This window comes from Vibrio sp. Vf1514, from assembly GCF_052076135.1.
Lineage (GTDB): Bacteria > Pseudomonadota > Gammaproteobacteria > Enterobacterales > Vibrionaceae > Vibrio > Vibrio furnissii.
Map to the genome: position 1 here is coordinate 57,672 of NZ_CP197268.1, position 114,843 is coordinate 172,514.

At 51.7% G+C, this 114,843-nt stretch carries 102 protein-coding genes and 1 pseudogene (2 of these 103 running past the window's edge); 50 read left to right on the forward strand and 53 right to left on the reverse strand.

Features of this window, described 5'->3' with window-relative positions:
• Window positions 1-2,330: pseudogene (fdhF, locus tag ACS18Q_RS15075) on the reverse strand (formate dehydrogenase subunit alpha) (it extends 1,800 nt beyond the left edge of the window).
• A gap of 308 nt (window positions 2,331-2,638) precedes the next feature.
• Between fdhF and ACS18Q_RS15080 the strand changes: the two are divergent.
• Both ACS18Q_RS15080 and ACS18Q_RS15085 read left to right on the forward strand, forming a co-directional pair.
• Window positions 2,639-4,516 (forward strand): PhoX family protein, encoded by a 1,878-nt coding sequence (locus ACS18Q_RS15080; protein WP_441257915.1) that lies wholly within the window; start codon window positions 2,639-2,641, stop codon window positions 4,514-4,516.
• Between the two features lie 173 nt (window positions 4,517-4,689).
• Window positions 4,690-5,442 (forward strand): phosphatase PAP2 family protein, encoded by a 753-nt coding sequence (locus ACS18Q_RS15085; protein ID WP_055465177.1) that lies wholly within the window; start codon window positions 4,690-4,692, stop codon window positions 5,440-5,442.
• Between the two features lie 65 nt (window positions 5,443-5,507).
• Here the strand turns inward: ACS18Q_RS15085 and ACS18Q_RS15090 are convergent, their stop codons facing one another.
• From ACS18Q_RS15090 to glgX, 3 genes are all read right to left on the reverse strand, one after another.
• Window positions 5,508-6,212 carry a hypothetical protein gene (locus ACS18Q_RS15090; protein ID WP_014257899.1) on the reverse strand — a complete coding sequence of 235 codons (705 nt, stop codon included), beginning with the start codon at window positions 6,210-6,212 and terminating at the stop codon, window positions 5,508-5,510.
• Between the two features lie 97 nt (window positions 6,213-6,309).
• Complete coding sequence (locus ACS18Q_RS15095) at window positions 6,310-8,157, reverse strand: ABC transporter ATP-binding protein (protein ID WP_441257916.1); 1,848 nt, start codon at window positions 8,155-8,157, stop codon at window positions 6,310-6,312.
• Between the two features lie 338 nt (window positions 8,158-8,495).
• Entirely contained in the window at window positions 8,496-10,490 is a 1,995-nt protein-coding gene (glgX, locus tag ACS18Q_RS15100; protein ID WP_038151754.1) for a glycogen debranching protein GlgX, read from the reverse strand.
• Between the two features lie 440 nt (window positions 10,491-10,930).
• On the opposite strand from glgX, the gene ACS18Q_RS15105 reads away from it, so the two are divergent.
• The 3 genes from ACS18Q_RS15105 to ACS18Q_RS15115 all read left to right on the forward strand — a co-directional run bounded on the left by ACS18Q_RS15105 (window position 10,931) and on the right by ACS18Q_RS15115 (window position 14,495).
• Window positions 10,931-12,238, forward strand: coding sequence for a carbohydrate porin (locus ACS18Q_RS15105; protein ID WP_154179422.1), 1,308 nt, complete (start codon window positions 10,931-10,933; stop codon window positions 12,236-12,238).
• Window positions 12,239-12,314: 76 nt separating this feature from the next.
• Window positions 12,315-13,145 (forward strand): MalM family protein, encoded by an 831-nt coding sequence (locus ACS18Q_RS15110; protein ID WP_441257917.1) that lies wholly within the window; start codon window positions 12,315-12,317, stop codon window positions 13,143-13,145.
• 186 nt (window positions 13,146-13,331) lie between these two features.
• Window positions 13,332-14,495, forward strand: a complete 1,164-nt coding sequence (locus ACS18Q_RS15115) for a tetratricopeptide repeat protein (protein WP_286213720.1) — start codon at window positions 13,332-13,334, stop codon at window positions 14,493-14,495.
• Window positions 14,496-14,566: 71 nt separating this feature from the next.
• On the opposite strand, the gene sstT is transcribed toward ACS18Q_RS15115, so the two are convergent.
• The 6 genes from sstT to ACS18Q_RS15145 form a co-directional block, all read right to left on the reverse strand.
• A complete protein-coding gene (gene sstT / locus ACS18Q_RS15120) occupies window positions 14,567-15,784 on the reverse strand; it encodes a serine/threonine transporter SstT (protein ID WP_004727334.1) in 1,218 nt (405 codons plus the stop codon).
• A 237-nt stretch (window positions 15,785-16,021) separates the two neighbouring features.
• Window positions 16,022-17,062: a ribosome small subunit-dependent GTPase A gene (gene rsgA, locus ACS18Q_RS15125; protein ID WP_441257918.1), complete on the reverse strand. Its 1,041-nt coding sequence runs from the start codon at window positions 17,060-17,062 to the stop codon at window positions 16,022-16,024.
• A gap of 300 nt (window positions 17,063-17,362) precedes the next feature.
• The gene (locus ACS18Q_RS15130; protein WP_441257919.1) at window positions 17,363-17,806 is read right to left on the reverse strand and encodes a copper chaperone PCu(A)C; all 444 of its coding nucleotides are present in this window, start codon (window positions 17,804-17,806) and stop codon (window positions 17,363-17,365) included.
• 4 nt (window positions 17,807-17,810) lie between these two features.
• Entirely contained in the window at window positions 17,811-18,407 is a 597-nt protein-coding gene (locus ACS18Q_RS15135) for an SCO family protein (RefSeq protein WP_143679787.1), read from the reverse strand.
• Entirely contained in the window at window positions 18,404-18,832 is a 429-nt protein-coding gene (locus ACS18Q_RS15140) for a hypothetical protein (RefSeq protein WP_441257920.1), read from the reverse strand. The genes ACS18Q_RS15135 and ACS18Q_RS15140 overlap by 4 nt, the downstream gene beginning before the upstream one ends.
• Window positions 18,833-19,023: 191 nt before the next feature.
• Window positions 19,024-19,944: a DUF368 domain-containing protein gene (locus ACS18Q_RS15145; RefSeq protein WP_004727329.1), complete on the reverse strand. Its 921-nt coding sequence runs from the start codon at window positions 19,942-19,944 to the stop codon at window positions 19,024-19,026.
• A gap of 580 nt (window positions 19,945-20,524) precedes the next feature.
• On the opposite strand from ACS18Q_RS15145, the gene gltS reads away from it, so the two are divergent.
• Window positions 20,525-21,751, forward strand: a complete 1,227-nt coding sequence (gltS, locus tag ACS18Q_RS15150) for a sodium/glutamate symporter (RefSeq protein ID WP_004727328.1) — start codon at window positions 20,525-20,527, stop codon at window positions 21,749-21,751.
• An 80-nt stretch (window positions 21,752-21,831) separates the two neighbouring features.
• On the opposite strand, the gene ACS18Q_RS15155 is transcribed toward gltS, so the two are convergent.
• Window positions 21,832-22,581, reverse strand: a complete 750-nt coding sequence (locus tag ACS18Q_RS15155) for a flagellar brake protein (protein ID WP_143679789.1) — start codon at window positions 22,579-22,581, stop codon at window positions 21,832-21,834.
• Between the two features lie 134 nt (window positions 22,582-22,715).
• Here ACS18Q_RS15155 and ACS18Q_RS15160 point away from each other — a divergent pair, with 134 nt between their 5' ends.
• Entirely contained in the window at window positions 22,716-23,000 is a 285-nt protein-coding gene (locus ACS18Q_RS15160; protein ID WP_441257921.1) for a GNAT family N-acetyltransferase, read from the forward strand.
• Here the strand turns inward: ACS18Q_RS15160 and ACS18Q_RS15165 are convergent.
• The 3 genes from ACS18Q_RS15165 to ACS18Q_RS15175 all read right to left on the reverse strand — a co-directional run bounded on the left by ACS18Q_RS15165 (window position 22,991) and on the right by ACS18Q_RS15175 (window position 24,823).
• The gene (locus ACS18Q_RS15165) at window positions 22,991-23,176 is read right to left on the reverse strand and encodes a hypothetical protein (RefSeq protein ID WP_014257910.1); all 186 of its coding nucleotides are present in this window, start codon (window positions 23,174-23,176) and stop codon (window positions 22,991-22,993) included. The two genes, ACS18Q_RS15160 and ACS18Q_RS15165, sit on opposite strands and share 10 nt — an antisense overlap.
• Before the next feature lie 71 nt (window positions 23,177-23,247).
• Window positions 23,248-23,739 carry a GNAT family N-acetyltransferase gene (locus ACS18Q_RS15170; protein ID WP_014257911.1) on the reverse strand — a complete coding sequence of 164 codons (492 nt, stop codon included), beginning with the start codon at window positions 23,737-23,739 and terminating at the stop codon, window positions 23,248-23,250.
• Between the two features lie 115 nt (window positions 23,740-23,854).
• Entirely contained in the window at window positions 23,855-24,823 is a 969-nt protein-coding gene (locus ACS18Q_RS15175) for an endonuclease/exonuclease/phosphatase family protein (protein ID WP_441257922.1), read from the reverse strand.
• A 141-nt stretch (window positions 24,824-24,964) separates the two neighbouring features.
• Here ACS18Q_RS15175 and ACS18Q_RS15180 point away from each other — a divergent pair, with 141 nt between their 5' ends.
• A complete protein-coding gene (locus tag ACS18Q_RS15180) occupies window positions 24,965-26,140 on the forward strand; it encodes an MFS transporter (RefSeq protein ID WP_004727322.1) in 1,176 nt (391 codons plus the stop codon).
• Window positions 26,141-26,191: 51 nt separating this feature from the next.
• On the opposite strand, the gene ACS18Q_RS15185 is transcribed toward ACS18Q_RS15180, so the two are convergent.
• The 6 genes from ACS18Q_RS15185 to deoD all read right to left on the reverse strand — a co-directional run bounded on the left by ACS18Q_RS15185 (window position 26,192) and on the right by deoD (window position 33,366).
• The gene (locus ACS18Q_RS15185; protein ID WP_055464912.1) at window positions 26,192-27,322 is read right to left on the reverse strand and encodes an HlyD family secretion protein; all 1,131 of its coding nucleotides are present in this window, start codon (window positions 27,320-27,322) and stop codon (window positions 26,192-26,194) included.
• On the reverse strand, window positions 27,322-27,699 hold the full coding sequence (locus ACS18Q_RS15190; RefSeq protein ID WP_014257914.1) for a DUF3302 domain-containing protein: 378 nt from the start codon (window positions 27,697-27,699) through the stop codon (window positions 27,322-27,324). Before ACS18Q_RS15190 ends, ACS18Q_RS15185 begins: the two co-directional genes overlap by 1 nt.
• 209 nt (window positions 27,700-27,908) lie before the next feature.
• Window positions 27,909-29,489: a GGDEF domain-containing protein gene (locus ACS18Q_RS15195; protein ID WP_004727318.1), complete on the reverse strand. Its 1,581-nt coding sequence runs from the start codon at window positions 29,487-29,489 to the stop codon at window positions 27,909-27,911.
• Window positions 29,470-30,957: a hypothetical protein gene (locus tag ACS18Q_RS15200; RefSeq protein ID WP_004727317.1), complete on the reverse strand. Its 1,488-nt coding sequence runs from the start codon at window positions 30,955-30,957 to the stop codon at window positions 29,470-29,472. Before ACS18Q_RS15200 ends, ACS18Q_RS15195 begins: the two co-directional genes overlap by 20 nt.
• A gap of 161 nt (window positions 30,958-31,118) precedes the next feature.
• Window positions 31,119-32,588, reverse strand: a complete 1,470-nt coding sequence (locus ACS18Q_RS15205; RefSeq protein ID WP_143679796.1) for an IS1 family transposase — start codon at window positions 32,586-32,588, stop codon at window positions 31,119-31,121.
• A 67-nt stretch (window positions 32,589-32,655) separates the two neighbouring features.
• A complete protein-coding gene (deoD, locus tag ACS18Q_RS15210; RefSeq protein WP_441257923.1) occupies window positions 32,656-33,366 on the reverse strand; it encodes a purine-nucleoside phosphorylase in 711 nt (236 codons plus the stop codon).
• 303 nt (window positions 33,367-33,669) lie between these two features.
• Here deoD and ACS18Q_RS15215 point away from each other — a divergent pair, with 303 nt between their 5' ends.
• The 4 genes from ACS18Q_RS15215 to ACS18Q_RS15230 are packed head-to-tail and all read left to right on the forward strand — an operon-like array spanning window position 33,670 to window position 37,766.
• A complete protein-coding gene (locus tag ACS18Q_RS15215) occupies window positions 33,670-34,623 on the forward strand; it encodes a YbgA family protein (RefSeq protein ID WP_004727314.1) in 954 nt (317 codons plus the stop codon).
• Window positions 34,613-35,413: a MerR family transcriptional regulator gene (locus ACS18Q_RS15220; protein WP_441257924.1), complete on the forward strand. Its 801-nt coding sequence runs from the start codon at window positions 34,613-34,615 to the stop codon at window positions 35,411-35,413. The genes ACS18Q_RS15215 and ACS18Q_RS15220 overlap by 11 nt, the downstream gene beginning before the upstream one ends.
• A gap of 9 nt (window positions 35,414-35,422) precedes the next feature.
• Complete coding sequence (gene phrB, locus ACS18Q_RS15225; protein WP_441257925.1) at window positions 35,423-36,850, forward strand: deoxyribodipyrimidine photo-lyase; 1,428 nt, start codon at window positions 35,423-35,425, stop codon at window positions 36,848-36,850.
• Entirely contained in the window at window positions 36,840-37,766 is a 927-nt protein-coding gene (locus ACS18Q_RS15230) for a L,D-transpeptidase family protein (protein WP_004727311.1), read from the forward strand. The genes phrB and ACS18Q_RS15230 overlap by 11 nt, the downstream gene beginning before the upstream one ends.
• Before the next feature lie 98 nt (window positions 37,767-37,864).
• On the opposite strand, the gene ACS18Q_RS15235 is transcribed toward ACS18Q_RS15230, so the two are convergent.
• Window positions 37,865-38,134 carry an Lpp/OprI family alanine-zipper lipoprotein gene (locus ACS18Q_RS15235; RefSeq protein ID WP_004727303.1) on the reverse strand — a complete coding sequence of 90 codons (270 nt, stop codon included), beginning with the start codon at window positions 38,132-38,134 and terminating at the stop codon, window positions 37,865-37,867.
• A 314-nt stretch (window positions 38,135-38,448) separates the two neighbouring features.
• On the opposite strand from ACS18Q_RS15235, the gene ACS18Q_RS15240 reads away from it, so the two are divergent.
• On the forward strand, window positions 38,449-39,789 hold the full coding sequence (locus ACS18Q_RS15240) for a DEAD/DEAH box helicase (RefSeq protein ID WP_185962430.1): 1,341 nt from the start codon (window positions 38,449-38,451) through the stop codon (window positions 39,787-39,789).
• A 117-nt stretch (window positions 39,790-39,906) separates the two neighbouring features.
• Here ACS18Q_RS15240 and ACS18Q_RS15245 read toward each other — a convergent pair whose 3' ends face one another.
• Window positions 39,907-41,547 (reverse strand): methyl-accepting chemotaxis protein, encoded by a 1,641-nt coding sequence (locus tag ACS18Q_RS15245; RefSeq protein WP_441257926.1) that lies wholly within the window; start codon window positions 41,545-41,547, stop codon window positions 39,907-39,909.
• Between the two features lie 378 nt (window positions 41,548-41,925).
• On the opposite strand from ACS18Q_RS15245, the gene ACS18Q_RS15250 reads away from it, so the two are divergent.
• The 4 genes from ACS18Q_RS15250 to pstB all read left to right on the forward strand — a co-directional run bounded on the left by ACS18Q_RS15250 (window position 41,926) and on the right by pstB (window position 45,423).
• Complete coding sequence (locus tag ACS18Q_RS15250; RefSeq protein WP_041943291.1) at window positions 41,926-42,747, forward strand: phosphate ABC transporter substrate-binding protein; 822 nt, start codon at window positions 41,926-41,928, stop codon at window positions 42,745-42,747.
• An 88-nt stretch (window positions 42,748-42,835) separates the two neighbouring features.
• A complete protein-coding gene (gene pstC / locus ACS18Q_RS15255; RefSeq protein WP_038151743.1) occupies window positions 42,836-43,768 on the forward strand; it encodes a phosphate ABC transporter permease subunit PstC in 933 nt (310 codons plus the stop codon).
• A gap of 5 nt (window positions 43,769-43,773) precedes the next feature.
• Window positions 43,774-44,637 carry a phosphate ABC transporter permease PstA gene (gene pstA / locus ACS18Q_RS15260; protein WP_004727298.1) on the forward strand — a complete coding sequence of 288 codons (864 nt, stop codon included), beginning with the start codon at window positions 43,774-43,776 and terminating at the stop codon, window positions 44,635-44,637.
• Window positions 44,638-44,673: 36 nt separating this feature from the next.
• Window positions 44,674-45,423: a phosphate ABC transporter ATP-binding protein PstB gene (pstB, locus tag ACS18Q_RS15265; protein ID WP_004727297.1), complete on the forward strand. Its 750-nt coding sequence runs from the start codon at window positions 44,674-44,676 to the stop codon at window positions 45,421-45,423.
• A gap of 48 nt (window positions 45,424-45,471) precedes the next feature.
• Here pstB and ACS18Q_RS15270 read toward each other — a convergent pair whose 3' ends face one another.
• The 4 genes from ACS18Q_RS15270 to ACS18Q_RS15285 all read right to left on the reverse strand — a co-directional run bounded on the left by ACS18Q_RS15270 (window position 45,472) and on the right by ACS18Q_RS15285 (window position 50,657).
• Window positions 45,472-46,569, reverse strand: coding sequence for a GGDEF domain-containing protein (locus ACS18Q_RS15270; RefSeq protein WP_014257921.1), 1,098 nt, complete (start codon window positions 46,567-46,569; stop codon window positions 45,472-45,474).
• Window positions 46,562-47,032 carry a molybdopterin-dependent oxidoreductase gene (locus ACS18Q_RS15275; protein ID WP_158108309.1) on the reverse strand — a complete coding sequence of 157 codons (471 nt, stop codon included), beginning with the start codon at window positions 47,030-47,032 and terminating at the stop codon, window positions 46,562-46,564. The genes ACS18Q_RS15270 and ACS18Q_RS15275 overlap by 8 nt, the downstream gene beginning before the upstream one ends.
• A gap of 192 nt (window positions 47,033-47,224) precedes the next feature.
• On the reverse strand, window positions 47,225-48,604 hold the full coding sequence (locus ACS18Q_RS15280) for a YjiH family protein (protein ID WP_014257923.1): 1,380 nt from the start codon (window positions 48,602-48,604) through the stop codon (window positions 47,225-47,227).
• Window positions 48,605-48,980: 376 nt separating this feature from the next.
• Complete coding sequence (locus ACS18Q_RS15285; protein WP_441257927.1) at window positions 48,981-50,657, reverse strand: SulP family inorganic anion transporter; 1,677 nt, start codon at window positions 50,655-50,657, stop codon at window positions 48,981-48,983.
• Window positions 50,658-50,976: 319 nt separating this feature from the next.
• Here ACS18Q_RS15285 and ACS18Q_RS15290 point away from each other — a divergent pair, with 319 nt between their 5' ends.
• The 3 genes from ACS18Q_RS15290 (at window position 50,977) to ACS18Q_RS15300 (ending at window position 53,549) form a co-directional block, all read left to right on the forward strand.
• Window positions 50,977-51,603 carry a hypothetical protein gene (locus ACS18Q_RS15290; RefSeq protein WP_055464921.1) on the forward strand — a complete coding sequence of 209 codons (627 nt, stop codon included), beginning with the start codon at window positions 50,977-50,979 and terminating at the stop codon, window positions 51,601-51,603.
• Between the two features lie 156 nt (window positions 51,604-51,759).
• Complete coding sequence (locus ACS18Q_RS15295; RefSeq protein WP_004727290.1) at window positions 51,760-52,059, forward strand: isoamylase early set domain-containing protein; 300 nt, start codon at window positions 51,760-51,762, stop codon at window positions 52,057-52,059.
• A 176-nt stretch (window positions 52,060-52,235) separates the two neighbouring features.
• Complete coding sequence (locus ACS18Q_RS15300; protein WP_086027305.1) at window positions 52,236-53,549, forward strand: peptidoglycan DD-metalloendopeptidase family protein; 1,314 nt, start codon at window positions 52,236-52,238, stop codon at window positions 53,547-53,549.
• 28 nt (window positions 53,550-53,577) lie between these two features.
• On the opposite strand, the gene ACS18Q_RS15305 is transcribed toward ACS18Q_RS15300, so the two are convergent.
• Window positions 53,578-55,410: a putative bifunctional diguanylate cyclase/phosphodiesterase gene (locus ACS18Q_RS15305; RefSeq protein WP_041943293.1), complete on the reverse strand. Its 1,833-nt coding sequence runs from the start codon at window positions 55,408-55,410 to the stop codon at window positions 53,578-53,580.
• Between the two features lie 213 nt (window positions 55,411-55,623).
• On the reverse strand, window positions 55,624-56,520 hold the full coding sequence (locus ACS18Q_RS15310) for a LysR family transcriptional regulator (RefSeq protein WP_004727287.1): 897 nt from the start codon (window positions 56,518-56,520) through the stop codon (window positions 55,624-55,626).
• An 87-nt stretch (window positions 56,521-56,607) separates the two neighbouring features.
• Here ACS18Q_RS15310 and ACS18Q_RS15315 point away from each other — a divergent pair, with 87 nt between their 5' ends.
• From ACS18Q_RS15315 to ACS18Q_RS15325, 3 genes are all read left to right on the forward strand, one after another.
• A complete protein-coding gene (locus ACS18Q_RS15315; RefSeq protein WP_038151738.1) occupies window positions 56,608-57,813 on the forward strand; it encodes a multidrug effflux MFS transporter in 1,206 nt (401 codons plus the stop codon).
• Between the two features lie 89 nt (window positions 57,814-57,902).
• Complete coding sequence (locus ACS18Q_RS15320; RefSeq protein WP_004727285.1) at window positions 57,903-58,253, forward strand: hypothetical protein; 351 nt, start codon at window positions 57,903-57,905, stop codon at window positions 58,251-58,253.
• 109 nt (window positions 58,254-58,362) lie between these two features.
• Entirely contained in the window at window positions 58,363-58,497 is a 135-nt protein-coding gene (locus ACS18Q_RS15325; protein WP_004727284.1) for a hypothetical protein, read from the forward strand.
• A gap of 67 nt (window positions 58,498-58,564) precedes the next feature.
• Here the strand turns inward: ACS18Q_RS15325 and ACS18Q_RS15330 are convergent, their stop codons facing one another.
• The 3 genes from ACS18Q_RS15330 to ACS18Q_RS15340 form a co-directional block, all read right to left on the reverse strand.
• Complete coding sequence (locus tag ACS18Q_RS15330; RefSeq protein WP_441257928.1) at window positions 58,565-59,179, reverse strand: glutaredoxin; 615 nt, start codon at window positions 59,177-59,179, stop codon at window positions 58,565-58,567.
• A 588-nt stretch (window positions 59,180-59,767) separates the two neighbouring features.
• Complete coding sequence (locus tag ACS18Q_RS15335) at window positions 59,768-60,742, reverse strand: porin (RefSeq protein WP_441257929.1); 975 nt, start codon at window positions 60,740-60,742, stop codon at window positions 59,768-59,770.
• A gap of 175 nt (window positions 60,743-60,917) precedes the next feature.
• Complete coding sequence (locus ACS18Q_RS15340) at window positions 60,918-61,343, reverse strand: organic hydroperoxide resistance protein (RefSeq protein ID WP_441257930.1); 426 nt, start codon at window positions 61,341-61,343, stop codon at window positions 60,918-60,920.
• Window positions 61,344-61,466: 123 nt separating this feature from the next.
• Here ACS18Q_RS15340 and ACS18Q_RS15345 point away from each other — a divergent pair, with 123 nt between their 5' ends.
• Window positions 61,467-61,943, forward strand: a complete 477-nt coding sequence (locus ACS18Q_RS15345; protein WP_004727279.1) for a MarR family winged helix-turn-helix transcriptional regulator — start codon at window positions 61,467-61,469, stop codon at window positions 61,941-61,943.
• 104 nt (window positions 61,944-62,047) lie between these two features.
• Window positions 62,048-62,662: a fumarylacetoacetate hydrolase family protein gene (locus tag ACS18Q_RS15350; protein WP_441257931.1), complete on the forward strand. Its 615-nt coding sequence runs from the start codon at window positions 62,048-62,050 to the stop codon at window positions 62,660-62,662.
• A gap of 31 nt (window positions 62,663-62,693) precedes the next feature.
• Here ACS18Q_RS15350 and ACS18Q_RS15355 read toward each other — a convergent pair whose 3' ends face one another.
• The 3 genes from ACS18Q_RS15355 to ACS18Q_RS15365 form a co-directional block, all read right to left on the reverse strand.
• Window positions 62,694-63,014, reverse strand: coding sequence for an AzlD domain-containing protein (locus ACS18Q_RS15355; protein ID WP_004727277.1), 321 nt, complete (start codon window positions 63,012-63,014; stop codon window positions 62,694-62,696).
• Window positions 63,011-63,733 carry an AzlC family ABC transporter permease gene (locus ACS18Q_RS15360; RefSeq protein ID WP_038151734.1) on the reverse strand — a complete coding sequence of 241 codons (723 nt, stop codon included), beginning with the start codon at window positions 63,731-63,733 and terminating at the stop codon, window positions 63,011-63,013. Before ACS18Q_RS15360 ends, ACS18Q_RS15355 begins: the two co-directional genes overlap by 4 nt.
• A gap of 156 nt (window positions 63,734-63,889) precedes the next feature.
• Window positions 63,890-64,726 (reverse strand): AraC family transcriptional regulator, encoded by an 837-nt coding sequence (locus ACS18Q_RS15365; protein ID WP_038152265.1) that lies wholly within the window; start codon window positions 64,724-64,726, stop codon window positions 63,890-63,892.
• A gap of 188 nt (window positions 64,727-64,914) precedes the next feature.
• Here ACS18Q_RS15365 and ACS18Q_RS15370 point away from each other — a divergent pair, with 188 nt between their 5' ends.
• The gene (locus tag ACS18Q_RS15370) at window positions 64,915-65,547 is read left to right on the forward strand and encodes a LysE family translocator (protein ID WP_004727273.1); all 633 of its coding nucleotides are present in this window, start codon (window positions 64,915-64,917) and stop codon (window positions 65,545-65,547) included.
• A 71-nt stretch (window positions 65,548-65,618) separates the two neighbouring features.
• On the opposite strand, the gene ACS18Q_RS15375 is transcribed toward ACS18Q_RS15370, so the two are convergent.
• Complete coding sequence (locus ACS18Q_RS15375) at window positions 65,619-66,197, reverse strand: TetR/AcrR family transcriptional regulator (RefSeq protein ID WP_038151732.1); 579 nt, start codon at window positions 66,195-66,197, stop codon at window positions 65,619-65,621.
• A 151-nt stretch (window positions 66,198-66,348) separates the two neighbouring features.
• Between ACS18Q_RS15375 and ACS18Q_RS15380 the strand changes: the two genes are divergently transcribed.
• Complete coding sequence (locus ACS18Q_RS15380; RefSeq protein WP_014257935.1) at window positions 66,349-67,392, forward strand: alkene reductase; 1,044 nt, start codon at window positions 66,349-66,351, stop codon at window positions 67,390-67,392.
• A gap of 72 nt (window positions 67,393-67,464) precedes the next feature.
• On the opposite strand, the gene ACS18Q_RS15385 is transcribed toward ACS18Q_RS15380, so the two are convergent.
• A complete protein-coding gene (locus ACS18Q_RS15385; RefSeq protein ID WP_441257932.1) occupies window positions 67,465-69,171 on the reverse strand; it encodes a phospho-sugar mutase in 1,707 nt (568 codons plus the stop codon).
• A 341-nt stretch (window positions 69,172-69,512) separates the two neighbouring features.
• Between ACS18Q_RS15385 and coxB the strand changes: the two genes are divergently transcribed.
• From coxB to ACS18Q_RS15405, 4 genes are read left to right on the forward strand one after another with little or no spacing between them, the layout of a single operon-like run.
• A complete protein-coding gene (gene coxB, locus ACS18Q_RS15390) occupies window positions 69,513-70,655 on the forward strand; it encodes a cytochrome c oxidase subunit II (RefSeq protein ID WP_441258203.1) in 1,143 nt (380 codons plus the stop codon).
• A complete protein-coding gene (gene ctaD, locus ACS18Q_RS15395; protein ID WP_014257938.1) occupies window positions 70,652-72,295 on the forward strand; it encodes a cytochrome c oxidase subunit I in 1,644 nt (547 codons plus the stop codon). The genes coxB and ctaD overlap by 4 nt, the downstream gene beginning before the upstream one ends.
• 10 nt (window positions 72,296-72,305) lie before the next feature.
• Complete coding sequence (locus tag ACS18Q_RS15400) at window positions 72,306-72,905, forward strand: cytochrome c oxidase assembly protein (RefSeq protein ID WP_154179388.1); 600 nt, start codon at window positions 72,306-72,308, stop codon at window positions 72,903-72,905.
• Window positions 72,902-73,786: a cytochrome c oxidase subunit 3 gene (locus tag ACS18Q_RS15405; protein ID WP_441257933.1), complete on the forward strand. Its 885-nt coding sequence runs from the start codon at window positions 72,902-72,904 to the stop codon at window positions 73,784-73,786. The genes ACS18Q_RS15400 and ACS18Q_RS15405 overlap by 4 nt, the downstream gene beginning before the upstream one ends.
• An 11-nt stretch (window positions 73,787-73,797) precedes the next feature.
• Here ACS18Q_RS15405 and ACS18Q_RS15410 read toward each other — a convergent pair whose 3' ends face one another.
• A complete protein-coding gene (locus ACS18Q_RS15410; protein WP_014257941.1) occupies window positions 73,798-74,025 on the reverse strand; it encodes a DUF2909 family protein in 228 nt (75 codons plus the stop codon).
• Here ACS18Q_RS15410 and ACS18Q_RS15415 point away from each other — a divergent pair.
• Genes ACS18Q_RS15415 through cyoE form a run of 4 tightly spaced genes read left to right on the forward strand, consistent with a single transcriptional unit; the run spans window position 74,024 to window position 77,258 of the window.
• Entirely contained in the window at window positions 74,024-74,761 is a 738-nt protein-coding gene (locus ACS18Q_RS15415) for an SURF1 family protein (RefSeq protein WP_441257934.1), read from the forward strand. The genes ACS18Q_RS15410 and ACS18Q_RS15415 overlap by 2 nt on opposite strands.
• Window positions 74,758-75,300, forward strand: coding sequence for a hypothetical protein (locus ACS18Q_RS15420; RefSeq protein ID WP_441257935.1), 543 nt, complete (start codon window positions 74,758-74,760; stop codon window positions 75,298-75,300). Before ACS18Q_RS15415 ends, ACS18Q_RS15420 begins: the two co-directional genes overlap by 4 nt.
• 19 nt (window positions 75,301-75,319) lie before the next feature.
• A complete protein-coding gene (locus tag ACS18Q_RS15425; RefSeq protein WP_441257936.1) occupies window positions 75,320-76,369 on the forward strand; it encodes a COX15/CtaA family protein in 1,050 nt (349 codons plus the stop codon).
• The gene (gene cyoE, locus ACS18Q_RS15430; RefSeq protein WP_441257937.1) at window positions 76,362-77,258 is read left to right on the forward strand and encodes a heme o synthase; all 897 of its coding nucleotides are present in this window, start codon (window positions 76,362-76,364) and stop codon (window positions 77,256-77,258) included. The genes ACS18Q_RS15425 and cyoE overlap by 8 nt, the downstream gene beginning before the upstream one ends.
• Window positions 77,259-77,304: 46 nt before the next feature.
• Here cyoE and ACS18Q_RS15435 read toward each other — a convergent pair whose 3' ends face one another.
• Complete coding sequence (locus ACS18Q_RS15435; protein WP_158164793.1) at window positions 77,305-78,369, reverse strand: MBL fold metallo-hydrolase; 1,065 nt, start codon at window positions 78,367-78,369, stop codon at window positions 77,305-77,307.
• A gap of 189 nt (window positions 78,370-78,558) precedes the next feature.
• On the opposite strand from ACS18Q_RS15435, the gene ACS18Q_RS15440 reads away from it, so the two are divergent.
• Both ACS18Q_RS15440 and aroG read left to right on the forward strand, forming a co-directional pair.
• On the forward strand, window positions 78,559-79,167 hold the full coding sequence (locus ACS18Q_RS15440) for a TetR/AcrR family transcriptional regulator (protein WP_441257938.1): 609 nt from the start codon (window positions 78,559-78,561) through the stop codon (window positions 79,165-79,167).
• A gap of 174 nt (window positions 79,168-79,341) precedes the next feature.
• A complete protein-coding gene (gene aroG, locus ACS18Q_RS15445) occupies window positions 79,342-80,394 on the forward strand; it encodes a 3-deoxy-7-phosphoheptulonate synthase AroG (RefSeq protein WP_441257939.1) in 1,053 nt (350 codons plus the stop codon).
• An 84-nt stretch (window positions 80,395-80,478) separates the two neighbouring features.
• Here aroG and ACS18Q_RS15450 read toward each other — a convergent pair whose 3' ends face one another.
• On the reverse strand, window positions 80,479-81,828 hold the full coding sequence (locus ACS18Q_RS15450; RefSeq protein ID WP_441257940.1) for an MATE family efflux transporter: 1,350 nt from the start codon (window positions 81,826-81,828) through the stop codon (window positions 80,479-80,481).
• Window positions 81,829-81,987: 159 nt separating this feature from the next.
• Here ACS18Q_RS15450 and ACS18Q_RS15455 point away from each other — a divergent pair, with 159 nt between their 5' ends.
• The 3 genes from ACS18Q_RS15455 to ACS18Q_RS15465 all read left to right on the forward strand — a co-directional run bounded on the left by ACS18Q_RS15455 (window position 81,988) and on the right by ACS18Q_RS15465 (window position 87,067).
• On the forward strand, window positions 81,988-82,962 hold the full coding sequence (locus ACS18Q_RS15455) for a GGDEF domain-containing protein (protein WP_004727256.1): 975 nt from the start codon (window positions 81,988-81,990) through the stop codon (window positions 82,960-82,962).
• Window positions 82,963-83,080: 118 nt separating this feature from the next.
• Window positions 83,081-84,160, forward strand: a complete 1,080-nt coding sequence (locus ACS18Q_RS15460; RefSeq protein ID WP_004727255.1) for a threonine aldolase family protein — start codon at window positions 83,081-83,083, stop codon at window positions 84,158-84,160.
• Window positions 84,161-84,181: 21 nt separating this feature from the next.
• Window positions 84,182-87,067 (forward strand): alkaline phosphatase family protein, encoded by a 2,886-nt coding sequence (locus tag ACS18Q_RS15465; protein ID WP_441257941.1) that lies wholly within the window; start codon window positions 84,182-84,184, stop codon window positions 87,065-87,067.
• Window positions 87,068-87,085: 18 nt separating this feature from the next.
• On the opposite strand, the gene ACS18Q_RS15470 is transcribed toward ACS18Q_RS15465, so the two are convergent.
• The 5 genes from ACS18Q_RS15470 to ACS18Q_RS15490 all read right to left on the reverse strand — a co-directional run bounded on the left by ACS18Q_RS15470 (window position 87,086) and on the right by ACS18Q_RS15490 (window position 92,050).
• The gene (locus tag ACS18Q_RS15470) at window positions 87,086-88,012 is read right to left on the reverse strand and encodes a DMT family transporter (protein WP_441257942.1); all 927 of its coding nucleotides are present in this window, start codon (window positions 88,010-88,012) and stop codon (window positions 87,086-87,088) included.
• A 194-nt stretch (window positions 88,013-88,206) separates the two neighbouring features.
• Window positions 88,207-88,926 (reverse strand): helix-turn-helix domain-containing protein, encoded by a 720-nt coding sequence (locus ACS18Q_RS15475; RefSeq protein ID WP_441257943.1) that lies wholly within the window; start codon window positions 88,924-88,926, stop codon window positions 88,207-88,209.
• Window positions 88,927-89,063: 137 nt separating this feature from the next.
• Window positions 89,064-89,858, reverse strand: coding sequence for a PhzF family phenazine biosynthesis protein (locus ACS18Q_RS15480; RefSeq protein WP_441257944.1), 795 nt, complete (start codon window positions 89,856-89,858; stop codon window positions 89,064-89,066).
• Window positions 89,859-89,971: 113 nt separating this feature from the next.
• Window positions 89,972-90,511 carry a hypothetical protein gene (locus ACS18Q_RS15485; protein ID WP_441257945.1) on the reverse strand — a complete coding sequence of 180 codons (540 nt, stop codon included), beginning with the start codon at window positions 90,509-90,511 and terminating at the stop codon, window positions 89,972-89,974.
• A gap of 162 nt (window positions 90,512-90,673) precedes the next feature.
• Window positions 90,674-92,050 (reverse strand): PLP-dependent aminotransferase family protein, encoded by a 1,377-nt coding sequence (locus ACS18Q_RS15490; RefSeq protein ID WP_441257946.1) that lies wholly within the window; start codon window positions 92,048-92,050, stop codon window positions 90,674-90,676.
• Between the two features lie 104 nt (window positions 92,051-92,154).
• Between ACS18Q_RS15490 and ACS18Q_RS15495 the strand changes: the two genes are divergently transcribed.
• Both ACS18Q_RS15495 and ACS18Q_RS15500 read left to right on the forward strand, forming a co-directional pair.
• Complete coding sequence (locus tag ACS18Q_RS15495; protein ID WP_004727247.1) at window positions 92,155-93,057, forward strand: EamA family transporter; 903 nt, start codon at window positions 92,155-92,157, stop codon at window positions 93,055-93,057.
• A gap of 334 nt (window positions 93,058-93,391) precedes the next feature.
• Window positions 93,392-94,009, forward strand: a complete 618-nt coding sequence (locus ACS18Q_RS15500) for a YagU family protein (protein WP_004727245.1) — start codon at window positions 93,392-93,394, stop codon at window positions 94,007-94,009.
• A gap of 152 nt (window positions 94,010-94,161) precedes the next feature.
• Here ACS18Q_RS15500 and ACS18Q_RS15505 read toward each other — a convergent pair whose 3' ends face one another.
• The gene (locus ACS18Q_RS15505; RefSeq protein ID WP_441257947.1) at window positions 94,162-95,418 is read right to left on the reverse strand and encodes an SGNH/GDSL hydrolase family protein; all 1,257 of its coding nucleotides are present in this window, start codon (window positions 95,416-95,418) and stop codon (window positions 94,162-94,164) included.
• A 731-nt stretch (window positions 95,419-96,149) separates the two neighbouring features.
• On the opposite strand from ACS18Q_RS15505, the gene ACS18Q_RS15510 reads away from it, so the two are divergent.
• Window positions 96,150-98,372 (forward strand): leukocidin family pore-forming toxin, encoded by a 2,223-nt coding sequence (locus tag ACS18Q_RS15510; RefSeq protein ID WP_441257948.1) that lies wholly within the window; start codon window positions 96,150-96,152, stop codon window positions 98,370-98,372.
• A 91-nt stretch (window positions 98,373-98,463) separates the two neighbouring features.
• On the opposite strand, the gene ACS18Q_RS15515 is transcribed toward ACS18Q_RS15510, so the two are convergent.
• Together ACS18Q_RS15515 and ACS18Q_RS15520 are read right to left on the reverse strand one after the other, a co-directional pair.
• The gene (locus ACS18Q_RS15515; RefSeq protein WP_441257949.1) at window positions 98,464-99,753 is read right to left on the reverse strand and encodes a hypothetical protein; all 1,290 of its coding nucleotides are present in this window, start codon (window positions 99,751-99,753) and stop codon (window positions 98,464-98,466) included.
• Between the two features lie 161 nt (window positions 99,754-99,914).
• The gene (locus ACS18Q_RS15520; RefSeq protein WP_004727239.1) at window positions 99,915-100,631 is read right to left on the reverse strand and encodes an NUDIX hydrolase; all 717 of its coding nucleotides are present in this window, start codon (window positions 100,629-100,631) and stop codon (window positions 99,915-99,917) included.
• A 388-nt stretch (window positions 100,632-101,019) separates the two neighbouring features.
• Here ACS18Q_RS15520 and pncB point away from each other — a divergent pair, with 388 nt between their 5' ends.
• The 5 genes from pncB to ACS18Q_RS15545 all read left to right on the forward strand — a co-directional run bounded on the left by pncB (window position 101,020) and on the right by ACS18Q_RS15545 (window position 107,004).
• A complete protein-coding gene (pncB, locus tag ACS18Q_RS15525; protein ID WP_441257950.1) occupies window positions 101,020-102,327 on the forward strand; it encodes a nicotinate phosphoribosyltransferase in 1,308 nt (435 codons plus the stop codon).
• 313 nt (window positions 102,328-102,640) lie between these two features.
• A complete protein-coding gene (locus ACS18Q_RS15530) occupies window positions 102,641-104,548 on the forward strand; it encodes a BCCT family transporter (RefSeq protein WP_004727237.1) in 1,908 nt (635 codons plus the stop codon).
• Window positions 104,549-104,727: 179 nt separating this feature from the next.
• Complete coding sequence (locus ACS18Q_RS15535) at window positions 104,728-105,495, forward strand: DeoR/GlpR family DNA-binding transcription regulator (RefSeq protein ID WP_441257951.1); 768 nt, start codon at window positions 104,728-104,730, stop codon at window positions 105,493-105,495.
• A gap of 1 nt (window position 105,496) precedes the next feature.
• Window positions 105,497-106,537, forward strand: a complete 1,041-nt coding sequence (locus ACS18Q_RS15540; protein WP_441257952.1) for an oxidoreductase — start codon at window positions 105,497-105,499, stop codon at window positions 106,535-106,537.
• Entirely contained in the window at window positions 106,534-107,004 is a 471-nt protein-coding gene (locus ACS18Q_RS15545) for a heme-degrading domain-containing protein (protein ID WP_004727234.1), read from the forward strand. The genes ACS18Q_RS15540 and ACS18Q_RS15545 overlap by 4 nt, the downstream gene beginning before the upstream one ends.
• Before the next feature lie 25 nt (window positions 107,005-107,029).
• Here ACS18Q_RS15545 and ACS18Q_RS15550 read toward each other — a convergent pair whose 3' ends face one another.
• The 3 genes from ACS18Q_RS15550 to ACS18Q_RS15560 all read right to left on the reverse strand — a co-directional run bounded on the left by ACS18Q_RS15550 (window position 107,030) and on the right by ACS18Q_RS15560 (window position 110,681).
• Window positions 107,030-108,124, reverse strand: a complete 1,095-nt coding sequence (locus ACS18Q_RS15550) for a methyl-accepting chemotaxis protein (RefSeq protein WP_004727233.1) — start codon at window positions 108,122-108,124, stop codon at window positions 107,030-107,032.
• Window positions 108,125-108,465: 341 nt separating this feature from the next.
• A complete protein-coding gene (tyrS, locus tag ACS18Q_RS15555) occupies window positions 108,466-109,728 on the reverse strand; it encodes a tyrosine--tRNA ligase (protein WP_154179350.1) in 1,263 nt (420 codons plus the stop codon).
• A gap of 86 nt (window positions 109,729-109,814) precedes the next feature.
• On the reverse strand, window positions 109,815-110,681 hold the full coding sequence (locus ACS18Q_RS15560) for a response regulator transcription factor (protein WP_441258204.1): 867 nt from the start codon (window positions 110,679-110,681) through the stop codon (window positions 109,815-109,817).
• A gap of 149 nt (window positions 110,682-110,830) precedes the next feature.
• Here ACS18Q_RS15560 and ACS18Q_RS15565 point away from each other — a divergent pair, with 149 nt between their 5' ends.
• Window positions 110,831-111,961 (forward strand): amidohydrolase, encoded by a 1,131-nt coding sequence (locus tag ACS18Q_RS15565; protein WP_441257953.1) that lies wholly within the window; start codon window positions 110,831-110,833, stop codon window positions 111,959-111,961.
• A 63-nt stretch (window positions 111,962-112,024) separates the two neighbouring features.
• Here ACS18Q_RS15565 and ACS18Q_RS15570 read toward each other — a convergent pair whose 3' ends face one another.
• The gene (locus ACS18Q_RS15570) at window positions 112,025-112,750 is read right to left on the reverse strand and encodes an EAL domain-containing protein (RefSeq protein WP_441257954.1); all 726 of its coding nucleotides are present in this window, start codon (window positions 112,748-112,750) and stop codon (window positions 112,025-112,027) included.
• 75 nt (window positions 112,751-112,825) lie between these two features.
• Between ACS18Q_RS15570 and ACS18Q_RS15575 the strand changes: the two genes are divergently transcribed.
• On the forward strand, window positions 112,826-113,977 hold the full coding sequence (locus ACS18Q_RS15575; protein WP_441257955.1) for a winged helix-turn-helix domain-containing protein: 1,152 nt from the start codon (window positions 112,826-112,828) through the stop codon (window positions 113,975-113,977).
• Here the strand turns inward: ACS18Q_RS15575 and ACS18Q_RS15580 are convergent.
• Window positions 113,974-114,834 (reverse strand): hypothetical protein, encoded by an 861-nt coding sequence (locus tag ACS18Q_RS15580; protein ID WP_172562757.1) that lies wholly within the window; start codon window positions 114,832-114,834, stop codon window positions 113,974-113,976. The genes ACS18Q_RS15575 and ACS18Q_RS15580 overlap by 4 nt on opposite strands.
• Before the next feature lie 6 nt (window positions 114,835-114,840).
• Window positions 114,841-114,843 carry the 3' end of a fimbrial protein gene (locus ACS18Q_RS15585; protein WP_441257956.1) on the reverse strand. Its footprint extends 540 nt past the window's final position, so only the last 3 of its 543 coding nucleotides appear in the window; the start codon falls outside the window, past its right edge — the gene reads right to left on this strand; it ends in the stop codon at window positions 114,841-114,843.

Here is a 114,843-nt window from a genome sequence, read left to right on the forward strand (position 1 = left end):
AATATGACGAAAGCGCTTGGCGACCAGAGCAATGGCTTCGTCCCAACTGGCGGGTTGCAATTCACCGTGCCGCCGGATTAACGGCTGAGTGAGGCGCTGCGGACTGTGAATGAAGTCAAACCCAAAGCGGCCTTTCACGCACAACATACCTTGGTTGACGGGAGAGCGCGTGTCGCCTTTCACGTAACGCACGCGGTTCGCTTGCTCGTCGACATACATCACCACATTGCAGCCCACGCCGCAGTAGGTGCAGACCGTGGTCACCGGTTTGAGCACTTCAACTCGCGCGTGGGATTTGTCGCGTTTATCGACCAGCGCGCCCGTCGGACACACCTGCACACATGCTCCGCATTGCACGCAGTTGGAATCGCCCATCAAGGTGCCATCGTGAAACATCGGCCGGTTTTGTGAGTGCGAAAAATGCAGCGCGCCGTGCACGGTCTCTTCCTGACATGTCTGGACGCATGCGCCACAACTGATGCAGCGATTGGCATCAAACACGATGAACTCGCTGCTCTTATCCACGGCAAAGCGTTGTTTTTCGCCGCAATCGATGTGGGCAGCATCGACCTGATACGCAGAGGCGTAGGTCCGTAAATCGCACTGGGTGTTGGCTTGGCAGCCACACTCTAAGCAGCGCGCCGCTTCCATGCGCACGGCTAAATCGCCGGGGTCAAGCTCCACTTCCGAGAAGTTTTTGCGTCGATGCAAAGGGGGCAGATGAGGAAAATCAATGCGGCGCCGTTTGGCTTCTAAGCGGTATTCACTGCGTTTAACCCGGCTGAGGCTTTCGGCTTTACGGCTGGTGAAGGGGGCTGAAGCATGGGCAGGCGTGCCCAAAATCAGCCGCTCCGTGATGGCTTCGGCCGCACGTTTGCCGTCTGCGATGGCTTCAATGGCGGTGGCAGGGCCGCGGCGAAAATCACCGATCGCGTAGACGTTGTCAAAGTGGTGCAGTGTGTCGCCGTCAACGTCGGCGGTGTGTTTGCGCGTCAGCGGCACGTGGTCCCATTTCGCCCCAAACAGGCTCAAATCCGGCGTTTGCGATAGCGCAGAAATCACCGTATCAAATGCTTGTTGGTGATATTCCCCCGTTGGCACGGGCTGGCGACGGCCGGAGGCGTCCGGTTCACCCTGCGCCATGGTTTCGAGTTTAATGGCACGCACTCGGCCGTGTGCGTCGGCTAAGTTTTCGACCGGACGAGTTAGAAAGCAGAACTGCACGCCTTCGTGCGCCGCGGCTTCAATTTCGTATTCTTCTGCTGGCATTTCATCGACGGTGCGGCGATAAATCAGCGTGACTTGCGCGCCCAAACGCAGCGCCGTGCGCGCGCAGTCAATGGCGGTATTGCCGCCGCCGATCACCGCGACCTGTTTCCCCGTGATGAGTGTGCGCTCGGTTGCGGCATCTTTGAGGTAATCGACGCCTAGATAGCAACCGGTAAGTTCACTGCCCAGATAGTGAGCGCTAACTGCTAAACTCGCACCGATGGCGACACACACCGCGTCATTTGTTTGCTGAAGCTGCTCAAGAGTGAAATCGCGGCCGACTTTCTGATGACATCGAATCTGAATGCCCGTCTGACAAAGTAGGTCGATTTCCTGATCCAAAATCTGTTTGGGCAGGCGGTATTCCGGAATGCCATATTGCAGCCAACCGCCGGGTTTGGGCATGGCTTCATAAATCGTGACGGCAAAACCGGCAAGGCGCAGATAGTAACCACACGCTAACCCGCCCGGCCCGCCCCGACGATCGCAACCTGTTTGCCATTGCCGAGCGGCACGCTGGGTTGAAAAGGCTGACTTTGGCTGTCCATATCTGCCGCATGGCGTTTGAGCTGACGAATGGCGATAGGCTCGTCGACTAAGGTGCGGCGACATTCAGTTTCACAAAACGCCGGGCACACACGGCCAATCGAGGCGGGCAGCGGCAGGTGGCGTTTGATCACGTCGACCGCTATGTGATAATCGCCCTCGGCGATGTGATGCAGGTAAGATTGAATGTCCACGTGCGCCGGACAGGCGATTTGGCACGGCGCTTCGCAATCGGCGTTGTGGTCGGAGAGCAGCCGTTTCAGCGCCGTTTGGCGCCGCTGATAGAGCGTGTCGTTGTGGGTCTCGATCACCTGATTCGGCTGTACTGGGTGCTCACAGGCGCGCACGACACCGAGCTGCTCAACGTCAACCACGCACAAATCGCAGTGCTGTTTTTCGGCTTGATGGCTGGTGGCACACAAATGAGGAATGTCGATGTCGATCGACTGCAGGAATTGAAACAGAGTTTGCCCACGGTGATAGGGGTAGGCGATGCCATTCACGACCACTTGCATAGATACCTCTCTGGCACCGACTCGGTGCAACTCGACTGGCCTTTGTCATGCGAATGGCAAGGTTGAAGCATACCGCTGCGTGTGTTTACCTTCGCAATATCTGCATAAAAATTGTGGTTATTATCGAAGTATAGTGAATGGGGTGGGGCCTGCCCACGACTCAGCTCCCAAATCCGAGACGCAATTGTCATCGTTCAGCAACACAATCTTCACCGATCAGTCATTTAACAACGCTAAGCTCCTGAACCATCATCAATTTGCATTGATGCAACACACAATAATTATGACGAAAGTAAAGGAGCAAGCTCATGTGGAACCGTGATGAGAAAGATTCACAGTTTAGCGAAATGATTGAAGCGCGTTTATCACGCCGCCGTTTCCTCGCGGGCAGCGCGGCGGTGAGTGCGGGCGCATTTCTGACTTTAAACCCTGTTGCGAAAGCCGTTGCTGCAAAACCGCAATCCTCTTTGCTGAACTTTGAACCGGTTCCTGCGTCCACGGCAGACATGGTGGTGGTCCCTAAAGGCTATAAAGCCACTCCTTTGATGTCATGGGGTGACCCGATTTTCGCTGATGCACCTGCATTTGACCAAAGCGGTAAACAAGATTCACGTGCACAAGCGCGTCAGTTTGGTGACAACACCGACGGCATGAGCTTCTTCCCTATCAGTGACGATCGCGCAGTACTGGCGATCAACAACGAATACACCAACTACGAATATCTGTTCGACCACAAAGGCGCGGCGATGACTGCGGACGACGTACGCAAAGCGCAGGCGGCGGTCGGTGTGACGGTGGTAGAAATTGTACGCAAGAACGGCAAGTGGATGATTGACCGTGAAGGTCAGCGTAACCGCCGTATTACTGCCAATACGCCGATGGCAATCACGGGTCCTGCGGCAGGCAGCGAATGGCTGAAAACGAAGGCCGATCCAAAAGGCACACTGGCGCTGGGCACATTCAACAACTGTTCAAACGGTCAGACGCCTTGGGGCACGTATCTGACGTGTGAAGAGAACTTCGATGACTTCTTTGGTGCCAATGAAGAGGGCGCGGTGAACGCTGACCAGAAACGCTATGGCATCGCCGCCAAACCGAGTGATTACCATTGGCATCAACACGATGAGCGTTTTGATGTCACCAAGAACCCGAATGAGCCGAACCGCTTTGGTTGGATCGTTGAAATCGACCCGCACAACCCGGATTCAACGCCGATGAAACGCACCGCGTTAGGCCGTTTCAAACATGAAAACGCAGCCTTCACGCTCAACAGCGACGGCTTTGCGGTTGTGTATTTGGGGGATGACGAGCGCGGTGAGCACCTGTACCGTTTTGTGTCGAAAAACCGTTACCAGAAAGGCAACGATGCGGCAAACCGCAAGCTACTTGATGAGGGCACGCTGTCGGTTGCGAAATTCGACATGCAGGACAAAGAGCTGAAAGGCCAAGGGCGCTGGATTGAACTGACGTTTGGCAAGAATGGCCTGACGCCGGAAAATGGGTTCAAAAACCAAGCGGAAGTGCTGATTTTTGCCCGCCGTGCAGCCACGCAAGTGGGCGCGACCACCATGGACCGTCCGGAATGGGTTGCAGTACACCCTGACAACCAACACGTATTCTGCACCTTAACCAACAACAAATACCGTGGCGTGAAAGATGGCCAGCCGGTGGGTGGTCCTAACCCGCGTGCCAAGAACAACTACGGCCAAATTCTGCGTTGGATGCCAGTACATGGCGACCACACCGCGGAGATGTTTGCGTGGGATTTGTACCTGATTGCCGGTAACCCTACAGTGCATCATGGCGACCTGTACGCGGGCAGCGACAACATCAATGCCAACAACATGTTCAACAGCCCGGATGGTTTAGGGTTTGATGACGCAGGGCGTTTATGGATTCTGACCGATGGCAATTACTCCAACAAAGGCGATTTCGCCGGCCAGGGCAACAACCAGATGCTGTGTGGCGACCCGATCACCGGTGAAGTGCAGCGCTTTTTGACGGGTCCTGTGGCGTGTGAAATCACTGGCCTAGCATTCTCGCCGGATCACAAGACCATGTTTGTGGGCGTGCAGCACCCGGGCGAAGAGGGCGCACCGTCGCACTTCCCTGACGGCGGCAGCACCAAACCGCGCTCCACGGTGATGATGATCACGCGCGATGATGGCGGCGTGATCGGCGCTTAATCGCAAACGACACCGTCTGCATTGATTCATCCCGGAAAGTTCAAGCCACTTTCTGGGATGTTTTTTATTTGGCACATGTCGTAACCGGAATTTGCATTGAATTTGACAGATGGTTGATACATGCCCTTGCCCCCTGCATTACACTTGCCGGCTCTGTGGCGAGGTGAATGGACATGTTTTTGAAACAACGATTAGACGATCGGAAATCCGGTTTAACACTGTTATTGCTGTTTGTATTGATTCTGGCGCCGATTTCGGCCGCGTGTATGAATCTGGATTTTCTGCAACCCACCAATGAAACGCTCGTGCGCGCAGTGGTGATGTTGACGCATTCGGCAGGCCCGGAAGGGTTTTTGCTCACGCTGATCCTCTTGATGCTCTGGACGGGTTGGCGCGTGCGCGCCACGAAAGCCGAGTGGCTCAATAAGGCAATACAACTGGGCATTCTGCTGGTGCTGGCGGTGGGAATGAAAAGTGGCCTGAAGAAAATGACGGAGAGTCCGCGACCGTATACGGAAGCGATGACGCAGGCATTGATTTTGCCGTCACCGGAACATTTCTACAAGCTGGACAGGTCGCAACAGCTCGCGGTGATGGATGAGATGGCCGATCAGGTGTCTCCAGCCCGCATCGAGAGCTGGAAGAAGGAAACGGACTATTCGTTCCCATCGGGTCATACCGTGTTTGCCACGCTCTGCTTGGCGTTTTTTGGCGGTATTTTGTTAGAACAGCAGCGTCGCGCGAGTGCGGTGGTGTTGCTGATGTGGAGCGCCAGTATCGGTTTCTCACGATTGTGGCTGGGGATGCATCGTCCGGCTGATTTGCTGGGGGCGGCGATTCTGGTGGGCGTGCTCTATTTTGTGGTGCCAAGGCGCTATCCGTTGGCGGAAAAACTGCTCGGGCGAGTGTTGCCACAAGCCAGATGAAAAAATGGGCCGTTGAGGCCCATTTTTTATGCGGAAAAAGCGAGAACAGACTCCGTCAGGACGGATTAAGCAATGAACGCCGACGCGATGCCAATCAGGCCGCCGAAGACGCCGCCCCACACCACCAGCCAGCCCAGATGCTCTTTGATCATCTTCTGCACCATCTCTTTGACCAATTTGGGCGTCAGTTCACTCAGGCGTTGATCGATGATGTTTTCGATATTGGCCTGAATCTCACCCATCATCGCGGGTGATTCTAACTGCGCTTTCAGCGCGGATTTGACGCTATCGCTCTGGCTCATCTCAACCATGGCTTCTTGCATCTTCTCGACAAAGGGTTGCTTGAGCGGTTGCAGGGCTTCGCTGCCACCAAACATGGCCAGCATGCCGCCAAACGATGAGTTGCTGATCACCTCAACCAAAGAATCAAATGTGGGGTTGAAATCCACTTTGGCAATCACTGGCTCCAAGTTGAGTGTTTTGTCGCCCACCATCTCTTGGTTTAGGAAACGATCGATATTCGATTCAGTGAAAAACTGCTCCATCATCAGGGTTTTGATGGCGGCTTTGAACGCTTCAAAACGCGCAGGGATAACGCCCGAGCCATACAGCCCCGGGACTTTCTCAAACAGCATGTGGATCGCGAGCCAGTTGGTGATCGCGCCCGAGAAGGCAAACAGACCCGCGTAAAACGCAAAGGTGTTGTCTAGTGAATAACCGGCGCCGAGCAGAGCCAAGGCAACCACATTGGTGATAAGACTTTTGTTCATAGCAAAAACGTTGAGGTTGATTAAAAGAGAAGTGAGCGGAATTTTAAGAGAAATTGCGCGCAGGGAAAAGAGCCGGAGCGAGGCTCCGGCATTTTGCTTAAGCGACGTTGATGTCGTCGTCGCAGCCGATAAACCCACCGGTCTGATGCGCCCACAAATGGGCGTAGATGCCATTTTGGTCGATCAGCTGTTGGTGCGTGCCTTGCTCGACGATTTGGCCTTTGTCGAGCACGATCAAACGATCCATGGCGGCGATGGTCGACAAACGGTGCGCAATTGCAATCACGGTTTTGCCCTGCATCAGCTCATTCAGGCTCTCTTGAATTGCCGCTTCGACTTCAGAGTCGAGCGCTGAGGTTGCTTCATCCAGCACCAGCAGCGGCGCATCTTTGAGCAGCACGCGCGAAATCGCGATGCGTTGGCGTTGGCCGCCAGACAGTTTCACGCCGCGTTCGCCCACTTGCGCATCGTACCCGACGTTGCCGTAAGGGTCGGTCAGCGTTTCGATAAACTCGTGCGCGTGTGCTTGCTTGGTCGCGCGCAACACGTCGTCTTCCGACGCATTGGGGTTGCTGTACAAAATGTTGTCGCGAATTGAGCGGTGCAGCAGCGAAGTATCTTGTGTCACCATGCCGATTTCACTGCGCAGTGAATCTTGAGTCACCTGTGAGATGTCTTGGCCATCAATGCGGATGGTGCCGCTTTCCACGTCATGAAAACGCAGCAGCAGATTGACCAGCGTCGATTTACCCGCACCGGAACGGCCAACCAGCCCCACTTTTTCGCCGGGGTGGATGGTCAAATTCAGGTGGTTGATGACCCCTTTGTTTTCACCGTAGTGGAAACTGACGTCCTCAAATTCAATCGCGCCAGTGGTCACTTGCAGCGCTTTGGCGTTGGGTTGGTCTTGAATGGTGATCGGCTTGGAGAGCATGTTCATGCCATCGACCACGGTGCCCATGTTTTCAAACAGGCCGCCGACTTCCCACATGATCCATTTCGACATGCCGTTGATGCGTAGCGCTAAACTGATGGCAATCGCAATCGCACCAATGGTGATCGCGCTGGTCATCCACAAATAAATCGACATCGCCGCAATGGTGAATACCAAGAGGTAGTTCGCCACTTCGACCCAGATGTTAAACCCGGTCACCAAGCGCATTTGGCGGTACACGGTCTCGAGAAAGCTCTCCATGCCTTCTTCGGCGTAGTCGGTTTCTCGGCGACTGTGCGAGAACAGTTTCACGGTCGCAATATTGGTGTAACTGTCGACAATGCGGCCCGTCATTAACGAGCGCGCATCGGCTTGTTCTGCCGACACTTGTTTGAGCTTCGGCACAAAGCGTACTTGAATCGCAATATAGGCCGCGAGCCACAGCAGCATGGGCATCATTAGACGCCAATCCGCTTGCGCCAGCATCACCACCATGGCGGTGAAATAGACCGCGACATAAACGAAGACATCCAGGGTTTTCATCACCGTTTCGCGTACAGACAGCGCAGTTTGCATCACTTTGGTGGCGATGCGTCCGGCAAATTCATCCTGATAGAACGACAAACTTTGTCGCAGCAGGTAGCGGTGTGCCAACCAGCGAATCGACATCGGATAGTTGCCAAGCATGGTTTGGTGGATCAGTAACGAGTAGATCGACACCAGCACCGGCATCCCCACCAACAGTAGCAATGACAGCCCAATCAACGTGTTCCGGTTCTCTTCGAGAAACGTGTCCGGGTTGCTGGTGGAGAGCCAGTCGACCAGTTGGCCCATAAAACCAAACAACGACACTTCGATGATGGCAATGGTGGTGCTGAGCAGCGCCATGATCAACAGCGGCTTCTCGTACCCTTTGGTGTAGTGACGGCAGAATGCCCACAGCGTGTTGGGTGGGCGCTGGGGTTCATCTTGGGGGAAAGCCTTGGTAAAGCTTTCAAACTTCTTATACATGCAGCATCCTTTATGGTGTCCCGTTCTTTGTACGTGTGATGGTGTTGATTCGTGCCATGGCTTTGCTGCGCCAAGGCGGTTGTCTTGACCGAAAGCCACCGCAGGGGGCGATGAGCCCGGGCACGAACGCGCGTTGTTGGGGTTGATGTGAGGTGAACGGGTAAATGGCGAAAGCAATGCGGCTACTTAAATATGCAACTGATTGTTTCGCGAACTGTGGCTAGTATAACCTGAACTGATGAAAATATGCGCATTGGAATTGAGATTCGATGACAACGCGGTAAACCGTGCGGCCACGACGGCATAAAAAAACACCGCGGATGCGGTGTTTTGTCTGATTACGCGGTTCCTTTGGCCGGGCGGGCGCGGCATTTTTTCTTCGGCTGATAATGCAAAATGGTCATCGAGACCGGCAATTGCAGCACTTCGCCTTCGGCATGATCTGGTTGCATGTTGCGCATGTTGGTATCACAGATCACGTGCCAATCCTGCGCTCGATCATTGGGCAAGGTAAAACGCGCGGGCGCGTTGGTTTGGTTGATGAGATACAACAGCTCTTGGCCATCTTCACCAATCCCAATGTGCAGCGCCACGGAACACAAGCGGTTCCAATCGTCATGCTCCATCAAACTGCCGTCGACACGGCGCCAGAAAATGCGGTTGAAGTTCCGCTCTTCGCCACTGAAGGCGCGAATAAACGGCACCATGTACGTTTGACGCGCCGCGACCATCTCTGCCAGCCAGGTTTTGAAGTCGGATTTACGCTCTGATGTGCTCCAATCCAGCCAACTGATGTCGTTGTCCTGACAGTAGGCGTTGTTATTGCCTTGCTGCGTGTGTGAGAGCACATCGGCGGTGAGAATGTGCGGAATACCGAACGCAAACAACAAACTGGCCATGAAGTTGCGCTTTTGGCGTTCGCGAATGGTGCGCACCACCATGTTGTCGGTTTCCCCTTCCACACCGTAGTTGTCGGAGCGGTTGTCACCGTGACCGTCACGATTTTGCTCACCATTGGCTTCGTTGTGTTTGTGCTTGTACGACACCAAATCTTGCAGCGTGAAACCGTCGTGGTAGGTGATGTAGTTGACCGTCAGTTTGTACGGCCAGTTCGCTGCGCTGTAGAGATCGCGTGAGCCCATTAAGCGTGTGGCAAACTCTTTTAAATAGCCTTGATCACCGCGCCAGAAGCTGCGTGTGATGTCGCGCAATTTGTCGTTGGTTTCGTTCCAACCAAACGGGAAGTTGCCCACTTGATACCCGTTCGGGCCAATGTCCCAAGGTTCGGCAATCAGCTTCACCTGACGCAGCACCGGGTCTTGTGCCACGGCTTTAAAGAACGCCGCGTCTTGGCTGAAATCGTCACCGATTCGGCCCAATGTTGCCGCCAAATCAAAACGGAAACCATCGATGTGATATTCACTCACCCAGTAACGCAAGGTGTCCATCACCAAGTTTAACGACGCTTGGTAAGACAAATCGAGCGTGTTCCCACAGCCGGTAAAATTGGCGAAATGGGACCCATGTTGCAGGTAATAGTGTGGATCGAGCGCTTTCAGGTTGAAAATTGGCCCATCTTCCCCGCCTTCGGCGGTGTGGTTGTAGACCACATCCAGAATCACTTCGATGCCCTGTTTGTGCAGCTCACGAATGGTGGTTTTGAGTTCCGTGACCGCATCGTGTTGCGCATAACGTGGATCGGGGGCCATGAACACATACGGGTTGTAACCCCAATAGTTCACCTTGCCCATTTCCAGCAGATGCGGTTCGTGCATACAGGCCGCGATTGGCAGCAATTGCAGCGTGTTGATGTGCTGCTCACGATAAAACGCCAACATCGATTCGCTCACTAAGCCAAGGTAAGTGCCTTGCAGTGCGTCGTCGACATCCGGGTTTTTCTTCGTGACACCTTTTACGTGGGTTTCAAACAGCACCATCTCTTCCCGTGGACGCAGGGGTTTTGGCGTGTCTTGCCAATCAAATTCAGGGTCGATCACCACGCATTTGGCGAGGTCAAAACTGCTGGCCGCATCAAACGGAACGTCATAAGTCAGGCTTTGATCCAATGCTTTCGCATACGGATCGGACAGGTACAGCAGTTCATCTTGGTGATGAATGATAAATCCGTATTTTTGCCCAGCTTTCACGCCTTCAATGTAGGTGTGCTGAATACCGGCATATTCCCCGTCGAGCGGGTGAGTTTCATAACTGCCATCGGCATGAAACAGCGCCAAAAGCAGGTCCTTATTTGCTGGTGCATACACAGCAAAATTGCATCCATTTGGATCAAGTGTTGCACCTAAAGGGTACGGGCGAGAGCAGGTTGTTTTCATCGTAAGCAGTCGTTTTTGTTATTGAGTCAGCAGTAACCACCGTTTTAAGTAAAAGGCTTTGCCCGACTTAGGTCAAGAGCCCTGTCACAAAATTTTTCATGTAATTTTCTTTCATTTTTATGACGTTATTGCGTTGAAATAGTGATCAATTATGCATTTTGTATTCCATATGCTCGGAAGTGAACAAGCGCCTCCCCCTCGAATCCGTGATCGAGGCTTTAAAAACACCATACGGTAAAATATCTACGCCTTTCTCATCCCCCCCCAATATTTTAGGGGTGGAGGAAGTCAGCATTGCCCAATTTCAGTAGTCTTAACAGTGTTGAAACAACTGGGGATTCGTCCCATCTTACCTCTCTTTTTGACAGTATCTTATTTCTGCCTTTTAGGATGAAACAGAGAGAGAGGGCGAGATTAATACACCCTAAATGGAGTTTATAATGAGAAAAGTAAGTGTAATTGCTGCCGCAGTGGTTGCGTCTTTGGCTGCTGGCTCCAGCTTTGCTGAAGACAAAGTAAATCAAGGTTGGCAAATTAATGGATACGGCCATTTACTGTATAACGCAGGTCAATCTTTAGCCCTAAATGAATCGTATGAACATCGTCGCGATTACCGTGCGGCTGGTGCTTCATTTTCTGGTAACCCAAACCAAGTTGAATTTACGGTCACTCGTGGTGATAACTACGACAATGGCGCTTGGTCTAAATACGTTCTGAAGACTGAATACGGCAACAACGAAGGTAGCGGCCGTGGTTTCTATACTTCATCTTCAGGTAGTGAAGGTTTTGGTGAATCAGGTCAACTTGAGTTTAAAGAAGCTTACGTTGAACTGGGCGATCTTTCTTACTTCCCAGAAGGCTTGAGCATTTGGGCTGGTAAACGTTACCTAAACCGTCAAGCTGGTATCATTACTAAAGAATTCTGGAAACAATCTTCTGGTGTTGGTGGCGGTATTCAGTACAAAGATATGGGTATTGCTGTTGTCTCTGCAGATGCTGGTGATAGCTACAACTCAAAACTGGGCAATGTTGATGCCAATGGCAGCAGTACTACATTGACCTCGGTTGACCTGTACTACTACGGTGTGGAAGCGCTGAGCGGCCGCTTTGACTTTGACGCGAAAATCATGTCGCGTAAAAACGTAGACGAAGATAACACGGCGAAAGATGGCTACGGTCTGGCTGTAACTTATTCTCGTGACTACTACGGTCTGGATGGTTGGACAACCACAGCACTGACTTACGGTTCAGGTATTGCGTCAACTAAAGGTGTCAACTTTGGTCAATGGAACGGCGGTTGGGATAAAGACGATGAGTCTATTTTCTTGACCTCTTACGGTGTTCTGAACGTGACCGATAACCTACAAATTGGTACCGAGTTGGTGTACTGGAAACTGTACAACGACACGAAAGACCAAGTTTGGGGTTCTGAGGATGGCGTAGATCGTTTCTTCTTTGGTGCGACACCATCGTACAAATTCAACGAGAACTTCCGTCTAGAAACCACGCTGACTTACGCAGTAGAAAGCTTGGGTAACGGTTCGGATTGGGGTCGTGAAAAAGCAGACACCAGTTTCTACACCGCGACGATTGCACCAGTATTCACTGTGAACGCGGATTACTTTGGTCGTCCACAAATCAAACCTTACGTTACTTACATGAAATCAAGTGAAGATAACTACGGTTGGAGCAACGATGCAAAAGGCGACGAAACTCGCTTTGGTGTTGAAGCCGAGATTTGGTTCTAAGTTGTTAGCCTAATTTACTGTTACTATTTGAAGGCAGTCACCAGACTGCCTTTTGTTTTGATATAGGATTCGATCAATGAAGAAAATGTGGGTACTCGCTCTGAGTGTTGCTGGTTTGATGGGCTGTACATCATCGAACGAACCTAATAGTTACGTAGATGTAAATCAGACGGATGTTTGTTGTGAGTCCCTGAGTGGCGCGCCTTGGGCGGCATTAGAACTCAACGAAGATTTGAACTTTGGTTTAGATGCCAGTTCACCAGTATGGCAGTTTGATACGGGCAAAAGCTACTTTGCTGCGTTTCAGTTTGCTGATCGCTCCGGCAATGTTGACGTTCGTATTCGTAGTGTGATGCAAGAGGGACGCGTACTGAAACCTGCCGTTCAGTTGCTAGATACCAGCTTTAACGTTGTGCGCACGATCTCCTCGGATCAATTTAAAACCCTTTTTTCTGATGCGCTTTCCCGCAACCGATTTGAAATCGAGCTCAGCGTGAATGCAAAACAAACGCCTTATCTCGTGATTTATAGCGAGACCAATGCATTGGGTGAAAAAGTCACCGTTCCTCATCCAGCGAAGCTACGCGCCGAGCAATCGGGTGATCCACTGCCTATCGTCACTGACCCGACTTATGCAACCTCATCCAGTGGTCAACTTGAGCTCAAGGTAGAGACTAAAACCATGGTTGGTGGCTTTGCGTCAGCGCATCTAAAGAGCAACGTGCCGGTGCAACCTGTGACGATCCAACCAGACACCAAAGCCTATTACTTCTCAACCATCGAAAAAGCGGTGGCCGCCAACGATATTCCGAAAGCACTGAGCTTGTTGGATGAAGCCAAAGCGCTGGGGATTGAAGGGGCACAAGAAGTCTTTGTCAAAGCGGTGAACCGTAAATCGGCGCAATAAGCCTGTCTGATTGAAACGCGCCGTGTAGCACAATTCTTGTTGCGAACGATTTTGTAAGTACCGCACTTCGTCAGGAGTGCGGTACTATTGTTTTTATCTGGAGACAAACTGTAACGTCTGGTGAGAATTAAGTTTTTGCTATTTCAGCCGATACAGTCACAAAGACTGAGTTAAGAACCTTATTTGATGAATACTATTGGGATTGCGATCGGGGCAACAGGGTTGTCACTGATTCTGATATTTGTGTGGATGATTTCGCTGTCTGTTCGCAAGAAGAGACTCGAAGCGGAAAAGAAAGCCCGCGAAGAAGCCTATCGCAAAGCACTGGAACGCCAGCGCGATCAAGAACGTAAAGAGCGTCTGTACAAGGCGGAGTCCGGTCATGTGCCGACGATGCTTTACCTGGCCAAAGAGGCCGAGCGGACCAACCTTCGAGAAGCGCTATTCTGGTACGAAAAAGCAGCACATAACGACAACATTACCGGCATGTACGGGATTGTGCGCATTTGCCAACGGATTCGTGATGATGTGATCCTCAAGGAAAAAGCCAAATTCTGGCAGAACTGCATTCAGGGTCAGGAAGGGGATCTGGCGGCGAAGTATGAAACGGGTCGTGCGTTGGTGTATGGCCGGGGGATTGAAGTGGATGTGTCGAAAGGCATTGCCATGATTCAAGATGCGGCAGAAGACAAATACATCGATGCCATGATGTTTATGGGCGACTGGTGTGTCTCCAAAGACAACATCGCGCCAGCGCCGGGCGATTCGACCTATTGGTATTCCAAAGCTGCAAAACTCAACAGCTTGGAAGGCATGATGAAACTGGGCATCAACTACATCAAAGGTGTGGGCGTCGCTGCAGATTTCCTCAAAGGGGTGTACTGGCTCGAACGCGCCAGTGAGAAAGGGTATGCAGAAGCGATGTACTGCGCCGGTGAAGCGTGGATTGATCGCGGGGCCAATGGCAATGCGATTGCCTACATCTGGCTATTTCTTTCGGCTTACTTTGGTTACGAGCCCGCGAAAGTGCTGCGTGACCAAGTGGGCGGGCGCATCGGCGTGGATTCAGTGGTCGGGCTGCAATCGCTGGCGAAACCTCTGCAACAAAAAATTCGTTCGGGGACGGTCAGTAAACACGCGATTATTCGCGCGCTGAACAAGCTCTACAAACGGGGCGTGCCGGTGCCGAAAAAAGGGGAATCGATGCAAGATGATGAGATTGCTGATAGCGCCAGTGATGGCATTTTCGATGAGTTGGATGGCGGCATGATGGCAGATCCAGCCGCTCAGCCAACGGAAGAGAAACCCGCGCCGTTAAACTTCTCGCAGACCTCGATGGATAAACACTGATGGCCTGATACGAACCACCAGAGACAAAAAAAGCCCCGACATGTCGGGGCTTTTTTGATCGCCTAAGAGGCTTAAGCGGAAGGTTTGTGTTGTGATTGGCAAACGGCTGCCGTAAACACTACGTCGGTTGAGCTGTTCAGCGCGGTTTCTGCTGAGTCCTGAATCACACCGATAATAAAGCCAACTGCCACGACTTGCATCGCCACGTCGTTTGAAATACCAAACAGGCCACACGCCAGTGGAATCAGCAGGAGGGAGCCACCCGCAACGCCCGATGCGCCACACGCAGAGACTGCCGCGACCACGCTCAGGAGCAGTGCAGTCAGCAGGTCGATTTGAATGCCCATGGTGTGAACCGCCGCCAGCGTCAGTACGGTGATGGTGATTGCTGCGCCCGCCATGTTGATGGTTGCACCCAGAGGGATGGATACGGAATACGTGTCTTCATCCAGCTTCAGTTTTTCACACAGCGCCATGTTCACAGGAATGTTCGCCGCACTTGAACGGGTGAAGAATGCCGTGACGCCACTTTCACGTAGGCATTGGAAAACCAGTGGGTATGGGTTGGTGCGTGTTTTGACATAAACAATGATTGGGTTCACGACCAGTGCAATGATCGCCATCGCGCCCAGTAGGACCGCAAGCAGTTGTGCGTAGCCAGCCAGTGCATCAAAACCGGTGGTTGCAAAGGTTGATGCAACCAAGCCGAAGATACCAAATGGCGCCAAACGAATGATGAAACGCACGATTTGTGAAACGCCGTGGCTCAGATCTTCGAACACGGCTTTGGTGGTCGCAGATGCATGGTGCAGTGCCAAACCTAGGCCGACCGCCCACGCCAGAATACCGATGTAGTTGGCAGACATCAGCGCGTTCACTGGGTTATCAACCAGTTTGAACAGCAGGGTTTGCAGAACTTCTGCGATGCCTTGAGGCGGCGTTGCGCCTTCAGCACCAGCAACTAACGTCAGGGTCGTCGGGAACAGGAAGCTCAGTACCACGGCAGTCAGCGCAGCGGTAAAGGTGCCAAAAAGGTAGAGTACGACGATAGGACGCATGTAAGTGTGTTGGTTTTTCTTTTGGTTGGCGATAGACGCCGCCACCAGAATAAAGACCAGAATCGGTGCGACTGCTTTCAGTGCACCCACGAAAAGGCTTCCGAGTAGCCCAGCACTTTGCGCAGTATCCGGCGCGGCAACCGCCAGCACAGCACCAAGAATGATACCGGCTAGGATCTGCAGCACGAGGTTACCACGAGCAAAACGGGCAAAAATATTGTTGCTTTGCATAGTTATCCCTGTAATGAATATATGATTCGATTTGTAGTTATTTCAGTGGATATCACTGAATAAGGCCAATATTAACGTGACGGGATAATGTGTCTAGGATTAATTGATAGTTAGAACAAAAAATTACCAGATATGTTGAAATGCAACGCATTTTAGAGTTGATGTTAAAAATATGTAGCGAATGGGTTTGAAAATAGAGGGCGAATATTCACCCTCTATTGGGTTAATAAGCAGTTTTTATGACTGCTTGATTATCTGTGCATGACGAACCATTTTGCTGAAGCGGCGATGTCTTGCGTGCCGCTCGGCAATGGTCTCGCTGTTATAGAGCTGTTCTGCGAGTAATTTCTGATAATTTCTCAATCGTCTCGCATCCAATTCTCCGGTTTCGAGCGCGCGCTGAACGGCGCATCCCGGTTCAGACTGGTGTTGGCAATCACCGAAGCGGCATTGCTGCGCAAGTGATGCGACATCGGCAAAGGTTTCTGCAACACCGTGTTCACAATCAGCAATTTGCAGCTCACGCATGCCCGGTGTATCGAGCAACAGTGCGCCCCCTGGCATCGGTAACAAGAAGCGTGCAGTGGTGGTGTGACGTCCTTTGCTGTCTTGTTCGCGTATGCCACCGGTGCTCTGGATGGTTTCGCCCATCAAGGTGTTGACCAACGTCGACTTCCCGACGCCGGATGAGCCCATGACGGCGACCGTACTGCCGGTTTTGCACCATGCATGCAGCACCTGGCAACTGTCGTGGTCGAGTGCGTTGATGGTTTCGACATTGAGCAGCGGGCTGAGCGCTTGTACGTCGCGGCGCTTCGCTTCGCCATCGGTGCATAAATCTGCTTTCGTCAGCACGATGACTGGCTCAACTTGAGCTTCTCGTGCCAACGCCAGATAACGCTCGATGCGGCTGAGATTAAAGTCCTGATTGAGCGAGGAGACGATAAACAACGTATCGACGTTGGCCGCTATCAACTGCTCATAGGCGCGGCTGCCGGCCGCTTTGCGCCGAAACAGCGATTGGCGGTCTAACAAGCGCACAAACTGCTGGTTGCTATCGATCAAAATCCAATCGCCGACCGTCATCGCGGGAAGTTTCGCGTGAATGTCGAGACGAAATTCTCCGTGCTCGCTCCAGCAAACATAACCGCTGCGATGGTGCGCGGCGATGCGGGCGAAAACAGTATGCTCGATCTCTTCCAAGCTCAGTTGTTGTTGGAATACAGGTCGCCACCCTAACTGTGGCAGTGAGAGAGTATGTGTATTGATTAAACTCATTTGGTTACCCCAGACAGACGCAAAAACGCTGCCTTGAACGCATGAAATATCGCTAGGGTCGAAATGGTATTGTGTGACCCCGGTTAAGAACACCGGGCAATTCTAGGGAAGGAAAGGTGAGCTATTGGGTTACGCTTTCTTCACTGAACTTGCGCGGTGGTGAGTGATTACAATCATTAAAATCCTCCAAATATTGAGTGGGCTGAATGCGCAGACATCATAGCAAAAGAGATGGGGAATCCCATCTCTTTTTGATCAGGCTGCGACTTTCGCCACAGGTTGATAAGGTTGTGCCAAACATCAGTGATGTTGCATACCGTTCATGACTTTTTTCACTGGCGCAGTAAACGACTGTTGCTCCCCGTTTTTAAATGTCAGTTGAACCTCAATGGCTTCGCCTTCGTGGAACGGTTGTTTCAGGTCGAACAGCATGATGTGAAAACTGCCCGGTTGTAGCGTCAGTGAACCGTGCGCAGGCAGGGTGAAGGCTTCCACTTGACGCATTTTCATGACGTCTCCGTCTTTGAGCACATCGTGCAATTCCACTTTTCCGGCTGCTGACGTTGAGGCTGCCACAATGTAGCGCGCGTGGTCGCCAGTGTTGGAGAGTTCAGCAAAGACTGCGCTGGTGGGCGCATTGGGCGGTGTGGCGCGTGCATACGGGTGATGCACCATGACGTCGGATTGGGCGTAACTCAGCGGGCTGAGAAACAGACTGGCCAACACAACAGCTTTCAATTTCATGTCACTATCCTTTTGATGTATTTATTGTTTTTTTAATTGCATCCACGATCGGAGCTGGGTTTTGGGTATGTGGTACTTTGGTGATGAGCGTGCCGTCTGGTTGAAGGAAGTAAAAATAGGAGCTGTGGTCCAAGGTGTATTTCAACTCAGAGTTCGGTAATTCGGTTTTGCGGAAAATCACGCCGTAGCGGTGAGCCAGTGCGGTGGTCACGTCTAAGGGCGCTGACAAACCTTCAATCATGGGGTGGAAATAGTGCGCGTAGGTCGCTGACGCTTGTGCGTTGTCCCGTTCCGGATCGAGTGACACAAACATCGGGCGCACTTGGCTTTGCGTGTCGGCGTCCAGTTCATTGAGCGCGCCAGCCAGCATGGCCAGAGACGTTGGGCACACATCCGGGCAACGGGTAAAGCCAAAATAGACAATGCGAATGCGTGGGTCGTTGGCGTCAAAGATATTCACGGCTTGGTTGTCTTGGCCGAACAGGGTGACCGTGGGTGAATCGGCGAGGTTCGTCGGCTCAGGTTGCGCGTCAAGGTAGCTTTTGAAGCCAAAGCCAAGTACGAACGCGACTACCAGAATCAGGGACCAGTTTTTACTCATCGTTGCATCCTTATCGCGGGATAAACTGTGGTGTGTCCATCGGTCAGCGTGCCAACCCAAGTCATGTGGGCGGTGGTGCAAACCGGCAACATCAACTCAGCGCCGAAACGTCCATCATCACGGCGTTTCAAGACAAACTTGGTTTGGCCCATGTCCATTTCAAGCCCTTCTAGGGTTAACAGCAAGGTGTCTTGCGCGGCGTTGGGCCAATCGACTTCAAGCGGTGTTGCGACCAATGGATGAGCGGTATCGTGAGCGAGTGTCATGCCCACGCCGTTTTGATCGCAGCGCTGCGTTGAGAGCGCACAATAGCGGCTTAGGTCTTTGGGAGGCGGGTCAGCCTGAAAATAACCAATCAGATCGTTGGCGAAAAAGCCGGCCAGTAGTGCGGCAATCACCACCATCAAACGAAATGCTCTGCGCATAGATCTTCCTCATCACGCCGCAGCATTGGGCTGCGTGCAAAGGGTTTCGAGCGATCATCGGCTCGGAATCAAGAAAGCGGCATGGTAGCACAAGGGATGATCAGCGGTTGTGAGCGAACGAGAAAACTGTGCTGGCAGTCATGTAAACAAAAAAGGTGGCCGAAGCCACCTGAGATTGAGTGATATACGTATTAGACGTCGTGCGTTTTGGCAAATCGTTCCAGCCCCAGCACCAGCAGGATGGCGCACAGCATCAACACAATGGCGATGCCGAGGTGAGCCGGTTGTGACGTCACGGCCTCAAAATTAAATGGGCTCAGGTTATGTTCAACCAACGGTACTTGTTCGCCGTGTGAGTTCACGCGCCAGCTAATGGTCTCTTTCCACGGCCAGATCTTCGGCAGCGTGCCCAGCATGAGGCCCGTTAGGAATGCCAGCGTCACGTCGCGGTAGTGCTTGAGTAGCCAAGACAGCACATGAGAAAAACTCAGCAAACCGATCACACAGCCCAGCAGAAACAGGCTCAGCACATCGATTTGTAAAGATTTCACCGCGCCAAGGACCGGCGTGTACATGCCAATCAGCAGGAGAATGAAGCTGCCTGAAATGCCGGGCAGGATCATCGCGCAGATGGCAATGCCGCCCGCAATAAGAATGTTCAGGCTGGTAAATTCCATGTTCAGCGGTTTTAACACCGTGATTGCGTAGGCAAAAGCCACTCCGAGTATGAGAAAGGCCCAGCGAGATAATGTCCTGTGCTCAATCTGTTTGAGGATGTGGTACACCGACACCAGAATCAAACCAAAGAAAAACGACCAGATGGGAATCGGGTGCGTCACCAGTAGCCACGAGATCAGCTTAGCGAGGGTGAGAATGCTGGTGAATATGCCGCCAAACAGCGCAATCAGAAAACCACCATTGATGTGACGAAACGCGGCGGCGAATCCTTCCTGTTTCCACAAGCGAAGCAGGCTTGGGTTGATACGACGAATGCTTTCTAGCAGCGTGTCATACACACCCGTGATGAAAGCAATCGTACCGCCAGACACGCCCGGAACGACGTCTGCGGCGCCCATCGCGATGCCTTTCAAAAACGTACTCAAGTAATTCATTGAAAACCTTAATTGGGACCAACTGAAGCGGAGATTATACCGAAAAATGGCTGCTGAATCCGATCGAACAATGAGGATTGGCAAAAATTTAATACAAGGTTGCTCAGCATGCGGTTGAGTATCAGAATGCGCCGAATTGCAAATTGCAATTCGTAAAATGCAAAAATATTGTCGGTGTTTTATCAGAATTTGTGCTATTCCGCCCAAAATAGCGCTTTGCAAGATGGCACGGTTAATGCATAATTCATCTCGACCCTTCTTAAAGCCGAGGGTCACCTAGCCAACTGACGTTGTTAGTGAATAGATACTTGTTCACATCATACATAAGCCAATCGCCGTTTTGCGATTGGCTCTTTTTTTTCTGGTTAGGTATTATGTCTCCCTTCACCTCCTCACACTGACTCATTTAGCTCAGTGAACAAGTTCTCATTTCAACATTGACACAGAGACGTGACGTAAAGTCACACCTAAGAGGTTTCTTTCGACGACACGGGTATGGTCGTTTATCAGAGCATGGCGCAGGTTGCCATCGCTTGTAGCTCATTAAGGAAGATGAGTGTGGATATACATTTGAGGTTATATGAATCACATTATCTCCGTCGGCACGCTGGAATCATTCCTGATCGCCATTAGCGTGTTATTTTTGGGGCATTTTATTAATGCCAAACTGCCGGTTTTAACCAAATTCAACATTCCTGAGCCCATCGTTGGCGGTTTGATTGTCGCCATTTTGATTACCGTGCTGCATTTCAATGGCATTGAGTTAGAGTTCTCTTTACCGCTGCAGAACACGTTTATGCTGATGTTTTTCAGCACGGTGGGATTGGCCGCGAACTACACACAACTGGTGAAAGGTGGCGCGAAAGTGCTGGTGTTCCTGGCTGTTGCATCGTTCTTTATCATCATTCAAAACGGCGTGGGTGTGACGCTCGCGACCGCATTAGGGCTTGATCCGCTGATGGGCCTGATCGCCGGTTCCATTACGTTATCGGGTGGTCACGGCACGGGCGCGGCTTGGTCGCAAACGTTCAGTGAAAACTACGGGTTGGACCATTCACTGGAAATTGCCATGGCATCGGCCACCTTCGGCTTGATTGTGGGCGGTTTGATTGGCAGCCCGGTGGCGAAAAAGCTGATCGACAAGCACAACTTTGAATCGGAATATGGTCGCGGCACGCAGGCGCACAGTCGCTTCCCTGAATTGGTGACATACAACGAGTACGAAGAAGACAAAGTGACCTCGAAGAAGGTGATTGAAGTGCTGTTTGTGCTGCTGATTTGTGTCACCGGCGCGCAGTATCTGGAAGGATGGGTCGAGTCATTTCATATCAGTTGGTTAATGATTCCAGACTTCGTCTACGCGCTGTTTATTGGCGTGTTCATCACCAACCTGCTGCAAGTGACCAAGGTGCACAAGCTGGACACAGACACGGTCGATATTCTCGGCACCGTGTCGTTGTCACTCTTTTTGGCAATGGCATTGATGAGCCTGAAGCTGTGGAACATTTTTGATTTGGCCATCCCTTTCCTGGTGATCTTGGCCGTTCAGTCGGTCGTGCTGGGTATTTTTGCTTACTTCGTGACTTTTAAAGTGATGGGGTCGAACTACGATGCGGCGGTGATTTCTGGCGGCCACTGCGGTTTTGGCTTGGGGGCCACACCGACCGCGGTGATGAACATGGGATCGCTGGTGAACCGTTATGGCCCGTCGCCACAGGCCTTCATGGTGGTGCCTATTGTGGGCGCGTTCTTCATCGACATCGTGAATCTGATTATTTTGCAAGGTTACATCTCGTTTATCGGCTAACCCAACCCGAACAAAAAGGCTCTGCAATGCAGAGCCTTTTTTATGATTCACAGTTGCCCAACGCGGCGAAAGGCTGGGTGTTATTCCACGTTCAGCGTCAGTTTGGTGCCGTTGAACTTCAATTGACCGAGCAGGTTCTTGGCGTTGGTTTTGCCTTGGTCGGTAAACTCCAACCCGTAGCGCGCGTAGTGAATGGAGCGCTGTAAGTTACAGATGCGCCCAACCAAGGGCTCGAAAATTTTGCTGCCACGTTTGTCGGCGAAGATTTCAATCGAAACCTGATCACCCACTTGGTACGAACGGCCGAGCGGCGCCGTAATAAATCGACAACCACTTTTCGACAGATCGCGCACTTCACATTCCGATTTACGCTCGCCTTGATTCACTTTACCCGACAAGTTCACTTCATAACGCGGCTCTTTGCGTAGTTGCGTGACTTGCATGGTGTTTGGAATGGAAAGCATTGCCAAGGTGATCGGTTCGTGCATGATATGTAAAAGCTGACTGCGGAAATGAATCATTGCCCCTTCACCGCGAGGTGAAATCGCACGGACGTTAATCCAAAAGCCCTCTTGAAAGAAGTAGGTGAGGTCTTCGCTCGAGACCTGTGGCATTTCAATCAGCAGGTAGGTGTCAGAGTGGGTGCCAATAAATGGCGTTTTGCAGATAAATTTGGTGCCGACGGGAGTGGTAATGCTCAGTGTCAGTTCACTGCCGTGTTCGACCATCGCCAAAGCGTCGGTGCTATTGAGGGTCGAAATAGTTTTGTGGCGCGAGCTCACCTTGGAACCGCTGGGGTCGTGCTGAGTAGCCACTGACTGTGAACGCATGTCTCTCTCCGTATAACGTACTGCTTTATTTTTTGTTTTTCCTGCAGATTCAGCGATTTTATGACTACATACGGCGAGTTTCAATTCAGTTTTGCCATAATTTATTTGAGTTAATTATCAAATTTGGAGTAAGAATGAAAGGACAAGTGATACAAGATGCACAGCAGCAATGCTTCAAAGTGCATTTGGAAGGGGACGAGTATGCGCTGGTACACTATGAATTGGCGCCTGGAGTCATGACGATTACGTCCACGCGCGTGCCAGAGCGTTTACAAGGCAAAGGGTATGGCAAAGTGATGATGGAAGCGGTGTTGCCCCTGATTGAGCAGCAAGGTTTGACCATCGTGCCGCAGTGCAGCTACGTGGATCACTATTTGACGCGCCACCCGCAGTGGCAGCATCTACGTCATCAATCTTGAGCGCGGTCTGAATGATCGCCTGCGTCCGTTAAGGGACAGTCTAAATCGGGCGGTGATTGGTGCAAGCGCTCGGGATGAGCGTGTAGTGCGTCAATCAATTCGCGCTCGCGCTGAGCAAAATAAATGTTCTCTGCGGCTTGGCCGCGTAAACGCATCATGTCGACAAAATCCATCATTGCCACTCCTTACGTCCATCTAGGTAAGTATAGTGGCAAATGATGGGGTGAGCGCGCGATGGCGCGTGGGATTAGGCGTTTATGCGAGCCATGTAGTAGGTGCTGATGAATTCGCCCTCGCGAAACACCGAATACTTGGCTTCCCCTTCAATTTCAAAGCCAAATTTCTTGTAACAGGCGATCGCTTTGGCGTTGTCACTGTTGACTTCGATTTGCACGCGTTTGATGTTGAGCCAGTTGTCGGCGAGGTTCAGCACGGTCTCAATCAGCTTGCTGCCAATGCCGTGGCCGTGAAATTCATCGTGTACGCCAATACCAAAACTGGCGCAGTGTGCGGTTCTTTCCCGTTGCGAGACTTGCATGCCGATATTGCCGACCACACGGCCATCGACTTCCGCGACAAAACTAAAGACACCTTCTGGCATGGTTTCCAGTCGTTTTTGCCACATCGCGACGGTTGGGTGCGGCAGTTGCAGGGTTTCGCGCTGTGCTTTGGGTTGGGCGTAAATATCGCATAAAGCGCGTGCGTCACTGACTTCTGTGGGTCTGATTAAAATCTCCATGCTTTCCTTCTTTTTATCCGTTATTTTTTAATCAATCTAACTATTTCATGAACAAATGAAAAGCAGGGAATGAGCTTCAGGCGTGATATTCAGGATCGCGATTCAGGGTCATTACTCAGGAGAGATGGTCGAGTGATTTGGCACATTCGACTGTGACCGAGACCAACGCGTGATCGCTGGCAAAACGGTCGGTGTCGAAATGGGGGTTGATCAGGTGTTGGTCTTCAACATGGTAATCGCTCACGAGGGCGATGGGATAATCAGCGTCGCGACTAAACTCGCTCGACAGCAAAATGTAGTCCAACACTTGGCCGGCAGCGCCAGTGTAGTGGGTCGGTTGGCGCTGTTCGTCGCCGCTGTGGCTAAACAGCGTCCAGCTGTCCAACAGATGATAAGGAATCAGAGGACGACAGGTTTCCGGTTGACGAAAACGGTGCGTGGCACGCAGCGCGGCAAACTCCATGCTGCTCAAAACCTGATTGAAATCGCCCATCAAGACGACTGGATGTTGACGTTGCTGTTTGCGCTGGACGATGGCCTGATGCAGCAAATGCGCTTCCTGACCTCGTTGCATTGCCGATTGCCAGCGCCCCTGCAATTCCTGCTGCCACGCATCGACCAAGGTGTCGCCGATCGGTTCATGAAGCATCGGACGCTGCGACTTAAAGTGCACCACATACACATCCACCTGCCCCAGTGCAGGATGATTGAGCGTTGCACGCAGTGGTTTGCGATGAAAATGAAACCCGTCCAGCGATGTCTCGACGGCGGCCACCTCGCTGAGTGGAAAGCGCGACGCAATGCCCACCACCGGCGAGGAATAGATGTAGTCGTCACTGACGTGTGGCGTGTCGATGACCTCGAAATAGGGGTAGCCCACCGCCGCCACTTGATCGCGCAAGGCGTGCGGACTGAACACTTCTTGAAAGCCGATGACATCGGCGTTTAATGTGGTCAGTTTTTGGCTCAGCCAGCGCTGTTTTTGTTGCCATTGCGTCTGCTCATAGATGTTGTTGAACTCATAAAACGCGTTCGGCGGTGCAAGGTAGTTGAATAAATTGGCGGTGGCAAAACGAACTTGCATAAAAACCTCGGGGTTGACTCATCCTGCCTATGCTGCCGTGCAGACGATAGGTTGGAAAAGCGGGATGTGTTACAAAAGGTTACACCGGACCTAAGTTTGGGTAAACTGGCGTTCTGATGAACAAGGATGATAATAATTCTCATGGAAGCAAAGAACTGGCGTACGCCGCAAAACTTTCTGCTGATCATTTCCATTATTGTGCCGATCGCATTTTCAAGCTGGATGGCACTGCTCAACAATTTCGTGATCGAGAAAGCGCATTTTGACGGTGCGGATATTGGGTTGCTGCAAAGCGTGCGGGAAATCCCGGGCTTTTTGTCGTTTACCGCGGTGTTTGTGCTGTTGTTTATTCGTGAGCAACGCTTCTTGGTGCTTGCGCTGGGTATGCTCACGATTGGCACGGCGATCACCGGCTTTTTCCCCTCATTGGTTGGCTTGCTGCTCACCACGCTGTTGATGTCGACGGGGTTTCACTACTTTGAAACGCTCAAGCAATCTTTGTCATTGCAATGGCTGAAAAAAGAGGAAGCGCCGGAGATGCTGGGCAAGCTGATCTCCGTGGGGGCTTTGGCATCGTTGCTGACGTATGGCGCGCTGTGGGTCATGCTGGAGCAATTGCATCTCAGTTTTCAATGGGTTTACGGCATCTCAGGGGGCGTGGCGTTCGCGCTGGTGGTCTTGCTGGCGTTTGCGTTTCCAGAGTTCAAATCAGAAACACCGCAAAATAAGAAACTGGTGCTGAGAAAGCGTTACTGGCTTTACTATGCGTTGACCTTCATGAGTGGGGCTCGCCGCCAGATTTTCACGGTTTTTGCTGGGTTTCTGATGGTAGAAAAGTTTGGCTATTCAGCGGCCGACATCACCTTACTGTTTCTGATTAACTACGTATTCAACTTCCTGTTTGCCAAACGCATTGGCCGTTTCATTGGCGTGGTGGGCGAGCGCAAAGCATTGATGTTTGAGTATGTGGGGCTGATTTTTGTGTTTGTTGGTTACGGTTTGGTGACTGATGCCCATTGGGCTGCCGGACTGTATGTGGTCGATCATCTATTTTTTGCCTTGGCGTTGGCGATCAAAACCTACTTCCAAAAGATTGCCGATCCGGCTGATATGGCCTCGACCGCGGGCGTGGCGTTTACCATCAACCACATTGCGGCGGTGGTGATCCCCGTGAGTTTTGGTCTGCTTTGGTTGGTATCACCTGCTGCGGTGTTTTATATCGGGGCGGGTATGGCGGGCGTGTCGCTGCTGCTGTCGCTCAACATTCCAAGGCAACCTGAAGAGGGCAATGAAGTGCGCGTGTTGCGCTGGAGTTGAAGCCTCGCTCAATCAAAAACCGCCGAAGTTCGGCGGTTTTTTTTGTCAGGACTAATGATCCAGATACAGGTAGTTTTGCCAGCTTTTCATGCGAATTAACACTTTGCGCATGACGGAGATGTGCTCAAAGGTATCCGAGTAAACGGCAATTTCTGCGTTGGTGCCGAGTGGGAGATGGTATTCACTCATGTCATCGGTGATGCGCAGTTTCACCAAGACGCGCCCCTGCGTATTGAGTGCTTGTGTCCCTAGGAGTGAACCGCGGGCCTGAATCTGGCCTTCTGCGATGGCCGGAATCACTTCGACCACTTCCCCTTTGAACACTTTGCCCGGTAGTGCGCGGAACAAAAACTCTGCGTCAAACCCCGGGTACAAGCGTTGCAGCGAGTTTTGGCGGAAAGCGCCGACGTAGAACTTTTCTTCGGTATGAATGAAGGTCATCACCGGTGCCAATGGCAGCGGTACTGCCATCATGCCCGGGCGCAGCGCCAGTTGGGTCACATAGCCATCGGTTGGGGCACGAACCACGGTTTCGCTCAGATTAAACTCCGCTTGAACTAACTCTGCTCGAATGCGCGCGACGGTGGTGTTTTCCCCATCAATTTGCGATTCAAATGCCAGCTTGGCTTCGTTTTCAAATGCTTGAGCCGCCTCATAACCGGCTTGCGCCCCTTTGTACGCTTGGCGGGTGGTGTCGACTTGTTGCGCGGTAAATGCGCCGCGTTTAAAGCCCTTTTCGTAACGTGCGAACTCGCGCTGCGCTTTATCGCGTTCAGCCTGCGCTTTGACCGTGGCTGCGGTGGCTTGTTTGTATTCCGCTTCCAATCTCAACACATCTTGTTCTGCGGCGGCGAGTGCTGATTGTTTCTGAATGACCGCGGCTTCAAACGGAATGGGATCGATTTTGAACAAAATGTCGCCTTTGCGCAGTGGTGTATTGGGTTCCACGTCAACCTCAATCACTTTGCCGCGCACACTCGAAACAATCGGCGTGGTGTTGTACACCTGACCGCCAATGGCGGTGAAAGGGTGGTTGTAGTTCATCAGTAAAATCAGGGTGCCGATCAACACCACACCACCGAGTACCGCTGTGGGGACAGTCCATTTGTTGAGGGGAATCTTAAAAATTTTAAAGATCGCCACACACAGGGCGGTGTAGGTCAAAATGAGTAACAGATCCATCAGCGTTGCTCCTCATTGGGTTCGGCTTTGGCGGCTGTTGGCGCGGATTGTTTGAGCGCTGCCACTTCGGCTTTGAGCGTGTTGATTTCATCAATCAGTTCATCAACGCGGTGATGAATGTCGTGCTGCTCTTCTTGTAATTGGGCAAACCCCCAGCCGCGGTCTTTGCGCCATAACGTGGCCCAAATCCATAAGAACGGCCATAACACGTGCAGCGTGAACAGGCTTACCCAGCCGGACACATGAATGGCGTCTTGGTGGGGATGGCCTCGTTCTTTGGCGATCTCATACGGAATGTCATGAATGACAATGATGCTGTAGAAGATAACCAAGGCAACAAAGATCAATAACCCGAGGGCAAAATAATCTAAAAACATGGTGAAGTCCTTGTAACCAAGTGAAGTGATTTGGCGTTAGTTTTTACATAACGCTTTATTTATATTAAACAAGTTTCCATTACTCATCGGAATATAATGCACTTGAGGAGAGGAGATTGGCCGTGATTTTGGCCGTGGATCACGTTTTGTGGCGCGGCACATTAAAGCAGCACATTAAGGCTGTGCTGCTCTTGATAAGGGACGAAGGGTTATTCGGTACAGACCTGATTGCGGCCGTTGGCTTTGGCTCGGTAGAGCGCTTTATCGGCGCGGTAGAAGGTGCGCTGCGTATTTTCGCCATCGCGATGCAGTGTGACGCCCACACTCACGGTGAGGCCGCGTTCGCCGAGAATGTCTTGCCAATCGAATTGGTAGATACGCTCACGGAAGGCGTCGGCGTGCGTTGCGGCTTGCTCGAGCGTGGCATGTTCTAAAATCACCAAGAACTCTTCACCGCCAAAGCGAACGCAGGACGTGCCGCGAAAACGGAAGTAGCGGGCAATCTCGTTGGACACATTGACGATCGCTTTGTCCCCCACCAGATGGCTTAGTTCATCGTTGATGGATTTAAAGTGGTCGATGTCCACCACCAGAAACGCGAATGATGTTTCATTTAGCAGCAAATCTTTGAGTTTGACATCCAACCAGCGGCGGTTGTGCAGCTTGGTGAGTGGGTCAGTGAACACATCTTGCTGCAACTGAGCCACGGTGTTCTTTTGATTTTCGGTGGTTTCTTTGAGCTCGCGATTTTCCAGCTCCGACAAGATCAGTTTCAATTGCAGCTCAAAGCGTGCCAGCCGGCGTAGCTGAGTTGCACCCAGCTCGCTGATCGGAATTCGTTTCATCAGATCCGATTCAATGCGAAAGCCTTTCTTTTCGTAGTTCAGCGCGGTGCGATACAAGCCTTGGCGTTCACACACATCGCTGAACGCTTCGTACAGATGCTTTTCCAACATCGGCGCGACCAACTTTGGCAAACGCTTTTCGGTCGACTCCAGAATGAAGTTGGAAAAATGCGGCTTGTTGAGCGCGATTAAGCAGTAGGCTTTTTCGATGCGAATCATGTTCGACAGCCAGCTTGAGTGCACATTCCCCAGTGTAAATTGCACGTTGCCTAACATCGACAGCGCTTGTTCTAGCTTGCCTTGTTCACGGTAGAGCTTGGCTTGATAAAGCAGAATTTGCCCGGTCAAGGTTTTGTCGCTGACCAAAATACTCAGCTCTTCGCACTCTTTGATCAAATCGTTGGCCGCGGTAAAGCGGCGCAGGTGCAGATAGCAGGCGAGCATGTAAAGTTTGTAGCGCAGGCGCAGTGAACGACTGGAGATGGCGTGATCGATGCTGTCGATTTTTTGGTAGTAGCGCAGGGCGCGATTGTGATCGCCATACGCGTCACACAAGTTACCCATGCCAAGCACGGCCAGCACGTAATCATCGATGTAGCCTTGTTCGACGGCAATGTTCGACGCTGAAATGTATTCAGTGAGCGCTGCGTTGTAGTCGCCTTGCTCCATCAAGCGTTCGCTGAGGCTGTTTTTCAACGACAGAATCAGTTCATAAGATGTACTGCCCAGCAGCAGTTGCAGCGCCGCGCGCAGCTCTTCGATACTGGTTGACAGTTGGTTCAGTTCGGCGCGGTATTCAGCACTGAACGTGAGGCTGAGCGCTTTTTCTTCCGCGGTTGAAGCCACGTGCTGGCGGACATGATCCCAGAAAATAATCGCTTCTTCACCGGACACGGACGTGGCATCAAGCCCGGCATCTTGAATCTTATTGAGTAGAGCTTCCATACGACTCTTCCTGTGGTGACATCTCTTCGAGTTGTTCGAGGGTAAACGGGAAACTCAGAATACTGTGCAGCGTCACGATGGGCTGTTCGCCGCTCAGCCCTTTGCGTTGCCACGGATAAATCGCGAGCATGTTGAGTAGCGTTTGATAAACCTGCTGGGCTGCGTCGTCTTTTTCGGCCAGCAGCAGTCCCAAACGTTGGCTGCTGAGGCGAGAGAGTAAATCTTGGGAGGCGCACAGCGAATGCACCAGTTCGGTACAGACATCGAGAAAGTGGGCGTCATGGTGCTGAATGACAATCACGGAATGGGTGGCGTGTTGCAGCTCGGCTTTAAACTGCACCATTTGTTCCCACCAATAGGTTTCAGACACCACATTCGACAGGTGCTTTTCCGGATCGTATTCATGTTGCGCGCGAACGCGGTTGATCAGCTTACGGGCGCGTTGTTCCAGTTGGCGCTTTGATGCTCTGGCTTTATCCAAACCGGCACGAATGGTTTGTTCACGTAGCATGGCGGTCGAAAATTGGCGGTATTTGCGAAAGGCGGCCAGCGCTGCGCGAAAATCCCCTTGCTCTTCTGCCACGCGTGATTGTTGGTAGCAAATTTGCGATAGCAACTCGCCATTATCAAACTTGTCGGCAGAGGCTTCGGCGAGTTGCAGCAGCTCGGTCGCGTGATCGAGGTTTTTGCGCAGCAGTTCCAGCCGAGCTCGGCTGATAAATGAGTGGGCTTTCATCCACACTAAATCGTGTTTCACCGCCAACTCGTGCGCGCGCTGGGTGGCTTCTTCCGCATCGCTGAGGCGCTCTAACCCCAGCAGTGCAAGGCCGCGAAAATCCCACACTTCGGCTTGCCAAGTGCGATCGGGATGGCCGCGTAACGCTTCTTCGGCCCCATCAAGTACCGTGAGCATTTCAACGTATTGGTTGAGCAGGTAGAGATCCCATGCCCACAAAATTCGCGCTTTGCCTTCCAGCCAGTGAATGCGCGTGTTATTGGCCACTTTCACCGCGAGCTCGTGAGTCGCACCCGCCAGTTTGTGTTCGTTGGTGATGCGCCACACGTTACCAAGACCAATCAAACATTCGATCAGAATTTCGTTTTCTTCCACCAACGCGGCTTGTTCCAGTGCATTGATCCAGAATTGCTGCGCAGAATAATACTTGGCTTGTCCCCAAAAATGCAGGGCATGTACATGAAGAATTTCCGGCAGGTAATCGTCGGTCTCGAGGCTGTTTTGGTAGGTAAAGGCTTGTTTGATGGTTTTGAGGCCAGCGCGGTAATCCATGTCACACCACAGACAGCGTGACATGATGATCAGCGATTGCAGAATACCGTCAGAAAACTCGATTTGTTTGGCCCGCGTTAAGCATTGCTCCGCCACCGCTAGCACTTGCTGCGGTTCAGACTCGATGCGGTGCCGAAGTTGGTCAATTTCAAGTTTAAGTAGGTACTGGCTTTTATCCAAACTGCATGATCCTTGGCTTTGCGGCTCTGAATGACAGCTTCATTATATGGAGCCGTTCGGTTTTCGCACTCATTACAGCAATAAATTGAGCCGATTGACTAGCTATCGGCACATTTATTGACCTTAGTTCACATTTTTTGTAAGGCAAATCTTTCAAGTGTTTAGGATAAAAGCTCTTTTAATGTTAATGGGTGTTGAGTTAGCCCAAGGTTTTGCGCCGCTGTAAAGCCATGTTTATCCTGATAACACAGATTGTGCCACGCACGGAAAATATCCAGTAATGGTTGTAGCCCGCCCGGGCGCAGTTTTCGACGCGGTTCATTGATGAAGGATTCAAACAGCAGTTGAAACCGTTGCTGATAGAACTCGATTTGACGAATCGAAGCCGATTGCAGCCACTGCTGCGGCTCACCATTGTCGCCGGCCAGGTAGCAAATGCCTTTGTCACCATTCGCTTGGCTGGCAATGGCCCAGCGATCGCGCCACCACCCCATCAGTACGATATTGGTTTTGCTGAACTCGCCCATCGGCTGCCAACCGTGGTCTTCTTCCACGTACATCAAGTCGACGTTGTTGTCGCGAATGCGCGACAGGCACACGCTCAGTGCGGCTGAACGCAACACCGGATCTTGCGGCATGAAAATCGACACCCGTTTGCTTGCTTCGCACATATCCAGCACATGCAAGTAATGAGCGTAGGAGGTGTACGGTGGTCGAATCAACGCCCCTTTGGATGGGTAATGAAACACGGTCAGATTGCCCATCGGATCTTCGACGTTGCCGCGCGCCAGAATGGTTTGATATTTCTGGTCGATGCGTTCACGCAGAATCGGTGACGGATCAGGAACTGGCTGATTGGCTTCTGAAGAGTGTTCACGGGACACAAAACGAGCTGGAAAGCCATACGGATTGTGATCGACGCTGCCCGCAGGCTCTTCTTGCGCTGAGTAATTGACGTGCTGGCACAAAATGTAACCGGTTCGCGCATCGCCGGTTGCAATCCACAACACGCCGTTGTTGCTTTGTGGTTGCAGGGGCATGTAACGGGAGGCGAACTGGAAAGATTCGGCATGGTTGACCCAGCGCGCGTCGATCATCGCCAATTTACGGCGGCATCGACTGGCAACGTGATCGACATGATCGTAGAAGGTTTTGGGATTGATGCTGAGCTTGCGACAGATCTCGCGCACGGAGTAGCCCATAAAGAGCAGGCCGAGCAAGGTCTCTTGAAAGCTGAGTTTCTTGTTGGCACCGGACCATTTGTCCACGAAGGTGGCATGACACTGTTTACAACGATACCGTTGGCGGTCGCCGCTGTAGCCAAAGGCGTGATAGAGGTGCTTGTGGGTATGGACGGACAAGCCAACGTTGGCGCAGTCGTCATTGCGACATGCCGGCAGCCCTTCGCTGTGCAGCTGACGCAGGCGATGAAGTTCGTTGAGCACTTCACGGTTGTTAAGTAAGGGGGGGAAAGCTCCACATTCACGACAAACCATCGATGGACGCTTGGGGTTTGCGCGTTGCAGGACATAACGTTCTGCGTCACTCAGTCCAAAGTTGTCACACGCCAATGTTTTACAAAAGTTGAGTTGCAAACCATCAGCATCCGCCGGTAATTGGTCGTTAGACACGATCGCCCCCTCGGGGTAATTCTGGCAGCCGGCGGTTAAATCCGGCTGCGGAGTGTAAGTCTTCAAATTAGATATTGGTTGCGGTTTCCAGAGCCACTTGCATCATGTCGTGGAATGATTTCTGACGATCTTCTGCGCTCAGTTTCTCGCCACGCAGAATGTGGTCAGATACGGTCAGAATGGTCAGTGCACGTGCGCCGAGGTCGGCGGCAACACCGTAGATACCAGCCGCTTCCATATCAACACCCAAAATGCCAAGGTTTTTCATCTTCTCGAAGATTTCTGGCTCAGGTGTGTAGAACAGATCGGCGGAGAATACATTACCCACTTTGATCGGTACATTTTTCGCACGCGCTTGATTGACTGCGGTTTCCAGCAGATCGTAGTCCGCAATGGCGGCGAAATCGTGGCCGCTGAAACGGATGCGGTTCACTTTCGAGTCCGTAGAGGCACCCATACCGATCACCACGTCCATCAGTTTGACGTCATCGCGTACCGCGCCGCAGCTACCGATACGGATAATGTTTTTCACGCCGTACTCAGCGATCAGTTCGTGAACGTAGATGCTGCACGATGGGATGCCCATGCCGTGGCCCATCACTGACACCTTTTTGCCTTTGTAGGTGCCGGTGTAGCCAAACATATTGCGAACGTCACAAACCTGTTGTACGTCTTCCAGGTAAGTTTCCGCAATGAATTTTGCGCGCAGTGGGTCACCTGGCATCAACACAGTATCCGCAAAATCACCTGGTTGTGCATTAATGTGTGGGGTAGCCATCGTTTCTCTCCAAAGTAGGTCAGTCATCCTATACACCGATACAAATTACGGTTTTTGTTGACTGATGAATCATCTGTTGCGGCAATACTAGCCAGTAACCCCAAGGCTCCTTGAGAGATTTGTCACAAAATGAGTCGGAGAGTGATTGATAAGCTCTATTGATAACTAAATGTGTTGAAAGTGGTAAGGCAATCGATTCGGGAAAACGTTTGATTTATTTGTACAAGAATTTTGTTTGTATAACTCTTGGCGTGTGTGCTATATCTTATACAAAGTTTACGTTTGTATAAGTTGGAGGCCAAGATGGAATCAGCGAGTATTCGTGTTGGGGTCAGTGCTTGTATTCTGGGAGAGAAAGTTCGTTTTGATGCCGGGCACAAGCAAAGTCAGTTCGTCACACAAGAGCTGGCGCCCTATTTTGATTTTGTCTCGGTGTGTCCGGAAGTGGGGATGGGATTGCCCGTGCCGCGCCCGACCATTCGTTTGGTGTCTAACGACGAGCGCATCGCGCTGGTCGAGACCAACAACGTGAGCCGCGATCACACCGATGCGCTGCTGGCGTACTCTGAACACAAAGTGGTGGAACTTGAGCAGCATCAGCTACGCGGTTACATCGTCTGCGCGAAATCGCCCACCTGCGGCATGGAGCGTGTCAAAGTGTATAAACAACATGGTGCTGAAAAAGAGGGCGTGGGGTTGTACACCCAAACCTTAATGCGCGCCATGCCTTGGTTGCCAGTGGAAGAAGACGGCCGTCTGAATGATCCGGTGCTGCGCGAAAACTTCATCACCCGTGTGTTCTGTTTGGATGATTTTTATCGCTGCCTTGGCGATGAACCGAGTGCTGGAAAGGTGGTGGAGTTTCACTCCCGTTATAAATTATCCTTGATGGCGCACCACCCGCTCTCGTATCGAGCGTTGGGCCGTTTGGTCGCCAATGTTAGTCACTATCAGACCGATGAATTTATTCGTGAATATCGCTTGGGGCTGATGCAGGCGCTCAGCCATCGTGCGAGCCGAAAAAACCACACCAACGTGTTGATGCATTTGCAGGGCTACTTTAAGCGCGCGCTCGACCGCCGACAAAAAGCGGAGCTGGCGCAACTGATTCACGATTATCGACGCGGAACGCTGCCTCTACTCGCGCCGCTGACACTCATCAAACACTATTTATCGATGTATCCCGATGCGTACTTGAGCAAACAGCGTTATCTGGATCCACATCCTCAGGAGTTGAAATTACGTTATGGCTTGTGAGCAAACGTTGTACGCCATTCGCGAAGTCTCGGAAATCACTGGCGTCAAACCGGTCACGCTGCGCGCGTGGCAGCGCCGTTACAATCTGGTTCAGCCGCAACGCACCGCGAAAGGCCACCGCCTTTACACCGATGCCGACATTCAGACCATTCGCCAGATCCAAAGCTGGCTATTGAAAGGGGTGTCGATTGGTAAAGTCAGCCAGTTGTTGCAAGGCAGTGGGGGGGACATCGCGAAAAGCCCAGAACTGCATACCGAACTCGAAGAGTGTGAAACACTGTTGAGCGCGTTGGCACAGTTGAATCGCGGTAAAGCCGAGAGTGTGCTGGCGACGGTGATGAAGGAATACCCGCTCAATCACGTGGAACGCCAGTTTCTGCTGCCAGTGGTGGATGCGTTAGACAAAGTCAAAGGGCCGCTGCGGTCGCTGCAAAAAGGGCTGTTTCACAGCATCATGCTCAGCAAGTTATCCAGCATTTTGGAATCGGAAAACAAAGCGGCGCACAAAGGCAAATGCTTGGTGGTCAGCTTTGACCCGACTGGCAGTTTGCTGGCTTGGTTGTGGGCCGTGACGTGGGCCGAGCAAGGCTACAATGTGACGTTTTTAGATGGCGTTGAAGACATGACCGGTTTGGTCGACAACGATGCTTTGGCAGCTTACAACGCGCTGGCGCTGTTTTCTCATCGCGGGTTGGCGGAAAGCCAAATGCAGGCGCAGCAGCGCTTGGCGATGCAATTTGGCGACCGCCTGTTTTTATCGGATGTCCTGCAATCGCTGGTCAATACATAGGAGCACGCAATGAAACTGGTGTGGCTACGGCGCGATCTGCGCTCGGTGGATAACACGGCGCTCAATGAAGCGCTCGCCAGCGATGAAGCGGTGTGCGCGCTGTTTGTGGCGACGCCGACGCAATGGCAACAGCACGATATGGCGCCGATGCAGGCCGATTTCATTCATCGGCGTCTGTTTGCCTTGCAAACCGAGTTGGCGGCGTTGAATGTGCCGCTGCTGTATCGCGAAGTGGCGACGTTTACCGAGGCAGTTGATGCCGTGACCGAAGTGGCGAGCGCGTTACATGCCAATCAGGTCTTGGCCAATCGCGATTATGAACTCAATGAGCAGCAGCGCGATGCACAGGCCGCAGAGCGCCTTCACCAGCAAGGGATTGAATGGCAGTCGTTTGACGATAAATGCGTGATGCCACCGGGGAGTGTGCGCAATAAGCAGGGCGATTATTTTAAGGTGTTCACGCCATTTAAACGCGCTTGGTTGGCCCAATTTTCACCGCCGCGCATTCAAGCCAGCCGCGCCGCGAAGCCTTGGTCGCTTCCCGAGGCGTTGCAATCGCTGCTCTGGTGTGAGTCGCAGCCGTTTACCCACCCGCGTGTCAGCAGCGATGCGTGGCCGGTCGATTTCGACACCATTCGCCGCCGCTTGCGCGCATTTTGCCAAGAGCAGTTGGATGACTACAAACAGCAGCGTGACTTTCCGGCGCAGGACGGCACCAGTTCGTTATCGCCTTATCTCGCGATTGGCGCGTTGTCGCCGCGTCAGTGTATTGCGCGTGTGTATGCAGAATCGGACATGGGGGCGTTGTCTGACGGCGCGCAAACCTGGTTAAGTGAGCTGATTTGGCGCGAATTTTATCAGCACTTGCTGACCTTCGAACCCAAGCTCTCCAAGAGCAAAGATTTTCTAGCATGGGGCGCGCGCCTCACGTGGTGGACGGATGAAGCCAAATTTGCCCGTTGGTGCGAAGGCAACACGGGCTACCCGATTGTCGATGCGGCGATGCGCCAATTGAACCAAACGGGCTGGATGCACAATCGCCTGCGCATGATAGTGGCGAGTTTTCTCACCAAGGATCTGCACATCGACTGGCGTTGGGGGGAGCGGTACTTCATGCAGCATTTGGTGGATGGCGATTACGCCGCCAACAATGGTGGCTGGCAATGGTGCGCTTCAACCGGTTGTGATGGCCAGCCCTACTTTCGTATCTTCAACCCGACCACGCAAGGGGAAAAGTTTGACCCTCAGGGGCGTTTCATTCGCCAATGGGTTCCAGAACTGGCCACGGTGCCAGAGGCGCACATTCATGCCCCGTCCAACTGGGGCGGTGTTAACTCTCTGTTATATCCGCAGCCGATAGTTGATCACAAAGCAGAAAGGGAAGTAACCTTACGCTTGTATAAAGAAGCGAAGGATGATGTGGAGCATGTTGCGTAAGTTATTGGTGTTGGGGGCGTTCGCCGCCAGTTTTGCCAGCCAAGTCTGGGCCGCCACTTATGACTTCCCGATGGAAGGCAGCAGCATGGTCGGCAATACGCAGTATCATGTGATCGACAAAGGGGAAACGTTGGCAGAAATTGCCAAACGGTATGATGTTGGCTTTTTGGCCTTGATGGCTGCCAACCGCGGCGTGGATCCGTTTCTTCCGCAAGAGGGATTTGTCTTGATGATCCCCTCGAAGATTATTTTGCCGAAAGTGCCGTACGAAGGCATTGTCGTCAATCTGGCCGAGCTGCGTTTGTACTACTTCGAACCGGAAACCCGCAAAGTACATATTTTCCCGGTGGGGATTGGCCGCATTGGTCGGGACACGCCAGAAATGGAAACCGTGATCAGTCAAAAACGGCCGAATCCGACGTGGACGCCGCCGCAATCGATTCGTCAAGAGTATTTGGCGAAAGGCATTGAACTGCCTGCAGTGGTGCCAGCGGGGCCAGAAAACCCATTGGGTGAATACGCGCTGCGTTTGGGTTATGGCAATGGGGAATACCTCATTCATGGCACCAACAAAGATTTTGGCATCGGCATGCGCGTGAGTTCCGGCTGCATTCGTATGGATCCGAAAGATATCGAATGGCTGTTCCAACAGGTGCAACGGGGGGAGAAAGTCCGCATCATTAATGAACCCGTGAAAGTGGCGCTGGAGCCCGACCGCAGTGTGTTTGTCGAAGCGCATGAGCCGTTGACGCGCAGCGATGGCAGCAAGAAAGATTTGGCACTGCCGATTGAACTGAGCTGGTGGATGCAAGAATTTAATCAATCCGACGCCAAAGCGCGCGCGGTGATTTTGGCGCAAAACGGCGTGCCCGTTGAAGTGGTGAGCCCCGATTTCTCTTTGCTCGATGGCGAGTGAATGTACGCCGCGGATCGCATGAGTTGATGCGGTCTTCTCTACCGATTCCAAAACAAAAAGAGCCTGCAATGCAGGCTCTTTTCTTAATTCAGCGAGACTTACTTCGTGTAAGACTGAGCGATGTTATCAATACGCTCGTTTGCACGCGCTGCTTCTTCTTGAGCAGCCATGGCTGCATCTGAAGTGGCATTCGCTTTCGACATCATAGCCGCATGGTCACTTTTCAGCGATGCAACTTGATCGCTTAGCTGACTAACTTGGTTGTTCAGTTCATCCAATTTTGCTGTGGTCGCTTCGTCTGGACCTGATGCACAACCTGCCAGTAGAAGTACAGATGACGCTGCAGCTGCGATTAACATTTTGTTCATATCGAACTCCTTGTTTACATTTATCAATTACGCCCTATACATTTTTGTCCATATAGTGACGATTTAAAGTGTAGACACTATTTTAATCTTCGCCTATATCAACAAAGTCAAAATAATCCAAAATTTTATCCAGTAATCAATTAATTGACGAAGGCTCTCACTCCTGAGAGACACGCGTTGATCCGCGCTTCCCCATTTTGCTGCTACATTTAGAATATTTTGTGTGATCTCTATCTATTTGTGCACTATTCGCGCTATCATATCGCGTTTTTTATTTTGACCTTAGCCTTGCGGTGCAAGGCGCTACAACAATATTGGAGAATCCTTTGCAGTTCAAAGATTTAGGTTTAGACAATCGCTTATTGAAAACTTTGGCTCATTTTGATTTCAAGCAAGCGACCCAAATCCAGCAGCAGGCGATCCCTGTTGCCATGGCCGGAAAAGATCTTCTGGCTTCATCTAAAACGGGTTCGGGTAAAACGCTAGCCTTTCTGCTGCCAATGCTTCATAAAGCGTTGAAGACCAAAGCGTTGTCAGCCCGTGATCCGCGAGGTGTTATTCTGGTTCCAACCCGTGAGCTGGCCAAACAGGTGTACGGTGAATTGCGTACTATGCTGTCGGGCTTGAGCTACACTGCCACTCTGATCACCGGTGGTGAAAACTTTAACGACCAAGTGAAAGCGCTGCGTCGTGGCCCGAAATTTATCGTGGCGACCCCAGGGCGTTTGGCCGATCACTTGGAGCACCGTTCTCTGTTCTTGGAAGGTCTGGAAACGTTGATTCTGGATGAAGCCGACCGCATGTTGGATCTCGGTTTTGCGCCGCAATTGCGCCACATTCACAACGCCGCGAAACACCGCCGTCGCCAGACGTTGCTGTTCTCTGCGACGCTGGATCACGCGCAAGTGAACGACATCGCGTATGAGATGCTGAACGATGCCAAGCACATTGCGGTCGGTGGTTCGAACGAGCAACACAAAGACATCACCCAACGTTTCTATCTGTGTGACCATTTGGATCATAAAGAAGCGCTGCTGGATCGCGTGCTGGATGATGCCGATTACCGTCAGGTGATCATCTTTACCGCAACCCGTGATGACACCGAACGTCTCACGGCGAAACTCAACGAACGCAAACTCAAAGCCGTGGCGCTGAGTGGTAGCTTGAACCAGATTCAGCGCAATACCATCATGAGTCAGTTTGAACGTGCGGTGTTTAAGATTCTGGTGACGACCGATGTGGCATCACGTGGTCTGGATATCGCCAACGTCACGCACGTGATCAACTTCGACATGCCCAAACATACGGAAGAGTATGTGCACCGCGTGGGCCGTACGGGTCGTGCGGGCAACAAAGGTGATGCGATTTCGCTGGTGGGTCCAAAAGATTGGGACAGCTTCAAACGCGTAGAAGCCTACCTGAAGCAAGACATTCAATTTGATGTGTTGGAAGGTTTGCAAGGCAAGTTCAAAGGCCTGAAAGTACGTCAGCCTGTGAACAAAGCCAAGCCACAACGTGGCCAAGCGAAACCGCAAGCGAAGAAAGTGGCGAAGAAACCCGTGAAGCGTGATAAAGGGTTCTACGATCACGTGGCTGTGGGCGATACCGTCTTCATTCCGAAGAAGAAAGTGGCGCCGAAAGTCGACGACGAATAAAGCATCAAAAAGCCGCCTTCATCAGGCGGCTTTGTTCTTTTTCAACTACCTTCTGAGAAGGTGGTTTTTTATTGTGCATAATACGGCGTATCAGGGGAATGGCCGTGTGCCTTGGCGTTACACGCGAAAGTAATTGAGTTGCTGTTTCTGCTGTTCGGCCAGTTGTGATAGCTCTTGTGCTGCCGCGGCTGATTGCGTAATGCCGGTCACGTTCTGGCTCACCAATTCATAGATGTTACCCAGATTGCGGTTGATGTCGGAGGTGACTTGATTCTGCTCTTCCGATGCCGACGCCACTTGCGTGTTGACGGCGCTCAGTTCAGCAATTGAGCCGTTGATCTCTTCCAAGGCCGTACTCACCTTCGCGGCCAACGCTTGGTTGTCTTGCAGCATTTTCAAGCTCGAATTCATGCTGTCGTTCGCCATGCCGGATTTATCTTGCAGCTCTTCAATGATGACCTGAATCTCTTTGGTCGAATCCTGCGTGCGCGCTGCCAGCATACGCACTTCATCTGCCACCACGGCAAACCCGCGCCCACTTTCTCCGGCGCGCGCCGCCTCAATCGCTGCATTTAGGGCCAGCAGGTTGGTTTGCTCAGAAATGCTCTGAATCACTTCAATGACTTTACCGATGCGTTCGGATTGCTCTTTCAAGCTGGTCACCACATGGGCGGCATCGCTGAGTTTATCGGTCATGATCGCGTTGGCACGATTGCTCTGTTCGAACATGCTCAGGCTGTTTTGTGCCAGTTGATTGGCATGCTGCGCGGCGCTGTCGGCACGTGTCGCGTTATCGGTGACGCTGCCTGCGGCGATTTCTAACTGATTCACCGCCGAGGCCACTTGTTCCACTTCTTGCTTTTCTTGATCTGAGTTGACGCTAGATTGCGTCATCACCGTGGCCAGCTCGGTCGAGGCAGACGCCACATCGACGCTGATGCGAATCAGCGCATCCACGGTGCTGCGTAGCTGAGACACCGTGGCGTTTACATCGCGTGCCAGTTCCGTAATCTCGTTGTTTCCCTCCTCGTTGGCTTGAATTTGCAGGTTCCCGTGCGCAACTTCGCGTACCGTCTGTTGTAGCTGACGAATCGGCGCCACGATAATGCCCGCCAGCAGCCAACTGCTGACTGCGGCCAGCAATAACACCACAATCAAACCCGCCAACGACATGTCCATCACGCTGTGGTTGTGCGCTTCATTGGCGTGAAGGTCGGTCAGTGCGAGCGTATTGAGTTGGTCGGACAGTGCTTGAATCGCATTCACCATGTCACGCCCCGCATCGCGATACACGTCGGTGGCGCGCTCGTATTCGGCATCAAAAGTCGCAGACACCTGCTGATGGTGTTTGGTGTTCAGCAGCGGAATCATGGTTTGGATGGAATAATCCACGTAGCGCTGCATGGCGCGGCGCAGCTCGGCAATTTCGTTCTCGAGCCCCGCCACTTTGGCCAGCGAGTTCAGGTGCGTGAGGTTTTCGCTTTGGCGCTGCTTGAGCACAGAAGGCAAGGCGTTCACTTCTTCTGGTTGGAACAGGCTGTAAATGGCGCTGATGCGCATGGCGTACGTGTTGTCGATGATGTCGGTCAGTTCATCTTTATGATTGACCAGTGTTTCGGTCGATTGCGACATGTCGCGAAACGCTTGTTTGAGCGTGGTGGTGCTGTAGCTGATCCCTGAAATCAGCAACAACATGGTGATAAACACCGGTACTACAACTTGCAGCTTGATCGACAAACCGCTCAGTAACTGGCGCATGGTGATCCTCTTCTGAAATATTGGGGAGAAAATAATTATCATTTTTATGAATAGCACCCCAGATAATATCTGCTAACTATAAGATTTCAATCGGATTTTTAACTGACTTATGCTTTTCAGTTCTAGCGGCTAAAGGGGAAATATGAACCTTTTCAATGCGTTATAAAAAACGGTGTTTCATGGTATCAATGTGCGAGCGTGAAATGTTTGATTTTGCGAATGAAACAGGGACAAACCAGAGAGTTTTTCTCCGCTGCAAATATTTCAACCTGTCATCGACTTTTCAATGAACTGAAACACAACTGTCATATTCGAGGCCTAAAGTGACCCTCGTCCAAGTGAAACACAACGGCAATAAAGCCACTTAAGGAAATTGTGATGAAAAAGACAGTAATCGGTGCAATCGCTCTTCTAGGCGCTCTAGCAGTTAACCCAGTTTCAGCAAAAGAGACCATCTCTGCAGTGGGTTCTAGCAGTGTTACTCCACTGATGGAAGTTTTCTCTGAAACATACATGAAGACAAATTCGGAAGTGTTTATTGAAGTGCAAGGCCCAGGTTCATCTGCAGGTGTCAAAGCGGCGAAAAACGGCAGCGCGGATATCGGCATGTCTTCTCGTAATCTGAAGGATTCAGAGAAAGAGCCAACCTTGGTTGAAGAAGTGATCGCTCGTGACGGCATCGCGGTTGTTGTGCACCCAAGCAACACAGTGAAAGGCCTGACCGCAGAACAAGTATCAGAAATCTACAAAGGCGACATCACCAACTGGAAACAAGTGGGTGGTGAAGACAAGCCAATCGTTGCGATTACTCGTGACACAGCATCGGGTACACGCGGTGCATTCGAAGAAATCATGGAACTGAAAAAGAAAATCTCTGGCAAAACAGTTTCTGCCATCTCTCAGCGCGCGCAAGTTGCTAACGGTAACGGCGGCCTGAAAACCATGGTTGCTTCTAACCCATACTCAATCGGTTATATCTCACTGGGTACAGTAGATGGTTCAGTACACGCGCTATCGATCGATGGCACGCCAGCAACCGTAGAGAATGTGAAAGCAGGTTCTTACAAAGTCGCTCGCCCATTCTTGGTGCTGTACAAAGAAGGCAAACCATCGGCTGAAACACAGAAATTCCTGGATTGGATGCTGTCTGACGAAGCGCAAAAGATTGTTGCTTCTCACCACTACATCCCTGTGAACTAAGAATCCCATTTAATCAGTTTGCTCAGCCCGCTTGATTAGGGCTGAGCGCTTTCAATCCACCTCGACTCGTTCGACAAGTGAGATGAATATGACCATCGCGACAAATAGTGACCAGCTTATGAACAGTGCAAAGACGCAAGCAACAAAGCGCGGTTTACGCGCTAAAAAGCGTATCGACTGGAAAGAGCGCCTCTTTCACGGTTTGTTTTTAACCAGTGCAGTCATCGGTATTGTATCGCTCGCCGTGATTGCCTACTTCATTATTCGAGAAAGTATCCCTGCTTTCCAAGAAGCCGGCATTACGGGTATCGTTTTAGGCCAAGATTGGCTGCCACCAGCACTGTACGGTGTGGCGACGATGATCGTCGCGTCAGTGGTGTCGACCTTTGGCGCCGTGATCGTGGGCGTACCGGTTGGTGTGCTTACGGCCATCTTCATTGCGGAAATCGCGCCTAAACGTGTGGCTGATGTGATTCGCCCTGCGGTGGAACTCCTGGCGGGTATTCCTTCGGTGGTCTACGGCTTCTTTGGCCTGGTGATTATCGTGCCACTGATTCAAAACATCTTTCAGGTGCCAGCCGGTAACACTATTCTGGCGGGGATCATCGTCCTTGGCGTGATGATTCTGCCAACGGTGATCACGGTATCGGAAACCTCGATTCGCGCGGTGCCAAAAACCTACAAAGAGGGGTCTCTGGCGCTGGGTGCATCCAACATCTACACCATTTTCAAATTGCTCGTTCCTGCGGCTCGTTCCGGGATTATGACCGGTGTGATTCTGGGGATCGGTCGTGCATTGGGCGAAACCATGGCCATCATCATGGTGATGGGGAACGCGCCAGCGATGCCTCAGGGCATTCTGGACTCAGCGCGTACCTTGACCGCAAACATTGCGATCGAAATGTCGTACGCCAGCGGTGTGCACGCCAATGCGTTGTACGCGACCGGTGTGGTGCTTTTGGTGTTCATCATGATGTTGAACGCGGCACTGCTGTACCTGAACCGTGAGAAAGCGAGGTAATGACGATGGATCGCGCAAAACTAAAACAAGTTCGTGAATTGAAAGACAACGTGCTGCGCAGCTTCATTTGGCTCGCTGCGGCACTGACGGTTGGATTCCTGTTCTGGATCATCTGGTACATTCTGTCGAATGGCTTGCAGCATGTAGACTGGAACTTCATTACCGACAACTACACGCGTACGGGCGATGAGCACGGTATCTTCCCGATGATCGTCTCAACCATCTACATGGTGATTGCATCGATTGCAGTGGCGGCGCCACTTGGCATCATGACTGCGATTTACCTGACTGAATATGCCAAAGTGGGTAGCCGACTGGTGAAAGTGATTCGCTTCTGTACCGAATCGCTGGCGGGGATTCCATCAATCATCTTCGGTCTGTTCGGTATGACGTTTTTCGTGGCGATTCTGGGCTTTGGCTTCTCGATTCTGTCGGGCGCATTGACCTTGAGTATCCTGATTCTGCCGGTGATTATTCGAACCACAGAAGAAGCGTTGATGGCGGTGCCACAAACGTATCGCGAAGGCTCTTACGGCCTTGGCGCATCAAAAATCTATACTATCTGGCGTTTGATTTTGCCAAGCGCAATGCCAGGTATTATGACGTCAGTCATTCTCAGTATCGGTCGTGTGATCGGTGAATCGGCGCCGGTCTTTTTGACCGCAGGTATGGTTGCGCGTATTCCGGACTCCTTGATGGATTCAGGCCGTACGCTGACTGTGCACTTGTACAAGCTGACCACTGAGCTGTTTACTATCGAAGAGTGGAATCAGGCATACGGTACAGCGACCGTCCTGATCGTCGTCGTGTTGCTCATCAACATGTTTACCAAATTGATCGCGAAGCGATTCAATACGGCGACTTACTAAACCGACACGACTGACAGAATTTACGAGATAAAGACAATGAACAAATTTAGCATTGAAAACCTGAACCTGTTTTACGGTGAGAACCAAGCGCTGAAATCGATCAACCTGCCGATTCCTACACGTCAGGTGACTGCGCTCATCGGCCCGTCTGGCTGTGGTAAATCAACCTTATTGCGCTGCTTAAACCGCATGAACGATTTGATTGAAGGCGTCAAAATTACCGGCAAACTGACCATGGATGGCGAAGATGTGTATGGCAACGTCGACGTGGCTGACCTGCGCATCAAAGTCGGCATGGTGTTCCAAAAGCCAAACCCATTCCCAATGAGCATTTATGAAAACGTGGCTTACGGCCTGCGTGCTCAAGGCGTGAAAGACAAAAAACACATCGATGAAGTGGTGGAGCGTTCACTGCGCAGCGCCGCGCTGTGGGACGAAGTGAAAGACCGCCTGAAGTCGCACGCGTTCGGCTTATCAGGGGGTCAGCAACAGCGTCTGTGCATCGCGCGCACCATCGCGATGGAGCCGGATGTGATTTTGATGGACGAACCGACCTCGGCACTTGACCCCATTGCGACTCATAAAATCGAAGAGCTGATGGAAGAGCTGAAAAAGAACTATACGATCGTGATCGTCACGCACTCCATGCAGCAGGCGCGCCGAATTTCAGACCGCACCGCGTTCTTCCTAATGGGAGAGCTGGTTGAGCACAACGACACCCAAATTATTTTCAACCAACCACAAGATGACCGCACACGAGGCTACGTGAACGGTGACTTCGGTTAAGTGAAAGAACCTGATTATAACTATAAGCGATGGTAACTTTGCCCCTCTTTATGAGGGGCTTTTTTGTTGGAACTTCATCTGGTACATGTTCTTGTCGGCGATGTGGACCAGTTGGTTGATGTCGAGCGCATCGTAAGGAAAGCGGCTCACGCCGATGCTGGTGCTGAGCGGGTAGGACTCAAGGCTTGGCAACTGAAACGCCGCGTCAAAACATTCCATAATCAGGGTTTGCATGCCCGCCAGATCGTCGGGGTCGACGCTGTCGAGAATGATGGCAAACTCGTCGCCGCCCATGCGAAATACCCAGTAATCGAACGTCGGAATGTGCGCCAGTCGATATGCAACTTGCTTGAGCACTGAATCGCCGGCTTGATGACCGAGTGTATCGTTAATGGCTTTAAACCCGTTTAGGTCGAGTAACAGCAGCGAAAATGACTGCTGTACGGTGTAGCGTTTTAGCGCAGCAAACATCGCCAAGCGGTTCGACAACCCGGTGAGTGGGTCGGTCAGCGCCAGCAATTTATGAAAACGCGCTTCTGCGTGCAAAATGTAACTGACCAAACCGATGCAGGCGAACAGCACAAACATCAAGGCAAACTGAATCTGAGTCAGCCAGTACGCTTGCTGTTTTTGGTGCAGGTAAATCGGGCTTTGAATCTTAAAGTTTTCGTTGATGTAGCTGATGATGCGCTGATAAAGCTGCTGCGATTGGGCCTCAAAGCGCGCCATCGAGGCTTCGTCTTTGGCAGCCATCAAATAGGGCTCCAGCATTTTAAAATCGTCAAAGGCCCGTTTAAAAAACGGGTAGGTGCCTTCTAACCCCATAAACCCCTCGGCTTCACGGCTGTTGAGGATCACGTCAAAGCGGCTCCATGTCAGCTCGTATTTGAGCCACACGCGCGCCATCTTCTGCTCGGAATGGATCGCATACGGCGATTCCGCAATCATCTCGGTAAACTCTTTGGTCAACTGAAACAAAAACCACGTCGCCTGATTTTGCTGGTCGCTGTACGATCGCGCGAGATCGCGCGTGCTGCTGAGGGTGTACAGATTCGCCACGACCAGCAGCGCAGAGATGAGGATCAGCAATGTTTTTGCACGGTAGACCCAAGGGTGGAGGGCCTGACTTTGTATCGGTTTAATCATGCGTGTGAATCAATATCTCTTTAATCTGCCACACCATTTGGGTGTAGTGCATCGGTTCGTCTATTTGCGGATAAGCGCTGAGGTTGTAGACCAGCCAGAACGGGCCTTTGTCTCGCACGCGCATCGGTTTACCATCCAAAAAGTAGGCCACAATCGGGTTGTATTGCTGCACATCGTCTATGGCAATATTAGCGGCGTAATCGTTGAGTGCGATCAGCGACACCGACTCAGCGTTCTCGACCTTGAGATACTTGAGTAAATCGGTCAGCGTAAAACCAGTAAAGGTGTGCGGTTCGGTCAACCAAGGGACGTGTGTGGTGAAGGCATTCACCGGCAGCGCTGACTGCAACTGCACCAGCGTCATGGTGTGTGGCGCGTGCTCACCCACTTTGACGGTGATCTCGACCGCGGCACTGTGGACGCTATACAGCAGCAACCAGATGAAAGACAGGTGCCTTATCATAAGGAATTCCCTCTGCGGGTGATGGTTCGAAGTTGTGGTGCTGTTTAAAGTATAAGGCGAGAGTTTGAGCAATGAAATGAATTATTGACTAAATGATTAGTTTAACTGATTGGTTCAGATAGCGAACAAAGAAAAGGCTTCCCAGTGGAAGCCTTTTCGCGTGTGGCGTCGAGAGCGACGTCAAACGATGGGTTAGAAAATCAGGTGGGCAACACCCACAATCACCGGCAGGGTGATCAGCGTGCGTACGATGAAGATGATGAACAGTTCCAGAATGTTGACTGGAATACGGCTGCCCAACATCAGCGCGCCCACTTCTGACATGTAAATCAGCTGAGTGACCGACATGGCTGCCACAACAAATCGGGTCATTTCATTGTCGATTGACGCGGCCAGAATCGATGGAATGAACATATCTGCAAAACCAACCACCATGGTTTGTGATGCTTGGACCGCTTCGGGTACACCCAGCAGCTCAAGGTAAGGCACAAACGGTTGGCCCAGCACCGAGAAGACCGGTGTGTATTCTGCCACGACCAGCGCCATGGTTCCCAAGCCCATCACCACCGGCAGTACGCCGAATACCATGTCAACGGCGTTACGAATGCCTTCACCAAATACGGATTTCAGGCAGTCTACTTTGCCCGCTTTGGTCAACGCCAGTTCCATCCCCCAAGAGAAAGAGGAGTGGCCTTCTGGCACGGCATCTTGATCTGGGTTTGGCTTGCTGCCATCGATGTAGGTGTCTTTCTTCCAGCTGAGTGGGGGCAGACGCGGAATAATGATCGCCGCGACAAAACCTGCCAAACAGATCGCTGCGTAGAACGGCAGGAACAGGTGCTCAAGCTCAACTTGCGCAATCACGACCAAACTGAAGGTGATGGAGACCGCAGAGAAAGTGGTGCCGACCACCGCCGCTTCACGCTGCGTGTAGAATTTGTCTTCGTACTGTTTGCTGGTCAGCAGAATACCGACACTGCCATCGCCAAGCCATGACGCAACACAGTCAATCGCACTGCGACCGGGCAGGTTAAACAGCGGACGCATTACTTTACTCAGCAGCGCGCCCATGAGTTCCAACAAACCAAAGTTCAGCAGCAGCGGCAGCAGCAGGCCTGCAAAAATGAACACAGAGAATAGGGTTGGGAGAAGGCCTTCCAACACCAAACCCCCGGTGTTCTCTTCCCAAATCGCTTTTGGACCGATTTGGAAGAATGTCATGATCACCGCTGCACCACCAATCACACGCACCAGCAACCAGACCCAAGTTGGGTTAAACAGGCTGTTTAAAAAGCCACTTTGCGTGATGAATGCCGGTTTGAAAACTTTAGTCAAAACGGAGGCAACCGACATAAATGCGATGATGGCGGTCACGATCGCGACCAGGCTGTCACCAAACAGCGCTTGGATGGATTTCGCCAGAATGGCCACGGGGATGGTCAATGAACCGTCGTAGCTGATTGGCGCCATAAATAGAAAGACCCCGACCAGTGACGGGATCAAGAACATCCAAAAACTGCCGGAAGTGTTCGTCTCTGCCGGGGATTCTAAGGTTTGAGCATTATCTTGCATTACTTCTCTCGTGTGACTACTAGTCAATTAAATCCAAATCCCTGGCATATTAATTCACTAAACATCCGTATTTACTCATGCGTGCAAGAATATCCAGTTTTTAATGGCTCTGCAATACTATTCATTAAAAAGGGCTAAGTATTCATTCCATTGCACTGCGAGATGTGCAAATCATAGTGATTTGTTTTGCCATTGTTACACTGGTTAATTATTTGTTTAAAACGCTTTGTGTTCTTTGTGTGATCGCGGGCACAGAGTCGTCGGCTTTTATGAAGAGAGAAAACAGGAGTGGCGGTTTTATCGACAAAACGGACAGAAAAAAGCCCTCAAGTTGTGAACTCAAGGGCTTTATGAGGGATGGATAATTAATGCAACGTTATGAGGCGGGCAGTTCAGCGCTCTGACGGCTTTCAATTTCCGCCAAGCTGGCGCTCAGCGCGGCTTCAAACTCGCCATAGAAGTGGTATTCACCCACCAGTTGAACGATGCCCGCGCGGCGTAGTTTCTGAGTGACGCGAGGGTTCGCGCCGGAAATCAGCACTTTAACGTTTTTCTTCTGGAAGCTCTCAATGATCTCTTCCAGCGCCTGTAAACCGGTGATATCCATAAACGGCACCCATTTCAAGCGGATAATAAGGATTTCCGGTGTCTCTTGAATGGTGCTAATCACCCGCTCAAACGTTTCAGCAGCCGCAAAGAAGAAGGGGCCTTCCAGCGCGTAAACGGCAATTTCACGTGGTAGTTGCGACAAGTTGTGTGTGCGCAGCTCACTACCCAAGTCGTGGGAAGTACTGGCTTTCACTTCCACGCTGGATGCCATCCGTTTGACGAAGTGTAAAATCGCAATGATGACCCCAATGTTCACGGCCACCACTAAATCAGCAAACACGGTCAGGCCGAACGTCAGCAGCAAAATCACCACATCCGCTTTTGGTGCGCGTTTTACTAGCTTAATAAAGTGAGGTGCTTCACTCATGTTCCACGCTACCACAAATAAGATGGCGCTTAACGTTGCCAGCGGAATGTTGACGGCCAGTGGCGCAAGTGCCAGCAAAATGATGACCAAGGTCGCAGCGTGTACCACACCCGCAATCGGGCTGTTCCCACCATTACGAATGTTGGTTGCCGTCCGCGCAATGGCGCCCGTTGCTGCGATACCGCCAAACAGAGGTGCGACGATGTTCGCTAAACCCTGACCAACCAGCTCTTGGTTGGAGTTGTGCTTGGTGCCAGCCATGCCATCGGCCACGACGGCCGACAACAGCGACTCAATCGCGCCCAGCATTGCAATCGCAAACGCAGGGCCAATCAACTGAATGATCTGTGAGAAGGTGATGTCAGGAATCGCCAGTTTGGGTAACCCTTGTGGAATCCCGCCAAACGCAGAACCAATGGTGCGTACGCCATCGAAACCAATGGTGTATTGCAGTGAGGTCACGACCACCAAAGCCAGCAGTGGGCCTGGAATTTTATTCAGTTTTGGAATTTTCGGACCGCCAATCACCAGCGCCAAAGAGAACACCGCAAGCAGCGTGGTGGTGAGATCAAACTGTGGGAACGCATGAAAAATGGCGATCAGCTTTTGGTGAAAGTGTTCACCGTGAATGGCCGGTAAACCAAAGAATTCTTGCCATTGACCGACCCAGATGATGACACCGATACCACTGGTAAAGCCGACAATCACCGGCGCTGGAATATAACGAATGATGCTGCCCAGTTTGGCAACACCGAGGATCAGAAGAATGACCCCGGCCATCATGGTGGCAATTTGCAAACCGGCCACACCGTATTGCGCCACGATGCCGGCAAGAATGACGATGAACGCGCCCGTTGGGCCGGCGATTTGCACACGTGATCCCCCAAACAGGGACACGATGATACCGGCAATAATCGCGGTATAAATGCCTTGTTCTGGTTTCACTCCAGATGCAATGGCAAATGCCATCGCCAGTGGCAGCGCCACGACCCCAACGATCAATCCTGCGCTGATATTGGTGATCCATTGTTTTGGCTTAAGTAAACCCGCTTTATAGGATTCATAGATGGCAAACATAAACGATTACCTTATTAACGATAGGGAATTGGAAACCCGGTGGATTCTACGCTCATTTTGGTCCCTGTAAAGTGGGATCCATATCACTAACCTGATGAGTGGGATATTGTAATGCATGATTATTAAATATGTGAAATATCAGTACATTAACCTTGATTTATCCGTTGATTTACCTCGGTGTTACTTATGTTGTGATTCAATTATCAGAATAGGCGACTGAAAACATAGGATGGGGCACATTCTGCCAAAGTGATGGTCCGCTTCAGGTGATGATTAAGGTATAGTGCGGCCCCTTTTAGTCAGTTGTAACGGACATAACATGAGAAAAAGTTGGCTTCCGATTCCTTTGATTTTACTAACGCCGCTGGTGCTGTTGGTGTTAGTGGTGGCCGCGGGGGTATACCGGTTTTCACTGTCTGATGAGCAAATTCTGTCGAAATTTCCTGCTCAACCATTAAAAGCGGACCCCATTGTGGCGCGTCTGTTTGATCTCCATGTCACCACGCCGCTGACGATTCCGGTCCCCGAAACGGTCAGCTTTGCGCTGTTGGATCGTTGGGACGAGACGCAGCGTTGGGTGATGGGGGATTACGATTCGGGCAGTGAACGGGGGCAAGTGGCGCTTGATACGCATTCGCTGGTGGCCGTGAAAGGCCAAGAGCAGCGCCGTGGTTACGCGGGCATCATTCGGGTGTCGAATCAGGGCTCCGGTGTGATGAGCTATCTGGCACTGTTTCAGTACGATGAATTGCGTCTGCGCATGGTGATGGTGAGCAGCGAATGGCTGGGCGATCGGGTTGAGATACAATCTGTTACACAAGAAAATGCGCAACTGAATGTGTCACTTCTTACGCATGAGGCGGGGGAAGCGTTTGCAAATACACCGACAAAATTTGTGTCTATACTATTTCTGATATCGCAGAAATATCAATTAATTCAACAATGATCTGCACTTGCTAGGGCAACGGGTTGAGAAGGCGTCAGGACGGTATTTTCGTTGAGATAACGCTGTTAATCAGTATGTGGTTCGATTTGAGCATGTGCACCAGGTTTATTATAATCTGCCAAGCTGAATGAATTCATACCAAAACGGAGTTTTATCATGATTATCAAGCGTTTCTTTAAAACCAAAGATGAGGTGGAAGTGACATTTGAACTGGATGTGCCACCACAGGCCTCGAAAGTTGAAATTGTCGCCGATTTTCTGAACTGGCAACCGGAGCCGATGAAGAAAGTGGCCAAGAGCAGCACGTTTAAGTTCAAAACTCGCTTACCCAAAGACGCTGAATTTCAGTTCCGCTACTTGCTCGATGCGCAAGAGTGGGTGAACGATTCCCATGCTGACCAATACATTCCGAATGGATTTGGTGAGGATAATTGTCTGGTTAAGACCTCTCAATGAACCGAATGGTCAAAATTGACCGGTTAGCAAGTTAAGTGCTTGCTTAAGTTGCATATTTATTAAAAATTAAGGCACTTTGGTGCCTTTTTTAATGGTTCTTTGACATATCACAGGTGACAATTTGATAAGAAAGTCTTACTCTTTGACCTCTTTTAACATTATCCACAGGTTAGATTGTGCTACCCAAGTCTCTATTTTTGCGATTTTCCGAGCTCTCAAAGCGTAAGAAAGCAACAGTTGTAGGTTTACCTCTACTGGCAGTGGCAGCCCTCTCATCCTCACTCAGCAATCCGTCGTACCCACGTAAAATTGAATTGTCGATTCCTGAATCGCACATCGTGGAGTCGATTCTGTCGGAAACGACCGAACCGCGACAATCGTACCCGGATTACGAGTATGAGATTAAATCTGGCGATAATCTGAGCACGATCTTCAATCAGTTGGGCTTTAGCTACCAAGAACTGATGAAGATTATGGAAACCGACTTAAACTACCTCGCGCTCGACACCCTCAAGCCTGGTAACGTGCTTCGTTTTTGGCGTAGTCAAGACGGACGTTCATTGGCGAAAATGGAGCTGAAGTTCAGCTTGGTTGAACGCGCGGTGTATGTGCGAACGGACGATGGCAGTTTTGAGTTCAAGGATGTCAAAATCCCGGGTACATGGAAAGAATATCCGCTGATTGGTGAAATTCAGGGCAGTTTCTCACAGTCAGCGAACCAACTGGGGTTGGGCAGTTCAGATATTGATCAGATTGTGACGCTACTGAAAGATAAAATTAATTTCGTGCGTGATGTTCGCGCCGGCGACCGCTTTGAAGTGGTGCTGTCGCGTCAATTCGTCGGTGATCAACTGACGGGAAATAGCGAAATTCAAGCCATTAAGATTTTCAGCCGCAGCAATGATGTGACGGCGTATCTGTATAAAGATGGTCAGTATTACGACAAAAACGGTGAAAGTCTGCAGCGCGCATTCCAGCGTTACCCCACCACGGGGAAATGGCGTCTGTCATCGGGCTTTGATCCGAACCGTCGTCATCCGGTGACCGGGCGCATTGCGCCGCACAACGGTACGGATTTCGCGGCACCAACCGGAACCCCCGTGGTTTCGACCGGTGATGGTGTGGTGGTAATGACACGAAATCACCCGTATGCGGGCAATTACGTGGTGATTCAGCACGGCAGCACTTACATGACGCGTTACTTGCACCTGAGCAAAATTCTGGTGAGTAAAGGGCAGAAAGTGTCGCGCGGCCAGCGGATTGGTCTGTCTGGCGCAACCGGTCGAGTGACCGGCCCACACATTCACTATGAGTTGATCGTGCGCGGTCGTCCGGTGGATGCGATGAAGGCCAATATCCCTATGGCCAATTCGGTGCCGAAGAAAGACATGGCGAACTTCACCGCCCGTCGCAACGAGCTAGACAGAATGCTGGCTCACCAAGAAGGATTGCTGGCGTCGACCAACGCACAGGCAACGCCAGAAAGTTAAACGAAAGGCCCTGTTTTCAGGGCCTTTTTTATGCGCGGCGCGGCTGCTGAAGTGCCAACCATTGCTGCACAATTTTGACTGGCGTTTCGGGTTTGGCAAAGAAGTAACCTTGGATCTGGTCACACCCCATCGCATAGAGCTTATCGAGCGCTTCTTGGCTCTCGACCCCTTCCGCAATCAAGTCCACATTCAACTGTTTGGCCAACTGAATGATGAGCCACACCACGCGTTCTGCCGTTTCATTGCACAGCATATTGCGAATGAAGGTCGCATCAATCTTGATGCAGTCGATCGGGTAGCTGTGAATATAATTCAAACTCGAATAGCCGGTACCAAAATCATCCAATGCCACGGTGAAACCGAGTTCGCGCAGTTTATCGAGGATATATTTCACTTCCGTGGTTTGCGACAGCAGCACGGTTTCGGTCAGCTCAATGGTGAATTCTCGCGGCTCGAATCCGTATTGGTTGAGCGTTTGCATCAAGTGAGTCAGGTAACGGGTTGAATTGGTCAGCTCGTGGGCGGAACAGTTGAGGCCGAGTTTGACCTTGTAGCCAAATTGGCGTTCCAAGTCCGCTTTGGCTTGGCACGCCAGTTCGACAATTTTCTCACCCAACTCAATGATCAGCCCCGATTGTTCCGCCGCGTCAATGAATTCCATGGGCGAGACAAAGCCCAATGAAGCGCTATTCCAGCGCGCCAGCACTTCAAAATAGTGCCACTCTTTTTGGCGACGATGAACAATGGGTTGCACCACCACGTAGATTTCAGAATCGGCCATCGTGGTTTTATCCAGCTCGCTGCGCAGCGCATCAATCACCTGAGTGCGACGGTGATACTGGCTGCTCAAATGGGTGTCGTAGCAGCGAATTTGACTGCTGCGACTCTGCTTACAGTCTTTGAGTGCGAGGCTGGCGTTAAGAATCAATTGGTCTGCGGTGATCGGTTCGTGCGATTTTTTGGCGATGCCAATGCTCAACCCGACTTTGATGCGGTGCGACGGGTCAAAATAACCTTGGTCAAGTTTATCGAGAATCGCACGGCAGATCTTCAATGGGTCGTTAGAGAAGGTGATGAAGGCAAATTCGTCCCCTGCGATACGAAAGGTGAGGTTTTCTTCACGCACGCACTGCAAAATGGAGTTGGCGACGAATTTGATGATTTGGTCGCCGATGTAATGGCCGTACAAGTCATTGATTGATTTAAAGTTATCAATGTCGAGATAAGCCAACGTAAACGGTTCGCTGCTGGTTTCAACCAAGCGTTCCAACTTGTCTGACAGGTAGTTCCGGTTCATCAAATTGGTCAGGTTGTCGTGTGAGACTTCGTAACTCAGTTGATTGACCAAGCTTTCCGAGCGCTCCGACAGCCATTTATTACGCAAGCTGTGGACGATGATGCGTGCCAGAATGCGATGGTACTCGATCACCGGGTCTTCATCGTGGACGGCTGTGGTGAATGTGGAGATCAAGATCCCCAGCACTTCGCCACTTTTGCTGCGCAGGGGAATGCCGATGTACGCTTCAATGTGGTGATCATTGAGAAAATCGTCGTACGGAAAAATCTTGGTGACCTGGGAGGGAAACAGGCAATACTCCTGCTTTGATTTCGAGACTTGTTCGCAGGGCGTGCCTTTCATCTGATAGCAAACCCCCTCTTTCAGCTCACGATCCGCGACGTAAGCGATCGTATGAGCCTTGTAATGGGATTTATCGAGTTCAATGATGCAGGTACAAAAGGAGTTGAAGTGGGTATGCAGCACGTAGGTGGCCCGGTCCAGCAACGCTTTCCCGTCCAACAAAATTAACTCATTGATTGTATCCAGACTAACTGCATCTCTAGCCAGTGATGTTGTAGTCATAATCCAGCACTCACGTTGTGATTGATCTGTATGCCGAGAACTAAGGAACAGATCTCATAATATGCATTTTGTTACTATGGTAGATTGTGCTGGTTTTTTCCACCGAGGGTCCTTACGACTTTAGGTGTATAGCCAAGAATGGCTTTCTAGAACAATGGGTTATTCGGCGACATAACATTGGTACTTTCTTGTACATCAAACATATCGTACGGTTTATGCGCTATCGCCATCTTGTGAGTGCGCTAATTTCTCTTTGAGGAAGTTGAGAAACAGGTGCGTGCGCGTGTGTTGGTAATCGAGCTTGGGATAGTAAGCAAACACCGTGGCTTGATCGATGGTGATGTCTGGCAGAATGCGCACCAAGGTGCGTTGTTTCAGCTCTTCTTTCAGCATCACGTGATTGGACACCACAATCCCCATGCCGCATTTGCCCGCATAAAACAGCGCTTCTGGGTTGGTGGTGGCGAAGTTGCCCGATAAGGTCAGGCGTTTATGGTTGTTGGTTTTGACTTCGCGACTGGTTTGCTCGCCCCAGCACAGCACGTTGTGCTGCGTCAGATCGTGCAACGTCGATGGTGTGCCATGGCGCTGTAAATACTGCGGTGACGCGTAAAAGCCCGCTTTGTGGACAAACAAGGGCGTGGCTTTGAAGCTCAGCGAATTGAGCTGATCGATTTCGCGACTAATAAAGAGATCGAGATGCAGCTCTGGCAACTGGCCGGGCGTGGTGGTGGTGAGCTGAATGCGAATGTCTGGGTAGTGTTGCAGAAACTCATCGACATATTGCATCAGAAACTTGGAACCGACAGCGAGCGTGGCACCAATCTTGAGTAAGCCTGCCGGGCTTTGATTGAGTGAGCGCGTTTCATCAAGCACGGATTGCCAGCTTTCCAGCTGCGCTTTGGCGCGTTCGTAAAACAGCACACCGGCTTCGGTTTGCGTCACCGAACGCGTGGTGCGCTTTAGCAGTTGCACGCCGATGCGCTCTTCGAGCCAATGAATGCGTTTACTGACCGCAGAGCTGGTGGTGTTCAATTTACGAGCGGCGCCATTAAAGCTGCCTTCTTCCACCACGCGAATGTAAGTTTTTGCGCTTTGTAACCAATCCATCGTCTCTCCTGCTTGTTCCGGTTTGGAACTAATTCATTTCCTGAAAGCGTCATTATCAAGTGTAGGTTACCAATATACACTGCGCTTATGAACAGAGAAGCACAACATTCCTTTAAAAAAACACCCATGCTGCTGGCGATGATGATCATCGCTACCGGGCAAGTTGGGGTGGCCATTTACTTGCCTGCACTGCCAATGATTAGCCAAGATTTACAGGTCGATCAAGCCAGTGTCCAGATGCTGGTTACCTTGTTCTTACTTGGCTTTGGGGGTTCACAACTCTTTTATGGCGCACTGTCTGATGCGGTGGGACGTCGTCCGACTTTTATTCTAGGGCAGGGGATATACCTGCTTGGCACCATTTTGTGCGTGACGTTCTCCGACCATTTTAGTTCATTGGAAATGGGGCGATTGTTGCAAGGCCTGGGGGCGGGCAGCGCGTCGGTGCTTGGGCGCAGCGTGCTGCGAGACAGTTACGATGGCCCGCATCTGACCAAAGCGATGTCGTACATTGCCATCACGGCCTCCATCATGCCCATTGTGGCGCCGGTGGTGGGCGGTTGGATGACGTACCACTTGAGTTGGCAATCCGTGTTTACCTTCGTGATGATCTACATCAGCGCGATTTTTACGCTGGGGTATTTCATTCTGCCGGAAACATTGCCCTACGCGAAAAAGCGATTTGAAGCGACCAAAGTGGTGGGCAATTACTGGGCGCTGCTGCGCAACTGGCAAGTACTAAGCAGCGCCAGCTACAACTGGATCAGTTACCTGTCGAGCTTAGTCACGTTGTCTGTGCTGCCTTTCCTATTGCAAAAGCAGTTGGGCATGACTGCGGCAGAATATGGCAGCATCATGATCATCCCCTCGGCGGGATTGCTCACCGGGAGTGTGTTGGTCAACATTTTCCATCGTTATTTTTCATCGCGGCAACTGCTTGGCGCAGCGATTGGCATTATGATTTTTGCTGGCGTTTGGCTGCTGTTGATGCCGTTTAATGTCTTCAACCTGATCTGGGCGTTCACGTGGTTGACGGTGGCACAAGGGATGTCATTTCCGATTTCCACTACCATGTTGCTTGCGCCACATAAAACGCAGGCGGGTTCCGTTTCTGCGTTATCGGGGTCGATTCAGATGGTGATCGCCGGGGTGCTCGGCGGATTTCTGGTAGAACATTGTGTGACGAGCCAAGGGGCGCTGGGATGGTTCTATCTCGCGACTAGTTCCAGCATGTTGTTGGTGCTTATCTTGTCGGCCGCGCAGCGCGATGTGTCGACGCAGCCCTCGACCTAAATTGACGCAGTGACATCATTGGCATTGTCTGTAGTGCAGTTGTCACCGGTTGTGGGTATAATCCGCCGCTGCTACTGAGAGGATTGATCATGCAACAGAACGAATTTGAAGCGCTAGTGAAGCAACTGTGCGCACAAGCGGCCCTGCCACAAGCGCTTGATATGCTGCGCGCCAGTGACGATGCCGATATTGCGGAAGCCGCGCAGTCTCTGACGGGCCAGTTTGCCTTGGCTGATGTCGAAGGAGAGCAGCGTATTTATCATGTCACTGTACGAGCAGACGAACAGGGTGTTGAGCAGGAATACGTTGAGCACATCATGAACGAAGGGGATGACGTGGTGAAATTTGTCGCGTGGTTCTTCGACATCATGTTTGATGTGAAAGTCAAAGACACGTATCAAGCGGCGGGTAAAACGTACAAGCAACCAAAACGTAGCTAATCTGAAAATTAATTACATAAATTTGTGACCCATGTCTTGTTATAATCCAATTTGATGCTATATTAACTGCAAAAGGTAGTTAAATTACAATCAAGTGTAGGAGAGTATCATGGGTAACGATTTAGGTGCTGCATACGTTGGCCAAATCATCGCAAAACAGATGATGCACGAAGCGCTTTACGGCAAAGCTCAGCCAAAGAAAAAATCTTTCATCAAAACCATGTGGAAGAAAATGACTAAGTAAGTCGCCTTAAAGAATTAAAAAGGCCTCAAGTATTGCGCTTGAGGCCTTTTGCTTTTCTGAAAGAAAATTACGAAATGTTGGCGCCGAGTTCAACCACGTTGTTTGCATTCAACTTGTGCGGATGGGTTTTTAACCACGCCTCCAATGCATCACAGCCCCCGATATATTCACCATCGAGCCAGATTTGTGGCACGGTCACGGGTGTTTTCTCGCCGATAATGGCTTTCACGGCAGGGATCATGCGATATAACGCGGCGCTGTCTTTCACCACATCTCGGTCGTCGTAATCAATGCCTGCCGATTGCAACAGGCGTTTGGCCTTGGTGCAGTAAGGGCAATTGGCTTTTCCAAACACGATATTTCCGCTGATCGGCTGTCTGGGAGCCCAGGCTTGAATGACGGATTGCACCAGCGCGCCACGATTGAGCGCTTCGCCTTGGCTGACGACATGTCCTTCCACAATCACAATCGGCGCATGCCAAGCGCCATGACGCAGCGGCTCCCACCAATGCGTGAGCCAGTCTTTGACTTCCAATTCAATCGGAATGCCTGCCAGCTCATGGCTGAACGCATCGAGCAAGATGTCTTTGGTCAGAGTGCACTCACCGCAGGGGATTTTGACCTTTAACGGGCCGAATTGACCCGCCCAGCGATAGAGAGTGACGTTGATCGGCGTTGCCATATCAGTTCCTCAAAAATGATGTTCTTACAGCATAGGAAAGGTTTTACGTCGCTTTTATTTCACGTGGCGTCTTTTTTGTTTCCATGCGTCATCCACGCAACGGATGCGCCGCCATCAGGTGAGGGGGAGCAATACGGTGCACGCATCATACGCGTGAACGCGATTGAAACCAATGTGCGGTGTGGGGGAGAGAATTCGAAAACATTGATGGTGCTCAAATCATGAGCAATGGAAAGCGACTATGCTATTGGCCAGACGTTGCATCAGCAGCGCAAAAAAAAAAGACCTCCCAGAGGGAGGTCAAAGAACATGAAGTGACCAGTGATTTCTGCCATATCACTGAAAAGAAGCACAAACGCTGCCTGCATTTGTAATGTATATAATGCAGGCAGCGTGCCAACTTTTTCATTCCTTTAAAATCAATAGTTTACCCATTTTTCCTGTGGGACAGCTGCTCACCCAGATGCGTCGCGATGGGGCAGGCTGCTGTGATGTGGTGCAACGCACGCCATCCATTGACGCCATAAAAAAAGGCCAAGCAATGCTTGGCCAATCAGGACAGTTTCCTCGGGAGTCAAGAGGAACGTTTTAGAATGCGTATTTCAAGCCCAGACGCATTGTGTCTTCGCTTTGCGTTTCCAGACCGTCAACCACAACGTCATCCAGATTGTTCAGCTTGTAAGCCACGTAAGTGCTCAGGTTTGAGTTGAACTTGTAGTAGCCAGCCAGCTCGAAGAAATCAGCGGTGTCTGTTTTTGTGCCAGAATCTTTGTCTTCGGTTTTCGCGTACAGCGCTTTCAGCGTAAATTGCTTGGTAAATTTGTAAGCCGCTGCCAGTTCCAGTGCTTTGAACTCTTGGTTGGCGTCGTCATCTAGGTCACCGAACGAGTAAGTCGCAGCAAGGTAAAGTGCATCCAGCGTGTAGCCTGCACCGAACAGCACTTGGTTTTGCTGACCGTTACCTGTGCCGTTGTCACCCGCTGAGTAGGCCGCGCCGAGATCCAAACCGAATGGCAGCGCATAAAGCGCAGAGATGCCGTATAGGTCAGCGTCTTTTTCGCTGTTCGCAGAATAAGTGGCTTGTAGGTTCAGCGCATCGAATTGACCGCGGTAAGCGATCACGCTGTCTGTTTTGTCAGACGCAGAGTCGATGTACTGTTGGTTGCCCGAGAATTCAGTAATATCTGTCATGTCTGAGATTTGTACTGCAGCCATGTCTTGCTTACCGAAAGACAAATCGCCCATGCTGGTGCCGAAACCGGCATACATGTAACGGTTTTTGAATTCAGATTTACCTGTTTTTTGCTCTGCTTCGTAGAAAGCAAAACCTGTCAGGTCATCAGCAAGTTCAGTGGTGCCTTTCAGATTCAGGCGAGCACGTGTGCTGTCTTCCATGGTGCCTTCAATTTCGGCGCCATCATCTGTCCCAATGAAGTCACCGCGGAACTCAACACGACCACCGACTTTCAGTTCTGTACCATCTGCTTTATACACTGTTGCTGCCATTGCTGAACCAGAAACTAGTGCTGCGAAAATCGCGCTTGCTACTGCTGCTTGTTTCATTGTTATTACCTTATTCATAGTTTACGAGCTTCGATGCTCTTTCGTTTGGTTGAGAGTAAGGTAGGTTTTTTAAATGACGGTTTGATTTCTAGATTGTGACGTTTAAGTTTTGTTTTTGTTGAAGAAAAATGAAAAGCCCGCCAATGGGCAGGCTTGTGTACAAAGAGGAATCGAATTAAGCGATTTTGACACCGTTGGCAATTACACCCACGGCGATATTGCCGCGCGTTGCGTTTGAATAAGGGCACACCTGATGCGCGGTTTTCACCAGCTCAACCGCTTGTGCGTCTGGCAGATCCAGCGTCGCTGCCAAATTCACCGTCAGGGCAAAGCCGCCGTTCGTGTTCGGGCCAATGCCGACTTCCGCAGTCACGGGGGCTGATTTCAGTGCGACTTTGGCTTCGCGCGCCACGTGCAGAATCGCGTTAGAGAAACAGGCCGAATACCCTGCTGCAAAGAGTTGTTCCGGATTCGTCGCCGCGCCTGTACCGCCCATCTCTTTTGGATAGCTCAGTTCCAGTGACAGGAGTCCGTCATCTGTAGAAACTTTACCGTTACGGCCAGCCAGTGCAGTTGCTTTTGTTGTGTATAGCGTACTCATGATGTTGCTCCTTGAAGGGGTTACTTTGTGTAAAATTAAGTTGTGTGCAATCTAATTGTTTGCAATCTTAAATCGATCTTGAGATAGAATGCAAGTATATTGTGCACAATTTAATTGTGAGTGATGAACATGAGCCGTTGTGTCCCTTCCCAGACCCCATTTCCGATCCCTGATGACGAGCTGTTGCTGCTCGATAACCAACTCTGCTTTCCGCTCTATAGTGCCGCAAACGCGGTGGTGCGTGCGTATCGCCCGTTGTTGGATGCGCTTGATCTGACTTATCCGCAGTATCTGGTGATGATGGTGTTGTGGCAGCAAAACGCCATCAGCGTGAAAACGTTGGGTGAAAAATTGCACTTAGATTCCGGTACGTTGACGCCGCTGCTCAAACGCCTAGAAAGTAAAGGGCTGGTGGAGCGCCGACGCAGCGTGACCGATGAGCGCGCTCGCGAGTTGTGGCTCACTGAGCGAGGCACGGCGTTACGCGAGCAGGCGCTTGCGGTGCCCAAATCCATGGTGTGCAAGTTTGATCTCGACTTAGATGAACTGGTGATGCTCAAACAACTGTGTGAAAAGGTGGTGGGGAAGCTCAACGGATAAGAGTTTGCCAAGGATCAGAATTTTGACATCGCGCACGCTAATTTTGTTGGCGATGGACTGAGATACGATACACTTTGCGCTCAATTATCATTCAAGGAAGAGCTATGAAGACGGTTCGTTTCGAAGAGCAACAGGTCACACCGTCCAAAGTGTTGTGTGTTGGACGCAACTACGTGGAACATGTCAAAGAGTTGAATAACGCCATGCCTGATCAGATGGTGGTGTTTAACAAACCCAATAGCAGCATTTCCAGCACGTTACGCGCCTTTCATGACGAACCGCTGCATTACGAAACGGAAATCTGTTTTGTGGTGGAAAACGGCCAGTACGTGGGCGTCGGACTCGGATTGGATCTGACCAAGCGTGAACTGCAATCACAACTCAAACAAAAGCAACTGCCGTGGGAGCGCGCCAAAGCGTTTGATGGTTCCGCGGTGTTCAGCCGTTTCGTGTCGCTCGATGGTCTCGATGTGGAACAGTTGTCGCTGGAACTCTTCATTAACTGTGTGCGTGTGCAGTGTGGCGGCGTGGCACAAATGATGTTCAATCCGGCGATGATTCTGCAAGAGCTGCAGTCTTACACCACGCTAATTGACGGGGACATCGTCATGACGGGTACGCCGCAAGGCGTTGGGGTCGTGCATGCAGGGGATGTATTCCTCGGGCGATTGAAATGCGGCGACCACGTCCTGCTCGAAATTGAATGGCTAGCCGAATAGGCTAGCCTTTTTTCTTTTAAATCAACGCAGCTCAGGCGCTGAATACCACCAAATTGAGTAGCAAAAATACCGCCATACTGACCACGGTGGTCAATAGAATATTTTTGGTGCGCCAAGCGAGCAGCCCTGCCAGCAGCGCCGCCCAAATGTAGGGATTGGTGCTTTCCAGCCACAGCGATTGTTCATGTGTGAACACAATCGGCGCCCAGATGGCCGTCAGCACGGCGGGGCCTGAATAGCTCAGCAAGCGCTGCAAACTCGGGCTTAACCGCAGCGGCAGTTTGGGTTCCAGAAACAGATAACGACTCATGAACACCAGCGCGGTCATCGCGAAAATCGAGAGCATGATCATGCTTTTCCTCCTTGTAGTCGTTCGGTGGCGTAACCGGCCACCATCGCGCCAATACTGGCAATCATCAGGCTGCCGTCAACATGCATCACGGTCAGGCCGACGGAGAGCAGCAGAGCGACCAGCACCGAAACCACCACGGGCAAGCTTTGAATGTTTGGCACCACAATCGCAATGAAGGTTGCGGCCACAGCAAATTCCAACCCCAGTTCATTGAGTGCGGGAATGTAGCTACCTGCGACAATGCCAACCAAGGTTGCCAGGTTCCACACCAAGTAGAAACTGAGCCCGGCGCCCAAGGCATACCAACGGTTGAACTGCTTGTCACTTTGCTGGCCGCACAGCGCGAACAGCTCGTCCGTTAACAGAAAACCCAACGCCAAACGCCAACGGGTGGGCAGCGGGCTGATTTTGCTGCGCATCGACACGCTGTAGAGAAAATGGCGTGAAGTGATAAACAACGTGGTGATCAGCATGGTCATGAGGCCAGCCCCGGCTTTGATCATGCCGGTGGCCACCAATTGTGCCGAACCAGCAAACAAAATCATCGAAAGCGATTGGCTTTCAAATGGCGTCAGCCCCGCATCAATGGCAAATGAGCCGGCCAGTAAGCCCCAAGGCAATACGGCCACGCTCAGCGGCAGCATGGCGACAGTTCCCTGCCAAAACAGGCGGGATTTGGAATCGGTATAAGAAGGCTGTGACAAAACGGTACTACTCATAAAATCGTCCTGTGGTGAATGCTGACGGGATCCGCAACGGAAGTAAAGCGGCCGTGTGCGGCGATGACCTTGGCGCTGCGACGGCTCAGGTCATCACACCACAGCAAGAAGGCAAATACTTGTACAAAGTTGCTCGGATGACGACGGCGCGAGCGCTTAATGCTGCACGTATTGTTTGGGGGTAATGCCCATCGCCTTTTTAAAGTGACGATGAAGATGGCTTTGGTCGTGAAAGCCACATTCCTGCGCGGTATCTGAAATCGAATGGCCCGCTTTGAGCAGCGTGCGAGCGTAACGCAGCCGGGCTTGAATCTGGTAAGCATGGGGTGGAAAGCCAAACTGCTTTTGAAACGCACGCACCAAGTGAAACGGGCTGATCCCCGCCAGTTTTGCCAGTTCCTCTAGCGAAACGTCTGCCTGCGGAAAATCATCCAGAAACGTTTTCACCAACGTCAATTGCTGCTGCGCTTTCGACATTTCAACGGGCTTCGGCGGTGTTTTCCCGTGGCGCGCCATCAATTTGACCAAACTGGCGTACACCAAGGTCTCACGCAGCAAGCGGTTGTCTGATTTTTCAAGCGTATCAAACACTAAGCGAAATTGGCTGGCGAGTTCCGGGTCGTGCACCACGGCTTCGGGAAAGTAAGGCGTACCGTAGCCGCTGTTACCCAGCTCACGCGAAATTGCCTCAAACTGCTCAGGAACCGGATACATGGCTTTGTACGCCCAGCCGCCTTCAACAGCAGAGTGACCGGTATGGACTTCATCGGCATTGACCAGAATGATGCTGTCTTGCGGCGCAACGTGATTGCCGCCCGTGCGGTAGAAACGTTGCGCGCCACGTTCAATCACACCGATGGTGTACCCTTCGTGACTATGACGCGAGAAGTTTTGGGTTTCATACTGGGCGTCGAGCAGCTCAATACCGCCGAGTTCATCGGCCACCTGAAACTTGGCACTTTCCTTTGCTCTTGGGGCGCGTTGTTTATCCATAATCCACTCTTCGCTCAACGGCTTTCCAGTGTACTTCAAACTGTCCTTCGCTTTTTGTACAAAATTGCTCATGTGATTGAATATAAAATCATTAACCAATTATCTTTGGTTAATTGGAGGATGGTATTGGATTGATCTTGAATGTTGATATAAAATCCGCCGCTTCCTGATTCCTATGAAATATTACTATGATCGACTTTGCTATTTTGCCAGTCTATCTTACCGCGGTGGTGGCACTCCTGTTATTGCCGGGGCCAGATATGTTGCTGATTGCCAGTTCAAGCCTCAGCTACGGACGAAAAGTGGGGGTGTTTGCCAGCTTAGGTAACGCCACTTCCGGAATTATTCTGACGCTGTTGGCGGCGCTGGGCGTGTCGGCACTGATTGCCATGAGCCCGATGGCGCTGCAAGCATTGCACCTGTTGGGCGGTGCGTACTTGCTCAAAATGGGGTTCGATTGCATGCGTGCCAATGCCGCGCAAGCGCCGGCGTTGGATGGCCGCCATACGATGGCGAGCACTTTTTATCAGCGTGCCTTGGTGAGCAACTTGCTCAATCCAAAAGCATTGGTGTTCTTTGTGATGTTTCTGCCGCAGTTTGTGTCGAGCAATATTGCCGCGTCCTCGGGCGAACAAATGTTGGCGCTGGGGCTTCTGCTCAATGTGTGCGGTTTGCTGTTTAATTTGCTGCTGGTGGGGGCGGTGGGGTTGTTTGGTCAATCGCTGCTGGAGAACGCGAAGTTTCGTACCTATCAGCACAAATTGATGGGGCTGATTTTCTTTGTGTTGGCACTGTGGATGCTGAGCGACTTACTGCGTTAATGGCGTACCCCGCGTTCAACAACAAAAGGCACCGAAGGGTGCCTTTTTCGTTTCTGAATGGCGGCTTGAACTTACGCCTGAATGGTCGAGAGTAATTGATCGGCCATTTTGCATAGCAATTCTTTTTTGGGTTTGGTGTGCGCAAATGAACGCAAGCCGTAAATGCCCATCACCAAATATTCTGCTAGGAATTCACAGTCCGCATCTGGGTGGATTTCAGCGCGCTGCTGCGCGAGTTTGAGTTGCGCCAGCAAACCGAGTTTCCAAATATTCAGCGTGTCGCGAATCACTTGCTCCACTTCATCATCCTGCTGAGACAACTCACTCAAGGCTTTTTGCAGCAAGCAATCTTTAATCTCTTCACGAGCGCATTCATCCACCACCATGCAGAAGTAGCTTTTCAACCCGGCCATCACGGTAGGCTGCGCGGCAAAAATGGCGTTGAACTCTTCGGTACGCTCGCAGGCGTAATGTGCCAGGGCTGCCAGCAATAAGCCGCGTTTATTCTCAAAGGCACAATAAATGGAACCCGGATGCAGACCAGTGGCTCTTTTGAGGTCTTGCATGCTGGTTTTATTGAATCCCTTCGACATAAATTCGTACATCGCAGAGCGCAATACCTGCTCTCTGTCAAATTCCGCTACGCGCACATCGCTTCTCTAACTTGGTTATCTCGGCGCAATTCTACGCTGATTTCGTCACCCTGACAAAATTTCTTGAACGATCATTCAAAATATATCTTGAATGATCGTTCAAGTTTGATCTAGCATAAGCCCATTGAATAGATGCAAGGACTTTGCGATGACCGATTTACTGTTTCAACCTTATCCACTGAATGACCAGATCACACTGAATAACCGAATTGTCATGGCGCCACTGACTCGTTGTATGGCGGGTGAAGGCTTGGTGCCGACCGATGAAATGGCGGCGTACTACGCGCGCCGCGCTGATGCGGGCTTGATTATCTCTGAGGCGACCATCATTCGCCCAGACGGTCAGGGTTACCCAAGCACGCCGGGGCTGTTTTCTGCTGAGCAAGTGGAAGGCTGGAAGAAAGTGACCGCGGCCGTGCATGAGCGTGGCGGGAAAATTTTTGCCCAGTTGTGGCACACGGGCCGAGTTGCACACCCAGCATTTTTTGACGGCGAATATGTACTCGCTCCGTCGGCTGTCGCGTTTGAAGGCACGGTGCCACGTCGCCGTGACCTCACTTACACCGTACCCAAAGCTGCAACAAAAGAAGAGATTGCCCAACTGATTGAAGACTACGCCGTCGCGGCAGAAAACGCGATTGTGGCTGGGTTTGATGGCGTCGAGATTCACGGCGCGAACGGTTATCTGCTCGACCAGTTCCTGCACTACGACACCAACCTGCGTGAGGATGAATTTGGCCAAACGCCAGAGAACATGGCCCGTTTCCCGCTGGCTGTGATTGATGCCATCATTGAACGCATCGGTGGCTATCGCACTGGTTTACGTTTGTCTCCGGGGGCGTATGCGCACATCAGCCCAGATCCACGTGACCGCGCGGTGTTTGATTACCTGCTGGCCGAGCTGGAACAACGCGAACTGGCGTACCTGCACGAAGGCATGTTTGATGACAGCATGGAATTCGATTACCTCGGCGGGAAAGTGTCGGAATACATGCGTCAGCATTACTCGAAAACGCTGATGGCGGTGGGTGGTTTCACCGCAGAAACTGGCGCTCAAGCAATTGAACAAGGCCTGTTTGAATTGCTGGCGATTGGCCGTGCGTTCATCGCCAACCCGAATTACGTGTCGCTGGTGCGTGATGGTCAGGCAGTTAAAGCATACGATGAAAGCATGCTGGCTGAACTGGTGTAAGTTCACTGGTTAAGCGCGAATTCATTGCAATAAAAAGCCCCGCTTTAGCGGGGCTTTTTGCGTGGTCTTGCGTTAGGCCAGACTGGTTTGGTGTTCGCTGATCAGCAGCGCCATCTGTTCATCCGCACGAGCTTGCGCACTCTCGAAGCTTTCGTTGTCGGCAAAGCTGCCCACCACTTCGTAGTAGCATTTCAGTTTGGGTTCGGTACCGGATGGACGAACAATCACGCGCGCGCCGCCATCGAGGTGATAAATCAACACGTCACTGCTTGGCAGGTCGATGCTTTCGGTGGTGCCATCTTTAAAACGACGTACCGCATGCTTCAGATCATCGGTGCTGAGGACCGCTTTGCCGGCAATTTCATGCGGCGGTTCGCTGCGTAGGCGATCGCCGACTGGCGGCGCGGCTGGGTCGAGCGCGATGCTGCGCTGCGCGGTGACATACAAACCGTGTTGACGATAAATGGCTTCCAATTGATCCCAAATGGTTTTGCCTTGGTCGTACAACTCGGCCGCCAATTGGGCAAACGCCACCATCGCCGACAGGCCATCTTTATCCCACACCGCATTACCCACGGTGTAGCCCAGCGCCTCTTCGTAAGCGAACAGGAATTGATGTTGTTCGCTTTGCTGTTGCATGGCGATGTTGGTCAGCCACTTAAAGCCGGTCAGCGTTTGATAATATTTCGCCCCATGTGCTGTTGCGATTTTGCCCAGCAGGCTTGAGGAGACGATGGTATTCCCCACCAATTGTTTGCTGGCGTTGGTTTTGCTCAGTAAGTAATGACCAAACAGCGAGCCGACCTGATCGCCTGTCAACATTTGGTAGTGGCCATCGGGTTTGCGCACAGCCACGGCAAAGCGGTCGGCATCTGGGTCGTTGGCACACGCCAGTTCAGCGTCGATAGAGTCGGCGAGTGCAATCACCATGTCCATTGCGCCGGCTTCTTCCGGGTTGGGGAAGTTCACGGTCGGGAACGTGCCATCCGGTTCACGTTGCTCTTTGACGCTCAGCACGTTTTTAAAGCCTGCGTCGTGCAGCAGGGTTTCAGCCATGTCTGCACCCACGCCATGCATTGCGGTGTAGGCAATGGTCACCGCCTGCGGGTTGGTGTGGTTATTCAACAGCGGGCTGCTGTCGATGGTTTTGCGGTACGTTTGGTAGTAGGCGTCGTCCAGCCACTCCAATAAACCAACTTGATGGGCATCGTCTAAAGCCATTAATGGCACCGCGCGCTGCGCTGCGATGTCGATTTCGCCAGCAATACCGGAATCGTGCGGGGGAATGATCTGCGCGCCGTTTTCCCAGTACACTTTAAAGCCATTGTATTCTGGCGGGTTGTGACTGGCGGTTACCACGACGGCGGCCGCCGCATTGAAGTGTTTTACGCCGAATGCCACCACTGGGGTCGGGGCAACTTTGTAAGTCAGGTAAACTTTGATGCCGAGTGAGGTCAGCACAGCGGCGGTATCGTGGGCAAATTGCTGCGAATCTGGGCGACCATCATAGCCAATGACCACACCACGCATTTTGGCATTGTCGACTTGTTTGATGAGGTATTCTCCGAGTCCGGCTGCCGTTTCTTGAATCACCAAGCGGTTCATTCGGTTGGGGCCGCAGCCGACTTTTCCACGCAGGCCAGCGGTACCGAATTCCAGTCGGGATTTAAATCGCTCCTGCAGTTCGTCGAGGTTCTGCGCATCAATCAGCGCTTGAAGCTCTTCGCGGGTTCTTGGATCGGGATCTTTCGCTAACCATTGCGTGACTTGTTGCATCATGGTTGTCACCTTATTTTGTGCATTGAGTTATTAGTGTAAGTGATATTTATTCTCGATTATGAGGGCGCAATCGCTAAACTTTTACGCGTCCACGCTTTTGTAGCACGTCCGTTGACGTCTTCGCCTTCTCCAATCTTAGGACAAATTTTCAGACACTTATCTCCCTCACGACTTTATTGTTTGTTTCTTGAACAAACGCAAATCACTAACTAGCCTTAGTTAACATAAATATAACAACTAGTGTCGAATTCGCTGTTCACACGGAGCCCATCCAGAGACGCACATGCCGTGCGGCTGAGCAGAGGAGAGATCTCTTGAGAAGATTTGTGACCAATCTGTGGCTGTGGACCGATCTGATATTGATTGGCTTTGCGGCTCCAGCGATTTCTGCTGAACGATCACTGAACATGACCCCCGGTGTCACCGAAATCAGTGGCCAGGTGTATCACCTCCATATGCTGATTTTCTACATCTGTGTCGCCATTGCACTCGTGGTGTTTGGGGCGATGTTCTACGCCATATATAAGCACCGCAAATCCAAAGGGGCGGTGGCCGCGCATTTCCATGAAAGTACCAAAGTCGAAATCATCTGGACCATTATTCCGATTGTCATTTTGGTGGCGATGGCCATTCCGGCCACTAAAACGCTGGTGGCAATGGAAGACACCTCTCAATCGGACTTAACCATCAAAATCACCGGTTCACAGTGGAAATGGCACTACAGCTATTTCGATGAAGATGTGGCGTTCTACAGCCTACTTGCCACGTCTCAAAAGCAAATTGACGGCATTGAAGCCAAAGGCGCGCACTACTTGTTAGAAGTGGACCAGCCGCTGGTGGTGCCGGTGCATCGCAAAATCCGTTTTCTGCTCACCTCTGATGATGTGATTCACTCGTGGTGGGTGCCTGCCTTTGCAGTGAAAAAAGACACCATTCCCGGTTTTATTAATGAAGCGTGGACGCGCATTGATGAGCCGGGCGTTTATCGCGGCCAGTGTGCTGAGCTGTGTGGCCGAGCGCATGGCTTTATGCCGATTGTGGTGCAAGCGATGGCCGAAGACGAGTATGACCAGTGGTTGAGCGACAAAAAAGCCGAAGTTGCGCTGGCAAAACAGGAAGCCGAAAAAGCGCTGCAAAGCTCGATGTCGCTTGAAGAACTGATGACGCTGGGCGAAAAAGTCTACCTCGACCGCTGCGCTGTGTGTCACCAGCCAACAGGGCTTGGGATTCCGGGCGCGTTCCCGGCGATGAAAGGCAGCCCAGTGACCACCGGTGATGTGCAGCACCACATTGCCATCGTAGTGGAGGGGAAAGCGGGCACTGCGATGCAAGCCTTTGGCAACCAATTGAGCGAGAAAGAGTTGGCGGCGGTTATCACCTATGAGCGGAATGCGTGGGGGAATAACACCGGCGATGCCGTGCAGGCGTCAGACATCAATGCGTTTAAAATTCAGGCACAAGCCAGTGGCAAGGAGGGGCAATGAAACCGTCCACCGAACAATCCAAATCGGCTCCGGTAACGGATGCGGAACTTAGCCGCGCACACAGCACGCTGGCGCTGGATGAACACGAACATCACGGTCCGCCCAAAGGGCTGACTCGCTGGCTCTATTCTACCAATCACAAAGACATCGGCACCCTTTATCTGTGGTTCAGTTTCAGCATGTTTTTGATTGGTGGCGCGATGGCGATGGTGATTCGTGCGGAGCTGTTTCAACCGGGCTTGCAATTGGTCGAGCCGGAGTTTTTCAACCAGATGACCACCGTGCATGGGCTGATCATGGTCTTTGGTGCGGTGATGCCGGCTTTCACGGGCTTGGCGAACTGGATGATCCCACTGATGATCGGCGCGCCGGACATGGCGTTGCCGCGCATGAACAACCTCAGTTTCTGGATTCTGCCGTTTGCCTTTTTGATTCTGTTGTCGTCACTGTTTACCGAAGGGGGCGGCCCTAATTTTGGTTGGACCTTCTACGCGCCGCTCTCTACCACCTATGGGCCGGACAGCACCGCGCTGTTTGTGTTCTCCGTCCATATTATGGGCATCAGCTCCATCATGGGGGCGATCAACGTCATCGTGACGATCGTGAACATGCGCGCGCCTGGCATGACGTGGTTTAAGCTGCCGATGTTTGTCTGGACGTGGCTGATCACCGCGTTTTTGTTAATCGCGGTGATGCCGGTGCTCGCGGGTGCGGTCACCATGGTGCTGACCGATAAGTACTTCGGTACTAGCTTCTTCGATGCGGCGGGGGGCGGCGATCCGGTGATGTTCCAACACATTTTCTGGTTCTTTGGTCATCCAGAAGTGTACATCATGATTTTGCCGTCGTTCGGTATCATTTCGGCGATCATTCCTGCATTTAGCGGCAAGAAGCTCTTTGGCTATCACTCAATGGTCTACGCGACCAGTAGCATCGCGATTTTGTCGTTTCTGGTGTGGGCGCACCACATGTTCACGACCGGTATGCCCGTGTTTGCCGAGCTCTTTTTCATGTACTGCACCATGTTGATCGCAGTGCCCACTGGGGTGAAAGTGTTTAACTGGGTGGCGACCATGTGGCGAGGGTCGTTAACCTTTGAAACGCCGATGCTGTTTGCGATCGCTTTCATTGTCTTGTTCACCATCGGCGGTTTCTCTGGCCTGATGTTGGCGATTGTGCCAGCGGACTTCCAGTATCACGACACCTATTTTGTGGTGGCACATTTCCATTACGTGCTGGTTTCCGGCGCGGTGTTCTCCATCATGGCCGCGGCGTATTACTGGCTGCCCAAATGGACCGGACACATGTATGACGAACGCCTGAGCCGCTGGCATTTTTGGTGCTCGGTCATTTCGGTCAATGTATTGTTTTTCCCGATGCATTTCTTAGGGTTGGCGGGCATGCCGCGTCGAATTCCCGATTACGCGATTCAGTTTGCGGATGTGAACCAGATTGTCTCCATTGGCGGCTTTGCGTTTGGTCTGTCTCAACTGATCTTCTTGTGGTTGGTGATTAAATGTGTTCGCGGTGGCGAGCCTGCCGCTGCGAAACCGTGGGAGCGTGCCGAAGGGTTGGAATGGACGGTGCCGAGCCCCGCACCGCATCACACCTTTTCAACCCCACCCAAAGTGGACGAATAGGAGGTGAATCATGACACAGCCAACGTCCGGTTCCTCAAATCGTCCATTGACCATTAAGCTACTACTGGCAGTGGTGCTGATGTTCGGTTTTGGTTTTGCGCTGGTGCCGCTGTATGACGTGATGTGTCAGCAGCTTGGCATCAATGGCAAAACCAGTGAGGTGGCCGCCATTCAACCGCAAGGGATGCAGATTGATGAGTCGCGCACCATTCGGGTCGAATTTATGGCGCACATCAGTCATAACATGCCGTGGCGATTCGCGCCCAAGCTGACGCACATCGATGTGCATCCCGGCCAAGTGATTCAGACCGCGTATCTGGCCGACAATCTGTCGAGTTCGGACTTGGTGGGGCAGGCGGTGCCCTCGGTTTCTCCGGGGCAGGGGGCGACCTACTTCAACAAAATCGAGTGTTTCTGTTTCAGTCAGCAGCCGCTGATGGCCAAAGCGCATGCGGAAATGCCGTTGATTTTCTACATTGAGCCGGACATTCCGGACACCATCCACACCCTGACACTCTCTTACACGCTGTACAACATGACGGATAAAGCGGCGCCTCAACCCGCCTTGGCGAAGGCGGGCACGGCAGTTTCGCAAGGAGCAACCCAATGAGTGACAAACCGAATGCGTACTATGTTCCAGCTCAGAGTCACTGGCCTATCGTCGGTGCGGTGGCCCTATTCCTATTGGCAGTGGGTGCAGGCGTCACCGTGCAACATGTCGGCACCGACGGCGCCGGTGGCGTGATTGGCAAAGTGATTCTGTTCGCCGGATTTTTTGTGTTGCTGTACATGCTGGCGGGTTGGTTTAGCAATGTGGTCAGTGAGTCGCTGGCGGGGCTATATTCCACGCAAATCGCTCGTTCGTTCCGCCAAGGCATGAGCTGGTTCATTTTCTCTGAGGTGATGTTCTTCGGCGCGTTTTTTGGCGCGCTGTTCTATGCGCGCATGGTGGCGGTGCCTTGGTTGGGCGGCGCCAGTAACAACGCGATGACGCATGAAGTGTTGTGGCCGGGCTTTGAAGCGGTGTGGCCGCTCTTGACGACACCGGGCGGTATCACGACCGAGGCGATGCCGTGGGCAGGGATTCCGCTGAAAAATACCATCATTCTGCTGACATCCTCTATCACTTTGCACATGGCGCACTTGAGTTTAGAGCGCAACCGACGCATGGCGCTGGTGGTGTGGTTGGAAATCACCATTATTTTGGCTGGATTCTTTCTCTATTTTCAAGCGGTTGAATACCTGCATGCTTATCACGAAATGGGGCTGACGCTGCAATCGGGTGTGTACGGCAATACCTTCTTCTTACTGACGGGGTTTCACGGGCTGCACGTTTGTTTGGGCACGCTTTTCCTTGCGGTGCTGCTGGCGCGCATCGCCAAAGACCACTTCACGCCGAAAGACCATTTTGCGTTTCAGGCGGGGAGTTGGTATTGGCATTTCGTGGATGTGGTTTGGCTGTGTCTGTTTGTGTTTGTGTATGTTTTATAACGATTTTAAAACTAATAGGGTGTGGCGTTGGGATGCAGCCAACCGCTGAGGAGCGCGAAAATGAGCACAATGACCACCATCGCCGAGAACATCAAACGGCGGCCGAGATAATAGCTCATTGGGCGTTCTTCTTCGCCCTCTTTGGGGTCACTCACCATGCGAATCAGCGCGCGGGCCAGATTGAATATGATGAACAGTAAAAGCAAAACCAAAGCAATTTTTACAACCAGTGGCAGCATGGCGGCTCCTTCACAGCGCGTGTGGTCAGGGAAAGTTTGGGTGGGCGCTGTTTTAACTGTGGTCGTGTTTGCGCTGCTGGTCAAATTGGGCTTTTGGCAGTTGGCGCGTGGTGAAGAAAAGTTGCATTTAGAAACCCGCTTGGCCGCACGAGCCCAAATGGCGCCGCTGAGTTTGGCGACGGCGTTGGAACGTTACTCCATGGCTGAGCTCACGGGGCTTCGCGTCACGGTGACGTTGGACCCGCATCCCGACGCGACATTCCTGCTTGATAACCAAACGTTCGACGGCAAAGTGGGCTATCTCGCCTATCAACTGGCGAAACAACAGGATGGGCATTGGATGTTGATTGAGCGCGGGTTTGTGCCTGCAGGAAACGACCGCCGCGTGCTACCGAACGTGGACTGGCTTACTGAGCCGCAAACGCTGACTGGGCGTTTGTATGCTCGTTCAGCCAATCCTTTCAGTGATGCTTTGGGGTTGGAGGCGGGCAATCCGCACCGCATTCAAAATCTCAATGTGGAGGCGCTGTCGCAGTGGCTGGGCACACCGATTTTGCCCGTGGCATTTCAGCCACAGCAGGCGAATTGGCCTTACCCACAACCTTGGCAGCCGCTGGCGATGAGCGCGCAGAAGCATTTCGGCTACGCATTGCAATGGTTCACGATGGCTGCTGTTTTGGCGGTGATTGCGTTGGTGATTGGCGTAAGAGTTTGGCGAGCAGGGAGGCATTCATGACGGATAAAAGTAAAGGTCGCCTGATCTTGGTGGGGATTGTGCTGTTTTTCGCGCTGCCTGCTTTGGTGGCGCAAGCGGTGCTTTCCAATCACTGGTATCAGTCTGGTGCGACCAACACGGGGAAATTGATTGAGCCGCGTGTGACGATGTCGTCGCTTGGGGTGTTTAATCCGCTTGAACAGGTGAGCTGGCAGATGGCCTACGTGGTGCCAGCGAGCTGCACCGCCGATTGCCAGCAGCAAATTTACTTGCTGGCGCAAAGCCATACGGCGCTTGGTAAAGAACAAAGCCGAGTGACGCCAGTATTGCTGGTGAGTGTGCACAGTGACACCGCGGCACTGGAGGGCATGGCGCTACAACAGATTCCGGTGAATACGCAGTTTATGCAGCACATCGAAGCCGGCGATGTGGTGATCGTCGACCCGCTCGGTCAGTTGGTGATGCGTTTTGCCGAGCCGGAAGCGTCACAACAAATCGCGCAGAGCCGCAAGGTGCTGGCGGATCTACGCAAACTACTGAAGTTATCACGCGTCGGCTAAACACATCAGGGAGGGTGGTATGTCGAATCACACGCACAGTCTTGCAGCGTCTACCCCAAGCGTCAGTTGGCTTCATCTGGTTCGTTTCAGTCTTGTGTTGACGTTGGCGGTCATCGCATTGGGCGCTTACACCCGTTTGGCGGATGCCGGACTGGGGTGCCCGGATTGGCCGGGCTGTTATGGGCACTACACCGTACCGCTTTCTCCCAGCGCATTGCAAAAAGCCGAGTTTCTCTATCCCCATTTAGATGTTGAGCCCCATAAAGCTTGGCCGGAAATGATTCACCGTTATTTTGCTGGCACGCTCGGATTGGTGGTGTTTAGCATCACTTATTTGTGTCTGCGCTATCGCCCTGTGCCGATGACGCTGCCGCTGGTGATTGCGGCCATTGTGGTGTTTCAAGCGCTGCTGGGCATGTGGACGGTAACGCTGAAACTGTTGCCGCTGGTGGTGATGGGGCATTTGATCGGCGGTTTTAGTTTACTGAGTGGCTTGTGGTTGCTGTATTGGCGATTGCAGGCGGCAACGCCAAGAGCCCCTGCTTTTGCGCCGCTTAACCTACGTGTGCTTGCGATGCTGTCATTGGGCGTGGTGGTGGTGCAAATCATGCTTGGTGGCTGGACATCCTCCAACTACGCGGCGCTCATGTGTAGCCGTTTACCGATTTGCGAAGGCAATTGGCCGCAGTATCTCGATTTTCGTACCGCATTTACGCCAGTGCATTTGGGGCACGATAGCTATGAATTTGGTGTGCTCGATTACGGGGCAAGGCTCACCATTCATGTTGCGCATCGCGTGGGCGCGATGGTGACCATCGTTGTGCTGGGGTTGCTGGCATGGCGGTTGAGAGCGCTTGGCTATCTCCAACCTGCCAAGATGGTACTCGGCGCGTTGTCGGTGCAAGTTCTGCTTGGAGTGGGCAATGTGTTGCTCAGCTTGCCCTTGACCATTGCGGTGCTGCATAACTTGGGCGCGGCACTATTGTTGATCGCGGTGCTGAAATGCAATTATCTGCTTTGGCCGCAGACGCTCGCCGTCAGTCAAACAAGGAGTGTGTCTCATGAGTAAATCGATCGCGGCGGTCCATACCGCCTCTGCAGTCAGTCGCTGGCACATTTATCTCACGTTGACCAAACCGAAAGTGGTCGCGTTGATGTTGCTCACCGCGTTGGTGGGCATGTGCCTTGCGCAGCCCGGGTTGATGCCGTTCAAAGCGGCCGTTTTGGGGCTATCGGGCATTGGGTTGATGGCCGGGTCGGCGGCAGCATTGAATCATCTGATTGATCGACGCATTGATGCGATGATGGCACGCACCTACAAGCGGCCGTTGCCGTCTGGTGAGATTCAAGCCAGCCGCGTCATGCTGTTTGCGTTCGTACTGGGCATCGTGGGTTTTGCGATATTGTATTGGGGCGTGAATGGGTTAACCGCGTGGCTGACCTTTGCCAGTTTGCTGGGCTATGCCGTGGTATACACGCTGTATCTCAAACGCGCGACGCCACAAAATATTGTGATTGCGGGGCTGGCTGGCGCAATGCCGCCGCTGCTCGGTTGGACATCCGTTACCGGGGAATTGCATGCTAATGCGTGGTTATTGGTGATGATCATCTTCATCTGGACGCCGCCGCATTTCTGGGCGCTCGCGATTCATCGCAAAGACGATTATGCCAAAGCGGACATTCCGATGCTGCCAGTGACGCATGGGGTGGAGTACACCAAAACATCGATTTTGCTGTATACGTTTTTGCTGGCATTGGTGTGTGTGTTACCCGTGTTGGTGGGCATGAGTGGCGTGATCTATTTCGCCGCTTCCAGTGTGCTGAGCCTTGGGTTTATCTATTCCGCGTGGGCGCTGAAGTGCGATCCGGAAAACAGCTCGGCGATCAATACCTTTAAGTATTCCATCTATCATTTGATGATGCTGTTTATCGCGTTGCTCCTGGATCACTACCTCTAAAGCACCAAGCGGCTCAACCGCTATCGCGTGCGGTCGTGTGGCTTAGTTAGTTTGGCGTGTTCAAACATGGTTCTGTTGCTGCATTTGGCTCGCGTTCACTGGCGTGATTGAGCCACCATGCTTCCAAGGGCGCTGGTTGTGCAATCAGCATGCGTTCACCAATCATGGGTGCGGTTACCGTGACATTCAGTGCGCGCGCCAGTTTCGTCACTTGTTCCAAGGGCTCGTACCAGCGATGCAAGGACAAATCAAAGGTGCTGTTGTGAATGGGCAGCATGACTTTACCTTTCAGATCCAAGTGCGCTTGCAGGCTTTCTCGCGGGAACATGTGAACGTCCGACCAAAGTGAGCTGTAGGCACCCGTTTCCACGAGCGTGAGGTCAAACGGACCATAGCGGTCGCCAATCTGTTTAAAGCCGCCGAAGTAACCTGAATCGCCGCTGAAAAATACCGATTTGTCCTGACCACGGATGACCCAACTGCCCCACAAGGTCGTGTTGCGATCATTCAGACCCCGCCCTGAGAAATGCTGCGTTGGCGTGAACACAAACTCTGTGTTGCCGATGGTCGCACTTTGCCACCAAGACAATTCACTCATCTTTTCTGCCGGCAGTCCCCACTTGATCATCAGTTTGCCCACTTCAAGCGGCACCAGAAAACGTCCGACGTGGTTAGCCAGCAGTTTGACCGCGGCTTTGTCGAGGTGGTCATAGTGATCATGGCTGATCAGCACCACGTCAATGAAGGGTAATTCGGCAAGCGATATGGGGGTGTCGTGAAAGCGTTTCGGGCCCATCCATTGCACTGGGGAGGCGCGATCACTGAATACGGGATCCGTGAGGATCCATTGTCCATCCAGTTTCATCAGCACGGTGGAATGGCCAAGACGATAAACCACGTCTTGATCTTCTTGGGTTAGCTGCTCAGTGGTGATCGACTGAACAGGTATCGGCTTTTTTGGCTCAGCTTCCTCACGATCGGCGGTTAAATAGGCCCATGAAATGGTCAGGAAGTCACGCATGGTGGTTTTGGTCACGACTTCGCTGTTGGCAAATTTGCCATCAAGCATGGGAAGTTCGTTCGCGGTTGAGCAGGTTGTTTCGATATTCATATCTTCCTCCTGTGGTGTGCGGTGACACAAACGCCTCGAGATATCTTTAGCGATCAACATGAAGTGTTTGTGACGAATATTAGAAGTTTTAAAGTAAACTAGTCGGTGTAGTTTACATATTGAGTGGTGAAAAGTAAACTGCTTAGTGTAATATTGACCAAAAATGAACATGCAACCAAGGCAAGTAAGATGAAAAAGACTCGCAGTGAATTGAAGCGCGAAGCCATATTGTCGGCGGCGATGGCGGCTTTTCGAGAGTTTGGCGCGCAAAATACCAGCATGGATAAAATTGCCGCCATGGCACAGGTGTCAAAGCGCACGGTCTACAACCATTTTGCGTCGAAAGAGATGCTGGTGATGACGTTGCTGGCGGATTTGTGGAAAGTCACAGCCAATTTGATGGATCCGGATCAACTGGCCTCGCTGCCCTTGAATGAGCAGTTGGAACAGTTGCTGTTGAGCGAAATCGAAATCCTCGCTTCCAGTGAGTACCTCGACTTGGCGAGAGTGGTGTTAGGGCATTATTTGTATCGTCCAGAAGAATTGACACAGCATTCTGAACAGATGGCGATGAAAGAGACTCAGCTCGCGCGTTGGCTGACACATCAGGGTGACGCGAAGCGCCTGACGATTGAAGACATTGAGTTGGCTAACATCCAGTTACACAGTTTGATCAAAGGCAGTTGCTTCTGGCCGCAAATCTTAGGGTTAAAGCCTTCTTTAACCGAAGCGCAGCGCCGTAAACTGGCCCAACAAAGCGCCCAGTTCTTCCTCAGTCATTACGGTGTAAAAAAATAATTACACTGTAGTTTTGGTGTAAATAATTTACACATATTGCTTTTGATAAAAAATAATGGTTGCGCTCACTTCGTGAAGTGGATAAGTTACGGGAAGAGCAAATGACGCTGCTCTTGGGAGAGGCTGTTTCCGTTCGAACAGCCAGCAGCGGCAAGATATAGGAAGAAGTAAGCGATGCACCAAACTGATGATGTAAATATTAAACAAATTAAAGAGTTGTTACCCCCTGTTGCTGTGCTGGAAAAATACCCAGCGACTGAAGTTGCTTCTTCGACGACATTTCAAGCCCGCGAAGCGATCCACAACATTTTGCAAGACAAAGACGATCGCCTATTGGTGGTGGTTGGTCCGTGTTCGATTCATGATACGCAAGCGGCTATCGAGTACGGCAAACGCCTGAAAGTGCTGCGCGATGAACTGAGTGGCCAGCTTGAAGTGGTGATGCGTGTTTACTTCGAAAAACCGCGTACCACGGTGGGTTGGAAAGGGCTGATTAACGACCCGTACCTCAACGATACTTACGAAATCAACGACGGTGTGCGCATTGGCCGCAAACTGCTGCTGGATTTGACCGACATGGGCATGCCAACGGCCAGTGAATTCCTTGATATGATCACGCCGCAGTACATTGCTGATCTGATCAGCTGGGGTGCCATCGGCGCGCGTACCACGGAATCTCAGGTACACCGTGAGCTATCATCGGGTTTGTCATGCCCTGTGGGTTTCAAAAATGGTACTGATGGCAACATCAAGATTGCAGCCGATGCCATTCGCTCAGCAAGCGCGTCTCACAATTTTCTCTCCGTGACCAAATACGGCCATTCAGCGATTGTTGAAACGGCGGGTAACCCGGATTGCCACATCATTTTGCGCGGCGGCAAAGAGCCAAACTACAGTGCGGCCCATGTGGGTGACGTGAAGCAGAAACTGGAAGCGTCAGGTTTGTCGCAGAAAGTGATGATTGATTTCAGCCATGCGAACAGCTCGAAACAGTACCAGCGTCAAATGGTGGTTGCAGACGACATCGTCACGCAAATCTCGAGTGGTGAACATGCCATTTTCGGCGTGATGATTGAATCGCATCTGGTGGAAGGTCGTCAGGACTTGGTTGAAGGTCAAGCGCCGGTTTATGGTCAGTCGATTACCGATGCTTGTATCGGTTGGGATGACACTGAAACGGTTCTGCGCCAATTGGCAGCCGCGGTGGAAGCCCGTCGCAATCGCTAAGTGTGGATGGCCATCGAGACCATACCAAAATAGATATTTCCATATAAAAAAGGCGCTCATCAGAGCGCCTTTTTCGTTGCGTTCTCAACACGCTCGATCGACTTGGTTGATGCTCATTTCAATGCGATGCAGCGCGCGCTGGTAAATGCTCCACGCGGTCGCACCCGCTAAAATATTGCCGATAAAGGCGCCAACAAACAGCCCCTTCAGGTCGCCGATTTGCGCGCCCAGCCACAGACATGGCAAGAAGAACGCAAACAGACGCAGTGCCGAAATCGTCAGCGCGACATAGGATTTCCCTAGCGCATTGGAGACGGACACCATCAACATACAGATGCCCAATGGCCCCAAGCTGAGCGGCACCACGGTCAGGTGCCAGTTCAGAATCGACTCCACACTCTCTTCACTGGTCATCAGCCCGGCCAATGGCGTGGCGAGCGACAACGTGATGAGTGCAATCAGCACTTGAGACACCAGCACGAAACGAATCGCGATCGTGACCAATTTACGAATATCTGCAATGTTGTCGGAACCGAGCAAACGACCCACCATCGGAGGAATGGACATGGTCAGTGCCAGCACGGACACAATCGCAAAAAATTCAAAGCGCGAACCCAGTGCCCATGCGGCCACGGCTGCGGTGCCAAAGCCGGCCAGTAATTTGGTCGCCAGCATGGAAGAGAGGGGAGGTAGCAATTGGCTTAGCATCGCGGGGCCCATGATATGGCCGATAGAACGCACACTGTGCGCGATGTTGAGATCACGCCAATCAAACAGCATCCAGTGTTTGGCGGAGACGCGCGGCGCGACGATGATAATCCCGATGCCAAAGGCCAAAATGGTCGCGATGGCAGCACCGTTAATGCCCAGATCAAAGGTGAAAATAAACAGCGGATCCAGCAACAAGTTCAAGACGCTGGTGATCATCATCATGGTGCCCGGCAGCATGGTGTTGCCATTGGCGCGGCAAATGCTGTACAAAAAGTACAAGACAGCGCCTGTCCATGCACTCACCACCCACCAAATCCAGTAACTGTCGATGATGGGAAACACGCTGTCTGGTGCGCCAAGTAGCCCCAGAATGGGATGGCGTAACAGGTACAGCACCACGCCGAAGACCGCGACCCCGATGCTCCCCATGGCAACGACTAAGCCGCCCAGCTGTTTGGCGTACTTTTCTTGACCGGCGCCCAGCGCGCGCGAAATTACCGCGGTGGTGGCAATGCCCAAGCCGACCTGAATCCCGATGATGATCATCTGAATGGGCATGGTAAAGCCTTGCGCGGCGAGTGGTAGCACGCCAAGTTGGCCGATAAAGGCACTGTCGACGAGCTGAAAGCTCATCAGCGATAGGACGCCGAAGAGCATCGGCCAGGTCATTTGGAACAACTGACGCGACAACGAAGGGGGAGTGATGGTTTGACGGTTTTGCATGGGAACCTATCGGTTTGTTGAATATCAACGAGTGGTTTGTCAGCTAATATGCGGGCGAAAGTTCGGAAATCAACCGGCATGTCTGCATGACAAACATTTACCTGACTCCGCAACTCAACTATTGTAGAAGCATGTTAACAGTGTAACCAGCTAGTCGCTATGCAAAAACCAGCCAAACCTATCGATGAACAACAACGTATTGCCAGTTTACATAAGCTCGGCATTTTAGACTCCGCTCCGGAGGAGCGTTTTGATCGCGTGACTCGTTTGGCTCGGCGTCTCTTTGATGTCCCGATTGCACTGGTCACCTTGGTGGATGAAAAGCGCCAGTGGTTTAAGTCCAGCTTTGGGCTCAACGTGAGTGAAACGCCGCGGGATATCTCGTTCTGTGGTCATGCCATTTTGGGTGACGAGCCGTTTATCATCAACAATGCCGTTGCCGATGAACGTTTTGCCGATAATCCGCTGGTCACCGACAATCCGCACATTCGCTTTTACGCGGGCGTGCCTTTGGTGTTTCAAGACGGTTCGAAACTGGGCACACTGTGCATCATTGATACTGAACCGCGCAATCTCAATCACGACGAGATCATTGATTTGCTGGATTTGGCCAAAATGGCTGAAAGAGAGCTGGCGGCCACGCATAATGCCTCGGTCGATGAGCTGACCAACATCTCGAATCGCCGTGGCTTTTTGTCGTTGGTGAGCAAAAGCTTGATGCACTGCCGCTTTAATCGCATTCCCTATTGCTTGGCGTTTTTTGACCTGAATGGTTTCAAAGCGATCAACGATCAGCTTGGGCACTCGGTTGGGGATGATGCATTACAGGATTTTGCCCAGCTCATGTTGAGCAGTTTTCGCGAATCGGATTTGATTGCCCGCCTTGGCGGAGACGAATTTGTGGTGTTCATGTCATCCACGCTCGACGAAGAAGCGCAGCGAGCCATCGAGCGCTTTCGTCATGCGGTGACGGAATTTAACGACACCGCGAATCGACCGTATCAACTGGCGTTTTGCAGTGGCACCGTGGCGGGGGATGGCTTGTCTGAAGTGCATATTGATACCTTGCTTGAACAAGCGGATCAGGTCATGTATCGCCAGAAATCGCAGATTCGCGCGGCCAAAACACGTTAAATCTCAGACGCAGAACCGCGTTCCTCACTGCGTTTCACAGTTTTCATGCATCAGTATCGAAAATTCATTCGAGAGTGATATCGTTTCGCTGAGATGATATGCAATAGGATGAGAACGTATGGATGCTGATCTTCGCCAACACTGCCACACCTTTATCGCGGGCAACCATGAACCAGACCCGGCCACGCTGTTCCGCCAGATGGCTGAGTGGTGCGAAACCCATGCGGTGGACCATGATGCTTACGGCAGCGGAAACACCATTCAGAATTTTGAACAGCAAGTCGCCGAGCGATTGGGCTTTGAGGCGGCGCTGTTTGTCATCACCGGCACCATGACCCAACCCACCGCGCTGCAACTGGTGTGTCAGGAAAAGCGTTGCTCGGTGGTCGCAATGCATGAAACGTGTCATATCTTCACCCATGAAGCGCAGGGGTATCAGATGCAGCAACGTTTTCAGGTGCTGCCCATTGGTGACCGTCATCGCCCGTGGCTGGTGCAGGATCTCAAAGCGTGGCCGGATGAAATTGCGGCGGCGGTGTACGAACTGCCGATGCGCGAGCTTGGGGGCCAGTTGCCGAGTTGGCAACAGCTGGAAGCGGTCAAAACCTACTGCGCTGAACAGGGTATTCACCTACACATGGATGGCGCGCGGCTGTGGGAATCGGCAGCGTTTTATCAAAAGAGTTATCGCGACATCGCTGCCGGTTTTCATACCGCGTATGTCTCGTTGTATAAAGGCATCAACGGATTGGGTGGTTCGATGCTGCTCGGTAGCCAAGCGTTTATCAATAAAGCGGCCGTGTGGATGCGCCGTCAGGGAGGCAATGTCTATCATCGCACGCCTTATGTGGTATCCGCCGCGATGCAGTTTGAGCCGCGTTTGGCAGTCATGCCCGTGCTGTTTGAACGCACACAACAGATTTATCAGATTCTGCTCGATTACCCTGAATTCACCCTTAATCCGATTGAGCCGCAAGCCAACATGCTGCATCTTTATCTGCCGCTGAGCGTCGACAATGCCATTGTGCTGCGTAACCGCCTCGCATCAGACAAGAAAATCTGGCTCGGTCATCCACAAAGTGCGCCGCAACCCAATCAAAGTTTCATCGAGTGGTATGTGGGCGATCGACTGCTCAACATGCCCGATCATCAGCTGATCGAAGTACTCGATTGGATACGCGATCAACTCAACGCCTAATGCGTGACGGAATGTTTCTCTATGTCCTCTGTTAAATTGATGCGTCAGGCACCGCTTATCGCTGCGGTGTCGGCCTGTTTACTCGCATCGCCTGCCCAAGCGGGGCTGGGTGATACACCGCTCATTGGCGGGGTGTTTAACTCCGCAGCCATCCTGAAAAATCAGGTTGTTTCATCGCTCAGCTATTCGACCACCGTGGCGCGAGATGCCACGTTGTTTACCATTGCCGGCGTATCGCTGGATACCTACATTCTGACCTTGCCACTGGATGCGAAAGTCAAAGCTCGCGTGATGAAACAGATCACCGATCCGCGTTACGCCATTCCGCTCGGCTATTTCCTTTATCAGTATTACGACCGTTACGCGGGAATTGAACCGGGCGACCAGTTCAAAGCGTATATCAGCACGGTGTACGACGATCAGGCGCTCAAAGGCTTTGAACACAGCTTATATCACGTGGGGGATAAACCCACGGATGAACCCGAGATGCGCAGCAAAGATCAGGCGCATCAGGAAGGGATTAAAATTGATCGTGATTTCATCGCTACTCTGGTGACGCTCTATGATGCGTTGGTTCAGGTGGGCGAGTGGCAACATGTGGATCAACTGCCGCCGCAGTATCAATACCTGAGCGGTAGCGCGCAAGACAAAGCCTTGGTCGCGAAGATTCAACCCATCGTGGTTGGGCTGCTGGAGAAAGCGGCATCGGGCATGCAGGATGGCGACATGAAACATGCGCTACTGGCGGTGATGGATGACGCCAAACCTGCCAACGCCAGCAAAATCAACAACAAAGCGGAAGCTGTGACCGTCAGCTTGATTGATTTTGTGCGTCTCAACGTGCTCAAAGGGTATCGCCAGTTTTTGTATCAGCAAGAACGCACGGAACGTTTGACGGATTGGCTGGTGGATACGCTCGACAATAACCCGGCACAGGTGGTGGATTTCCTGCGTTCTCAGCAGCAGCGCCGTTTTGCGGTGCAGGTGACCGTTGATGGTTTGCAACAAGGGTTGATGCAGGGGCTGGTTGATCCGAGCCAGCCATTTATCGGTGAAGTGTACCGCCGTCAGGTTAATGCGGCATCGATGCGTTCACCGCTGACGGATGAGCAGCCCGCGCATCAGCAACAGGTGCACTTTATGCAAATTCTCGCCGAACAGCCGTATCACGATCCCTATTACCTACCGTTCTTTAAGCGCCTTTATGGTAGTGACCACAGCAATATCGTGCAGGTAGGGATTTCCTCGACGCCCACCATCAGCGTGCGCAACCTGCCGCTGATCAAAACCGGGGCGAAGGTCTCTGGCGATGGCGGCACCGGCATTCCCAATTTCCACTTTGTCGACCGTCAGGCAGACCGAGCGTATTACTTCTACGGCAATGATGCACTGCAGCTTGATAAGCTGGTCGGTGAACGTCACGTTCAAACCATGTTTGATCGTTTGGATTATCTCAAAACGCTTAACTGCAATGCGCAATATGACTGGAATGCGCATGTGACGTACGATGGTTTAATCAACCTCGGTGTTGGCGAGGCGCAGCGTGACTTTGGTGAAAAACGCTGCTTGCGCGACCTCGAAGCACGAGCAAAAGTGGAGCAATCGCTGCATGGCGTGCGCGCCACACTGATTGAGCAGGTGAGCGCCTATCAGGACATTTCCCAATGGGCAGTTTACACGCGTCTGAGCCGTAAATGGGCGTTGCAACAGGCACTGGCCGATTATGCCGAGCAAGACATGCACGGCTTGCCGGATTACACCTTGGTGTACAACCCGTGGCCGGATCATTTCGCCCACTTTACCGGCCCGTTCAGCGATGAAGTGATCATGCCCACGGGCGAGCTCAATCGCCTCGATTATTGGTTAGGGCGGATGGAAAAGGCTTATCGGGATGCCGGGGTGTATGAGCGCACCTTGTGGGGGATGGCAGGGGATCACGGCTTGGCGCCGGTCTATTTTGCGCTCAATCCGGAAAAACAGATTTTTACCCCGCTGGCGAAAGCACTCGGAATCACGATTCATCTGGAAAAAATCTCTTCGGATGAAGGGGAAGGGCCAAAGTTGACCAATGCACTTAATCCGCCGGGCTATCATCAGGTTGATGTGGTGGTTGCCTCGACGGCGGGCGGCAACTTCATGCTCGACTTCTTTAATGCCAAAGCGGGTTGGCAGGTGCAGCCGGTGTATCAGGAATTGACCCAATGGCAACCGGCGGAAAGCGATATGCCAGTCGATGTGATCGCCGAAAGTGTGCAGCGCCTAGGGGACACGCTGGATTACTTGGTGGTACGCGAAAGTGCCTGCAATGAGAACCAATGTGCGGTGCGCTTGATTGGCGAACGCGACGGCCAGCGGGTGGATGAGATCATTCGTAAACAAGGCGACAAACTCTATTACGCGGGTGTCAATGGCAAGGCGCGCCTGCTGGATGTGCAGGTACTCAATCCTTATCTGTCGTCACCAAGCGAACAGGCGCTCAATCAGTACGCCAAGTTGGTGGATCAATGCCTGTATGCCGCTAAAGCGGATGATGTGGCGAGTTGGTGTGATGCCGCTCAGTGGCGCGACTTAACCCGCTTTAGCGCGCGGCCCGATTCGGTGAATCAGCTCGCGGCCCTCTACGAAGAGGATCGCGCAGGCACCGTCAACCTGTTTCCTCGTGATGGCATTGGCTACAACACCAAAGTGCCGGGGCGTCATGCGGGGGAAAGCTATTTAGAAAAAGATGCGTTTCTGGGCTTTTGGGGCGCGCCAGTGGGCGCCAATCATGAGCCGCTGCTGAGTGAAGCGAACGGCTCGTTGGCGCCGACGTTGTTTGAGTATTTAACCGGTGAACCGGTGGTGCCGGGCCAAGATGGCTGGGGCTTTCCATCGCTGCTCAACCGGCTGGATATTCACCAACCGTAAAGGCGCTCATGCGGCTTGTCATGCTGAGCCAGACGCTGCGCTTGCTTGCAACGCACGTCTGGCTTTGTCGTGTTGATACCCCCACACACTGGCGGCAACGGTGATGACGCCCACCCATGACATCACGCTGAGCGTGGTGCCAAATAAGGCGTAATCAAACAGAATGGTTATCACTGGAATGCAATAAAACAGCACGCTGACCTGACTGGCCGACTGATGTTTGAGCATCAACATCAACAGCAGCAATGCGCCTGTTGAGACCACCACACTCATCCACAGCAGTGCGACGACCAACTGCGGATTCCATAACATGTACCACGGCTGAGTCAGTTGAATGGCACCAAAGATCACCAGCGCGATACTGTTTTGGCTGACCACGGAATCTAAGTTATCCAATTGAATTCGCCCCTGACAGATGGTGCCGACCGTAATGGCGGCCAGCGCCAGCAATGCCCAACCGATCCCATGCCAATTGAGCGCGCCCAATTGCGCCGAACCCGCGACCGCCAAGCACAAGCCAGCAAAGCCAAACAGTAGAAACCCGGCGGCGCGGCGGCTTTGACGTTGGCGAGCCAGCAGCGGCGTGATCAAGGGTTGCAAACCGAGGATCACGGTGACGAGGCCCGGAGAGAGCCCGCTGGAAATGGCTAAGAAATAAGTACTGAGGTAACCGGCCTGCAGCAGCAAACCCGAGCCCAGCAAGTTCCAGCGCGTGGCGCGAGAGCTGTGCGCCAAACGCGGAAGCCAACGACCACGCATGACGCGCAGCAGCAGCAGTGTTAAGGCCAGCGAGATGGCCGAACGGGCGATCAAAAAGCTCCACACGGACGCCTGTGCGACCCCCAATTTGACCATGACCGCCCCACTGCTCCACATCAACAAAAACAGAATGGGAGCCAGCGTCAATAGGGATATCGAAGGGGTGAAACGCATCGTTCGCAACATGGATTAATCTCGGTTTGATCTATGAGTTCTCTCGATGATAAAGAGAATTTTTATCCTGTTTGTGCTGAAAAGACACTTTGATACGCCGCAACGCTCATTTTGATGTTCAACTCTGAGTGGGGGACGATGCGTGTCGTGAGGCATGTCGTGATGCTTGTCGTGATGCTTGTCGTGAGGCATGTCGAGATGCGTCGTTATTTGCTGTAGAGCCGAGTGTAGAACTTGGGGGGCTGGCCAAAGTAGCGGCTGAAACTGCGACTGAACGCTGATGGATCTTGAAACCCTACCTGCTCGGCGATCAGGCAGATGGGATAGTCGGAGTGTGTCAGTAGCGCGCGAGCCCGTTCCATCCTCAATTGAGTCAGATATTGAAACGTCGTCATCCCCAGATTGGTTTTGAATAGATTTTTGTATTGTGTGGTGCTTAAGCACGCGATGCTGGCCAGCTCATTGATGGTGAGCGGTTGCGCCAGATGATCGCGCATCGCTTGCACCGCTTTTTGAATGCGTGGATCAATGGCGCGCGCAAAGCCTTGCTTGGCTAACAGAGCCGAAAACAGCGCCAACGTCATCGCTTCAACGTTGGGATCTACCTGCGTGCGGAGCTGTTTATCGACAAATTGAATGTATGCTAAGGCCGCAGGATCCAATTGAAAACTGACCACGCTGGACGCGCTGAGGTTGGGCGGAAGTTCATGGAGATCGGCCACCAAAAAGCGAAACGTTTCTGGCGCACTGAAATCATGACGCGCCCCGGCGCGCACCACCACGCAATCGCCCAAACCGCATTTGAGCACTACGTCATCGACGGCGATGTCGATGTAGCCCGACAGCGGTAAGACCAACTGATGATAGTGGTGGACGTGGCTCGTCGCGTGCGCTGAATAGGAGCGAATGGAAAGCCGGTCACGCATGATCAATCCCAATGCTGCTGGTGCATTTGCTGGTCGTGGGGATGGCGCGTGGCCTGTTCAGCGCGATGTGCCTGCTGTGGTCGCAAAGCATAAAGTCGTCCTTGCATTGAATGAAAGTCTCACCAAGAGTGAAGGCGTTAATCAACCTGTATTGTGCCATGTAAATAGAGGACGCCGTGGCCGGAAACCATCACGTGCTCGCCTTGCCAGTCGCATTGCAACACGCCGCCACGGTGTGAGGCTTGATACGCAACCAATTCGGTTTTTCCCAGACGTTCACCCCAAAATGGCGCCAAACCGGCATGAATGGAGCCAGTCACGGGATCTTCATCGCCGCCGTTCGCGGGCCAGAAATAGCGCGAGATAAAATCATAATCGCTCGATTGGGCTGTTGCCACGACATCATAAGGAGCCAATTGTTTGAGTTGCTCATTATCGCGCAGCACCTCAAGCACGGCCTGCTCATCGTGATACACCGCAAAATACGCTTGTGTGCTGAGCCAAACTTCATCCGGCGTGATGGACAACCCGGCGAGAAGGGGCGCTGGTATGTCGTCAACGGGCTGTGGCGCGCGGTTGGGAAAGCGCATCGTAATGCGTTTGTCTGCAGTTTGAGTGACGCTGAGTGTGCCGACCGCTGCGGTCTCAAAATTTAAAGGGGCGTCACACGCGAAGTGGTTGAACAGTACGTAGGCTGATGCCAGCGTCGCGTGGCCACAGAAATCAATTTCGGTCAGCGGCGAAAACCAACGAATCGCGTAGCGATTTGCAGCCAAGCGTTTGATAAATGCCGTTTCCGACAGGTTGTTTTCCTGAGCGATGGCGAGCATCTGTGCATCACTCAACCAGTGGGTGACTGGCACGACCGCCGCTGAATTGCCTTTAAAGCGTTCAGTGGTAAACGCGTCGACAACAAACAGTTCCAATTCCATGTTGCGCTTCCGATTCCTTGGTATGATTTTTAACATACAGAAAATCAGCAAGATAGCAACGGTATCTCAGGAAGAAAACGCGAAGCGACACCGCCGCCGCCTCGCGCAGCGGGTCAGCTATTGTCGATCATCTGCATGATTTTTTTCATCATTACGGGCTTGAGACGTTGGGCGGCTTGCTTGTCTTCTTGCGTCATGCAGCGCTGCAACAGTGCAATGATCTTGTTTTGATTGATGATTTCGATTTCCAGCTCGGCGCGGCTGTCGGCGGGTAAGGTCTTCAACATCGCTTCGCTGGATTTGAGCACCATCTGCATCTCTTCTAAGCTCATCCATTGCAGCTTGTGGGTGAACTCATAATAGTCGACGGGCGCAAAGCCGTGACGTTTGGCGATTGTTTCTACCTCGGTCACGTCGTTGGCAGGCGCGGTGGCGACCGCATCTTGGTAATGGCGTTGCCAGTCGCAATGCGCAGCGAAGGTGAGCTCGGTTGCCGGTTCATCCGGTTCGTACGAACTGTCATCCAACGCTTCGCGTTCTTGCATGATTTGCAGATAGGTATTGAGGTTTTTCTCGGTTAAGACGGTTTTAGCCAACGTCGGGGTTGAGCAGAGCATCAGCAGTGAACCCGCCCACAAGGGGAAGCGTTTCATACAGCAGTTCCTTTGGTATTTAAGCCAACTGGCATCAGGGCTATTATTATGATTTTCAGCACGTTATTCACGGCACCAGAAGTGTAGAAGCTGTTTTTTGTGCTGTCTATATTTTGTCCAATCGAGCGCCGGGATTCTTAATCGCAAGACAGGGCATTGCCTTTAAACAGTCTGGTGTTGAGCAATCAAGCGCATCAACTGCGCCAGTTGGTCTTCAATCGCCGTTGTGGGCGCAAAACCAATATTGATGCGCAAGCAATTCTGATAACGCTCCGATTCAGTAAACCAAGGGCCAATGCGAATATCGAGCTGCATTTGTTCGGCGGCATCGCCAACCGCTTGGGCATCGAGGCCGGGGATTTGCATCCACAACACCAAGCCGCCATCGGGTTGGGTGATGGTGCTGCCGGGCGGCAAATGCTCACTCAAGTAATGGAGATAGTAGGCTTTGTGTTGATTGAGTTGATAGCGCACTCGTTTGAGATGGCTCGCGTAAGCGCCTGACTCAATAAAATCGGCCAACGCATACTGAACCAGTGTGGGCACCCCCAGTGCCCGTTTGAGATAGGGCTGAAAGTAACGCCCCGGGCGACACCAACCCAGCCGGTAGCTGGGAGACAAGGTTTTCGATACCGAACCACACCACAGCATGTATCCCCCTTCATCGTAGTAGGCCGCGGGCAATGGCGGTTGGTGACGATGGGGCAGTTCCAAATAGACATCATCTTCGATGACCGGAATGCGATAGCGGTTGGCGAGTTGTGCCAAGCGTTGCTTTTGTTGGCTGGAGAGTGTGATGCCTTGCGGATTCATGTGGGTGGTACAGAACAACCCGGCTTGCACCGTCCCGCGTTGCAGGTGCTGTTCGAATTGGTCGAGGTCAATGCCCTCTGCCAACGAAGGAATTTCGAGGATACACAGCGACAACTGCGACAGCAGATCGAGCAAACCGTTGTAGCAGGGAGAACTGATGGCGACCGTATCGCCGGGTTGGGTACACACCATCAGCGCCGTTTTGACGCCATCCATACAGCCGTGCGTGATCACCAATTCTTCGCCGTTGAGGGCAAAGCCGCTGTGGGTGAAATGCTGGGCCAGCGCATTGAGTAGCGCGGGTTCACCTTGTGGTGCGGGATAGTAGGTGAGCTGAGGGCTGGCTCGTTTCATCGCCCGGCGCAGGCTGCGATCCAGCGCTTGTTGGGCCGTTTTATCCAATTGCAGGCGTGAGGTGCCCAGCGGGCCGCAAGGCGTGAGTGTGCGGTGACGAATCGTGGTTGGCGTCGCCACTTGGCTGCGAAAAGGGGGCCAACTGGGCGTGGGGGCGATGGTGTGTTGCTCGGCAATAAAGAATCCCGCTTGCGGGCGCGCAATCAACCAGCCTTGCGCTTCGAGTTCGGCATAACAGCTCACCGCTGTTGAGACGCTCACCCCTTGCTGGCTGGCAAACTGGCGCAATGACAACATGCGATCGCCCGGGCTGAGCTTTCCCGCCTCAATATCGTGAATGAATTTCTCTGCCAGTTGTTTATATCGCGCCATGCGGTCACCAAATTGTACTGGTTAAATTTTAATAAATTGTATCTGTACTGTTTTTGTTCGGCAAGGGAGACTGAGTGTTCTATAAAACAGGAAGGAGAACACCCATGCAGGGACGAGATTTACTGCTCATCATCAGTGTGATGGCCATCTGGGGCTTTAATTTTTCGATGATCAAACTGGGCGTCAGCGAGATGGATCCGCTGTTGATTGCTGCCGCGCGCTTTTTCTGTGCCACCTTTCCCATCATCTTTTTTGTGCGCAGGCCCACGGTGCCGTGGCGCTATTTGATGGCGTATGGCGTGGTGTTTGGTACCGGAATCTGGGGGATGGCGTCGTGTGCCATCACGTGGGGCTTGTCCTCTGGCATGGCGTCGGTGCTGCTGCAAACGGATGTACTGACTACGGTGCTGGTGGGGGTGTTGCTCTACAAAGAGGTGATTTCTCCGCGCATGGCTGCAGGCATTGTGGTGTCGGTGGCTGGATTGGTGGTGTCGATCATGTACACCAATGGCAATGTCACGTTTGCTGGCGTGGTGTTGATTCTGATCGCTGCGATCTGTTGGCCGCTGGCTGGCGTGATTGTGCGCGCATCGGGCACGCGTTCTGCGTTTGCGTTCAACATTTGGGGCATGCTATTTGCGCCGCTCCCGCTGGTGGCGCTCAGCGTGGGAATTAACGGATGGGAGGTGTTGAGCACCACGTATCAGCAATGGAACAGCAATGCGTGGCTGTCGGTGCTGTTTCAGGCTTACCCAACGACAGTGTTTGGTTACTGGGTGTGGAACAAGATGGTGTTGAAATACCCGATGAGCCAATTGGCACCCATGACGTTGTTGGTGTCGGTGTTTGCGCTGCTGAGCGGGTATGCGCTGTATGATGAACAGTTGTCCATGGCGCAATGGGTATCGTGCAGCACGTTCTTATTGGGGATTGGTCTGGTGCTGTATCCGCAGCGTAAACCGGTGGGATCGGTAGGCAAGTCGGTGGCGAATCCTTCGGCGTTGTAACGCACCGTTGGCTTACCTGATTTCATGTGGGCGTTTTAATCAGCCTGTATGCCTTTCAAATCACATTTATTGCAGCCGCATTCGGTGTCTTTGGTGCGGCGTTTTCGACGCTTTGGACGGGGTTCATCGATGACATACGCCCTTTGCGATGCTCGTGAACAGGTCAATCTCGCATAAGAATCTATTCATCACTTGAAATATTCCATTTATTTACATAACCAACAATAGTCGACTTTGTCACAACTTTTTGACTTAGATGTGTGTTCTTTTATTGATTTAGGTGATATGGTTCACATTGTTTTATATGTAACAGTTTGTTAATGGGAATAAAAATATGAATTTATTTGAACAAACCGATCCGTCACGTCGACGTTATGGCTTGGCTGCCTTTATTGGCTTAATCGCGGGTGTTGTGTCCGCTTTCGTGAAATGGGGTGCTGAAGTTCCGCTTCCACCGCGCAGTCCAGTGGATATTTTCCAAGCGGCCTGTTCGCCAGAATCACTGATTCGTGCGGCTGAAAACATCGACTGCTCACGTAATTTCCTCAATCCACCTTACGTTTTCTTGCGCGACTGGATTGGTGTTGTTGATCCAAACGAAGCCGTTTATACCTTTGCAGGCCACATTTTTAACTGGGTTGGTGTCACACACATTATCTTCTCCATTGTTTTTGCGGTGGGTTACTGCGTGGTTGCAGAACAATTCCCGAAAATCAAATTGTGGCAAGGTCTGTTTGCTGGTGCATTGGCACAAATCGGCGTTCACATGATCACCTTCCCACTGCTGGGTTTGACTCCGCCTGTGATGGAATGGCCATGGTACGAACACGTGTCTGAAATCGTTGGCCACCTGGTTTGGTTCTGGTCGATTGAAATCATCCGTAGAGATCTACGCAACCGCATTACGCGTGAACCGGATCCTGAAGTGGCATTGACGGCCGCAACTCGTTAATTCCGTAGGTTATTGAAAAGGTCGCTGAGGCGACCTTTTTTTATGCGCTCCGTTGGGATGTTTCACTTTTTCCCGGCACATCAAGAAAAGGGCCATTCAGCCCTGCGATAACGCGTTGGCGTTGAATGGCTCCGTGTTTGATGCCCTCGCGCTTAACGCGGGAACTGCGCAACACCAGTCGCCAAAATGTGGTCGGCGATGTAGCGGTGCGTTGCCGTGGTGGGGTGAGTCACATCCCAGAACACAAAGCGGTCTGAACCGGATGAGGCACACTCGGCAGCCAACGCATGGGTGTAGAGATAATCCGCCGCAGAGCTGCGCTGAATATCAAGACACGGCGCGCTGGCATTATCAAAGCCATGCGCGGCTGGGTCGGCGATCATCTGGTCAAACAGCGTGTAGGCGTCAAACAGCGAAATGTTGATGCCCTGCATCTGGAAGTAACGTGCCTGCTCACGAATGAACGCGTTCATGCCAATCACTTTGGCGCGCACCTCGTCGATGTGTTCCTGCGTTGAATATTGGAACTGCGGCGCGCGCGTGGCATCTGGCAGGGTCAACAGCACTAGATTTTTCGCCCCGGCGTCCACCAAACGAATCAGCGCCGAGCTGTAATCTGCTTTGACGTCAGCCAGTGAACGGTCGTAGTTCATAAAATCATTCAGACCGAATTCGAGCGTAAATAGCGTGTTCTTCGCACGGTAATTCGGCGCCATTTCCATGTAGGTCAGGTACGAGCTGACCTGCTCATTCACGCCAGTCAGCGCCCAGTATTGATTGCGTCCCGCCGCGCCGCCCACGGCCCAGTTGTAGAGGGGCAGCCCCAAACCTTGCGCCAGATATTCGGTCCAGACAAACCCGTTGGAAAAGTGGCCGACAAACCAAGAGTTCGGATTCGGGAAGCGCCATTGTGAGGCGTTAAAAATGTTGCCGGTGTCCGACAGGCTGTCACCAAAGGCGATCACCTTGTTGATTTTGCTTGGCGCGTTGGCGACATCGTTGCTCCAGATGGTGTGGTTATAAGAAAAGCGGGTGTCGGCCGCGGCATAGGTGATGTCAGCAGTATCGTGGGTGAGGCCCAGCGTCTCTTCACAGCGCTGCAGGATGGTGTCGGGCTGAGTCTCGGTGTAGAACATATTTTTGTAACTCACGGAGGACCACCAATAGCCATCAATGGTGAAATCACTGCCGTCCGCGTTCTTCGCCCACTCCCAGGTGGTGTACGGATCGTTGTGCGTCGCCGCCGGGCGATACCAGCAGCGAACATAGGTGTACGTTGGGCTGCCCAGCGTCTGGGCCGAATCCGCTTCAGATGGCGCCATGAGCGGCGCTGGGTTGATGTCGTTTGCCAATACCGCTGGCGCAATGGCGCTGAGGCTCGCAATCAGCAGAGTGTGTTGTAATGTCATCGTGTCTCTTCTTATTGTGTTGGTTGTATGGCTGATTCAGCGTCGGGTCTGTGTACTCGATGACCAAATCAGCCATGGTTAGCCACTGACTTTCTGGTCGGAGGTGTTCAATGCGATATCTATTCACACCACTAATGCAATTGAAAGCATAAAGCGTGGTGCTTGGGAGCAAGATCATGCTTGAATGTGCATTTGTTCATCGGCATGAATAAATTCGGACAAAAAAACAACGTTTATTTTTATTTGAAGGATGCAATGAGAAAATATGAACAATAATATAATGAGTGCGAGTTATTTTGCCTTATCTAAATTAGGGTGTTTAAAATAAGTAAATGATAAAACAATGCTCGCTAAATTAAATATTTATGAATTATTTGTGTTTTTATTAGCCATGTTAAAGGAATCTGTTTAAAACGAATTTAAAACGTGATCTTGTGCGATTCTTTTTGTGAATCAGCTTTATTTGTAATGCACTTCCTTATATTGATCACTTGAGCGTCAGCAGATTTACCCCATCTTTGTAGACCTGAACAACCTTCCTGCGGTTGTGGCGCTCACGTTGACTCACTGAACGAGTCAGTTTACTAACCAATTGAATAATAAAATCTAGCCCTCTTGAGCGGCTTGGAGCGGTTTCCTATTGTCTGTCGACAAGGGGAAAGCCTATTAATAATAAACCATTCTATTTGGCCTGATAACGTGAAGTAGAATGAAAATAATAAAGGGCACCTATGCGAAAACTAAATTCTTATGCAGCAACCACGTTGGTATTATGTACACTTTCAACAAGTGGCGATGCGTTGGCCGATATCCATGATCCGGTTGGCGAAGCCGTTTCTATTTTAAGTCAGGTTTCTGATTCGAGTCAGATTAATTATTTCAACGCGCAATATTGGCAGGAAAACGATTCCGATATGCCAACTCTGGCACAATTGCGTCAATTCGTTGTGCAAGAGAAACAACGTATTTTGATGGATTTCAGCCAGATCGAAAATAACGAAGAGCGCGCAGTGATGCAGGCGCTGTTTCGTCAGCAATATGGCATGAGCTTTGTGAGCCGGTTCATCTTAGTGACCGAACATAAAGGGGAGCTGCTGTTCACGCCGTTTGATGCGGCGGATGACGTGAATCCTGCTTTGCTGGAAGCGCCGGTCGCCAAGCGAGTACGTCGTTCACTGTCGGATAGCCAGCGTGTCAGTGGTGGTGAAGCCAATACACTGCCGCATGTGGCGTTCTATATTAACGTCAACCGCGCGATCAGCGACGAAGAGTGTACCTTTGATAATTCCTGGTTATGGAAGAGTGACAAAGGGCGCCGCTCATTCTGTCATGACGCCAACATCTCCCTGATTTATCGCGTCAATCTGGAACGTTCGCTGCAATATGGCATTGTCGGCTCGGCGACACCGGATGCGAAAATTGTCCGCATCAGTTTGGATGATGACAGCACGGGCGCGGGCATTCATCTCAATGATCAACTGAGTTACCGCCAGTTCGGCGCCGATTACGTGACGTTGGATGCCTATTTCCGCGAATGGTCGACCGATGCGATTGCGCAGGATTATCGCTTCGCCTTCAATGCCTCCAACAACAAAGCGCAGGTTCTCAAAACGTTTCCGGCCAGCAACGTCAACGCCAATTTTGAGCGCAAAGAAGTGTCTGGGTTTGAGCTGGGCGTGTCGGGCGGCGTGGAAGCCGACAGCAAAGGGCCGAAAGGCAAGCTCGAAGCGCGCGCGAGTTACTCGCAGAGCCGTTGGCTGACGTTTAATACGCAGGATTACCGTATTGAACGCGCCACTAAAAATGCGCAGAACATTAGCTTTAGTTGGGCGCGCCAGCAGTATGCCACTGCGGAGTCGCTGCTGAACCGCTCCACCGATGCGTTGTGGGTCAATACCTATCCGGTGGATGTGAACCGCATCAATCCGATCGGCTACGCCAGCTTCGTGCCGAAAATGGACGTGATTTACAAAGCGTCACCAAGCGAGAGCGGTTCGACCGAGTTTGTGATTGATTCTTCAGTCAATATTCGCCCGATCTACAACGGCGCGTACAAACACTACTATGTCGTCGGCGCGCATCAGTCGTATCACGGTTTTGAAGACACGCCGCGTCGCCGCGTGACCAAATCCGCCAGTTTTACTGTCGACTGGGATCATCCGGTATTTACCGGTGGTCGCCCGGTGAATCTGCAATTGGCCAGCTTTAATGATCGCTGCGTCACGGTGCAAGCTGACGGCACGCTGACGGCCAGCACGTGTGACAACCAAACCGCGAGTCAGTCGTTCATCTACGACCAACTGGGCCGTTATGTGAGTGCGCTTGACACCAAACGTTGTCTGGACGGCAATGCGTTGGATGCGCTGCAAGCATGTAATCAGAGCCTCAGCCAACGCTGGGAGTGGCAAGAGGGCAGCGACGCGCTGACCAACGTCTACAGTGGCGAAACGCTGGGGCACGATACGGCAACGGGTGCACTGGGCTTGTATGCTTCCGCCAGTGACAGCGTCAGCCTGCGCACCATCACCGCCTACACTGATGTATTTAACCAGCAGCAAACCTCGCCGGTATTGGGGCTGGCGGTGGGTCAGCTTAACGCGCAACCGTTGAGTGCGGAAGGCACCCTGTTTGTGCGCTCGGGAGCGGCGATCGATGCGCTCGGCACCGCAGAAGGGTTGATGGTCGGTGGCAGCGGCGGCTCGCTGAGCCAAGTGGATTTGCGCCAAGTGCAATCGGTGGTCGCGACTTCAGGCGATTTTAACTACGGCGGACAGCAACTGCTGGCGCTAACATTGACGTATCTTGATGGCAGCGTGCAGACGCTTGGGTCAAAACAGTACGGCACCCACCTGCATGAGGATCGTTTTGATGTGCCGGCAGGCCAGTCCATCACGGCGGTTAAAATTTGGGCCGACAACTGGTTGGTCAAAGGGCTGCAACTGGAACTGAATTAACGGAGAGCTGAACTCAGTCCATTCGGAATGGACAATCCCCGCCATGTGGCGGGGATTTTTTGATTCAACCCTCACCATCGATGGTGGGGCATCAACCGTGCGTGTAGAACCACAACACGCCGCTACACACCAGATACATCACCACAATGTAGCGCCAGTTGGCATGCAGCAACGCTTTCGCGCTGATGTCGTAGCGCGATTGAATACTGAGTTGAACGCCGGAAAACGGCGACAGCGTAATGCCCAGCGACCAGCCCATCAGCAGGGTCATGCCGAGTAAATCCGGATCGCTAACCGTCGGCGAGAGTACACTCCCCGCCAGCACCACACTGGTCACCGGATGCATGCCGCTGAGGGCAAGTAGTGCCAATACCACCAAAGTGAGGCTGGCTTCCAGCGCGCCGAACTGAGTGGGCGCAAGCTGAATCTGCGTCGCTGCCAGTGCCGAGGCTACGCCTGCTGCCAGCATGGCTGCGGCAGCAAACAACACCACTTCTCCGGCCGAACCCGCCACGCCGGAGGTAATGTGATTGCGCGCGCTGTAGAGCCCTAATTTGCCTTTTTTTAACAGCAACCAACTGCCTGTAAACACAATCGCGGTGAGCGTCACCAAGGACAACACGCTGATGTGTGGATACAGCGTGTGACCGGACATCACCACCAGCGCCAGCAGCCCAGGCATCCACAGCGACGAAAACGAAATCGGGTAGCCGTTCATCTGCTCGGCATCCGAGCGGCGGGTGATCTGCCATGCGCTGAGTGACAGCGCCACCAAGCTCACCGGCAAGCCGTATAACACCAATGTGCCCAGTTGCGCGCCCGGCGCACTGATGAGGGTTAACCCCATAGAAGCGAAAAATGGTGACCAAAACGCGCACGTGGCAAACGCACGCAGTAACACCAAGCCTTGCGTGGTGGTGAGTTTGTCTTTCGAGGACAATTTGTCGCCAACGATGATCACCGACGACATATTCAGCACCGCGCCAAACAAATGCGCGCCAAACAGCGTGCGCACCAACGCCGATTTACCTTGCGGCAGTTGCTCTCCGGTACGCACACTCTCCATGGCGAAAATGCGCAGAAAACCGACCCCAATCAGCATGGTGACCACGTTTTGGTTGGCTTCGATGGCTTTGAGTACGTAATGAGTGTCGCTACCATTCAGTAGGCCATGAATCAGCCCCGCGGTGCCCACGCCAAACAGCAACAGAATCTGTTTTTTCTGCGCCGGTTTGACGGCGGGCAAAAATAAGCCTGCGGCGATCCAAATCGGAATGCCAGCCCAAAAGCCGGCGATGTGATCAGTCAGTTGGGCGCTCAGCGAAAGGAAAAGGCTCGCCATCAGCAGCCAGCCACCGGTGGCTGCAATCGTTGGATTCATAACTTGTGTGTACGCTCGTGAAGTTGGACGACGTTGAGTGCCGACGTGGCAACGTCCGGAATGGGCGTGATGAAGCGCGAGTCGTCTTGCTGACATCATAATCAGAGCCAGCCACTCACGGCAAGCGATTGCGTGAGGAGTGCGTGAGGAGTGCGGAGTGCTTAGCCGCGCAGACAGGTTTGGAAGTAGGTCACTTCATTGCTGGGCAGGCGATAAACGGTCGCCGGTTTGCCGCCTTTGCCCTTGCTGGAGGCCGCAATCTTGTTGGCGCTGACAATCACGCCGGTATCAATCAGGCGACGTTTGACCGTCATGCGATTCACTTCAACGCCAAACTTGGCGTAAGCCTCGATGATGTCGGCCACCAGAAACTCTTTTTCCAATGAAAACAGGACCACAGACGTGTATTCCACCGCTGCGCGCAGCTTTTTCCACGCGTGTTGGATTTGCGCCACATGGTCAAAGGCCAGCGCCATGTCGCCATGGAGCAGCGGTTCGAGATCAAACCAGCCAGCGCGACTGCGGTCGATGCCAAAATCTTCGATTTGTTGCACGTTGGATGGGTTGAGCAGCGCGTAATGCGAAATGCTGACGCTCCACCCATCGGGGTCACGTTTGGGGTTCCCGTCTACCAAGGGGTCGCTGATGAAGTTGGGGTAGGTGTGCACTTTTTGGCGACAAATGCGGCGTCGTGCGGAATCGAAATCTTCATCGGCGGGTTCACCGCCGCTCGCGGTCAGGTCTTCATCGTACACCAAGCCGCCCGGAACGGCCCATTTGCCGCAGTCGGGTCGGTTCGGATTACTTCGCTTCACCAACAGGGTTTGGATCCCCGAAGGGGCCAAGCGAAGGCAAATCATATCAATGGTGACGATCATAGTGTTTTCCCAACGGCAGTGAATCTCTGGCTCGTGTTCATCGCCAGTCGTGTGTTTTACGCGTGATTCACGCCAGCGTGTTGCAAGTGCGTTGTGTGACGAACAATGGGCTCATTCTAGGCAAGCGATCTGTTTGGGTCAAATGTAAATAACATAATGTGACAAACTAAATTTTATTCAATGCGTTGATGCCTTCCTCGGTTGTAAAGGCTTGGAATCTGATTGTTTTGCATCAATATCCATGATTGATTTGTGGATATGTAACTATTGTTAGGTTTGTCACAAAAGTTGACAAACTTCGTGTGCTCATTTAATGTGCCGGAAATAGTTAGGAACACAATGTTACTAACATGACTAACCCCCATGTCGTGAATTGAAGGAAGGCATCATGAACTCTCGCCTGTTTTCTCCACACATCATCCGCAGTTTGTTGGATCTCGATGCCTATAAAATCAATATGATGCAGGCGATCCACTCCCTCTATCCAGACGCGCAAGTGCGTTACGAACTGATCGTACGCAGTGATGAGGATGTGAGCGAGCTGTTGGAAGAAGTGCGCGATGAGATTCGTCATTTAGCATCCCTGCGTTTCTCGGATGCCGACATTGTGTATCTGAAACAAAGCTCCCCGCATCTGAAAACCTCATTTTTGCAAGCATTACGCTACTTCCATTTTCAGCCGGATCGTCAGGTCGAGTTTGGCGTGATCAAACAAGATGGCAAACATCAGCTGCGCATTGGGATTCAAGGCAGCTGGCGCGATACCATTTTGTACGAAACCATCGTGATGTCGATTGTGTCTGAAGTGCGCAACCGTCGCCGCTGGGCGCAGGTGCCTGCGGAACTGCCATTGCAAGTGCTGGCGGAAAAAGTGCAAAAGCTCAAAGCAGACATTGCAAAGCGAGGCATCACCAATTTCTCGCTCACCGAAATGGGCACTCGTCGCCGTTTCTCCAGCCAAGTGCAACGGGATGTGATGGCGTATCTGGCGCAAGAAATACCTGAGCTGTTGCTGGGCACCAGCAACTACCATTTTGCGCGTGAGTTTAATCTGAAGCCGATTGGCACCATTGCCCATGAATGGTTCATGGGGCATCAGGCGCTGGTCAATGTGCGTGATTCACAGCGTGTGGCGTTGGAGCAATGGCTGAAAGCGTTCGACGGTCAATTGTCAATTGCGCCCACAGACACGCTGACCATTGACGCGTTCCAAGAAGACTTCAATATGCATCTTGCCAAGGCGTACGACGGTATTCGTCACGACTCGGGCTGCCCATTTAAATGGGGCGATCGCATGTTGGCGCACTACCAAAATATGGGCATCGATCCCGCGTCGAAAGTGTTTATCTTCTCCAACGGCCTGAACTTTGATGAAGCACTGGATCTGTGTGAATACTTCGCAGGTCGCGTGCGCATTTCGTTTGGCATCGGCACGTTCCTGACCAACGATCTGGGCGGTTGGACCAACGAGCAAGACATCGCTTACCAACCATTGTCGATCGTGATTAAGCTGACCGAATGCAATGGTCGTCCAGTGGCTAAAATCAGCGATGAGCCTGAAAAAGCCATGTGTGAGGATCCGCTGTTCTTGGCCAACCTCAAACGCCGATTCAACATCGAGTTGGATGTTGATGCGCTGATTGAGGAACTCAAACATCAAAAGCGAGCCAAACGGCAGTACATCGCAGCAGCATGATTAGAAAAACGGCGTTCGCGCCGTTTTTTTTCGTCACGGATTTCCCGGGTTTGCTGCGGTGCTTTACTTGATGCTGCGCTTGAGCCACGCTGACGAGGTCAGATCTTTTCTGCCTCAACGACAGGATGAAATCGGGCGATAATTGTTGTGATTGCGTTGGTTTTTATTCACGCATTTTTTGAATGGTTTTGTTTTTATATCTCTGTTTTGTAAGATAATTGTTTTTGATTTTCATCATTAATGATTGCATTTGTGCATTGTTTCACGACGCGTTAAAAGACAATGAAAGGATAATCATCGCGAAGTGAATGGAATGAAAAAATATTTCGAATTGATCGACAAACCCACGTTTTTTGGCGCGCTTGGCCTGCTGTTTCTGGTGGTTGTGCCACTGGCGTTATGGCCAGCAGAAGGCGCAGATTGGATTGCCGTTGCCAAAACCTTTATGACCGACAAGCTCGGTTTTCTCTATCTCTCCTTAGGCCTTGGCGCCATCTTCTTCATGATTTACATCATCTTCAGTGACATTGGGCAAATCAAGCTCGGTGATGCAGATGAAAAGCCCGAATACGGCACGGCGTCGTGGGCGGCGATGCTGTTTTGTGGCGGGATCGGTGCCAGTATTTTGTACTGGGGCATGATTGAGTGGGCGTATTACTACATGGCGCCACCGTTCCAGCTCGAACCCGGCAGTGAAGCGGCGATTCGCTGGGCAGCCACGTATGGGATCTTCCATTGGGGGCCGATTGCGTGGGCAATCTACTTGATTCCGGCGGTGCCGATTGCGTACTTCTTCTACGTGCGAAAGCAGCCGGTGCTGAAAGTCTCGGCGGCGCTGATGCCGATCATCGGTGAAGCGCGCAGCTTTGGGAAAACCGGTAAAGTCATCGACATTCTGTTTATCTTTGGTTTGCTAGGGGGCGCTGCGACCACACTCGGTTTGGCGGCCCCGCTGATCAACGAAGGCATCAGTTATCTGTTTGGCATTCCGGCGACCACCATGTCGCAAATTGGCGTGTTGATGCTGTGTACGGTGATCTTTGCTTACTCGTCGTACAAGGGGATGGATGGCGGCATCAAGGTGCTGAGTAACATCAACTTCTGGGGTGCGATGGCGTTGCTGGCCTTTGTGCTGGTGGCCGGGCCAACCATTTTCATGCTGGAAACCGGCCTAGATTCTGTGGGCCGCATGCTGAGTAATTTCTTCTCCATGGCCACGTGGGCAGAACCGTTTGGTGGCTACGGCACGTTTGAAGACACGCATTTCCCGCAACATTGGACCATTTTCTACTGGGCGTGGTGGTTGGTGTACGCGCCAAGCATGGGCCTGTTTGTGGCCAAGATTTCGCGCGGTCGCACCATCAAACAGATGGTGACGGGGTCGATTTTCTATGGCTCGGCAGGCTGCGCGATGTACTTCATTGTACTGGGTAACTACGGCTTATCGTTGCAGTTGTCAGGGCAGTTGGATGTGGTGGCGATCCTCAACGAAGCCGGTCCAACGGCGGCAATTTTCAGTATTTTGGAACAACTGCCTTTCAGTACGGTGGTGATTGCGGTCTTTACGGTGCTGTGCATCATTTTTACGGCGACCACGTTTGACTCCATCTCCTACATTCTGGCGGCGGTGGTGCAAAACAACGTTGAAGAAGAGCCGATGCGTTGGAACCGTTTGTTCTGGGCCTTTACGCTGTCGGTGATGCCGTCGGTGTTGATGTTCATGGGTGGATTGGCGACGCTGCAAACCGCAGCAATCGTAGGCGGCCTGCCGCTGTTGGTGATAGCGGTGATGTTGATGATGTCGGGCATTCGTGCGGCGAACCTCGATTTGATGCATCAGGAAGGGTATGAGGATCCGGTGATCAACATTGAAGAGTTGCCGGAAATCGACCCTTGGTCGCGCGAAGGGATAGCATTGGCTCGCTTTGAAAAGCTCAAAGCCGAAGCGGTTAATGCTGCGGATCAGGAGCGCGAAAAACGCACCGAGATTTGGGCCATCCAGAAACTGCTGCGCTCTCAAGCGTTAGCCAATAAAGAGCAGGGACTGGAGCCGGAGTCGACCTCGCAGGACGACCTCGATCGGTTGCAGCAATTGACGGATGAGATGATGGCCATTAAACAATACAAATTGCAGGCGTCTGAAAGCGCGCAGCAGGCGCGAATCGAGTTCAACGAGCTTTTGCGTGAGCGTCAGGCGGAATCTGCGCAAGCACAAGCCTAAATCCACAATTTGCGAATTCGACGATTCGCAGCCCATTGATCGCAAAGCCAGTTCGATTCGGACTGGCTTTTTTTGTGTCTGCGCGTTGCGGATTTTTCAGTTCTGCGTGCGATCTTTTACGTGACATCAGGGGGCAATGCGGCATAATGCATTAAAACTACTTACGTGATTTTAAGTTTATGACCCAAGAAGAGCGCCTAGTTCACTTACAAATGCTGATCAAGCAGCAGGGGAAAATGACCCTGACCGACATCTGTGACCAGTTTGGTGTGTCGCGTGATTCCGCGCGGCGCGATCTGGTGAAGCTCACCCAGTTGCCGGGCATTCAGCGCATTCGTGGCGGTGCGATGTTGGCGCCAGTGTCGCCGAAAAGCGAACCGTTTGCGGCCAAAGCCGTCAGTGCGAGCAAGCACGCGTTGGCGCAGTGCGTGGCATCGATGGTGGATGCGCAGGATTACATTGTGCTCGATACCAGCACCACGTTGGCGCTGGTCCCCGGTTATTTGGCTGCCCCCGCGACCATCGTCACCAACTCAGTCAACACGCTGGCTCAGGTTGAAGAGGGGGCTTCGTATACGGTCCATTTGTTGGGCGGCCATTTTGATCCGTACAGCCGCGCCATTTTGGGCCCGCAGGCCGAGCAGCAAATGGCTGGCTATCATGTCAACAAGGCATTTATTGGTGTGTGCGCCCTGTCTGAGCGCGGCTTGACCACCAATTATGAACAAGAAGCGTCGATGAAACGCGCGATGATGGCGCAAGCGCAGCAGATCATTTTGGTGTGCGAACAGCACAAAATGGGCACCGAGAATTTCCATCACGTGTGTGATGTGGCGGCGATCGACATGGTGATCACCGACGCGCCACCCGCGCCAGCACTGCAAGAATTATTTGACCGTCACGACATTCAGTGTGTTGTGGCGACCGCACCAGAAGGACAGTTTTGATATGACTTACGCTCCGGTAAAAACCGCCGTGATTGGCTACGGCTATTCGGCGAAAACCTTTCACTTGCCTTTCATCAACGCGCTGCCTGAGCTGACGCTGAGTGCGATCAGTTCCAGCCAGCAAGCCGCGGTCGCGGCCGATTGGCCGAACGCGCAATGGTTTGGCGATGCGAATGATCTTCTGGACAACAGCGATGCGGAGCTGGTGATCATCACCGCGCCGAACGATGTGCATTACCCGCTGGCCAAACGCGCGCTGCAAAATGGCAAGCACGTGATCGTTGAAAAGCCGTTCGTGACCCGCATTGAAGATGGCGAAGAGCTGATTGCATTGGCGGCGGAAAAAGGCCTCACGCTGAGCGTGTTCCATAACCGTCGTTGGGATGGCGATTTTCTCACCCTGCAAAAGCTGATGGCGGAAGGGCGTTTGGGCGACATCAAACTGTTTGAATCTCACTTCGACCGCTACCGTCCACAAATTCGTCAGCGCTGGCGTGAACTGGCGCAAGATGGCGGTGGTATTTTGTTTGATTTGGCGCCGCACCTGCTGGACCAAGCGCTGGCGCTGTTTGGGCTGCCACAGGCGATCAATGCGCAATGCCGCATGATGCGCCCGGGCGCGACCACCATCGATTACTACAACCTGATCCTGCACTATCCAAATCATTTGGTGCACCTGCATTCAAACCTTTACAGCCCAGAGCCGAACCTGCGCTACAAAGTGCTAGGCAGCCTGGCGAAGTATGAGAAATACGGCCTCGATCCACAGGAAACCTACCTCAAAGAAGGCAAGCAACCAGACAGCCCGCAATGGTCACAGGAAGAAGCGTCACTGTATGGTCAGCTGCACAGCGAAACGGGATCAGAAACCATTGCGACCGAACTGGGCGGCTACCAGCTCTATTTCAAAGGCGTAGCGGATGCGATTCGTCTCGGCACGGCCAACCCGGTGCCGCCAGAGCAGGCGTTGCAAAACATCGCACTGATTGAAATGGCGCTGGAGAGCAGCAAAACGGGCCAAACGTTGCAGGTGAAGTTATGAGCCTGACACTGGCCGAGATTGCGCAGCAAGAAGAGGCGCTGCAACTGAGCCATTTTAACCACGATGTGGCGTGGCAATTGGGCTGCACGCTCAAGCAGATGGCGGAAAGCCAGCAAGTCGCGGTGGCGATTGAAGTGTATGGCTTTGGCCAGACGCTGTTTCAATACGCCATGCCGGGCACGTGCGCGGATCATCTCGATTGGATGCGCCGCAAACGTAATTCGGTGCTGCGTTATGGCCGCAGTTCTTACTATCTGTCGCTGTATAATGCGCAAAAGCAGCGCGAATTTGAGACGCAGCCGCACATTGATGCGGCGGCATATTGTGCTCATGGCGGCTCGTTTCCGATTCGAATTGCCGGGTCGGGATTGGTGGGGGCGGTGACGGTCTCGGGCTTGGCTCAAATCGACGATCACCTGATGGTGAGTGATGCGCTGCAAAGCCTGCAACTCTCCAGCGCCCAATAAACACGAAGCCCCGTCCGGGGCTTTTTTAGGCCGGTTGATCGAGTATCACTTCTCGCATCAAATGATCGATGGTTTCCACCACCTGTTCACTGGCGCTTTCCATCGCTTGTAGTTCATCCACCAACTGATTCAGGTTCTGCTGCTGTCCGGCCAACAGCGCTTCTTTACCAGCGTCGTGCACGCGCTGATGCGGCTCCTTCAATCGGGCAAAGTGATGCAAGTGACTGTAGAGCTTGGCGCCGTTGCCTTTAAAGTACCATTGACCCAAACGGCATTCGGTGTGCGCATTGACGCTGCTGTCGAACGCTTGCTGCTCAATGTGTTGGTAGATGTGGTTCTTCCATACCGCGTGATCAATTTTCACGGTATCGAGGAAGGAACGCGCGGTCGCGATGCGAATCACTTCTTGCATGTGTTGTGATTTCGCCAGTACCGCATTCACCACCTGCTCAATTTGCTCCGAGGAGGTTGCCACTTCCAACGAATACGTTTGGTTGCTGTTGATGGATGCTTTGATGTCGGAAGTTTGTGTGATCACCTGTTTCACCAAGTGTTCAATTTGATCGCTAGCGTGGTGCGCTTTGCCCGCCAGCGCGCGAACTTCATCGGCGACCACAGCAAACCCCCGTCCGGCTTCGCCAGCGCGTGCCGATTCAATGGCGGCATTCAACGCCAGCAGGTTGGTTTGTGCAGAAATCTCTTGAATCGCATTGATCAGTTGGCCGATAGACGATGCCGTGGTGTCGAGAATGGCGGCAGCTTCCATGTTGCTGATCGCTTGCTGATTGATGCGCGTCGCCCGTTCAGACAGGCGGCTCAAGGCCGATTGCGTTTGGGCAAACATGTCATCCAACTGATGCAGCTCATTCAATTCCTGTTCCATCTCTTCGGCGCTGCGCGCCAGCCCAGTGCGAATCGCTTCCAGCATGGCACCGCCGCGCAGTTGCGCACGGATGACTGCGTTGGTGGTTTGGTCGCTCTGTTGGAGATTGCAAATCTCGCGCTCTTTTTGCGCCAGTTGGTCGACTAAATCTTGTATCTCTCGTTGATGTTGTTCATGTGTTTCCGTCTGCTGACGGCGCATGTCTGCAAGCTCGCGCTTGAGTTTATGGTTAAACACTGCTGCCTCCCAAATTAGCTGAACTAACAACAAGCAGCAATGCCCTGCCGCTTTGTGCTGCACGCGTTGATGCGTGATATCGATTGCACTCGAGATTATGCCATTTTCAGTCACCGTCATTTCGAGAGTTACACCATAGAAATGCATAAATACTCAGCAATTGTGAAAGAAAAAATTACTTATATATTAGTTATTTAAATGAGTTTTAGGTATCTATCTGTGCGGCGGATGGTGGCGGTATTGAGCGCTCAGTTTTGGCGGCAGAATGAGCAAATTGGGGTGGGGATGGAGGCATTGCCCACCGCACCAGCAGCGCGGCGGACAATGTTAAGGTGCTCGGCTTAGCTCAGTTTGATCAGCGCAAACTGTTTCTTACCGCGTTGCAGCAGGTAGTAGCGATCGAACAGCGCAAAACTGTGGCTCAAATCGGCGTCGGCCATTTTTTCCCCGTTGACGCGAATGGCGCCATTGGCCAACCATTCGCGCGCCTGACGCTTGGAGCTGGCTAGTTGTGATGCGATCAGCAGTTCAACCACATCATCAGCGGTGCTGACGGTGGTGCACGGCAGCCCGTCCAACTCCAACTGTGCCAGTTCATCTCGGCTGAGCTGTGCAACTGCGCCACTGAACAGGGCGTCACTGATGCGCTGCGCGCTCGCTAAGCCCGCTTCCCCATGCACAAACGCAGTGATGTTCTCGGCCAGAATTTGCTGCGCTTGCGGCTTGCCGCTTCGCGCGGCATCTTCGGCTTCAATGCGTGCAATCTCGTCCACCGACAGGAAGGTGTAGTAACGCAGAAAACGGTATACATCAGCATCGTCGGTGTTCAACCAGAACTGGTAGAACGCGTAGGGCGAGGTTTTACTCGCGTCCAGCCAAACGGCGCCCCCTTCGGTTTTACCAAATTTGGTGCCGTCGGATTTGGTGATCAGTGGCAGCGTTAAACCATGCACGGTTTCGTTGTTCAGGCGACGGGTGAGGTCGATACCGCTGACGATGTTGCCCCATTGATCGTTGCCGCCAATTTGCAGGCGACACTGATATTCGCGGTTCAAATGGGCAAAGTCGAACGATTGCAGCAGTGAGTAGCTGAATTCGGTGAACGAAATGCCTTGGTCTGGACGAGCCAGGCGCTGTTTCACCGATTCGCGGTTGATCATCGCATTGACCGAAAAGTGTTTGCCGATGTCGCGGAAGAAGTCGATCACATTCACTTGGCCTGTCCAGTCGGCGTTATTGACACACCGCAGTGGCTGGGTGAGATGCGGCGTCATGGTGCGCGTGATCTGCTGGCGTAAATCGTCCACCCATTGCTGCACGGTCTGCGCTGAGTTGAGTGTGCGTTCGGTGGCTTTAAAGCTTGGGTCGCCAATCATGCCCGTTGCGCCGCCAATCAGCGCAATGGCTTGGTGCCCCGCATCTTGAAAACGTTTGAGCATCAATAGCGGCACCAAGTGACCAATGTGCAGGCTGCCCGCCGTTGGATCGAAGCCGCAGTACAGGGTTTGCGGTTCAGAGAATAGGGCGGTGAGTTCATCGAGCGATGTGCTTTGCGCGATCAGGCCGCGCGCGGTTAAATCATGAAATAGGGTTTGGGAATTCATACGGCCTCCAAGATGTCTTGCAGGCAGAGTAACGGAAAGGGCTTTGGGTCGGCGATGTCCCTAAAGGGATAATCGCGGTGATTTTTTCAAGCGCGTGGTGAATGGTTGGACGCGCCAATCAGGTGATTTAAAAACAGCTGAAACAGTTCACTGAGCGAAGCAACATGGAGCTGCGCGTAGATGCGCTTGCGATGATTTTTGACCGTGCCGTGTGTGATGCCCAGTTGCGTGGCGATCTCTTGCGAATCCAACCCTTGTACCAGCAAGGCGGTAATTTGCTGCTCGCGTGGGCTCAGCAGTTGGGTGCCAAAGCTTGCCAGTGCGCGCTCCACCCAGCGGCGCATGTCGGGCGTGTGGTTGGTCTCGCTCTCCTGCGCGGTGTCATCGCTGTGGGCCAGCAGCAGCGCATTGGCGCTCCAATGTTGGCGGCAGAGTGGTGCCAACGTGTGAAAGCGCTGTTTGAGCGCTTGTCGGTCCTGCGCGGAAAAACTGCGCCCGGCAGCAAGGTGGCCAAGGTAGAGCAAAATCCAGCGCTCATGGTCGAGTTGCACCACCAGGCTCATTTCATCTTGCCAGCCGGTTTGCGGATAAAACTGCTGTTGGTAATGGTGTTGCTGATAACTGTGCGGCGCATCGGTCATCTCGCTGAGATGAAACACGCCTTCTTGCTGCGTATCGGCCACCAAACGATAGAACGGATCGTGCTGATATGACTCCGTCAGGTAGCGTTGAAACAGCAGTTCGCGGTTATCCGGAATCGAATCGTAGAGATAAATCGGGTGTTTGTTGTGGCGATAGCCAAGCATCACCGCGCAGTCAAAATCGACAATCTCGCGCAGCAGCGCCACATAGCGCGACGTAAAGGCGGGCGTATTGAGTGCGATAATCGCATCACCTAAGGCGTGATATTCGGAAAGAGAGACGTGCACACACACTACCGATTGAGAAAACATCACGGCAGTATGCCTGTTTGCACGCCACAGATCGAGCGCGACATCCAAGCGCCGCACCCCACAAAGTGTGAAGCTAATCAATATTTTATTGCCAGTGTTGCGGCAAGCTGAACATTCTCAGGCTTGTTAACCCAAGGAGGCGCCGCTTTATGGCTGAGATTTGTTGGACGCAGTTTCGCCGCACACTGCATCAATACCCGGAACTCTCCAATCAGGAACATCAGACCGCTGAGCGCATTCTCGCGCAATTTGGCGCTTTCTCGCCCGATGAGGTGGTGACGGGATTGGGCGGCCGTGGCGTGGCGTTTGTATTCCAAGGCCAAGCGCCGGGGCCAACCACTCTGATTCGTTGTGAGTTGGATGCGCTGCCGATTGAAGAAACCAACCAGTTTGCGCACCGCTCGCTGCATCAGGGCGTATCACATCAATGCGGCCACGATGGTCACATGGCGATCGTCAGCGCGCTCGGCCAACAGTTGAGCCAGCAACGCCCGCAAAAAGGACGAGTGGTGTTGGCGTTCCAACCCGCGGAAGAGACCGGGGAAGGGGCGATCAACATGGTGAACGATGCCAAATTTGCTGCGTTCATGCCGGATTTCGCCTTTGCGCTGCACAACTATCCGGGGCTGGCGCTGGGCCATGTTGCGGTCAAAGCTGGGCCGTTTAATTGCGCGTCACGCGGTATGATCATTCGTCTGAAAGGCAAAACATCTCACGCTGCGCATCCGGAAAACGGTGTGAGTCCGGCGCTGGCCATGTGTCAGATTATTGAGCAATTGAACGCGTTGCCGGCATCGCTCACGGAGCGCTGTTGGGTGACGGTCATTCACGCCAAATTAGGCGAGATTGCGTTTGGCACCGCGCCGGGCGACGCGGTGGTGATGGCGACGCTGCGCAGTGAAACCAATCAGGCGATGGAGACGTTGGTGGCCGCCGCCACGCAGTTGGCGCAGCAGAGCGCGCAAGCGAGCGGGCTGGCGTGGTCTCTGGAATGGCAGGATGTATTTCAGGCCAGCGTGAACTCGTCACTGGGCTGTGATTTGGTGGTGCAAGCGTGTCAAAACACCCAGACGCCGTGCACCCTGCTTGACGAACCGATGCGTTGGTCGGAAGATTTTGGTCAGTTTACCGCGGTCGCAACAGAGGGCGCGATGTTCGTGCTCGGCTCAGGCCAGCAAAGCCCGCAACTGCACAACCCGGACTACGATTTTCCAGATGAATTGACGCCGATTGGTCAGCGCATTTTTGCCAGTTTGATTGAGCAGATTAACGGTTTTTGATATTTGAACTGCATGATGAAATAGGCACAAATGATGTGCCTATTTTTTGATCTAATGATGAATTTAAGACGATTCTATGTTGAGTTCTGTAATTGGTGCAGGTTTATGCAACAAAAAACCTTGCAATGATATTTGTGCAACATCAAGACCTTTGACGGTTGCGATTTTTGCGGCCTCATCAATTCCTTCGAACGTAATGCTTCCAATATCAAATTTCTTTGAGAAGTAAATACAAAAATCAATAAGGTTTTTGTGTTTTACGGAAGACATTGTTGAATGTGAAATCTTTATACCATCAATTAGATCGCCTAAGTAATACATAATGCCAATGTTATTTAACCCTTCAGAAAAATCGTCTAGGTGAATTTTTAAATTTGTGCATTGTTTTTTTAACGTCGATAGGGATTTTTTCAACAAGTAATAGTCTGGGATTGCTCCATTTTCTACCAATTCCAAACACAAAGTACACTCATTTATCTCAAGGTACTGAGCAATTTTATATATAAGTTTCTGATTGTAATCATCCAATACACTGACGTGATGTATGTTTATAGAGATGGTTTTATGCCTAGGTAAGTGCATCGTGCTTAAATAGGTTAACAATTTATTTAAGATTGTAAAATCCACCTTTTCTTCTAGATTGTTTCTATGGATTTTAGACCAAAAAAAAGAACGATTTATTATTTTTCTCGGTCTGAACAATATTTCATAACCGATTTCTCGCATTTGAGGAGAATTAAATATTTTTTGAAAGTATAGGTCACCATCAAATCTAACAAAGTAGAACATAAAACCTCTTTATATATTGACAATAAGATAAAAAACATTATATTTCCACGACGTATTTAATGAAGTATTACGAACATGAAAGTTAAGTTTGACACAACAAAAAATATAATTATTAACAATAAAACAAAAATAAAAGAGCGCTTGAGTAACAAAGAAAAACATCTGTTAGTAGAACTTTTTGATAAAAGTAAACTTGGCCATATTTCTTCTAGAAGTGATTTAAAATCAGCAGTATGGCCCCATTCTATTAATGCTGATTCAAGTTTAAATAAATATATTCTTTCTCTAAGGCGCAAGTTTTCTAATTTAGGTTTTGATGATGTAATTTATACAGTTCCAACTGTAGGATATTATATAAAAGATGTATCCGTGCTTATTTTTATAGAGAATAAAATCAATCACATAGATAGAATTAATCATCTGAGCGTTAGAAATATCATTTACTATGGTATTAGTGCTTCTATTACAATGTTCCTTCTCTGCGACTATTATAATAATCAAGATAGTTATTCTCACAAAGTCAGTAATGATGTTGTTTCGTTGTACTCCATAAATAACAATGATGTTGATTATGGAAAAATTTTATATTTATTTAATAATATTCCAGCAGTAAAAGAACGAAAATTGAGTACCACCATATTAGTTACAGACAAGATGTTATCTATCCATATTTTTAATATTTCGGCTATCGTTATAAATATAATCCACAATGACAACTTTGAGCTAATAGATCAGTGGGTAAAAAAAATCAGTGATATTGTAGAATCCGATTATGGAAACTTAGTTCATACAAAAAATGCATTTTCTGATACGATGTCTATATATGGCCAGTCATCTGTATATTGTCACTCTAAATTTAAGTCACTAGATGATTGTATCTATAAATATAATAAAGCACTGCTTTACAAGATAAATAAAGATGTTTATCACCAAGAAAATCATGTGAAAATTCAACTTTCTGATGGTCAGGAAATAGCAAGTTATCATAGCAATGGAAATGTAAAAGGGAATGAAATTAAAGGTAATTATCAGTCCAATCGGTATAATTTAAGCTATAATCTAGAATTGCCAGATGGGTTTGACTTATTCAAAAACTATTCACATATTCTAAATATCCCAGTGTCTGACAACGATTTATTTTACAAAAAAGTAAATGGAGATATATATTTTTCTACTAATTATAACGGTGAAATTATATATCTCCATGGGATTAGCAATATAATTTAAATATAGTCAATGAGTAAAAACGTAGTGGCATAATCATCTCCAGGTTGTGTAGGAAATTGGTAGTTGTACTTCATTTTTATGACATTTATGCCGCTATTGACTGAGTGAATTTTATTGCTCTCTTTGTCATTAATTGTAATGGATATTCTTCCATCTAAAAGGGTCGATGGGTTTTCCCATGATATTTTTATGTCTGTATTTGTAGTACATTCAATTTGTAGATCTCTTTCTCCTGAGGTTCCACTCGTGTGAGGTACACTCCATGTACCTACATCAATGGTTAAATTGTTATTTTTCCATAAGCATCGATGTGTCGTTGGCGGAACATTGTAACAACCACTAGGAACAACATTCTTTTTTACTGGTTCAGATGATGAATAATTAGTATTCATCATCCATCCAATGAAATAAAATATACCTAAACATTCTTTTTCATTGTTCGGTGGGCAACCACCATGGTGTTGTACAGTGAGTGTGGTTGAACCACCGTTTTCGATGCCGTAATGCTTTGATAACAATTCAATAGCTGATATCAGTGAGTCGGTTTTCTTGATTGAGACATAAGTTTCTGCAGGTCCGCCTGAAACGTTCCAATACCCAGGTCCGTCGTAATTGACATGTGTTAATCCTGCAATATTCCCGTCTCCATCAGGTGCTGGTTTTGCCCAACTTTCAACGACACTTTTTGGATAAGGAATCCCGGTGACCGTTACGGGAAGAGACCAGTGCTGACACATAAGATAATCATAGTTACCGACACCAGTGATCATCGGAACATATATAAACTCTCCGCCATAAGTTAAGTTTGAAAATATAATAGTTATTATTGTCATGATATGTGTTATTGTTTTTAACATATTCAGCTA

Coding starts and splice junctions, on each gene's coding strand:
- ACS18Q_RS15080 (WP_441257915.1), top strand. CDS start 2,639: ATGTGGAACCGTGATGAGAAAGATTCACAGTTTAGCGAAATGATTGAA.
- ACS18Q_RS15085 (WP_055465177.1), top strand. CDS start 4,690: ATGTTTTTGAAACAACGATTAGACGATCGGAAATCCGGTTTAACACTG.
- ACS18Q_RS15090 (WP_014257899.1), bottom strand. CDS start 6,212: ATGAACAAAAGTCTTATCACCAATGTGGTTGCCTTGGCTCTGCTCGGC.
- ACS18Q_RS15095 (WP_441257916.1), bottom strand. CDS start 8,157: ATGTATAAGAAGTTTGAAAGCTTTACCAAGGCTTTCCCCCAAGATGAA.
- glgX (WP_038151754.1), bottom strand. CDS start 10,490: ATGAAAACAACCTGCTCTCGCCCGTACCCTTTAGGTGCAACACTTGAT.
- ACS18Q_RS15105 (WP_154179422.1), top strand. CDS start 10,931: ATGAGAAAAGTAAGTGTAATTGCTGCCGCAGTGGTTGCGTCTTTGGCT.
- ACS18Q_RS15110 (WP_441257917.1), top strand. CDS start 12,315: ATGAAGAAAATGTGGGTACTCGCTCTGAGTGTTGCTGGTTTGATGGGC.
- ACS18Q_RS15115 (WP_286213720.1), top strand. CDS start 13,332: ATGAATACTATTGGGATTGCGATCGGGGCAACAGGGTTGTCACTGATT.
- sstT (WP_004727334.1), bottom strand. CDS start 15,784: ATGCAAAGCAACAATATTTTTGCCCGTTTTGCTCGTGGTAACCTCGTG.
- rsgA (WP_441257918.1), bottom strand. CDS start 17,062: ATGAGTTTAATCAATACACATACTCTCTCACTGCCACAGTTAGGGTGG.
- ACS18Q_RS15130 (WP_441257919.1), bottom strand. CDS start 17,806: ATGAAATTGAAAGCTGTTGTGTTGGCCAGTCTGTTTCTCAGCCCGCTG.
- ACS18Q_RS15135 (WP_143679787.1), bottom strand. CDS start 18,407: ATGAGTAAAAACTGGTCCCTGATTCTGGTAGTCGCGTTCGTACTTGGC.
- ACS18Q_RS15140 (WP_441257920.1), bottom strand. CDS start 18,832: ATGCGCAGAGCATTTCGTTTGATGGTGGTGATTGCCGCACTACTGGCC.
- ACS18Q_RS15145 (WP_004727329.1), bottom strand. CDS start 19,944: ATGAATTACTTGAGTACGTTTTTGAAAGGCATCGCGATGGGCGCCGCA.
- gltS (WP_004727328.1), top strand. CDS start 20,525: ATGAATCACATTATCTCCGTCGGCACGCTGGAATCATTCCTGATCGCC.
- ACS18Q_RS15155 (WP_143679789.1), bottom strand. CDS start 22,581: ATGCGTTCACAGTCAGTGGCTACTCAGCACGACCCCAGCGGTTCCAAG.
- ACS18Q_RS15160 (WP_441257921.1), top strand. CDS start 22,716: ATGAAAGGACAAGTGATACAAGATGCACAGCAGCAATGCTTCAAAGTG.
- ACS18Q_RS15165 (WP_014257910.1), bottom strand. CDS start 23,176: ATGATGGATTTTGTCGACATGATGCGTTTACGCGGCCAAGCCGCAGAG.
- ACS18Q_RS15170 (WP_014257911.1), bottom strand. CDS start 23,739: ATGGAGATTTTAATCAGACCCACAGAAGTCAGTGACGCACGCGCTTTA.
- ACS18Q_RS15175 (WP_441257922.1), bottom strand. CDS start 24,823: ATGCAAGTTCGTTTTGCCACCGCCAATTTATTCAACTACCTTGCACCG.
- ACS18Q_RS15180 (WP_004727322.1), top strand. CDS start 24,965: ATGGAAGCAAAGAACTGGCGTACGCCGCAAAACTTTCTGCTGATCATT.
- ACS18Q_RS15185 (WP_055464912.1), bottom strand. CDS start 27,322: ATGGATCTGTTACTCATTTTGACCTACACCGCCCTGTGTGTGGCGATC.
- ACS18Q_RS15190 (WP_014257914.1), bottom strand. CDS start 27,699: ATGTTTTTAGATTATTTTGCCCTCGGGTTATTGATCTTTGTTGCCTTG.
- ACS18Q_RS15195 (WP_004727318.1), bottom strand. CDS start 29,489: ATGGAAGCTCTACTCAATAAGATTCAAGATGCCGGGCTTGATGCCACG.
- deoD (WP_441257923.1), bottom strand. CDS start 33,366: ATGGCTACCCCACACATTAATGCACAACCAGGTGATTTTGCGGATACT.
- ACS18Q_RS15215 (WP_004727314.1), top strand. CDS start 33,670: ATGGAATCAGCGAGTATTCGTGTTGGGGTCAGTGCTTGTATTCTGGGA.
- ACS18Q_RS15220 (WP_441257924.1), top strand. CDS start 34,613: ATGGCTTGTGAGCAAACGTTGTACGCCATTCGCGAAGTCTCGGAAATC.
- phrB (WP_441257925.1), top strand. CDS start 35,423: ATGAAACTGGTGTGGCTACGGCGCGATCTGCGCTCGGTGGATAACACG.
- ACS18Q_RS15230 (WP_004727311.1), top strand. CDS start 36,840: ATGTTGCGTAAGTTATTGGTGTTGGGGGCGTTCGCCGCCAGTTTTGCC.
- ACS18Q_RS15235 (WP_004727303.1), bottom strand. CDS start 38,134: ATGAACAAAATGTTAATCGCAGCTGCAGCGTCATCTGTACTTCTACTG.
- ACS18Q_RS15245 (WP_441257926.1), bottom strand. CDS start 41,547: ATGCGCCAGTTACTGAGCGGTTTGTCGATCAAGCTGCAAGTTGTAGTA.
- ACS18Q_RS15250 (WP_041943291.1), top strand. CDS start 41,926: ATGAAAAAGACAGTAATCGGTGCAATCGCTCTTCTAGGCGCTCTAGCA.
- pstC (WP_038151743.1), top strand. CDS start 42,836: ATGACCATCGCGACAAATAGTGACCAGCTTATGAACAGTGCAAAGACG.
- pstA (WP_004727298.1), top strand. CDS start 43,774: ATGGATCGCGCAAAACTAAAACAAGTTCGTGAATTGAAAGACAACGTG.
- pstB (WP_004727297.1), top strand. CDS start 44,674: ATGAACAAATTTAGCATTGAAAACCTGAACCTGTTTTACGGTGAGAAC.
- ACS18Q_RS15270 (WP_014257921.1), bottom strand. CDS start 46,569: ATGATTAAACCGATACAAAGTCAGGCCCTCCACCCTTGGGTCTACCGT.
- ACS18Q_RS15275 (WP_158108309.1), bottom strand. CDS start 47,032: ATGATAAGGCACCTGTCTTTCATCTGGTTGCTGCTGTATAGCGTCCAC.
- ACS18Q_RS15280 (WP_014257923.1), bottom strand. CDS start 48,604: ATGCAAGATAATGCTCAAACCTTAGAATCCCCGGCAGAGACGAACACT.
- ACS18Q_RS15285 (WP_441257927.1), bottom strand. CDS start 50,657: ATGTTTGCCATCTATGAATCCTATAAAGCGGGTTTACTTAAGCCAAAA.
- ACS18Q_RS15290 (WP_055464921.1), top strand. CDS start 50,977: ATGAGAAAAAGTTGGCTTCCGATTCCTTTGATTTTACTAACGCCGCTG.
- ACS18Q_RS15295 (WP_004727290.1), top strand. CDS start 51,760: ATGATTATCAAGCGTTTCTTTAAAACCAAAGATGAGGTGGAAGTGACA.
- ACS18Q_RS15305 (WP_041943293.1), bottom strand. CDS start 55,410: ATGACTACAACATCACTGGCTAGAGATGCAGTTAGTCTGGATACAATC.
- ACS18Q_RS15310 (WP_004727287.1), bottom strand. CDS start 56,520: ATGGATTGGTTACAAAGCGCAAAAACTTACATTCGCGTGGTGGAAGAA.
- ACS18Q_RS15315 (WP_038151738.1), top strand. CDS start 56,608: ATGAACAGAGAAGCACAACATTCCTTTAAAAAAACACCCATGCTGCTG.
- ACS18Q_RS15320 (WP_004727285.1), top strand. CDS start 57,903: ATGCAACAGAACGAATTTGAAGCGCTAGTGAAGCAACTGTGCGCACAA.
- ACS18Q_RS15325 (WP_004727284.1), top strand. CDS start 58,363: ATGGGTAACGATTTAGGTGCTGCATACGTTGGCCAAATCATCGCAAAA.
- ACS18Q_RS15330 (WP_441257928.1), bottom strand. CDS start 59,179: ATGGCAACGCCGATCAACGTCACTCTCTATCGCTGGGCGGGTCAATTC.
- ACS18Q_RS15335 (WP_441257929.1), bottom strand. CDS start 60,742: ATGAAACAAGCAGCAGTAGCAAGCGCGATTTTCGCAGCACTAGTTTCT.
- ACS18Q_RS15340 (WP_441257930.1), bottom strand. CDS start 61,343: ATGAGTACGCTATACACAACAAAAGCAACTGCACTGGCTGGCCGTAAC.
- ACS18Q_RS15345 (WP_004727279.1), top strand. CDS start 61,467: ATGAACATGAGCCGTTGTGTCCCTTCCCAGACCCCATTTCCGATCCCT.
- ACS18Q_RS15350 (WP_441257931.1), top strand. CDS start 62,048: ATGAAGACGGTTCGTTTCGAAGAGCAACAGGTCACACCGTCCAAAGTG.
- ACS18Q_RS15355 (WP_004727277.1), bottom strand. CDS start 63,014: ATGATCATGCTCTCGATTTTCGCGATGACCGCGCTGGTGTTCATGAGT.
- ACS18Q_RS15360 (WP_038151734.1), bottom strand. CDS start 63,733: ATGAGTAGTACCGTTTTGTCACAGCCTTCTTATACCGATTCCAAATCC.
- ACS18Q_RS15365 (WP_038152265.1), bottom strand. CDS start 64,726: ATGGATAAACAACGCGCCCCAAGAGCAAAGGAAAGTGCCAAGTTTCAG.
- ACS18Q_RS15370 (WP_004727273.1), top strand. CDS start 64,915: ATGATCGACTTTGCTATTTTGCCAGTCTATCTTACCGCGGTGGTGGCA.
- ACS18Q_RS15380 (WP_014257935.1), top strand. CDS start 66,349: ATGACCGATTTACTGTTTCAACCTTATCCACTGAATGACCAGATCACA.
- ACS18Q_RS15385 (WP_441257932.1), bottom strand. CDS start 69,171: ATGATGCAACAAGTCACGCAATGGTTAGCGAAAGATCCCGATCCAAGA.
- ctaD (WP_014257938.1), top strand. CDS start 70,652: ATGAAACCGTCCACCGAACAATCCAAATCGGCTCCGGTAACGGATGCG.
- ACS18Q_RS15400 (WP_154179388.1), top strand. CDS start 72,306: ATGACACAGCCAACGTCCGGTTCCTCAAATCGTCCATTGACCATTAAG.
- ACS18Q_RS15405 (WP_441257933.1), top strand. CDS start 72,902: ATGAGTGACAAACCGAATGCGTACTATGTTCCAGCTCAGAGTCACTGG.
- ACS18Q_RS15415 (WP_441257934.1), top strand. CDS start 74,024: ATGGCGGCTCCTTCACAGCGCGTGTGGTCAGGGAAAGTTTGGGTGGGC.
- ACS18Q_RS15410 (WP_014257941.1), bottom strand. CDS start 74,025: ATGCTGCCACTGGTTGTAAAAATTGCTTTGGTTTTGCTTTTACTGTTC.
- ACS18Q_RS15420 (WP_441257935.1), top strand. CDS start 74,758: ATGACGGATAAAAGTAAAGGTCGCCTGATCTTGGTGGGGATTGTGCTG.
- ACS18Q_RS15425 (WP_441257936.1), top strand. CDS start 75,320: ATGTCGAATCACACGCACAGTCTTGCAGCGTCTACCCCAAGCGTCAGT.
- cyoE (WP_441257937.1), top strand. CDS start 76,362: ATGAGTAAATCGATCGCGGCGGTCCATACCGCCTCTGCAGTCAGTCGC.
- ACS18Q_RS15435 (WP_158164793.1), bottom strand. CDS start 78,369: ATGAATATCGAAACAACCTGCTCAACCGCGAACGAACTTCCCATGCTT.
- ACS18Q_RS15440 (WP_441257938.1), top strand. CDS start 78,559: ATGAAAAAGACTCGCAGTGAATTGAAGCGCGAAGCCATATTGTCGGCG.
- aroG (WP_441257939.1), top strand. CDS start 79,342: ATGCACCAAACTGATGATGTAAATATTAAACAAATTAAAGAGTTGTTA.
- ACS18Q_RS15450 (WP_441257940.1), bottom strand. CDS start 81,828: ATGCAAAACCGTCAAACCATCACTCCCCCTTCGTTGTCGCGTCAGTTG.
- ACS18Q_RS15455 (WP_004727256.1), top strand. CDS start 81,988: ATGCAAAAACCAGCCAAACCTATCGATGAACAACAACGTATTGCCAGT.
- ACS18Q_RS15460 (WP_004727255.1), top strand. CDS start 83,081: ATGGATGCTGATCTTCGCCAACACTGCCACACCTTTATCGCGGGCAAC.
- ACS18Q_RS15465 (WP_441257941.1), top strand. CDS start 84,182: ATGTCCTCTGTTAAATTGATGCGTCAGGCACCGCTTATCGCTGCGGTG.
- ACS18Q_RS15470 (WP_441257942.1), bottom strand. CDS start 88,012: ATGTTGCGAACGATGCGTTTCACCCCTTCGATATCCCTATTGACGCTG.
- ACS18Q_RS15475 (WP_441257943.1), bottom strand. CDS start 88,926: ATGCGTGACCGGCTTTCCATTCGCTCCTATTCAGCGCACGCGACGAGC.
- ACS18Q_RS15480 (WP_441257944.1), bottom strand. CDS start 89,858: ATGGAATTGGAACTGTTTGTTGTCGACGCGTTTACCACTGAACGCTTT.
- ACS18Q_RS15485 (WP_441257945.1), bottom strand. CDS start 90,511: ATGAAACGCTTCCCCTTGTGGGCGGGTTCACTGCTGATGCTCTGCTCA.
- ACS18Q_RS15490 (WP_441257946.1), bottom strand. CDS start 92,050: ATGGCGCGATATAAACAACTGGCAGAGAAATTCATTCACGATATTGAG.
- ACS18Q_RS15495 (WP_004727247.1), top strand. CDS start 92,155: ATGCAGGGACGAGATTTACTGCTCATCATCAGTGTGATGGCCATCTGG.
- ACS18Q_RS15500 (WP_004727245.1), top strand. CDS start 93,392: ATGAATTTATTTGAACAAACCGATCCGTCACGTCGACGTTATGGCTTG.
- ACS18Q_RS15505 (WP_441257947.1), bottom strand. CDS start 95,418: ATGACATTACAACACACTCTGCTGATTGCGAGCCTCAGCGCCATTGCG.
- ACS18Q_RS15510 (WP_441257948.1), top strand. CDS start 96,150: ATGCGAAAACTAAATTCTTATGCAGCAACCACGTTGGTATTATGTACA.
- ACS18Q_RS15515 (WP_441257949.1), bottom strand. CDS start 99,753: ATGAATCCAACGATTGCAGCCACCGGTGGCTGGCTGCTGATGGCGAGC.
- ACS18Q_RS15520 (WP_004727239.1), bottom strand. CDS start 100,631: ATGATCGTCACCATTGATATGATTTGCCTTCGCTTGGCCCCTTCGGGG.
- pncB (WP_441257950.1), top strand. CDS start 101,020: ATGAACTCTCGCCTGTTTTCTCCACACATCATCCGCAGTTTGTTGGAT.
- ACS18Q_RS15530 (WP_004727237.1), top strand. CDS start 102,641: ATGAAAAAATATTTCGAATTGATCGACAAACCCACGTTTTTTGGCGCG.
- ACS18Q_RS15535 (WP_441257951.1), top strand. CDS start 104,728: ATGACCCAAGAAGAGCGCCTAGTTCACTTACAAATGCTGATCAAGCAG.
- ACS18Q_RS15540 (WP_441257952.1), top strand. CDS start 105,497: ATGACTTACGCTCCGGTAAAAACCGCCGTGATTGGCTACGGCTATTCG.
- ACS18Q_RS15545 (WP_004727234.1), top strand. CDS start 106,534: ATGAGCCTGACACTGGCCGAGATTGCGCAGCAAGAAGAGGCGCTGCAA.
- tyrS (WP_154179350.1), bottom strand. CDS start 109,728: ATGAATTCCCAAACCCTATTTCATGATTTAACCGCGCGCGGCCTGATC.
- ACS18Q_RS15560 (WP_441258204.1), bottom strand. CDS start 110,681: ATGTTTTCTCAATCGGTAGTGTGTGTGCACGTCTCTCTTTCCGAATAT.
- ACS18Q_RS15565 (WP_441257953.1), top strand. CDS start 110,831: ATGGCTGAGATTTGTTGGACGCAGTTTCGCCGCACACTGCATCAATAC.
- ACS18Q_RS15570 (WP_441257954.1), bottom strand. CDS start 112,750: ATGTTCTACTTTGTTAGATTTGATGGTGACCTATACTTTCAAAAAATA.
- ACS18Q_RS15575 (WP_441257955.1), top strand. CDS start 112,826: ATGAAAGTTAAGTTTGACACAACAAAAAATATAATTATTAACAATAAA.
- ACS18Q_RS15580 (WP_172562757.1), bottom strand. CDS start 114,834: ATGTTAAAAACAATAACACATATCATGACAATAATAACTATTATATTT.